This window comes from Lichenicoccus roseus (assembly GCF_005844085.1).
Taxonomy (GTDB): domain Bacteria; phylum Pseudomonadota; class Alphaproteobacteria; order Acetobacterales; family Acetobacteraceae; genus Lichenicoccus; species Lichenicoccus roseus.
In genome coordinates, this window is sequence record NZ_VCDI01000001.1 from 913,426 (window position 1) to 1,028,768 (window position 115,343).

The window sequence follows — 115,343 nt, forward strand, 5'->3', positions numbered from 1 at the left end:
GCCGATCGCAGCCCTCCTGGCCGCGGCGGATGCCGGCGAACTCGGAACGCTGCTGCAGATCGAGGCGAATTTCAGCCATGACAAGTTCCTGACGCTTGATGCCTCGAACTGGCGGCTGCACGCCGACCAGGCGCCTGCCGGTGGCATGACCGCGACCGGTATCCACCTGACCGATCTCGCGGTGCGCCTGCTGGGATCGCCCGAGACGGTGCTGGCAACATCGCGCAACCTGGTGTCCGAACTGCCCTCCGGCGACACCATGAGCGCCTATGTCCGCTTCCGAAGCGGCGCCACCGCCTACATCTCGGCGACGCTCGCCACGCCGTTCGTTTCCAGGTTCGCGGTGTTCGGCAGCAAGGGCTGGGTGGATGTGCGCGACCGGGCGCACGTGGAGGCACCGGATGGCTGGATCGTGACTACCGGCCGCGCCGGAGAGGCGATCCGCACCGAGGAGGTCGGCCGCGCGGAGCCGGTGCTGGCCAATCTCGAGGCGTTCGCCAGGGCGGTGCGCGGCGAGGCCGCGTATCCCATCACCGGGGAGCAGATGATCGACAACATCTCGCTGCTGGAATCGATTGTCCACTCCTGCCGGACCGGCGCGATCGAAGCGGTCGCCTGAGCCGGGCATCGTCGATCAAAAACCAGATACAGGGGAGAAATGCGATGAAGTGCCTGTCATTCGATGCGCCGGACCGTCCGGTGCTGCGCGACGTACCGCAGCCGGACGTCGGTGCCGACGATGTTCTGATCGAGATGGCGGCTGTCGGCATCTGCCACTCGGACTACGAACTTCTCGCCGGGCGCTACATCATTCCCATCTCGTACCCCGTCGTCCCCGGGCATGAATGGTCCGGCCGGGTGGTGGCTGTCGGCCGCTCCGTGCGCGGCTTTGCTGCCGGCGATCGCGTGGTCGGCGAATGCGTGGTGCGGCTGCCGGACCGGGTCCATCATTTCGGCTTCTCGCTGGATGGCGCCTACCGGCAGTTCTTCACCGCCCGCCCGGAATGGCTGCACAAGCTGCCGGATACGGTGGACGACCTCACTGCCTCCTTCATCGAGCCGTTCACCTGCGGCTACTACGCCATCCAGCGTGTCGGCGGCGCCGATGCGAGCGATACCGTGGTGGTCTCCGGTGGCGGCACGATCGGGCTGATGGCGGCGGCGGCGGCGATCGGCAGCGGCGCACGCACCATCGTGATCGATCCGATCGCCCACCGCCGCGACGCGGCAACGCGCCTGGGCGCCTCCATGACCGTCGACCCGACCGACGGGAATGCGGTGCAGTCGATCCTGGACGCCACCGGCGGCAAGGGTGCCGACCTGGTGGTTGAAGCGTCCGGGCATGATCTCTCGCTTGGCGCGGTGTTCGACATGGCGCGCGAGGAAGGCCGCGTCGCGATGGTCGGCATCAATATCGGCCGGCCGGTGAGCAGCTATCTCGGCAACATCCAGATGCGCAACCTGACCGTGCGCGGCTGCATCGGCTCGCCCGGGGTTTGGCCCGCCGCGATCCGGTTCCTGGAACGGACCGGGATCGATCTGTCGCCGATCCGCACGCATAGTTTTCCGCTCGAGCAGGGGATCGAGGCGCTGCAGATCGGGCAGCGTCCGGCGGACTGCATCAAGGTGACGATGACCAATGGCTGAGGAGAGCAGGATGCACAATCTCGAAGGACGCGTCGTCATCGTCACCGGTGGTGCGCAGGGCCTGGGCGCCGCGTTTGCGCGCTCGCTGTCCAAGCAGGGCGCGAAGATCGTGATTGCGGACCTCGACGAGGCACGGGCGGCGACACTGGCGGCGGAATTGCAGGATCAGGGTGCCGAGGCGCTAGCGGTCACTACGGATGTATCGGACCGCGGCCAGTTCGAGCGGCTGGTGGAACAGGCGGTCGGGCGCTTTGGCGGCATCGACGTCCTGTTCAACAATGCCGGCATGAACAAGCCGGTGCCGTTCTTCGATATCGACACCGCGAATTTCGAGTCGATCATGCGCGTCAACGCGCTGAGCGTGCTGATCGGCATGCAGGTCGCCGGCCAGCAGATGATGAAGCAGGGTCGAGGCGGCAAGATCATCAACACCGCCTCGATCGCCGGGCGGCAGGGCTATCCGGAATTCGCGCCCTATTGCGCCAGCAAGGCGGCGGTGATCTCGTTGACCCAGTCCGGCGCCCGCGAACTTGCCAGGCACCGGATTACCGTCAACGGCTTTGCCCCCGGTGTCGTCAAGACACCGCTGTGGGACAAGCTCGAGGCGGACATGATCGACAAGGGGGTCATCAAGCAGAAGGGGGAATTCATGGATTCCTTCTCCAGCAGCATCCTGGTAGGCCGTCCCGCGATCCCCGACGACCTGACCGGCATGGCATCTTTTCTCGCCTCCGGCGCATCGGACTACATGACCGGCCAGATCCTGATGTTCGACGGCGGAATGGTGCTCGTCTAGAGCCGGCTCCGGGAAATCGGGGAGCCAGGGCGGGCGGGCCGTCAGCGGGAAGAGACCGTCCGTCGCGTGCCATCCTGGCCGTCCGTAGCCCGGGCCAGGATGAAAATCATGACGGTCGACAGGGCCATGAAGCCGCCGACGATGCACATCGAGCCCTCGTAGCTGTTCGTCGTCGATTTCAGCCACCCGGTCAGCCACGGACCCATGAGGCCCGCCAGGTTGCCGACCGTGTTGATCAGCGCGATGCCGGACGCTGCCGCACGCCCCGACAGGAAGCGCGGCGGCAGCGACCAGAATGTCGGCAGCGCTCCGAACACGGCGCAGGCAAGCACGGTGATCAGCGCCACCTGCGCGACCGGCGAGTGCGGCAGCAACGCGAGCGGCACGGCGATCGCCCCGGCCAATGTCGGGATCCCGACATGCCATCCGCGCACGCCGCGACGCGACGCATCACGGCTCCAGAAGAACAGCACCAGCGCCGCCGGGATGTAGGGAATTGCGGTGACGAGTCCCCGCTGCATGACGCCGAGATGCCCGCCCGTGCTGCCCTCGAACTCCGCGATGATCGTGGGCAGGAAGAACGACAGCGTGTAGAGCCCGTAGATGATCCCGAAATAGGCGACGGCAAACAGCCACACCCGGCCGCTCCGCAAGGCCGCCCATGCGCTTGCGTGACGCGGCGCCCCGTCATCCGCCCCCCGTGCGATCTCGTCGGTGACCCAGCGCCGTTGAGAAGGCGTAAGCCAGGTTGCGTCCGCGGGACGATCCGGCAAGGCCAGGAAGGTCACGATGCCCATCAGAACCGCGAGCACCCCGACCCCGAGATACATGAAGCGCCAGCCGCTGAGGCCCATCAGCCCGTGCGCCTGGATGAGCAGCGATGCGAGCGGCGCGCCGAGCACGAAGGTCAGCGGCTGCGCAACGTAGAAGCTACCGAGCAGCTGGCTCCGATAGCGCTGCGGCACCCAGAGGCTCAGGAACAGGATCGCACCGGGAAAGAACCCGGCTTCCGCAACCCCCAGCAGGAAGCGGAGCACGTAGAGCCAGGTCGCGCCGTTTACGAAGGCGGTCAGCACCGTCACGATCCCCCAGCTCACCATGATCCGCGCAAGCCATCGCCGGGCGCCGAAGCGGTGCAGCGCGAGATTGCTCGGGATCTCGATGAGCAGGTAGCCGACAAAAAAGACGCTCGCCGCGAACCCGAACTGCGCCGCGCTCAACCCGAGGTCATGGTTCATCCCGCTCGGACCGGCGAACGAGATCGCGACGCGGTCGAGGTAGTTCACGAAGAACATCGCGCCCACGAAGCTGCCGAGCCGCAGCGAGATCGTACGGATGGTGGAGCGGGCATCATCGTCGGCAAGCGTCTCTGGTGTCATGATACTCTCTCCCATTCGCCAGGCGGCCGGTTGCTGCACGCGTTCAACTTGCCAGGGGTGCTTTCGATGCAGCACGCGCGACCTCGTCAGCGCGCTACCGACGCTGGTCTGGCCGTTTGCGAGCAGGAGGGTGGCGGCCGGCGACGAGCCGCTCACGCCCCGCCGAGGCCCTTGCCGACCATGCTGCCGGGATCCACGACCCGGTCGAACGTCGCCTCGTCCACGAACCCGGATTTCAGCGCGGCCTCCCGCAACGTGGTGCCCTCGGCGTTGGCACTCTCGGAGATATGCGCGGCCTTCTGGTAGCCGATCACCGGCGACAGGGCGGTGACCAGCATCAGGCTGTTCTCGACGAAGCTCGCGATCTTGTTCTCGTCGAGCGTCGTGCCCTCGACCGAGTAGGTGCGGAATTTCTGGCAGCCGTCGGCGAGGATCCGTGCCGAGTGCAGGAAGTTGTTGATGATGATCGGGCGCATCGCGTTGAGCTCGAAATTACCCTGGCTGCCGGCGAATCCCACCGCCGAGTTGTTGCCGAGCACCTGGATTGCGATCATCACGATCGCCTCGCACTGCGTCGGGTTGACCTTGCCCGGCATGATCGACGAGCCGGGCTCGTTCGGCGGCAGCTTCAATTCACCGAGCCCGCAGCGAGGACCGGAGGCGAGCCAGCGCATGTCGTTGGCGATCTTCATCAGTGCGACGGCAAGTCCGGCCAGGGCGCCATGCGCCCGCACCATCGCGTCGAGCGAGCCCTGCGCCATGAACTTGTTCGGCGCGGTGACGAACGGCTTGCCGGTCAGCCGGGCGATCTCGGCGGCAACATTCGCGGAGAAACCCTTCGGCGCGTTAAGCCCGGTCCCCACCGCGGTGCCGCCGACCGCCAGCTCGTACAGGCCGCGCCGGCTGGCGGCGATATCGTCGATGCAGGCGCGGATCTGGCCCGCGTAGCCCGACCATTCCTGGCCAACCGTAAGCGGCGTCGCATCCTCCAGATGGGTACGGCCGATCTTCACGACCTGCATCCATTGCGACGCCTTATCCTCGATCGTCCTGGCCAGTGCATCGAGTTCCGGCAGCAGGCGGCCGTCGATCTCCTCGATCGCGGCAATATGCATCACGGTCGGGAAGGTATCGTTCGAGGACTGGCCCATGTTGACGTCGTCGTTCGGGCCGACCGGCTCCTGCGTTCCGAGCGTGCCGCCAAGCAGCTGGATGGCGCGGTTCGACAGCACTTCGTTGACGTTCATGTTCGACTGGGTGCCGGATCCGGTCTGCCAGACATAGAGCGGGAAATGCTCGTCGAGCTGTCCGGCGATGGCCTCGTCGGCGGCGCGGATGATCGCCCCGGCCTTCCAGGACGGTAGCCGCCCTTCGGCCTGATGCACCAGGGCGCAGGCTTTCTTGACGATGCCGTACGCGTGGTAGACCGGCTTCGGCATCCTGTCGTCGCCGATCGAGAAATGCACCAGCGAGCGGGCGGTCTGAGCGCCATAATATCTGTCCGCAGGGACCTCAACGTCGCCCATGGAGTCGAACTCCCTGCGGGTGCCCGAGGCCGGCAGGCCGATCGGGATGTCCTGCATCTCTGGATCATGCGGTGCGTCGGTCATTCGGGCCTCCTGGGATGGCGGGTGCGGCGGCGCATCATGTCGCCTGTTCCGAAAGCCGCCCGAACCGGATGGTCCGGGCCGGGTGCCAGTTCGGCGATCGTCCAAGTCTCGCGAGGTCACAGGATTGCGTGGTTTCTGCTCCCCTGTCCAACAGGCAGGCATCGGTGCCGCCCGCGCCGCTCTGCGGCCCCGGCCTTCTGGAAGGTGCGCAGCGTCTGCCGGTTCAGGGCGGAACAGGCGGGAGAATTCGGCGTTCATCAAGGCGGCTCCGGCAGCCGAAGCCGCGGTGCTTGGTATCCCGAGAGGTTCGCATGGTGGTTCGCACTCACGGCACGGAGCCGCCGGTCGAGAAGTGGGCCGATCCCTCCACGGCGCGCCGCGTCGCGAGGCGGGTGTTCGCCAACACCGCAGCGGCGGCCTAGCCCGTTGCGGGTCTGCCTTCTCGGCGCCACCGGAACCATCGGCCGGGCGACGCGCGCGTCACTCGTGCAGCACGGGCACGAGGTGGTCTGCCTGGTGCGTCCCCGCCCCGGGATCGAGGAAGGATTTCGTCAGGTCGACATGTCGTCGCCGGCCTCGATCGTCCATGACGGGTTCCGCGGCGAGCGGTTCGATGCCGTGATCTCGTGCATGGCGTCTCGCACCGGCGTGCCCCGGGACGCCTGGGCGATCGATCACCAGGCGCATGTCGATGTGCTGTCGGCGGCCCGCGACGCCGGCGTCGGCCAGTTCGTGCTGCTGTCGGCGATCTGCGTGCAGAAGCCGCTGCTCGCTTTCCAGCATGCCAAGCTCGCCTTCGAGCGGACGCTCATCGAGTCCGGCATGACCTGGTCCATTGTCCGGCCGACCGCCTACTTCAAGTCGCTGTCAGGCCAGTTCGAGCGTGTCCGGCAGGGCAAGCCATACCTGATGTTCGGCACCGGGGAACTGACCGCCTGCAAGCCGGTCAGCGACCGCGACCTCGCCGGTTATCTGGCGGACTGCCTCCAGGATCCCGCAAAGCAGAACCGCGTGCTGCCGATCGGCGGTCCGGGCGAGGCGATCACACCACGCCGTCAGGGCGAGGAATTGTTCGCACTCCTCGGCCGCAAGCCACGTTTCCGCCGGGTGCCGGTGGCGCTGCTCGACGCCATCATCGCCGGCCTCGGCGTCGCATCCCGGCTTCGGCCCACCTTGGCGGAGAAAGCCGAACTAGCGCGTATCGGCCGCTACTACGCGACGGAATCCATGCTGGTGCTGGACCCGCGCACCGGCCGCTACGACGCCGACGCCACGCCCTCCACCGGGACCGAGACGCTGTTCGACTACTACCGGGCGCTCGCCTACGGCGAAACGGTCGCCGAGCGCGGCGACCACGCCGTATTCTGAAGCGGCCCTACCGGTTCAGGAAGCTCTTGTAGTTTTGCGGCGTCACCAGCTCGTACGGGATGGTGTCGTATTGCTTGACGGCCTGTCCGTTCGCCAGCTTCACCGCATCGTCCACCGCCTCGGCGCCCTGGCCCTTGGCGTTCTGGAACACCGTCACCGTCAGGTCGCCCTTGCGCAGCGCATCCAGCCCGTCGGCGGTCGCATCGACGCCGCCGATGGCGAGCGACTTCGGATCGACGCCATTGGAGTGCAGAGCGATGATCGCGCCCAGCGCCATCTCGTCGTTGTTCGAGGCAATCCCGGTGATCTTGTCGCCCTTGGTAATCCAGTTGTTCATCAGATCGATCGCCTTGGTGCGCTCCCAGTTCGCGGTCTGCTCCTCGACGATCTTGATGCCGGGGTATTTCGCCAGCACCTCCTTGACGCCGGCGGTGCGGCCCTGGGTCGAGTTGTTCGCAAGGTCACCCAGCATGATCACCAGGTTGCCCCTGCCGCCCATCTTCTTGGCCAGCACGGTCATCTGCAGGCGCCCGGCCAACTTGTCATCCGACGCCACCACGGCGACGCTCGCCGGCAGGCTGGTCTCGTCGGGACGGCGGTTGACATAGACGATCGGAATATGCGCGGCGGTCGCGGCCGAGGTCATGCGCTTGGTGGTCGCGGTATCGACCGGGTTCACGATGATCGCGTCGACCTTCTGCGAGATGAAGTTCTGCACCTCGCTGAGCTGCTTGCCGACATCGCCCTGCGCGTCCTGGAACTGCACCTGCAGACCCTGGATCGACTGCGCGTGGGTCGCCATTGCCTGGCGCACCGTGGTCAGGAAGTTGTCGTCGAACAGCGCCATCGACACGCCGATGCTGAGCGGCTTGGCGACCGCAGGGGCTGCGGTGACAGCGAGCACGCAGGCCGCGGCCAGCAGGGACTTTTTCATTTGATCGTTTCTCCCATTGATTTTGATTTCAGATCGAGCGGCGCTTGCGTCTGAACTGGTCGGCCATCACGGCGGCGATGATGATCAGCCCCTTCACGATGTCCTGGATGTAGGCATCGACGCCCAGGAAAGTGAAGCCGCTGGTCATCACGCCGAGGATCAGCGTGCCGATGACGGTGCCGGTGATGCGGCCGATGCCACCAGACAGGCTGGTGCCGCCGATCACCGCCGCCGCGATGGCGTCGAGTTCGTAGGACATGCCCATGCCGGCCTGGCCGCTGGTGGCGCGCGCTGCCATGATGATGCCGGCCAGGCCCGACAGGCCGCCGGCGATGGTGTAGACCAGCATCAGGTGGCGGGTGACGTTGATGCCGGACACCCGCGCCGCCTGCATGTTGCCGCCGATCGCGTAGGTGTATTTGCCGTAGCGCGTGTAGCGCAGTGCGACATGGAAGATCGCTGCCACCACCAGGAAGATCAGCACCGGATTGGCGCCGCCGCCGATGGCGGTGAACTTGTCGGTCAGCATGCTGATCGGTTGGCCATGCGTGTAGTACCGCGCGAGCCCGCGCGCGGTGACCATCATGCCGAGCGTCGCGATGAACGGCGGCAATCGTCCCAGTGTCACCAACGTGCCGTTGCAAAGCCCCGCCAGCGCGCCGACCAGCAGCCCGGCCGCCACCGGGATCAGGATCGGCAGGTCGCCCAGCCCCGGATAGACCGCACGCGCATAGTCGCTCTCCTGCGCCAGGCTGGCCGCGACCATCGCGCTCAACGCCAGCACCGATCCGGAGGAGAGGTCGATGCCGGTGGTGATGATGACCTGGGTGACGCCGACGGCGAGCAGGCCGACGATCGAGACCTGCAGGATGATGATCAGCAGGCGGCTCGGATTGCCGAGGAAGCTCTGGCCGCGCAGGGTCCAGCCGAGCAACTCGAAGATCAGCGCGATGCCGACCAGCACGGCAAGGATGCTGGCCTCGACCGGCAACTTGCGCGGCCGTCTTGCACTGACCGGGACCGAGGTATCGGCTACCATCGACATGACGTTTCTCCCTCGCCGCCTGTTGGCCTGGAGGCTGCATGAAAACGCCTGATGCTGTCGGATCGCCAGCAGGAGGTGTCCTCATGCAGCCTCTCAGCGCGCGGCCAGTTCCATGATGCGTTCCTGGGTCGCCTCGGTGCGGTCGAGGATGCCGGCGACGCGACCCTCCTGCATCACCACCACGCGGTCGCTCATGCCCAGGATCTCCGGCAGCTCGGACGACACCATGATGATGGACAGCCCCTTCAGGACCAGTTCCGACATCAGCCGGTGTATCTCCGACTTGGCGCCGACATCGATGCCGCGTGTCGGCTCGTCCAGGATGAGGATGCGCGGCGCGGTCATCAGCCAGCGTGCGATCAGCACCTTCTGCTGGTTGCCGCCGCTGAGGTTCTCGATCATCGTGTCCATGTCGGGCGTCTTGACCTGCAAAGCCTGGCGCATGCCCTCCGACGCCTCGCTGAGCGCGTCCTGGCGCACGAAGCCGCCGCGGCAGTAGTCCGCCACCGAGGCGATCTGCATGTTCTCCAGCACCGACAGCATCAGGAACAGGCCGCTCGCCTTGCGATCCTCGGTCAGGAACGCCATGCCGTGCTTCTTGGCGTCCGTCGGCGAGCGGATGCGCGCCGGGGCGCCGTCGATCTCGATACTGCCGCTGGCGGCCGGGGTGACGCCATAAAGCGCTTCCGCGACATTGGTACGGCCGGCGCCGATCAGGCCGGCAAAGCCCAGGATCTCGCCCCGTCGCAGCTCGAACGAAACGTCGCGAAATACGCCGGGGAGCGTCAGCCCGCTGGCGCGCAGCACCACCTCGCCGAGCTCGACCGTGGCCTTCGGGAACATGTGCGTCAATTCGCGGCCGACCATCAGTCCGATGAGGGATTTCTGGGTGAAGTCCGAGGCAAGGCCGGTCGCGACATGGGCACCGTCGCGGAACACCGAGACCTCGTCGGCAATGGCGAAGATCTCGCTCATCTTGTGCGAGATATAGACGATGGCGCGGCCCTGGTCGCGCAGCCGGCGTATGATGGTGAACAGATGCTGCACCTCCTGCTCGGTGAGCGAGGAGGTCGGTTCGTCCATGATCAGGATATCGGGCTCGTAGGACACCGCCTTGGCGATCTCGACCATCTGCTGGTTGGCGACCGCCAGGCTGGCAACCTCGACGTCCGGATCAAGTGCGATGCCGAACCGCTCCAGCAGGTCCACGGTCCGCCGGCGCAGTGCGCCGTGATCGACGAAGCCGAACCGCCGCGGCTCGCGACCGACCCATATGTTCTCCGACACCGTCATGTGCGGCACCAGGTTGAGTTCCTGGTGGATCATCGCGATGCCGCATCGCATCGCGTCGGCCGGCGCCTGGAAATCCTGGCGCACGCCCTTGATGCGGATCTCGCCCGAGCTCGGCCTGATGCCACCGGCGATGATCTTCATCAAAGTCGACTTGCCGGCGCCGTTCTCGCCCATCAGCGCATGCACGCTGCCCGGGCGCAGCCGCAGGTTGATGCGGTCCAGCGCCTTCACGCCGGGAAACTGCTTGCTGACGTCGAGGACTTCCAGGACGAACCCGTCCGGTGCTGCAGGCGCATCAGGCAGGAGCGCTGCCGACATCGCCGGATCTCCTAGCGGATCGACGCGAAGAGATAGGCGAGGCTGCGTTCGAGCGCCGCCGGCGCGTCCTCGGCATCGTGCACCGCGCTGGAGAACGCCTCGATCGAGATCGCGCCCGAATAGCCGCCGGCGATCAGTGCACGCAGCTGGCCGACATTATCCAGACGATCGCCCGGTCCGACCAGCACCCGGTGGGGATCGCGCATGGCATCCACACCGATCCCCGGCTCCTCGACGCCGGATACATGCACCAGTCCGGTGCGACCCGGAAACAGCTCCTGCTCTCCGGAGATGGAATGATGGAAGCTGTCGTGCAGCAGCGCGAAATGTCCTGCCAGGCCCGCCTCGTCAATGGCGTCGATTGCATCGCGCTTGCGTCGCAACGCGCACTCCACGAAGCCGAGCGGCTCGACCAGGCCGAGCAGGCCGTGATCGGCGAGCACCGTTGCGAGGCCGGTCAGGGCCCGGCGCAGGTCCTGGCGTCGCTCACCCGGCTCGCGGGCGTCATCCCGGCTGTTGGTCGGGCACAGCACCAGGGCATCGATGCCGGCCTCGCGTGCGTAGGTCGCCAGCGCCACCGCCTCCGCCTCGCGGCCGCGGTTCCAGAGGTCGAAGCGCTGCAGCGCGTTGACGGACAGGATCGCGATCCCCGCCTCGGCGGCCTGTTCGCGCACTTCGGCGGCCGCGGTGCCGTCGGCGATCAGCACGCCGTCGAGATCGTTGCGCAGTTCCACGCCGGACAGTCCGAGTGTCACGGCCAGTTCGAGCAGGCTGTGGAAGTCCTCGTAGGGCGCGGTGATGTGGTTGAGCGCGAACGGCGGTGACGGCACGAGGCACTCCCTGAACGCCTGCCAGGCCGGCCCCTTTGTTGGAGCATACGTACCAGTCAGTCTCCTTAATGGAATATATTTTCCATTACGGCGGCTTTGTCAACATGACGCTGCTTTGCGCGAGCACGTCATGGATCGCCCGGGTAAGCTGCGAGAGGTCGTCCGGCGCGATGGTGAAAGAGGGCGTCAGGTAGACGATGTCGCGGAATGGCCGCACCCAGACGCCCCGTTCGACCAAATGATGCTTCAGCCCGTTCAGGTCGGCGGGGGGCTGGTCGAGCTGCACCACGCCGATGGCGCCGAGCACCCGCACGTCGCGCACGCCCGGCAGCGCGCGGCAGGGCTCCAGTTCGTGCATGAGCTGCCGTTCGATGGCGGCAACCTGGCCGAGCCGGTCCTCCGTCTCGAACAGATCAAGCGAGGCAAGCGCCGCCGCGCAGGCGAGCGGGTTGGCCATGAAGGTCGGGCCGTGCATCAGCGCATGCATTGGGTCATCCGACCAGAATGCCTCGAACACGTGCCGGCGCGCGACGGTGGCGGCGAGGCCCAGGGTGCCGCCGGTCAGCGCCTTCGAAAGGGTGACGATATCGGGCACGATGCCGGCCTGCTCGCAGGCGAACATCGTGCCGGTGCGGCCGAAGCCGGTGAACACCTCGTCCAGGATCAGCAGCAGGCCGTGCCGGTCGGCGGCTGCACGCAGATGGCGCAGCACCTCCGGCTGGTGGAACACCATGCCGCCAGCGCCCTGCACCAGCGGCTCGACCAGGATGGCGGCAATGCCCGCGGCATGTTGGGACAGGAACCGGTCGAACGACGCTGCTCCCTCGGGGCAACGCGGCAGCGGCACCACGTGATGCTGCGGCAGCACGCCGGCGAACAGGCTGTGCATTCCCTCCTCGGGATCGCACACCGCCATGGTGGCCAGCGTATCGCCATGGTAGCCGCCGCGGAACGCCAGCAGCTTGTGCCGCGTCCGCACGTCGCGATTGAGCCAGTACTGCATCGCCATCTTGATGGCGACCTCGACCGAGACCGAACCGGAGTCCGAGAAGAACACCCGCTCCAGATCCCCCGGCAGCAGCGCCGCCAGCCGCTCGGCGAGCCGCAGCGCCGGTTCATGCACCAGGCCGCCGAACATAACGTGCGGCATCACAGAGAGCTGCCGTCGCACCGCTTCCGCGATATGCGGGTGGTTGTAGCCGTGGCATGCGGTCCACCAGGATGCGATCCCGTCGATCAGCACCCGTCCATCAGCAAGCCGGATGCGAGATCCCGCAGTGCCGGCCGCCTGCAGCGGCACCGCGCTTGTCTTCATCTGCGTGTAAGGAAGCCAGAGGTTGCCAGCAGGATCGCCTGCCGTTGTGCTGTCCAAGCGCTGTTCCTCCGGCACCCCGGCCGAATTACGCCTTCATGCGCAGGAGCCATAGCTGCGCGATATCCGCAGCGCCATCGGTACCGCTCACGCCCTGCAGGGTGCTGCCGGCTGCAGCCTTGTCGCCGGCCGCCATCTCCGCAAGGCCAAGGTGCAGTTGCGCGTCCTCGGGATTGAGCAGGCCGCCCTTCGCGATGGCCTCCTTCATCACCGCGATGCCCTTCGGGTACTGGCCGAGATCGACATAGCTGTAGCCGACCGCGAGCAGCGCGTTGCCGTTCGGCTGCGAGCGGGCGGAAGCCTCGTCGGTGGCGATGCTGGCCTTCTTTTCGGCCACGGTCTTATCGACCAGCGCCTTCAGCCTGGCCTCGCGCGGCGCCTGCGCATCGCGGCCGAGCGCGCCGGTCGCGTAGCCCTTGTTCATCACCGCCAGGCCCTGGTTCGGAAGCCCGTCCTGGACCGCCATCTCGGCCATGTCCATGAAGTCCTGCGTGCTGGTCAGCAGGCCGACATCCAGGCGCAGCCGGTCGATGTCGAATTGCAGCCGGTCGGGCACGTTCGGGTTGGCGCGCAGGCCCTGCATGAGCTGCGCCCAGTATTCCGGCTTCGGATAATAGGTGACCAGCAGCGTCATGGTGTGGTCGAGGCCGCTGGTGTCGCGCGACTGCAGCTGGCAGTTCGCCAGCAGCTGCAGCTGCGCTTCCGGCGGTGTCTGCCGGGCCTTCAGCTCGGCCTGGATCTGCGCGTTCTGCACCGCGGCGGCGCGCACATAGTCCTTCTGCAGATAGTAGCACTGGATCAGCAGCGTCTCGAGCGCGGGCGAGGCGCCGCCGGCCTTGTGGTAGCGATCGATGGCGGCGATCGTGCCGGCATAGTCGCGCATCTGGTAGTACGACGAGGCTTCCGCCATCAGCAGGCGCTGCTGCTCGGCGGCCGGCACGCGTCCGGACTTCAGCAGCACGTCGTCGGCGCCGATTGCGGACTTGAAGTCGCCCGACTGCTGCGCAACCGACGCCCGCATCTCGTCGATCACGAAGCTCTCGTTGGCGGTCTTGTCGCGCGCCCGCTCGGCGATGTCGATCTGCTCCATGGCGGCCGGAAACTTGCCCGCCTTGGCCAGCGCCTGCGCCTTCTGCAGCGGCTTGCCGACCACCGGCCGCAGCGCGTCCTGCGCCTGTGCCGGCGGGCTCTGCAGCATGGCAGCGCCGAACGGAGCGCACGCAAAGAAAACGCCGGCCAACAGGCCGGCGCGAGACACCCTCAACAGCATCGTCAGTTGTTTCCCATGTACTGCTCTTGACCCACCAGACCGAGCTTGGTCATGCCGAGCCGCTGGGCGTCCGCCATCACGTGCGCCACCGCGCTATAGGGAGCGAGCCGGTTCGGGCGCAGATGGATCTCGGGCTGGTCAGGCAGCAGCGACGCGTTCACGAAGCGCGCCTGGAGCTGCTGCTCGTTCGGCACCGCGTCGCCATTCCATGAGATGGTGCCATCGAAATCGACATCGATGGTGACCACCTGCGGCGGCACCGGCGGCGGCGGCGGGTTGCCCTGCGGCAGGTCGAGCTTCACTGCGTGCGTCTGCATCGGGATGGTGATGATCAGCATGATCAGCAGCACCAGCATGACGTCGATGAGCGGCGTCGTGTTGATGTCGACGACGACTTCGGGATCGCCGCTGGCGTCACCGCCGCCGGATCCTACGTTCATGGCCATGGCGGCTAGCCTCCCTTGGGTGGCGGTTCGGTGATGAAGCCGACCTTGAAGATGCCGGCGCGCTGGCAATCGGTGACCACCTTGCCGACGAACTCGTAGCGCCCGCGGGCATCGCCGCGGATGTGCACCTCGGGCTGCGGCTTCAGCACCGCGAACTTCTCGAGCCGCGCCAGCAGGTCGGCGTTGCTCTTGATCGGGATCGCGTTCCAGTACGTCGAACCGTCATCGGTGACCGCGATGATGACGTTCTCCGGCTTGGTCTGCGTTGGCTGGTTGGTGTCCTTCGGCAGCTGCACCTTCACCGTATGGGTCACCACCGGAATGGTGATCAGGAAGATGATGAGCAGCACCAGCATGACGTCGACGAGTGGGGTGGTGTTGATCGTCGACACCACCTCGTCCTCGTCGTCCCCTTCAGCGGGGCCGACGTTCATTGCCATCGGTCAGGCGACCCGGGTCACGCCGCCGGTGGCGGTGCTGGGTGCTGCGGACATCGCCGGCGTCGCGACGCCCGGCTGGCCGACACGGGTGCCGCCAACCAGCACCGAGTGCAGGTCGGACGAGAAGTAGCGCACCTTCTCCATCGCCGACTTGTTGCGGCGAACCAGCCAGTTGTAGCCGAGCACCGCCGGCACCGCTGTGGCGAGGCCGATGGCGGTCATGATCAACGCCTCGCCCACCGGACCGGCGACCTTGTCGATGGAAGCCTGGCCGGCGATGCCGATGGCGGTCAGCGCGTGATAGATGCCCCAGACGGTGCCGAACAGACCGACGAATGGCGCGGTCGAGCCGACGGTGGCGAGGAATGCAAGGCCGCCCTGCAGGCGCGACTGGATGGTCTCGACCGCGCGCTGGATCGACATCGTGACCCAGGTGGTGAGGTCGATGCTTTCGGTCAGCGAGCCCTCGTGGTGGTCGGTGGCCGAGATGCCGGTGTCGGCGATGTAGCGGAACGGCGAGGACGGCTTCAGGCTGGAGGCGCCGTCACGCACCGTCGGCTTGGTCCAGAACGCCTTGCCGGTCTGCTTGGCGGCGCTCAGCAGGCGGGCCTGCTCGATGTACTTGGTGATCATGATGTACCAGGTGCCGAGAGACATGATCACCAGGATGATCAGCACGCCGCGGGCGATGAAGTCGCCGCCGTTCCACAGCGCGTCCAGGCCGTAGGGATTGTCGACCGCCGCGGTCTTCGGCGCATCGGCAGCCGGCGCGCCGGGGGCGGCGTTCGCGTTGGCAGCCGGGGCGCCTGGGGCACCGGGAGCAGGAGCAGCACCGGGAGCAGGAGCAGCGCCGGGCGCCGGGGCAGCGCCGGGGGCAGTCGAGGTCGCCGAGGCGTCCGGGGCCGGGGCGCCGCCGGCCGGAGCACCGGCGGCAGGCGCTGCCATGGTCGCGGCGCCAGGAGCAGAAGGTGCTCCGGCAGCAGGCGCAGCACCGGGAGCCGGAGCGGCGGCGTCCGGAGCGGGAGCCGCCGGAGCCGGGGCGGGAGCAGCCGGCGCCGGGGCGGATGCCGCGGGGGCCGGGGCCGCCTGGGCCAGTGCCAGCGCTGGTGTCATCGCCGGTCCGGCGAGGCCGAACATGACGGCGACGGCCGGCGCTAGAACGGGGTGACGGTGCAGTGCGGTCATGCCTTGATCCTCTGAAATCGTCCCGTGACCGGGGAACTGCCCCGGCCCGGCCTCGTGCCGTGAAGAACTGCTATTCTTCGTCGTTGTTGAGCTTGAAGGTGATGTTGAAGGCGTGGTGCGCCTCGCGCACCGGCACCCCGTTGTGCACGGCTGGACGATAGCGGGCCTGCTGCACCCAGCGCAGCGCGGCCTCACCGAAGGCGGCGCCACCCTGCACGCTCTGGACCGCGCAGCCGCTGGTGGTGCCGGTTGGCTCCACGTCGCAGACGACGACCACGCGACCTTCGCGCTGCGCATCCTGCATCGCAGGCGGGTATTCGAGTGCCGGACCGGCGATCGGGCGCGCCGACACCGAGCTGTCCGGCACGGCCGGGCCGGGGGTGGGCGGCTTGGCCTGGTACGGCACCGGGCTCGGCGGCTGCGGCGTGCGCACGACCTGCTGGATGGCGTGCGGCTGCGGCGGCGGCTGGATCTGGATTTCCGGCGGCGGAATGTAGGGCGGCGGCGGGTTGGTCAGCTGCGGCGGCGGCGGCGGCGGAGGTGGCGGCGGCGGCGGCTTGGTCTCCTTGATGATCTTGGTCTCGATGGGCGCCTTGACGAGCTCGACGATGTTCTTGCCGAGGCCTTCCACGAGCGCCCAGATCAACAGGACATGCAGCGCGACAACGATCGCGAGCCCAACGATGTGGCGCATCGGACTGCGTTGCTGTTGCGCGTAATCCATTCATCAACCCTCCTGTTCGCCATCCGGACCGCCCTGCATCGAGAGCGGACCACGCCAGCAGGCACAACCAATGCGAAACGCGTGCCGCGATTGCAAACCGCGGGCCGCGAACGAATGGCTGGGCCCCCTGACCCGTGTCCGGTCATTCGGGCGATGCGGCAACTGCTGCCGACTGCCCCTCGACCGCCGCATATCAGCGATTGCCGAATATCTGCAATGACCGGGGCACGTAGCTCGAATTGAGGGTTTCCCGAGTGTTGTTGTCAAGAAGCATAAGAAAATTGACCCTGGAGGACCTGCCGGACAGCAAAGGCCTAAAATTGCGCCAGTGATACAGTGAGAGAACAACTCTACGTGACGTGAATGATTTCAATCACTCAGTTCACGAACTTAACAGGGATTGTTTCACAAGCGGTTTTTCAAGCTTAAATTCGCGTCAATCCATGAGAACCGCTCATATGCTGCATCACGGAATTTTTTCCGTCGGCTGCGGCTTCAATTCTGCCTCCAGCGTCAGGCTGACATCGTCGCCCACCAGCGGCACGTAGGCCACCACGCCGAAAGACGACCGCCTGACGATGGCGGCCCCCGAGAAACCGACGGTCAGCCGGCCGTCGACCGGATCGGTGCCGGCACCCCCGAATACGACGTTCATCGCGACTGGATGGGTGACCCCGCACAGGGTCAGCATGCCATCCAGGCGGGCGCGTCCTGGACCGGTCATGATCAGGCTGCTCGCTTCGTAGCGTGCGGTCGGGTAGCGCCCGACGGCGAAGAATTGCCCGCCATGCAGGCGCCGGTCGAGGGAAGGGTCGAGCGAGGTGATCAGCGTCATCGGCACCTGGGCGTCCAGCCGCGCAGCCTCGGGATGCGCCGGATCGATCCGCAGGCTGCCACGGACCTGCGGCACCAGCCCGGTATAGGTGGAGTAGCCCAGATGGCTGACCGACCACGTCACCCGCGTATGCCCGGGATCGAACAGGTACGTCCCGGAAGGCAGTGCAGCCGGTTCCACAGCGTGGGCCGCGGGCGCCGCCGTCGCTGTCAGGACCAACAGGCCCGCTATGAAGTGGATGGATCGCACCGCCAGCCAGCGCCCTCAAATAGATGGCCGACACTTGCCTAAATTTCAGGCAGTCGTCAACGCACCGGGACGCTAGCTGGCGTTGGCGCTTGCCTCCGACCGTGTTGCGCCGACGCGAGCCGCCAGCGAGGCCGCCATGAAATCGTCCAGGCTGCCATCCAGCACCGCGTCCGGATTGCCTTTCTCGACACCGGTACGGAGATCCTTCACCAGCTGGTATGGCGCCAGCACGTAGGAGCGGATCTGGTGGCCCCAGCCGATATCGGTCTTGGCCGCCTCGGTCGCCGCCGACGCCGCCTCGCGACGCTGCAGCTCCGCCTCGTACATCCGGGCCTTCAGCATTCCCATCGCCGTCGCCCGGTTGCGATGCTGCGATCGGTCGGTCTGGCAGGCGACGATGATCCCGGTCGGCACGTGGGTGATGCGGATCGCGCTCTCGGTCTTGTTGACGTGCTGGCCACCGGCGCCGGAGGCCCGGAAGGTGTCCACCTTGAGGTCGGCCTCGTTGATCTCGATCTCGATGGTGTCGTCCACCACCGGATACACCCAGACCGAGGCAAAGCTGGTCTGCCGGCGCGCCGCGCTGTCGAACGGGCTGATGCGCACCAGCCGGTGCACTCCCGCCTCGGTCTTCAGCCAGCCATAGGCATTCGGCCCGCTGACCTGCACGGTCGCCGATTTCAGCCCGGCCTGCTCGCCCTCGCTCTCCTCGATCAGCGTCAGCTTGTAGCCATGCTGCTCGGCCCAGCGGGAATACATGCGCAGCAGCATCTCGGCCCAGTCCTGCGCCTCGGTGCCGCCGGCGCCGGCATTGACTTCGAGGAAGGCGTCGTTGGCGTCCGCTTCCCCGGACAGCAGGCTCTCGATCTCGCGCCGCTTGCTCTCCTCGGCCATGGCGCGAAGGCTACGCACGGCGTCGGCGACCATGGCGGCATCGCCTTCGGCCTCGGCCATCTCGGCCAGTTCCATCGCATCGGCGACCTCACGCTCGAGGCGCCGCACGCCCTCGGTCGCGTTGGCCAGCTGGGTGCGCTCGCGCATCAACTTCTGCGCGGCGGCGGCGTCGTTCCAGAGCGCCGGGTCCTCGACCTGGTTGTTCAGCTCCGCAAGGCGGCTGATGGCGACATCCCAGTCAAAGATGCCTCCTCAGCAGCGCCACCGACTGCTTGATCTGCTCGTTGAGGGCTTCCGTCTCGGCGGACATGGTCTGGGTATCCGTTGCTGATGCTTGGCGTGACGAGGCTGCCGCCCCTAGTAGAGCCCGCCCATGCCTATGTCACCACTGGCCGCATGCGCCGGCGGCGCCGGGCGCGGTGTAGTGCCGGCAAGCATCGCCGGCGGTGCTCCGGACGGGGTGGCGCCGGGCTGCACCACACTGGCCGGCGAAGCGAGCGCGGGGTTGGACGGGTCGATCGAGGTCGTCGGCGCGCCGCCGGTGCCCGGCAGGGCCGCCATCTGGTCCTCCTGGTCGGGAACGTTCTCGGCGCCGGTATCCTGTGGGCCAAGCTGGTCGGACCCGGTGCCGCTGGCAATCATGCTGCCCATGCCCGGCTCCTGGCCCGGCTTGAAGCCATCGACGGCGCTGCCCAGCCCGGCATTGTAGCGCACCAGGGTGATGCCGTCGGGCACCCGGAAGTCGATCTTCGGCGTGTCGCCGAGGGCCTGCTTCATGAACCCGTTCCACACCGGGCCGGCGACGTGGCCGCCATCCTCCTTCTCGCCGAGGCTCTGCGGGTTGTCGAACCCGATCCACACCACCGTCAGCAGATTAGGGGCGAAGCCGGCAAACCAGGCATCGTTGAAGTCCTGGCTGGTGCCGGTCTTGCCCGCGATCGGCCGGTCGATCCCGGCACCGGCCACCACGCCGGTGCCACGTGCGATGACGTCCTGCATCATGCGGACCACCTGGTAGGTGCTGTCCGGATCGGTGATCTGGCGCCGGCTGTCCACCATCACCGGCGGCAGCGACGGATCGGCCGGCGACGGCTGCAGCGCGAGCCCCTGCGGATGCCAGATGACATGGCCATCGCGATCCTGAACGTCGTCGATCAGGCTCGGCAGCACCTCGCGGCCGCCGGATGCCATGCAGGCATAGGCGCCGGCCTCGCGCAGCACCGTGGTCTCCACCGCGCCAAGAGCTGCCGGCAGCACCAGCGGCAGCTGATCCACCTCGTGGGTGTCTGTAGCGACCTTGGCCACCGCCTTCATGCCGATATGCGCGGCGAGCCGCACCGTCACCAGGTTGAGGCTCTCGCGCAGGGCGTCGTGCAGCGAGGTCGGGCCGCCGAAGGTCATCTCGTAGTTGTTCGGGCGCCAGTTGCCCTGCACGAACGGGGCATCGAGGAACTTGTCGGCCGGCGAGATGCCCTGCTCCATCGCCGCCAGGTAGACCAGCGGCTTGAACGACGAGCCGGGCTGGCGCAGCGCCTGGGTGGCGCGGTTGAACTGGGAGTAGTCGAACGACCAGCCGCCGACCATGGCCAGCACCCGGCCGGTCTGCGGGTTCATCGACACCATGGCCCCCTCGACCTCGGGGATCTGCCGCAGCACCACCCCGGAACCCTCGGGCTCGACCATCATGACGTCACCGTTCCGCGGCAGCCGGCGCTGGCGCATGAAGGCGATGTCGGCCCAGCCCAGCGTCGCGGTGCGCGTTACGTCCGGCTTGCCGTCCACCCCCGGCTCGACCCAGCCGACGGTGCCGGTGGCGGCCTGCAGCATGACGCCCAGCCGCCATTCCGGCAGGATCCCGGAGGGCCGCGGCACCGCGCCCAGCATCGCCTGCCAGTCCACCGCCGCCGCCGCCGCCTCGCCGCGCCTGGGCCGGCGGGGCCTCTGGCCGATGCCGTCGATATGGGTGACCGGCCCGCGCCAGCTGCCGTGCTTGCGGTCGTAGCGCACCAGGCCGGCACGCAGCTCGCGGGTGGCGACGTCCTGCAGGTGCGGATCGAGGCTGGTCTGCACCACCAGGCCGCCCTGCTGGGTCTGGTCGGTGCCGTAGCGGTCGATCAGCTCGCGGCGGACCTCCTCGGAGAACCATTCGGACCCGGGCTCCGGTCCCGGACGATGGAAGGATTTCGGGATCAGCGGCTCGGCACGCGCCCTTTCCGCCGCCGCCCGGGTGATCGCACCGGTCTCGGCCATGCGCCCCAGCACCCAGTCGCGCCGCGCGGTGGCGGCGGCCGGGAAGCGGTACGGGTTGTAGTTGGTCGGCGACTTCGGCAACGCGCCGAGGAAGGCGGCCTCGGCATCGTCCAGCTGGTCAAGCGGCTTGTTGAAGTAGGTCTGCGCGGCGGCGGCGATGCCGTATGCGCCCGATCCGAGATAGATCTCGTTGAGGTAGATCTCGAGGATGCGCTCCTTGGTCAGGGTCTGCTCGATGCGCATCGCCAGCAGGGCTTCCTTGGCCTTGCGCTCGAAGCTCACCGTGTTGGAGCCCAGGAGCATGATGCGGGCCACCTGCTGGGTGATGGTGGACGCGCCGATCGGCCGCTTGTGCGAGTGCATGGTCTCGACGTCGGTGACCGCGGCGCGCAGCATCGCCAGCGGGTCGACACCGGCATGGCTCCAGAAGTTCTGGTCCTCGGCCGAGATGAAGGCAGACTTCACGTTATCCGGGATGGCGGCATAGGGCGCGAAGATGCGGCGCTCCGCGGCGAGTTCGGCAATCACCTGGCCATCGCCCGAGTAGATCCGGCTCATCACCGGCGGCTGGTAGTCGCGCAGGCCGCCGACGGTCGGCATGTCGGAGGAGATGTCCTCGTACTTCTGCCAGATCAGGAACGAGCCGGTGCCGACAGCAAGCAGGCCAACGGCGAGCCCGGCACCGGCCAGCCGCCGCATGACGCGGAACCGCGGCCGCCGCAGGGTGACGCCGGCGGCATGCGGGTTCTCCCGCTCCCCCCGACCGGCATTGCTCGGATCTCTCATGGCAGGCTCTCTAGCACCGGTCCCGCGTTGCGCGAAGGCGGGGGATCAGCCCTCGAACCTGACAAGCGAGGGCGCGTTCTCGCACGATACGAGGAGCGAATGCCATGCAATGCAGGCTTGATGGCCAGGTCGCGATCGTCACCGGGGCCAGTTCCGGAATCGGCCAAGGGGTGGCCAGGGCGCTGGCAGCGGCGGGCGCCGCGGTGGCGGTGAACTACAACTCGCAGCCGGACCCGGCCGAAGCGCTGGCCCGCGAGATCGAGCAGGCCGGCGGCCGGGCGTTCGCCATCGGCGCCAACGTATCCGACGAGGCTGACGTGATCCGGATGTTCGAGGAGACCGCGAGCCGCTACGGCAGCGTCGATATCGTGGTTGCGAACTCCGGCATGCAGAAGGACGCGCCGAGCGCCTCGATGAGCCTGAATGACTGGAAGAAGGTGATCGACGTCAACCTGACCGGCCAGTTCCTCACCGCTCGCGAAGCGATCCGCTATTTCGAGCGGCAAGGCGATCGCGGGGTGTCGCGGTCGATCGGCAAGATCCTGTGCATGAGTTCGGTGCACGAGGTGATCCCCTGGGCCGGGCACGTGAACTACGCGGCCTCCAAGGGCGGCATCGCGATGATGATGCGCACGCTGGCGCAGGAGGTGGCGCCGAAGCGGATCCGGGTTAATTCGATCGCCCCGGGAGCGATCCGCACCGCGATCAACCGCGAGGCCACCGAGGGCGATGCCGGCCGCAAGCTGCTCGACCTCATACCCTACAAGCGGATCGGCGTGGCCGATGACATCGCCAACGCGGCGGTGTTCCTGGCTTCCGACATGGCCGACTACATTGTGGGCGCCACACTGTTCGTCGATGGCGGGATGACGCTCTACCCCGGCTTCGAGGACAACGGCTGAGCGGCAAGGCGGCTGAACGGCACGGCGACTGAACAGGTCAGCGGCCGGGAGGAACGGTATGGCCGCGCCTTTCCCCGATCAGCCCGGAGGGCTCTGCTTCGGGGTCGGGTAGTGGTCGAACTTGCTGCCCGGCGCGGCGGGGGTCGGCGCGACCTGGTCGTGCGCCATGCCCTTGCTGGTGTGCAGGCGCTGCGATGGCGGGACCTTCGGCGCGCTGGCCGGAGCGCCCTGTGCAACAGCGGCGCCGCTCGCGAGGAGCGACATCAGGGCGGGGATGAGGATACGTTTCACTAGCATGAAGGTCCAAACCTGAATGAGCGACCAAAGTTCGGTTTCATGGTGAAGCTCCGGGCGGGCGGCCATACCGTCCTGATCACCGGCGGCGGCAGCGGTATCGGCCTCGCGCTGGCTCGCCGCCTGGTTCAGGGCGGCAACGTGGTGCTGGCCTGCGGGCGTGACCAGGGGCGACTGGATGCAGCGCGGGCAGGCTGTCCGGGGTTGCTCACCCTGCGGGCGGACATCGCTACGGCGCAGGGGCGCGCCGCACTGGTCGAGACGGTGACGCGCGAGTTTCCGGTGCTCGACATCCTGGTCAACAACGCCGGGCTGCTGCACCTGAACGACCTGCGGGGCGCCACCCTCGCGGATGAGCTCGAGGCCGAATTCGCTACCAACCTGATGGCCCCGGTGGCGCTTGCCAACCTGCTGTTGCCAACCCTGCTGCGGCAACCGGAGGCCGCGATCGTCAACGTGACCACCGGCTACGTGTTCCTGCCGAGCGCGCGGTGCGCGACATACAGCGCCACCAAGGCCGGCTTGCATGCGATGACCCGGGCGCTGCGCTTCGAGCTGAGAAATACGGGGGTCCGGGTCGTCGAGGTGATGCCACCCGCGGTCGACACCGCGATGGCACGGCACAACGAGGGCCGCAAGCTTTCGCCGGACAAGATTGCCGACAGCATCGTGCGGGCGCTGCACAACGACCGGGACGAGGTCGTGATCGGCCTCTCCCGGGTAGCGCAATTGCTGGCGCGATTGGCGCCCGCCACCGGGTTTGCGATCATGAACCGCGGTGAAGCCAGGCAGGCACGATAGCTACCGTGCCTGATGACAGCGCAACCATTCCGGCCTAGCTTTGCGCTGCCTCAACGACAGAATACAGGGACGTCCATGAATCTCACCAGAAAGCGGGCCTTCCGGCTCGCCTGCCTCGGCGCGATGTTGTCGTATCCGCTCGCCGCATCTGCCGACGACGCCACGCTGGCGCCGCGCAAGGTGCCCGCAAAGACCCTCCAGGTGCCAACGGCCGATATCAGTCCGGGCATGCAGAAGCTGATCGCGGCGCCGCTCAATCCGGCCTGGAACGACCAGTTCAGCACCGGCGCGGAATGGCGCAAGTTCGCCGATCACCAGGCCATCAAGGTGAATGCCGGCATTCCGGCGATGATGCAGCGGATGCATGTCGGCATGACGGCCTCGACCATCGACGGCGTACGGGTGCACACGATCACACCCGATACCATCGCTCCGGAGAACCGCAACCGCGTGCTGATCCATGTGCACGGCGGCTGCTACGTGCTGTTTCCCGGCGAGGCCGGCACGACGGAGGCAATCATGATGGCCGGCTTCGGCCACATCAAGGTGATCAGCGTCGACTATCGCATGCCGCCCGAGGCGTATTTCCCGGCGGCGCTCGATGACGGCATGACGGTCTACAGATCGCTCCTGAAGACGACGAGCCCTGACAGCATGGGCATCTTCGGCACCTCGGCAGGCGGTGCGCTGACGTTGGAAATGGTGCTCCGCGCGAAGCAGCTCGGGCTAAAGCTGCCGGGGGCGATATCGGCTGGCACGCCGATGTCGGATGCGACGATGGTCGGCGACAGCTTCTACACCAACAAGCTGGTCGACAACGTCCTCGTCTCGCCGACCGGGTTCTGCCAGGCGGCGACGGTGGTGTATGCGAAGGGCCACGACCTGAAGGATCCGCTGATCTCGCCGGTCTATGGCGACATGCACGGCTTTCCGCCGACCATCCTCACCACCGGCACACGCGACCTGCTGCTGAGCAACACAGTCCGCGTGCATCGGGCTCTGCGTCGCGCCGGCGTGGATGCCGATCTGAACGTGTTCGAGGGCCAGTCACACGCGCAGTATCAGTTCGACGACCGCCTGCCGGAAACGAAGGAGGCGTTCACCGAGATCTCCGGCTTCTTCGACAGGCATCTCGCAAAATAGGATGGCCTAGTCCGGCGCGACATAGGCCGAGCCATCCTCGGCGCGCGCCGGATGCAGCAGGTAGTGCGCGTCGGCCGGATAGGCGATGCTGTCGAAGTCATGCGACAGGTCGTGCAGTGCCTGCCGCATGGCGGGGCCCGCCACCGCCTTGCCGTGGCCGCTCAGCATGATGTCCGGCTGCAGCGCGGCGAGACGTTCGACCGAGCCCCTCGCTGCAGCCCAGTCGTGAGTGAAATACATCGGCGGGCCATGCAGCTCGGTGCGCGACATCGCCACCGCGTAGGCGGACTCCTGCGCCGTGGTGATCACCGCGTCGGCGGCAAGCAGGGTGCGGTCGGCTTCGCGCCAGAGCGAGACATGGCCCACGGAATGACCTGGCGTATGCAGCCATCGCCAGGCCCCGGATGCGGCGGCATGGAACAGGGATGCCTTGGTCTTCGGCAGGCTGCCATCCTCCGGCAGCGCGCGCAGCCGGTCGCCGAGATCGATGGGACCGCGCTCATAAATCGGCGAGAGCAGCGACATCAGCCCGCCACCGACCTTCGGATCCGGCGCGGGATAGCGGGCGCTGCCATCGAGGTACGGGTGCTCCAGCGGATGCGCGAACACCGGCACGTCCCAGCGCTCCGACAGGTCGAGGACCGCGCCGACATGGTCGAAATGCGCGTGAGTCAGGATGATCGCCGCCGGCCGGGACGCCGCGCCGAAGCGGTGCGCGGCGGCCGCCACGATCTCCGGCTCGGAGCCTGACAATCCGGCATCGACCAGCAGCCAGTCGCGATCGACGGCGCCGACCGGACCGATGAAGGCGACGTTGACCAGGGTGAGACTGCGATAGGCGACGTCCGGACGGATCTCGATGACGCCGCTGCCGGTATCGGTGCCGGTGACGGCGGACGGGTCGAGCGGGATCTGCTGCATCGGGGTCTCCGGACTATGCCGCCGAGGCAAACCCTGGCGCGGCCCGGGGTTCCCGATGCGGCGGGCCGGCCTCAGCCGAGCAGCCGGCCGATAACCCGCGCGGTATAGTCCACCACCGGAATGATGCGGCCGTAGTTTATCCGCGTCGGGCCGATCACCCCGATGGCGCCGACGATGCGGTTGGCCTCGTTGCGCGCCGGCGCCACCACCATCGACACCCCGGACACCCCGAACAGCCCGCTCTCGGAGCCGATGAAGATGCGCACGCCGTCGGACTGCTCGGCGAGATCGAGCAGCTTCAGCATGGTCTCCTGCGTCTCCAGCCGGTCGAACAGCATCTGGATGGTGGAGATGCGCTCGATCTCGGTCACGTCGGCCAGCAGGCGCGACTGGCCGCGCACGATCAGCGAGCCGCCCCTGCCCTCGCCGGTCCAGGTCGCCAGCCCGCTCTCGACCACGCCCGCCGACAGGTGGTCCAGTTCGGTCCGGTTGGCCGACATCTCCTCGGTGACGTGATGGCGCAACTCGACCAGCGAGCGCCCGGTCAGCCGCGAATTGAGATAGTTGCCGGCCTCGACCAGGGCGGAGGGCGGCAGGCCCGGCGGCGTCTCGATGACGCGGTTCTCGACCTGGCCGTCCGCGCCCACCAGCACCACCAGGGCGCGATCATGGCCTAGGGCGACGAACTCGATATGCTTGATCAGGCCGTCGCTCTTCGGCGCCAGCACCAGCCCGGCCGCCGCCGACAGGCCGGACAGCATCTTGGAGGCGTCGGCCAGGGTGTCCTGCAGGGATCGGCCGCGGCTGTCGAGCGAGCGCATGATGGTGACGCGCTCGTCGTCCGAGAGGCTGCCGAACTGCAGCAGCCCGTCCACGAACAGGCGCAGGCCCTTCTCCGTCGGCAGCCGCCCGGCCGAGGTGTGCGGCGCGAACAGCAGCCCGGCATCGGTCAGGTCGGCCATCACGTTGCGTATGGTGGCCGGCGACAGCGGCAGCGGCAGCCGGCGCGACAGCGTGCGGCTGCCCACCGGGTCGCCGGTCTCGACATACTGTTCGACGATTTCGCGCAGGATGGCGGCGGAACGGGCGTCGAGGCTGGGCGGCAGGCTCGGACGCTGAGGCAGGCTCCTGGTCTTCATCCTTGATAGTCTACACGGAAAGCATTGGCTTAGGCGCAAAGCATGGTGGCGATCTGGCGACGACACCCCGTCCAGGCTATGCGACGCGCACCGTCACAGTTCTGGAGCCTCCCGATGTCCCATGAAGCGCAAGCATCCGGGCCTGGCCGTCCGTCAGGGCGTGCCGCCGACCAGATCCGCAGCGTCTCGATCGAGCCGGGGTTCGCGCACCATGCCGAGGGCTCCGTGCTGATCCGGATGGGCGGCACCGAGGTGCTGTGCGCCGCCAGTGTCGAGCCGCGGGTGCCGCCGTTCCTGCGCAACCAGGGCCTTGGCTGGGTCACGGCGGAATACGGCATGCTGCCGCGCGCCACCCACACGCGCGGATCGCGCGAGGCCGCGAAGGGCAAGCAGTCCGGCCGCACGCAGGAGATCCAGCGCCTGATCGGACGCTCGCTGCGCGCGGTGGTGGACCGCAAGGCGCTCGGCGAGATGACCATCACGCTCGACTGCGACGTGCTGAATGCCGATGGCGGCACCCGCTGCGCCTCGATCACCGGCGCCTGGGTGGCGCTGAACCTGGCGCTCGCCCGGCTGGTCCGGCAGCGGGTGATCGCGGCGGTGCCTCTGATCGGGCAGGTGGCGGCGATCTCCTGCGGCCTCGTCGGCACCAGGGAAGCGCCGGTGGCGGTGGCCGACCTCGACTACGACGAGGACAGCAACGCCATCGCGGATGCCAACTTCGTGCTCACCCAGGGCGGCGGCATCGTGGAGATCCAGGCTACCGCCGAGCAGGTCCCGTTCGACGACGCGCAGTTCGGCGATCTGATGCGGCTGGCCCGGCTTGGCACCGAGACCCTGTTCGCCGCCCAGCGCGAGGCGGTGGCGAAGGCCCTGGAAGCGTCGGCGGCATGAGCCGGCGCCTGACGCGGGGCGATCGCCTTGTGCTGGCCAGCCACAATGCCGGCAAGCTCGCCGAATTCGAGCTGCTGCTGGCGGGCTCGGGCGTGACACTGGTGAGTGCCGGGCAACTCGGCCTGCCGGAGCCCGACGAGACAGCGGACAGCTTCGCGGGCAATGCGGCGCTGAAGGCACGCGCCGCCGCCGGGGCCGCCGGACTGCCGGCGCTGGCCGACGATTCCGGCTTCTGCGTGCGTGCCCTTGGCGGCGACCCGGGATTGTATTCGGCGCGCTGGGCCGGCCCCGGGCGCGATTTCCCGGCTGCGATGCAGCGCGTGCGCGACAGGCTTGCCGCCGCCGGGGACCCTGCGGACCGCGGTGCCTGGTTCATCTCGGTACTGTGTCTCGCGTGGCCGGATGGCGAGACGCGCGACTTCGAGGGCCGCATCGACGGCGAGTTCGCCTGGCCGCCGCAAGGCAGCCACGGGCATGGCTACGACCCGGTCTTCATTCCGGGAGGCGAGACCCGTCGGTTCGCGGAGATGGAAGAGGCCGAGAAGAACGCGATCAGCCACCGCGCCCGCTCGTTCAGGCTATTCGCGGAGCAGTGCCTGCCCGCAGGTTGAAGCCGGCGTTCAGCGACGCGCCGGCTTGCCCGCCTGTCCTGGCCCGGCCTTCCCGGTTTCGGCCTTCCCGGTTGCGGCCTTCCCGGGTCCGGCCTGTGCGGGCACCGGAGCCGCGGCGGGAAGGTCCTCCTCGAGGATCGTCACATGCATCGCATACGAGACTTCGCCCTCGTCCTCGTCGCGATGCAGCGTGCCGATGGTCTCGTCTTCCACCGCGACCTCGACCGACATGCCGGCGCGGGCCGGCTTCACGACCCGGATGCGATCCGACCCGAACAGCTTGCGCAGGTAGGCCTGGACACGGGCAATCTCTGAGGTGTTCACGGCGACGGGCACTCCGCAAGCAGGCAATCAAGGCAAAGGCGCGGTGTAGGGGGCAACCGGCCTCGCCGCAACCGGGTTACGACACTACCCTGTCAGGCCGACCCGACAGGGCACAACAAAAGGAACAGGAAACATGTCCGATCAGATCGAAGTGGTGGCTGTCCTGCAGGCCAAGCCGGGCCACGAGGCGGCCCTGGAAGCGGCGGCGAAGGCCTGCATCGCCCCCACCCGGGCGGAAAATGGCTGCATCTCCTACGTGCTGCATGTCGACACCAACAAGGCCGGCAAACTGGTGTTCATCGAAAGCTGGACCGACAAGCCGGCACTCGACGCCCACATGCAGACCGCCCATTTCAAGACGCTCGCCGGTCAGCTCGAGGAGCTTGTCGATGGCGGGGCGAGTGCGGTCACCATCGACGTGCTGAAGAAGATCGCCTGAGAGATCCGGTCGGATGACCGACGCGGCGCTGGCCGAGGTGATGCGGGGCGATCGCATCGAATCCCGACATGGCGGCGCCGCGGTGGTCGTCGATCCCGATGGCAGGCTGGTGTTCTCAGCTGGCGACGTCCAGGCGCCGGAATTTCCTCGCTCCGCAGTGAAGGCGTTGCTGGCGCTGCCGCTGCTGGAGGGCGGCGCCGCCGGCCGTCTCGGGCTCGACGATGCCGAGCTGGCCCTGGCGTGCGCCTCGCACACCGGCGAGGCAAGGCACGTCTCGGTAGCTGCCTCGATGCTGCACAAGGCCGGCCGCACCGAGGCCTGCCTGGAATGCGGAGCGCACTGGCCGACCTCGCGCACCGCCGCGAACGCCCTCGCCGCCGCTGGCCGTGCCCCCGGTTCGCTGCACAACAACTGCTCCGGCAAGCATGCCGGCTTCATCTGCGCCGCGATCGATGCCGGCCACGATCCCACGGGCTACGTACGACACGATCACCCGACCATGCGGGCCGCCACCGCTGCGCTGGGCGAACTCTCCGGCGCCACGCTGGACGACCGCAACCGCGCGATCGATGGCTGCGGGATCCCGACCTATGCGATCCCGCTTGCGGCGCTGTCGACCGCTTTTGCCCGCTTCGGCAGTGGGGCCGGATTGTCGCGCGACCGCGCCAGTGCCGCCGCCCGGCTCCGCGCGGCCGCGGCGTCGGACCCGTTCCTGGTGGCCGGCCGCAACCGCTTCGACACCAGGATCATGACCCTTTTCGGCAACAGGGTGTTCAGCAAGATCGGCGCCGAAGGCATCGTCGTCGCCGCCATGCCGCACCTCGGCCTCGGCTTTGCGGTGAAATGCCGGGACGGCGCCCCACGCGCTGCCGAGGTTGCGATGGCGGCGCTGATTGCGCCGCACCTGACGGCGGCGGAGCGCGAGGATCCTGGCTTCCGGGAGCTGCTCAACCCGGCACTGACGAACTGGACCGGCACCCGGGTCGGCGAGATCCGGTCTTCCCTGGGTCAGCGCGTATAGCTTCCCACCGGGGCCGGATCCTTCAGCGCCCCGCGCTGCACCAGGAATTTCTGGAAAATCTCGTAGCGGTCGCGATCCAGACGTGCGGGGTCGCGCGACAGTGCCGGCAGGGAGGCCCACCACGCCGCCTTGTTCAACCTGGTATCGAGTTCCGGACGGGCCTTGATCGTCTGCCGCCATACCGCGTCGGGATCGAGCAGCAGGCAAGCCGTGCCGTCCTTCAGGGCATCGAGGAAGCGCGCGATCTTCGCATCGCCGGCATGGTCGCGCCGCGCCACCAGGATCAGCTCGTCATAGAGCGGCACGCCATGCTGCTCGGGCCGGAATGCCAGCGGCTGCAGGCCCTTCTGCTGCAGGTCGACCATCTCGTAGTTGCGCATGCCGAGCACGGCATCGACGCGATGCGTCATCAGGGCCTGCTCGATCTGGAAATTGATGTCGGTCCGGACGACGTCGTCCGGCTTGAGGCCGGCCGAGGCCAGCATGCCGTTCAGCATAGCCTCGTCGCCGGGGCCGACGGATACGCCGACCCGACGTCCCTTCAGGTCGGCAAGCGTATGGATGCCACTGGCCGGCAGTGTCAGCAGCACGTTCAGCGGCTGGTCCATCAGCGTGCCGACCCGCACGATCGGCAGGCCGCGCGCCGCCATGAACGCAAGCTCGGTCTGGTAGCTGATCGCAAGGTCGGCCTGGCCTGCCGCAACCAGGCGTGGCGGCGAGCTGGTATCGGCCGGCGGGATCAGCGTCACCTGCAGCCCGTGCCGGGCGAACGCGCCGCAATATTCCGCCGCCAGGATCTGCTCGTGGTCGGCATTGACGAACCAGTCGAGGATCACGCTGACCGGGTCGGCGGCCGAAGCTGCGGCGGCATAGGCAAACGAGAGTGCGGCGATGGCGATGGCGGCAAGGCGCATGCTCAGAATCCCGCGCTGGCGGTGAGTAGCGCCGCGAAGCCGCCGCCCACCAGGTAGGTCGGAGAAGTGCCCGCGATCACCGTGCCGTAGCGCCCGATGGTGTTCTGCGCGTTGGTGGTCGGGTTGGCGACGCCGGAGAGAAACGCGCTGTCGGTCAGGTTGACGATGTTGAGCCGCAACTCCGGATGCTGCGCAGAGGCTATGTTCGGCAACCGCACGCCGAGCGTCATGTCCGCCTGGGTGTGATCGCTGATGCGCTCGTCATCCATGAAGGTCGCGTATTGCGGGCCGGTGTATTTCACGCTCACCACTCCGAAGAGGGTGCCGTCGTCGTAGGTCAGCCCGACGGCGCCGGACCAGCGAGGACTGCCGACGGCGGTCTTGCCAGCCGTCGGCAGCAGGTCGCCACCCGACTGGATATCGTTGTCGATGGTCGCTTGAAGATATTCGCCCGACACGTACGGGCTGAGATGATGCCACGGCCGCAGGCCGAACTCGGTATCGATGCCGCGCGAGGTCTGGCCGCCGGCATTCACCGTGCCGCCGATCAGCGCGCCATTGAGGTCGAGCACGGTGCTGACCTGCCGGTTGGTGAAGTTGTAGTTGAACAACGTGAGGCTGCCGAGCAGCCGGTCGCCGGCATAGCGCCAGCCAAGCTCCTCGGCGATGCTGTATTCAGGCCGCAGGTCGGTGTTGGCAGCGCTCGCGACCTCGCCGCTCGACGGATCGTAGGTGGCGAACAAGGTGCTCTCGGATGGCGCCAGGAAATTGGTGGTGGCGTTGGCGAACAGCTGGTTGTGCGCGTCGATCCGGTAGCGCACCGCAATGCGCGGCAGCGGCTCGGCGTCGTTGAAGCCGCTGCGATACTGCGCGCCCGGCAGGCCGTTCCACCCCTGCCGGCTGACCATCGCCTCCTTGAAGCCGAGATCGAGCGTCAGCCGGCTGGACAGCAGGTCGATGCGGTCCGAGACGAACACCGCGTTGGTCTGCGTGATCATGTGGGTGTCCGACGCCAGCAGCTGCCGGCCGTCGGACAGCAGGATGGTGCTGTTCGGCAGGTCGAGCCAGATATCGGCCGGCGTGCCGTCCGGGCTCAGTGCGCTGAACGGCTGGGTGTCGTGCTCGTCGACATATTCGTACCACGCCCCGAGCGTCAGGTGCTGCGGGCCGGCGTCCCAGGTGATGGACGGCACCACGCCGCTGCGCCAGGTCTGGCCGACATAGTCCGCCTCCACGGCGGCGCTGCCATCGACGGTCCCCGGCAGCGACAGCGTATCCGGCACCGGCTGCGTGCCCTCGAACAGGCCGGAGGTGGATAGCGTGGTGCCGCCGGGACTGTTGCCGTAGCCATACTGGGCATACGCCGTCAGCGACAGATGCAGATGAGGCGTCAGCGTGATGTGCAGCGGCAGCGCGCCATACACCAGGCGGTACGGCTGCTGATAAAGCCGCCAGTAGTTCGCGTCGCCGGGCGAGAAGGTGCCATCGTAGTTGTTCGAGAACCCGTATGCGTGCCAGTCGGCGAGATCCGGTTCCGGATAGGACGTGGTGACCGCATCGTGCCAGGTCACCAGCAGGCTGGCATCGTTGCCGTCGCCCCATTCGCGCACCAGCTTGAAATCCACGTGCTGCCGCTTGTCGCGCCCCTCGCCGCGCGCGTTGTCCGCCGCCGCATGCGAGTAGGAGAGATACGCGCGCAGTCCGCTGGCGCCGAGCGTGCCGCTCTCCAGCCGGATGAATTCGCGATTGCTGTGGTAGGAGCCATAGGACCCGTCGATGAAGCCGCCGGCATGCCCGGATGGATCGCGTGACATCAGGCTCAGCACGCCGCCCGCCGCATTCAGCAAGGGCGCATCGAGATCCGCCGAGCCTTGCGCAAGCGAGACGCTCTCGAGGTTCTCGCTGTCGATGAACTGCGACGGGTAGGAATTGTAGTAGGCGGCGTCGTTCAGCGGCATCCCGTCCAGCAGGGTGCCGATCTCGGTCTCGCCGAGGCCGCGGACGGTCAGGCCGACCTGGGTGGAGAGACCAAGCGGATCCGCCGTCGAGACATTGGCACCCGGCACCAGGCTGATCAGCTGGAAGGCGTTGGCGCTCGGCGACTGCTTCTGGATGAAGTCCCGCGTGACCTCGCTGCTCGACTGCGGCCCGGTCTGCACCGAGATCAGGCCACCGCCGGGCGCCGTGCCGTGTACCCCATCGGCGGAGTCGAAGCCGCCCTGCCCCTCGACGACGATCTGCTCCGCGCCCTGCGCTCCCTGGGCGGCCGCCGGACCACCGATCGCAATCAGGCCGGCGCCCACGACGGAGAATGCGCACACCTGCGCCCGACGCACTTTGTCCACTGCATGCCTCCCTTCGCTGGAATGACCCAGATCAGGTTCGACGGGTGTGATCTCAGTCCGCCAAGCGCGGACACCCCGGTCATGCGTCTGTCATGGAGCCGCGATGGCGGCTCCGTCAAGCCGCCGGTTCAGGCAGTGAGGCGCGCCCCGATCACCTCGGCCACGCGCAAAGCGTTGGCCACGATGGTGAGGGTCGGGTTCACCGCACCGATCGACGGGAAGAAGCTGGCATCCGTCACATACAGGTTGTCGAGTTCGTGCGCCTTGCAGTCGGTGTCGAGCACCGAGGTCGCAGGATCGGTGCCGAAGCGCAGCGTGCCGGCCTGGTGCGCGGTGCCGCCGATCGGGGTGTCCTTGCCGAGATACAGGCTGCGGTCGAACAGGTGCGGATGAATATCCACCTGGTTGCAGATCTGCTCGAGCTTGTGCTTGAGCCGGTGATGTCCCTCCATGTTGGTCTCCTTGAGGTCGAGATACACCCGGCCGTTCTGGTAGTGGACCCGGTTCTCCGGCAGCGGGATGTCCTCCGAAGTCAGCCAGAAATCGATCGAGTGCTTCGCCATGTAGTCGAATGGCATCTCCGGCAGCCATTGCAGGAATTTCGGCAGCCCCTCGCCATGCACCTGCACGCCGTCCGACTTGCCGACCATCTGGATATGGCCGAGCGGATACTCCCAGTCGTCCGAGTTGAAATAGAAGTCGTTCAGCCCGAGGGTCTTCTGGAACCGCGTCGGGTTCGGCGTCTTCGACACCGCCAGCACCGTACTGTTGTTGTGCCGCATGTAGTTGCGTCCGACCTGATCCGAACCGTTGGCCAGCCCGCGGGGATGCGCGTCGCTCGCCGAGCGCAGCAGCAGCAGGGCCGAGGACAGCGCGCCGCACGCCACCACCACCATGTCGGCACCCAGCGTGATGCGGGCGCCATCGTGCGTCACCGCCAGCACTCCGGTGACGCTGTGGCCGCTGGCGTCGGTGATCAGCTTCTCGACGTAGGTGCGCGTCATCAGCGTGAGGTTGTCGTGCTCCTTGAGCGCCGGGTCGACCACCATGATCTGGCTGTCCGCCTTGCCGTTGGTCGGGCAGGGATAGCCGTCGAAAGCATCGCAGCGTACGCAAGGCGAATGGGGCAGCGCGTCGCCGTGCGTATCCTCGTCGAGCAGCACGCCGACCGGCAGGTGGAACGGCTTGTGTCCGATGCGCTTGAGGTTGTCGAACAACTCCTGGATGCGCGGCTCGTGGCTGACCGGCGGCTTCGAGTACGGCTTGCTGGCGGGCGGCTCGGTCGGATCCTCGCCGCGCAGGCCATGGACGGCGAACAACTCCTCGGCAGCCTGGTAGTAGGGCTCGTAGGTGTCGTACTTGACCGGCCAGGCCGGGGCGATGCCGTCCGGGTGCCGGATCTCGTCGAAGTCGCGTTCGCGCAGACGGAACATCACCGCGCCGTAGAACTTGCTGTTGCCACCAACATTGTAGTGCAGGCCTGGATGGAAGCTGCTGCCGTCCGAGCTGTACCAGGTCTCCGGCGCCTGATACTTGGCATCGACGAACACCGTCTTGCTGTCCCACATGTCGCGGCCACGACGCAGGTAGTCCCCTCGCTCGATCAGCAGGATGCGCTTGCCGGTCTTTGCGAGCGACCACGCCATCGTCCCGCCGCCCGGGCCGGAGCCGATGATGATCACGTCGTAATGGTCGCTGGCCATTGGCGTCTTGTCTCCGGCATTGAGGGCTCGCGGACCAACGCCCCCTTCCCCGGCTTGTTCCATCTTGTGGACGATCCGCGGTGAAACCGGCCGCTACGCTGGTGCGCTAAGCCGGAGCAATCACGGGCAGGAGAGCAGCGTGACAGGGTTCGACTTCATCGTGGTGCTCGGCGTCCGCTATCTGCTGGTCGTGCTGTTCTTCCCTTTCAGCGCACTCGACAAGATCCTCGGCTTCAAGGGTGCGGTCGGACAGGCAAGCCAGGCAACCAGTTCGCCAGCCCTGGCGACCTTGCTGGTGCTGATCGGGCTCACTGTCGAGATCTGCATGCCGATCCTGATCCTCACCGGAGTTGCCGACCGGCTCGCCGCCTTCATCATGGCAGGCTACTGCATGGTGACCGCCCTGCTGTGGAAGCAGTTCTGGAGCACCGGGGATTTCTGGCGCGGCCCGGACAGCAAGGGCCGAGGCCTGTTCTGGGACTTCCTGAAGAATTTCTCGCTCGCCGGAGGTTTCCTGCTGATCACGTTCGGGACCATGAGCGCCACCAGCTTCATCGAGCATCCGCTCTCCTCCACCCATCCCTACGCCGCGCACGCCGCGATCCAGGAACCCTCGCCATGAGCGCAGAGCAGAAGCCCGTCATCCCCTACTGGCACCTGTGGACCGACAAGGAGGGCGTCAGCCACCAGAAACGCTGCGCCCTGACCGACTTCCAGATGAAGGCGATGGGCCAGGGTGCCTACCCGCAATGGCAGGGGCGCAGGACCAGTGGCGAGATGACTGTGATGGTGACCGTTCAGCCGGTCGGCTGGGTTGGCCAGTGGCACGAGAACCCCTCGGCGCAATGGATCATCCCACTCTCCGGGCGCTGGTGGGTCGAGAGCATGGACGGCACCCGCATCGAGATGGGCCCCGGCGAGATCTCCTTCGGCGAGGACCAGAACACCCGTGAGACCGATGGCCGCAAGGGGCACCGCTCCGGCACCGTGGGTGACCAGCCGGCGGTGCTGATGGTCGTGCAGCTGGCTGCCGAGCCGACCATCGACCAGGCCTGCCGCTTCCTGTAACCGGGGGTCATGGACGGCTTCGATATTCGGCATCCGAGCTTCGGCGGCTATATCCTCGGCAACGCGCCGCTCGAGGAACTCGCCTCGGGCTTCCGCTGGATCGAGGGGCCGGTCTGGATGGGCGACTGGAACTGCCTGCTGTTCCAGGACCTGCCGCGTGACCGCACCATGCGCTGGAGCGAGGCGGAAGGCCTTTCGGTCTGGCGCTCGCCGTCGAACTACGCCAACGGCCAGGCGCGTGACCGGCAGGGGCGACTGGTTGCCTGCTCGCATCGCGGCCGCTGTATCACCCGCACCGGCTATGACGGAGGGGTCGAGACCCTGGCCGACCGGCATGACGGGCGCCGGCTGAACGCACCGAACGATATCGCCGTAAAGAGCGACGGCTCGATCTGGTTCACCGACCCACTCTACGGCCTCCTGAACGACTACGAAGGCGGACGGCAGCAATCGGAACAGCGGCCGGCGGTCTACCGGCTCGATCCGCATAGCCTGGAGCTGGCCGTGGTCGCCGACGATTTCGACGGCCCGAACGGCCTCGCCTTCTCGCCGGACGAGACGAGGCTCTACATCGCCGAGACCGGCGACCAGAGCCGGCCGCACCCGAAGCAATACATAAGGGTGTTCGACGTCGCCGCCGACGGGCGCACGCTTTCGGGCGGCGACATCTTCCACAAGGTCGAGCCCGGCTACTCCGACGGCTTCAAGGTGGACGAGGACGGCAACCTCTGGAGCAGCGCCGCCGACGGCGTGCACTGCATCTCCCCGCAGGGCAAACTGCTTGGCAAGATCCTGGTCCCGTATACGGTCTCCAACCTCGCATTCGGCGACCGCCATACCAGCCGGCTGTTCATCGGCGGCTCGCATACGCTCTACTCGATCTTCCTGAACCGGCGGGCAGCGGCCCGATCCATGCCATGATACAGTCGATCGAGCGCATCAGCCTCACCGCCGCCGATGCCGCCACCCTGGCGCGCTTCTACATCGAAGCGATCGGGTTTCGCGAAACCGGTCGGCAGCGCATCGAGGCGGCAGCATACGGGGTCGACGGACAGGCGCTGGCGGTGAGCCTCGTGCTCGGGCAGCAGGAGATCGAGCTGGTGCAGTTCGACCGCGCCGGAGCTCCGTATCCGGCCGACGCCAGCAGCCACGACCCAATCTTCCAGCACATTGCCCTGGTCACCACAGATATAAGGTCCGCACTCGCCCGGCTGACGGCGGGCATGCGGATGATCAGCAAGGATGCTCCGGTTGCGCTGCCGGCATCGTCCGGTGGCGTGACCGCGGCGAAGTTCCGCGATCCGGAAGGCCACCCGTTGGAGTTCCTGCAGTTCCCGAAGGCGTCGGCTCCGGACCAGTGGAGGGGTGTGGCGATGCCGGACCATCCCTGCATCGGCATCGATCATTCGGCGCTGGTAGCAACGGATACACTTCGTAGCATTCGGTTCTACTCCGAGCGCGGTCTCAGTGTTACGGCGAGAACCATCAATACTGGCCCGGAACAGGACCGGCTGGATGGTGTGCAGGGAGCCGAAGTGGAGGTGACCGCGCTGTCCCCGGCGGGGCCCACGCCTCATGTCGAACTGCTGCGCTACCGGTCTCCGATGGCCGCCACGACGGCGGCGGCAGCCGACGCGGATGTCGCCGCTACTCGACTGATCGTACGAACTGCCGCATGTAACTCGAAAATTATGATTTCCGATCCGGACGGCCACCGGATGGTGCTGCTTCCGGCGTCCTGACACCTCGGCGGCGACGTCCGTCCGATGGCGCAGCGGCTTGAATTTCACGACGTTGTGTGTTTCTTTGCCCTGCCGGAATGTTACTGCTTACTGGCGAAACCAAGAATTCGCGGTGCGTCTTTTGCGTTCAAAAATCGTTAATCAACTATATCGCCACAATAACAAGTCCGCTGCCGTCCATAACGTTATTAAATCGTTTTGATTGTAGCCCCTGATTACCTTGTCCACCGTAGTCGAGCCAAACCATTATGAATGACAGCATGTCGATACAGGGTGTACCGGTCGCATCGGGGTCAGGTGCGCCGTTGGTGAGCATCGGGCTTCCCGTGTTCAACGGCGAAGCGTACGTCTCGGACGCCATCCGGTCGATCCTGACGCAGACCATGGCCGACCTCGAGCTGGTGATCTGCGACAACTGCTCGACCGATGCGACGCAGGCAATCTGCGAGGCTTTCGCCAAGGCGGACGCCCGCGTCCGCTACGTGCGCAACCCGCGTAACCTCGGTGCAGGCCCGAACTACGATCGCTGCTTCCATCTGGCTCGCGGCACTTACTTCAAGTGGGCGGCTCATGATGACATGATGGCCCCTGACTATCTCGAGCGCGCCGTCGCCGCGCTGGAAGCGGACCCGGCCGCGGTGCTCTGCACGGTCGGCATCCGCGAGATCGGCCCCGACGGCGAGACGCTGCGGGTTTTTGCCAACGAATTTCCCGGCGTGACGTCGCGATCCGCCGCCGCACGCTTCGGCGGCCTCATCCATACCCGGCACCAGTGCGAGGATTTCTTCGGCCTCTACCGCCGCAGTGCCCTGATCGGCTCCGGCCTGCACGACAACTACAGCGGCTCCGATCGCGTGCTGCTAGCCGAGATGGCGTTGCGTGGCCCTTGGGTCAGCGCGCCGGAACCGCTGTTCCTGCATCGCGAGCACGACAAGCGCTACACCCGCGCCGTGCTGCTGGTCGATCCCAGGCAGGCGGCCCTCTGGCAGGACACCAGCGGCCGCGCCAGGCAACGCAACACGATGTTCCACTGGGGTATCTACCGGCGCTACTGGAAGCTGGTGAACAAGTCCGTCGCCTCACCTGTCGCGCGACTGGGCTGCTATGCGCAGCTGGTCGCCTGGTGGGGGACCGATGGCCATGCTGGCGACGTGACGCGCGATGTCGTCCGCACCGTCAGCCCGGGGTTGTTCCAGCGCATCCGGACCGCCAAGCGCGCCGTGCTCGGCATGAGCCACGCGGTCCGGCCGGGCAGCCTGCCGCCTAACGTCGCCGGACCAACGATGCCGCTCGGCGAATAAGGTCCTTCGGGGCCAGCAGATACAGCGCTGCCGGATAGACGATCATTCCGGCGGCGATCTTTGCAACCAGTAGTATTGCAAACGGCTGACCGGCCAGCAGCATGCCGACGAGGAGAGTTGCGATCGCCATGACCAGCACCGCTCCGACCGCCGGCAGCGCTGCCGTCGCCACGATCCGGCCGACGCCGGGGATCTGCACGCGCACGAAGGCCACCACCAGGGGCGCCGACAGGCTGGTCACGACCAGGTTGGCCCAGGCGATCGCGACCAGTCCGCCGAGCCAGGCCGCCGGAAGGCTGCAGGCCAGCCGCGCTGCCATGATGACGACGCTGTACCGCACCGGGATATCCGGCCGACCGCGTGCATTGATCGCCGCGGTCAGCAGGTAGTTCGACGAATGCGCGATTCCGGACAATGCGACGATCGCAAGCAGAGGCGCCGAGGGCGCCCAGCGGGCGTTCAGCAACGTTCCCACGATCTCGCGGCTGGTGACGGCAAGGCCGACGAACACGGGCAGCGCAATGATCGCAACGCCGCTGAGGAAGTCGCGCAGCGTCTCCAGGAACGCCTTCGTGTCGGTCTGGCGCGCGGAAAACACCGGGAATGCCACCCTCCCTACTACGCCGGAGAAGCCGTTGATCATCGCACTGCTGATGCGTTCGGCCAGCGAGTAGAACCCGACCGACGCCGCACTCAGGAAGAGGCCGGCGGAGAAGCGGTCGACCTGCATCACCACGAAGCCGAGGAGCTGATTGCCGACACGGTGGCGGCCGAAGGCCACGATGCTGGCGGCAGCCGTGCGGCTCACCTGCAGTCCGGGCCAGATGCCGCTCACCGGCATGACCAGCACCGCCTCGAGGATGCGTGCCACCAGGTAGTACGCGACCAGGCTGTCGGCGCCGAAGCCGCGCCGCGACAGCACCACCGCGGTCGCAAAACCGAACACCTGCGAGATCAGGGTGCGGATCGCCAGCGTACGGAACTGCAACTCGCGCTGCAGCAAGCCATGATAGGTCGCGGTGATGGCGACGAACGGAAGGCAGATCGCCAGCAGCGGCATGACATGGCGCAGCGAGGGTGCCGCGAACAGGGCGGCGAGCGGCCAGGCGCTGGCTGCGAGGGCGAAGCCGGCCAGGGTGCCGAGGCCGAGCAGGATCCAGAACGTGGTGTCGAAGTGCTCGGCGTCGATGGTCTCACGCTGGATCAGCGCATCGGAGAAACCATCCAGCAGCAAGGTCATCATCAGCGTCATGGCCAGCAAGCCCATCGTCATGACGCCGACCGCCGCCGGGCCGATGATGTTGCCGACGACGATGAAGACAAGGAGGGCAGCGATCTGCTGCGTCCAGTAGTCGAGCGCCGACCAGCCCGCGCTTCCGAGGGTGCCTTGTCGTTTCATGTTTTTACACGTAAGTCTCTTGTGCTAGCAAGCAATGCAGCAAGAGCCAAGGTGCCGCAAGATCCCGTTTCGGCGGAGTGCCTGCTGCACCAGCCGCGCCTTCCGCTAAGCCTGGTTGTTCCGCCACCAGCGGCACCGCCCGGTCTATATCGTTTTGTTGCAACAACGAGTATTTGGACAGTCCCATGAAGGTTGCGATCCTGGCCGGCGGCAAGGGCACGAGAATCGTCGAGGAAACGGAAATCCGTCCGAAGCCGATGGTGGAGATCGGCGGCATGCCGATCATCTGGCACATCATGCGCCACTATGCGCGCTACGGTCACGACGAGTTCGTCATCGCCCTCGGCTACAAGGGCCAGTATATCAAGGACTATATTCTCAAATACAGCTCGCTGCATTCCGACCTGCATGTCAGCCTGCGCACCGGCGAGGTCACCCGCCGCAACGGCCTGGCGCCGGACTGGCACGTGAACCTGGTCGATACCGGCCTGGAGACGCAGACCGGCGGACGCATCAAGCGGCTGGCGCCTTTGATCGGGCACGAGACCTTCATGCTGACGTGGGGCGACGGCGTCTCGAACGTCGATCTCGACCGGTTGCTTGCCTTCCACAAGGCGCACGGCAAGCTGGCGACGATCACCGCGGTGCGACCGCCGGCACGCTACGGCCATCTCGATTTCGACGGCGACCGGGTGTGCGAGTTCAACGAGAAGCCGCAGGCGGCCGAGGGCTGGATCAACGGCGCGTTCTTCGTGCTGGAGCCGGAGATCTTCAACTATATCGAGGACGACACCACCCAGTGGGAAAAGGAGCCGCTGCAGAACCTGGCGCGCGACAACCAGCTGATGGCGTACAAGCACGACGATTTCTGGCAATGCATGGACACGCTGCGGGACAAGTACGTGCTCGAGGCGCTGTGGCAGTCGGGCAAGGCGCCCTGGAAGACCTGGACGGAAGCGTGACGACGAACCCCAACCCGGAAGACATGTCATGAAGGTTCTCGTCACAGGTCACCGCGGCTATATCGGCTGCGCCCTGGTTCCTCTGCTGCAACAAGCCGGCCACGAAGTCGTCGGCCTGGACAGCGATCTATACCGCCGTTGCACCTTTTCCGGCGCGATGGCGGATGTCGTCTCCATCGACCGGGATATCCGCGACGTGGTGCCGGCCGATCTCGAAGGCGGCTACGGTGCCGTGCTGCATCTGGCCGGCCTGTCGAACGATCCGCTCGGCAATCTCGATCCGGACCTCACGATCGCGATCAACCACGAGGCGACGGTCAGGCTGGCGCGCCTGGCCCGTGACGCCGGCATCCCGCGCTTCGTGTTCTCGTCGTCCTGCAGCCTCTACGGCGCGGCGGGCGATAATTTTGTCGACGAGACCGCCGAAGCCAATCCGATTACGCCGTACGGCGCCGCCAAGATCATGTCGGAGCACGCCCTCACCGAGCTTGCCAACGACGATTTCAGCCCGACCTTCCTGCGCAACGCCACCGCCTACGGCTTCTCGCAGCGGGTGCGCTTCGACCTCGTGGTCAACAACCTGACCGCCTGGGCGCTGACCACCGGCCGGGTGCTGATGAAGAGCGACGGCACGCCGTGGCGGCCGATCGTGCATATCGAGGACATCTCGCGCGCCTTCCTGTCGGTCATGGAGGCGCCGCGCGAGGTGGTGCACCTGCAGGCCTTCAATGTCGGGCGCAACGACGAGAACTACCGGATCAGCGAGATTGCCGATGCCGTGCGCGAACTGGTACCGGGTTGCCGCATCGATTTCGAGGAGGGTGCCGGTCCGGATGCGCGCTGCTACCGCGTCGATTGCAGCAAGATCGCCCGCATGGTGCCGGCGTTCCAGCCGCAATGGACGGTGCGTACCGGCATCGTGCAACTGCGCGACGCCTACATCGCGGCCGGACTGAAGCAGGAATGGTTCGAGGGGCCGAAATTCAGCCGCATCGCCCATCTGCGCGCGCTGCTGGCGGACCACGATCTCGACGGCAAGCTGCGCTGGTCGACGGCGGCGTCAGCAGCGAACCGGCAGGACGAGAGGGTTCCGGCATGATCACCCGTCTTGAAGGCTGCCTGTCCTGCGGCTGCGCGGACCTGCAGGATATCATGTCGTTCGGCGAGACCGCCCTCGCCGACCGGCTGATGACTGCGGCGCAACTCTCCGAGCCGGAGCCGAGGGCGCCGCTCGACCTGGTGTTCTGCCCGCACTGCGCACTGGTGCAGATCCGGCATACCGTCGATCCGGAAGTGCTGTTCTGTAACGACTATCCGTATTTTTCCTCGGTGTCGCCGATGCTGATGAAGCATTTCCGCGCCAGCGCCGAGGAGATCATCGCATCGAGGCAGCTTGGCCCGGACAGCCTGGTGGTCGAGGCCGCCAGCAATGACGGCTATATGCTCAAACCGTTCATGGAAGCCGGCATCCAGGTGCTTGGTATCGATCCTGCGGATGGCCCGGCGGCGGCGGCGACCAAGGCAGGCGTGCGGACGCTGAACACCTTCTTCAGCCTGGCGCTTGCCGAGAAGCTTGCCGGGGAGGGCGTCGCCGCCGATGTCTTCCTCGCCAACAACGTGCTGGCGCATGTACCGAACCTCAACGAGTTTGTCACCGGCATCCGCACGCTGCTGAAGCCCGACGGCATCGCGGTGATCGAGTGCCCGTACCTGCTCGACCTGATCGAGCACAACGAGTTCGACACCATCTACCACCAGCATCTCTGCTACTACTCGGCCACGGCGCTGGATGCCTTGTTCCGGCGCAACGGGCTCTATCTCAACGACGTCCGGCATCTCGCCATCCATGGCGGCTCGCTGCGCCTGTTCGTCGGTCGCAGCGAGGCAGTCGGCCCCGCGGTCGTCGAAATGCTTGCCGCCGAGCGCGCGGCCGGCGTCGACAGCTTCGCCTTCTATGCAAGCTTTGCCGAGAAGGTCCGTGAACTGCGCGAAAGGCTGGTGGGAATCCTCGCCGACATCAAGGCAAGCGGAAAGCGGATCGTCGGATACGGTGCCGCCGCCAAGGCCAACACGCTGATGGCCTATTGCGGCATCGGGCCCGACCAGCTCGACTACCTGGTCGACCTGAACCCGAACAAGCACGGCAGGTTCTACAGCGGCAATCACCTGCCGATCCATCCGCCGACCAGACTTGCCGATGATCCGCCCGACTACCTGCTGATCCTGGCATGGAACTTCGCCGCCGAGATCATGCAGCAGCAGAGGGCGTTCCACGACGCCGGCGGCCGGTTCATCGTGCCGGTCCCGAGCCCTGTCGTCCTTTGACACGACGGACATGCCAGCCATGAGCAACCCGACCTGCCCCTGCTGCTCCGCTCCCGCGAGTGCTCCGCTCTACGAGGTCCGCAACGTCCCGGTGCACAGCGTGACAGTGCTGCGGACGCCGGAGGATGCGCGCGCCATCACCACCGGCGACATCGCCCTGTCGCTCTGCGAGCATTGCGGCTTCGTGTTCAACGCGGCGTTCGACGGCGCCAAGCAGGACTACTTCCACGACTATGTGTCGACCCAGGCGATGTCGCCGGTGTTCAACAGCTTCCACAAGCGTCTGGCGCTGGACCTGATCGACCGTCACGGCCTGCACGGCCGCGACGTGGTGGAAATCGGCTGCGGCCAGGGCGAGTTCCTCGAGCTGCTCTGCACGCTGGCGAACAACCGTGGAACCGGCTTCGACCCTGCCTATGAGCCGGGGCGGGGGCTGCCGGATGGCGTACGCATCATCAAGGATGTCTATTCCAGGCGTCACCAGGAAGCGGCCGGCGACTTCATCGCCTGCAAGATGACGCTCGAGCATATCGGCGAAGTCGGCGAGTTCGTGACCGGCGTGCGCGAGGCGGCGGGCGACGACGCGAGACGTATCGTGTTCTTCCAGGTGCCGGATGCAGGCCATGTGCTGGCCGAGAATGGCTTCTGGGACATCTATTACGAGCATTGCTCGTATTTCTTCGCCAGCACGCTGGGCTACCTGTTTGCCCGCGCCGGCTTCGCGGTTACCAAGCTGCGCTCCGACTATGACGGCCAGTACTTGATGGTCGAGGGTCATCCGGCAGTGGGTGCGGTGCTCGGCGATGCGGTCCCACCGCCGGCGGATCTGGCACGCACCATCGCCGAGGTGCGGCGCTTCTCCCGCGAGGTGCCGCAGATCCTCGCCGACTGGTCGCACGACCTCAAGCGGCACAAGGCGGCCGGCAAGCGCACCGTGCTCTGGGGTGGCGGATCGAAGGCGGTCGCCTTCCTCACCACGCTCGGCGTCACCGACGAGATCGAGGCGGCGGTGGACATCAACCCGGAGAAGCACGGCAGCTTCCTCGCGGTGACCGCACATCCGGTGATCGCTCCGGAGCAGTTGCGCGGCCATCAGATCGACCGCGTCATCGTCATGAACCCGATCTATTGCGACGAAATCGCCGCCCGGCTGCGCGACCTCGGCGTCGCCGCCGAGTTGATACCGGTGACAACCGTGCTCGCCCGGCTGGCAGCCTGACAGGAGCATCCGCCATGAATGTTAGTCTCGCGTCGTCTCCCCGGACCGATGCGCCGCAGATCACCGCGACGCAGCCCTTCGACAGCGTGGTCGCGCGCATGATCCCGATCGACCGGCTGATGGCGGCGAAGGACGAGCTGCGCACGCAGTTCCAGGCAGGCAAGCCGTATCCGCACGTGGTGATCGACAACTTCTTCGATCCGGAGATCCTGCGCCGGCTGATTGCCGACTTCCCGAGCCAGGGTGGCCGCGACTGGATCCAGTACGACACCCAGAACGAGATCAAGGCGACCTCGCGCGGTATCGCCGACCTGTCGCTGTTCACGCAGGCCTTCTTCCTGCAGATCTGCGCCGAGCCGATGATGGAGTTCCTGCGTCATGTGACCGGCCATGCCGACCTGGTGCCGGATCCGCTGTTCCACGGCGGCGGCCTGCACGAGAGCCCGCGCGGCGGCTGGCTGAACGTGCATGTCGACTGGACGCAGCATCCGGTGCTGCCGCTGGCCCGGCGGCTCAACCTGATCATCTATCTCAACGAAGGCTGGGACCCGGCCTGGGGCGGCGCGCTCGACCTGGTCGACCACGTCAGCAAGAAGGCCGGCGCCAGCGTGTCGCCACTGTTCAACCGCGCGGTGATCTTCGAGACCAACGACGAGACGCTGCACGGCTTCCCGGACCCGATGACCTGCCCGGTGGACATCACCCGCAAGTCGGTTTCGCTGTTCTATTGGAGCCCCGATCCGGAGGCGATTAAGAAGGCCAGCTTCATCACCTTCCTCCCTGGCAAGAAGCATACCCGCCTCAAGGCGATTGCCCGCTCCTTCGTGCCGCCGATCACCTATGTCGCGCGCGACAAGCTTGCCGCCCTGGTGCGCAGCCGCCTGCGCCGGAACAGGACCGCGTGACCCGCTCCGGCTACCGGCTGTCGCTCGGCCTGATCATCCTGCTGGCGGCAGCGGCGCAATTCGGCCTGTTCGACCTCGGGCTGTACCGGATCACCTCGGACGAGAGCGCCCGCATCCTGACGGCCTGGGGAATGACCCGGTCGAATGCGCTGGAACCGTTCCTCTGGCCACCCTTCTACAAGTTGTTCGTCGGCTCCGCGATGCGGATCTTTCCCGACATATTCCTGACGCCACGGATCCTCGTCGGTGTGACCGGCCTGGTCTGCCTGGCATCGCTGACATGGCTGGCAACAGCCCTGTTCCAGGACCGCAAGGTCAGCCTGGTCGCCGCCATTCTCGCCGTGCTGGCCCCGCAGCGGCTGATCTTCAGCGTCGTGCCGTTGTCGGACATCTACTATTTCCTGTTCGTGATCTCAGCCGCCGCCTGCGCTGCCAGCTGGCTACGGTCCAACCGTAGCCGCTTCCTGCTGCTGGCCTGCCTGTTCATCCTGCTCGCCGAGACGGTGCGCTTCGAGAGCGGGTTGTTCGCAGCCTTCCTGGAGGTGCTGCTGCTCTACCGGGTCGGCATTGCCCGCGACCTGCGCATTGCGACCTTCCTTGGCGCGTCGGTGCTGCTCTTCGTGTTCCCGGCCTTGTGGGCGCTGAATTCCTTTGTCTGGTATGGGTCACTCAGCAATCTCGGCGTGGTGACCCAGCAGTTCGTCGGCATGTTCGGCCACGACTACATCCAGGCCCTGAAATGGGCGCCGCTGCGCTGGTTCATCCAGGACACGCTCTGGAACCCGCTCACCATCGCCGGCATACTGGTCGTGCTGATCCTGTCGGTCCGGCAGCGCGCGATGCTGCTATGGTCAATGGTGTTCCTGCTGCCCCTGCTGGTGTTCAGCGTGACCACCGTCGTCAGCCTGAGCACCCCGACCGCTGCCACCTGGCGCACCAGCGGCGTCTGGACCCTGATGATGCTGCCGTTCGATGCGGTGGCGGCCTGCTGGATCGGCGGCATCCTGGCGCAATCGTTCCGCGTGCCGCGCGTGGCGCTGGCCGGCCTGCTGATCCTGGCGATCCTGCCGAATGCCGTCCGCAGCCTCTGGTATACCCGGGACGGGCTCTTCAACAACGAGACCCATCTCGCCCACCAGGAACGGCAACTGGATCGCTATGTCGACAAGAAGCTCTCGCACACCAGGGCGGGCGAGGCCTTGATCGACAGCTCCACCAACCTCGACTACCTGGATGTGCTGGCCTTCGCCAGGCATCCCGACCGGTTGCTGTTGACCGGCGGTGGCGACCCGATACGGATCGGTTTCTACGAGCCGATGCGGACCGCCTATGCCGGCCGGCCAGAGGCGGACTTCTATCTGAAAGACCGCTTCGGACTGGCTCACGGTGGTGATCTGCGGGCGCTGAACGCCCACCATGTCAGTCTCATCGTGGTACGCAATCCGGCCTTCATCGCCGCGCTGGATACAAGTCCGCTCGCCACCCGGCTGCGCTCGTTCAACGACTGGACCGTCTACGGGCTTAGTCCGACGGTCTCCAACGAGCCGTGGCACGGCGCGGTGCTCAAGACCGCTCCGCAGGTATCGCCCGCAGGCTGACGATGGCTGGCGACCCTGTCGTATCGGGCCGCGGGCGGGTCGGGCTGTCCCGTCTGGGCGCGCTCCCCATCGTGCGCTGGGGGGCGTGGATGACGCTCGGGCTGTTCCTGGTCTGGGCCGGCGGCCACCTGCTCGACCACCGCGTCGCGCGCTACGTGCATGAGCGACTGGCCTTCTCGCGCACGGCGCGGCGCCTGGTGCACATCCCCGAGCTGGTCATCGCGGCGTCCCTCGCCGGTGTGGTCGTGCTCGGTGCCTGGTCCGCGCTGGTCGGCCGGCTGGAGGGCGTCTGGCGACAGCTGCTGCTGGCCTCGATCAGCGTCTGCATCGCCATCGCCCTGACCGATGCCCTCAAGATCTGGTTCGGGCGCATCCCACCGCTGCGCTGGTATGACCAGCAATGGCGGAACTTCTATGCATACCTGGCCGGCTCGTTCCCGTCCGGGCATATGACCGCGATCAGCGCCGTCATTCCGATCCTGTGGCCGGTGTCGCGCTGGATCGTGCTGCTGCTGGTGATCGGCGGCGCGGCGGGGGCCTACGGCCTGGTGCGCATGCAGGCGCATTTCATCTCCGACCTGTTCGGCGGCATGATGGTTGGCGGCACGGTCGGCTACGCAGTGCTGTGCGCGGATCGCCGCCGGTAATCCGCGAACCGGCTGGTGACGGTTGACGAAATTTCTCCGTCTCGCTATCAAAACGGTAACCGGACCGTCATGAGCCGGTCCTAACACGCCCTCCTGCGCAACCGGTTTCCAGGACCGTCAGGAGTGTTCGCGTGCAATCACCCGATCGCCGTTCCTTCATCAAGCTGCTTGGTACCGGCGCCGCCGCCGTCGGACTGCGCGAGAGCATCGGCCGCGCCTTGGCTTTGCCGGCGAACAACAAGACCGGAACGATCAACGATATCGAGCATATCGTCGTGCTGATGCAGGAGAACCGCTCCTTCGATCATTATTTCGGCACGCTGCAGGGCGTCCGCGGCTTTGGCGATCCGCGCGCGATGCGTCTTCCGACCGGCAATCCGGTGTTCTACCAGCCGGCCGGCGCCGGCTATGTGCTGCCGTTCCATCCGACCGCGCCCGACCTCGGGCTGCAGTTCATCCAGGACCTCGCGCACGACTGGGATACCACCCACGTCGCCTGGAACCAGGGCAACTGGGACCAGTGGGTGCCGAGCAAGGGCACCACGACGATGGCCTATCTCGACCGCGGCGACATTCCGTTCCACTACGCGCTGGCCGACGCCTTCACCATCTGCGACGCCTACCACTGCTCGCTGCTCGGTCCGACCGATCCGAACCGCTACTACATGTGGACCGGCTGGGTCGGCAACGACGGCAACGGCGGCGGCCCGGTGGTGGACAATGCCGAGGCGGGCTACGACTGGTCGACCTATCCGGAGCGCCTGCAGGCGGGCGGGATCTCCTGGAAGATCTACCAGGATGCCGGCACCGGCCTGACCGCGGCGGGCGAGTGGGGCTACACGTCCGACCCGTATATCGGCAACTACGGCGACAACTCGCTGCTGTATTTCCACCAGTACCAGAACGCCGCCACCGGCACGCCGCTCGCGGAACACGCCAGGACAGGCACCGATATCGCAGTTTCCGGCACGCTGTTCGACATCATCCGCGCCGACGTTGCAGCAGGCACGCTGCCGCAGGTCTCGTGGGTGGTGGCGCCGGAGGCCTATACCGAGCACCCGAACTGGCCGGCGAACTACGGCGCCTACTACGTCTCGCAGATCCTCGACATCCTGACCGACAACCCGGAGGTGTGGAGCAAGACCGCGCTGCTGATCACCTACGACGAGAATGACGGCTTCTTCGATCACATGGTGCCGCCGACGCCGCCGCAGACCGCCGCGCAGGGCCAGTCCACCGTCTCGATCGAGAACGAGATCTTCCCCGGCAGCACCGAGTATGTCGCCGGGCCGTACGGCCTTGGCGCCCGCGTGCCGATGCTGGTGGTATCGCCGTGGAGCAAGGGCGGCTGGGTCAACTCGCAGCTGTTCGACCATACCTCGATCATCCGCTTCATCGAGCAGCGGTTCGGCCCGAACAATCCGGCGCTGGTGGAAGCCAACATCACGCCGTGGCGCCGGACCGTGGCTGGCGACCTTACCACCGCCTTCGATTTCCGTACGCCGAACGACGCCCTGCCGACCCTGCCGGGCACCGCCTCATACGCACCCCCCGACGCCCTGCGCCATGCCGACTATGTCCCGCTGCCACCGGTGTCGCAGTCGCTGCCGCGCCAGGAGCCGGGGTTCCGCCGCGCCCGGGCGCTGCCGTACCGCATGCAGGTGACCGGCACGTCCAATCTCGCCGCCGCGACGTTCGGCATCGACTTCGGCAATCCCGGCAGTGTCGGGCTGGTCTACCAGGTACGGTCCGGCAAGCTCGGCGAGGTGCCACGGAACTATACGGTCGAGCCGGGCAAGCAGCTCAGCGACACCTGGCGGGCGGCGGTCGGCGGCCTGTACGACCTCACGGTCCATGGCCCGAACGGCTACCTGCGCGCCTTCCGCGGCAGCGTCGCGAGCTTCGCCAGCGCCAACCTCGCGGTGCAGGGCAGCGAGGATGCGGCGAACTGCGGCATCACCCTGCAGGTGACCAACCACGGCCAGTTCACCGTGCAGCTCTCGGTCGCCGACGCCTATACGCGGCTGTCGGCGCGATACAGCCTGAAGCCGGGCGCGTCGCAGACCATCCGCACACCGTCGTCGGACCTGCTCGGATGGTACGACCTGACCCTGACCACGGCCCAGGACGCGACCTTCCGGTGGCAGCTTGCCGGGCATGTGGAAACCGGCCGCGACGGCATCACCGACCCGGCCATCGGCGCCTGATGCATGACCGGCAGGTGGAGCGTGGTCCCCGCATCATGCTCCATCCCTGGATCAACCGCGCCCGGTGCAGGAGCGTGGCAGGCGGCGGCTACCGAATTCCTCCTTACGGAAGCGAAAGGGATCGCCTCCCGTCGTGAGCCTGATCTTCGGCAGGTCGATCCCGTCGAACAGCGTCGCGATGGACGCATGCCAACCGGCGAGCGCGCCTGATCGCCGTCGCCAGAGTAGATCTTCCGCTGCTGGAAGGCTCCATGATGCAGATGCGCGGGCCCAGGGCGTCGAGGCCGACGCGCTGCCCGGGCGTACTCAATGCAGCGGGGCGGTCGCAGCCTTCTCCTTGTCGTGCACCGCGAAGCGCTCGACCATGGTGGCACTGGCCGCATTCATCCCGACGATCTCCACCGACCTGCCATGCCGACGTGCCTTGAGCACGACGCGATCAAGCGCCGCGATGGCCGAGATATCCCAGAAATGCGCTCCCGTGACATCGATCACCAGCCGCCGCAGCGGCTCGATGACGTCGATCGCATCGGCAAACGTTCCGGCTGACGCGAAGAACACCTGGCCCTGCACGATGTAGGTGCGTGTCGTCTGGTCCGCGGACAGCACGGAGGTGATGCTGCTCAGCCGCGAAACCTTGCCGGCGAAGAACACGCCCGACAGGATCACGCCGACCAGCACGCCCTTCGAGAGATCGCCGGTCGCCACCACCGTGACCACGGTGGCGAGCATCACCACCGATGACGGCCAGGGGTTGGTCAGCAGCCGCTGCAGCGAGGTCCAGGAGAACGTGTTGATCGACACCATGATCATCACCGCGGTGAGTGCCGCCACCGGCACGACGGCCAGCAGGCGCTGGAACACCACCAGCAGCGCCAGCAGGAACGCTCCTGCAACCAGCGTCGACAGGCGACCTCGGCCGCCCGAGGACACGTTGATCACCGACTGCCCGATCATGGCGCAGCCGCCCATGCCGCCGAAGACCGCGGACGCCATGTTGGCAACCCCCTGCCCCATGCATTCCCGGCTCTTGTCGCTCGGCGTGTCGGTCATGTCGTCGACGATCTGCGCGGTCAGCAGCGATTCGAGCAGCCCGACGGCCGCCAACGCCAGCGACACCGGTGCAATGATCTGCAGCGTGGCCAGATCGAACGGCACCGAGGGCAGGGCGAAACCGGGCAATGCGGACGGCAGCTGGCCGAGATCGGCGACAGTACGCACATGCAGTCCGAATGCGGCGGTCAATGCAGTCAGCACACCGATCGCCACCAGCGGCGACGGCACCGCCCTCGTCAGATAGGGAAAGCCGTAGATGACGACGAGACCGAGTGCGATCAGGCCATAGGTGACGGGTGGGACGTGCGTGAGCTGCGGCAGCTGCGCCAGGAAGATCAGGATGGCCAGCGCGTTGACGAAACCGGTCATGACCGACTGCGACACGAACCGCATCAGGCGCCCGAGCTTCAGCACGCCGGCCAGGATCTGGAAGACGCCCATCAGGATCGTTGCGGCGAACAGGTATTGCACGCCGTGCTGGTGCACGAGACCCGTCATCAGCACTGCCGTCGATGCGGTGGCGGCGGAGATCATCGCAGGACGTCCGCCGAGGAAGGCGATGACACAGGCGATGACGACGGAGGCATACAGGCCGAGCTTCGGATCGACCCCGGCGACGACGGAAAAACCGATCGCTTCCGGAATGAGGGCCAGCGCCACCACGACGCCGGACAGGATTTCCCGCCGCGGGCTGGGTAGCCACGTACGGAGATAGGCAGATCGGGTTTTCATCGAGGATAAGGTCCGCAAGCGACGCACGGATGTGGCGGTCCAGGACAGGACGCCAGGATCATCGTGTCATATGCGTTGTCCGGCGGATCGGCGGCCGGAAGAGCCACCCGGAATTGCACCGGGTCCTGAAGGCTGCGCAAACCATAATGGCTGACATGCCGCATGGCAACGACGCACGCCCGGCCTCAGTCCGCGAGATGCGAGCCGATATGCCGGCCGATGCCGGCGAAGACCGCATCGGTCTGCGCTGCCGACGGGGATCCGCCTCGCGTATACACGGCCATGACGATCGGGGCGTTCCGGGCGGACCAGGCAACGGCGATGTCGCCGGCAGCATCGCCCCCGTTGTTGCCGGTCTTGTTTCCGATCCTCCATGAGGAAGGCAGCCCGGCGCGCAGGCGGCGGCCGCCGGTCCGGCATCCGAGCAGCCACCGGATCAGGATTTGCCGGGACCCTTCCGACAGGACATTGCCGAGGACGAGGCGACGCAGCGTGTCCGCCATCGCGGACGGTGTCGTGGTGTCGTGGGCGTCGCCGGGCGCTCGGAAATTCAGGATCGGCTCAGGATCATCGAGACGGCTGACATCGTCGCCGATGCGGCGCCAGAACGACGTCAGCACCGGCGGGCCGCCGATGCGGGACAGCAGGAGATTGGCGCAGGTGTTATCGCTCTGCTCGACGGCCGCCTCGCATGCTTCCCCGACCGGCAGCCATCCACTTGCGAGGTTCGCGCGGGCGACCGGCGCGTGCCAATCACCGATGTCGGCGGCGCCGTAGCGGATGCGGCTCGCGAGGCTGTCCAGACCGCGATCGACTTGCATCAGCACGCAGGCGGCCAGCGACGCCTTGAAGGTGCTGCACATGACGAAGCGGTCGCCGGCGCGCCAGGCGAGCGTGGCTCCGGTCCGCAGGTTCTGCGCGAACACGCCGACGTGCCCGCCGCTGTCTCGTTCGTACAGCGCGACCGCAGCGATCGGGGCTTCCCGGGCCATGAGCGGCCACGCCTGCAGCATCAGCGGGACCTGCAGAAGATGTCGTCGTCTCAAGGATGCCCCCCGGAAGCTTCAGGGACGCGTCTTGAACAAGGTGAGGTCGAGATGCCGTCCGGTCGAGTAGTTCACGCCGTCGAGGCGGCCAAGCTGGCGGGCTGCTATCCCGTCCGCCGACAGCCGGGCCTGGAATGCCGCCAGGTCGCGCGATCCGACCAGGGCCATCGCGCAACGCCGGTCCTGTGCCAGCAGGTCGGCGGCCTCGGCCGCACCGATCAGGCGGGTGTCCTTGCCGACGAGGAACACCAGGCTGGGCTCGCTGAACGAGGTCGAGGCGAGCACGCTGTCCGGACAGGGCCTCACCGCTGCCACCATCGCGGCGATGCGTGGGCTGAGCCAGATGGTACGCAGCGCCGGCAGCACGACGATGAACAGGCTCGCATAGGTCATCAACGCAGCGGCGGCCGCGAAACCGAGCGCCCGTCGCGGCTCGCGCAGTGGCCAGAGCAGCCAGGCCGAGGCCAGCACCAGGGCGATCGCCAGCAGCGACACGAAACCGGCCACCGGCGAGACCACATGCTGCAGCCGCCACAGCAGCACCGGCCCGGCGCCGGCGATCCCGATGCCGACCAGCAGCCAGACCAGGCCGTAGATCGCGAGCAGGATCCGGCCGACGATCCGGCGCGGTGGCGCCCAGCCCTCCGGAGCCACCAGGGCGGCGGCGGTCAGGATCGCGATCGCAGGATAGGTCGGCAGCACGTAGTGCGGCAGCTTGGTGGCGATCAACTCGAACACCACCCAGTGCGGGATGATCCAGCAGAGCAGGAAGCGCACCGCGTCCTGCCGCCGCCTGGCCCAGGCGAAGGGGATCGCACAGGCAGCAAACAGCGAGCCGGGCCAGAAGGCGATCGCGAACACCAGCAGGTGGTAGCCCGGCGGCAGCCCGTGCGCCTGCTGGCCGGACGCCACCTTGCCGAGGAAGTTGGTGCCGACCGCCCTTGAGAAGAAGCTGCCGTGGCTGACCAGCCAGATCGCGATGCACCACGGCAGCACGATCACAAGCATCAGCGGCACCCCCCAGGCCGGCCGAAGTCGCCTGAGCCAGGAGAAGCGACGCTCGGTCAACGCCAGTGCCAGCGGAGTGCCGAAGCCCGGGATCAGCACGACCGGCCCCTTGAGCATCAGGCCGCAGCCAAGTGCCACCCAGTAGAGCGCTGCCACCCACGCCGGCGCCGGCTGCGCGTCGTGGCGCCCGCGCCATGTCCGCAACAGCGCGAACTCGACCAGCAGGATGCTGAGCAGCAGCGTGCTGTCGATGGTCGCCATGCGGCCCTCGGCGGTCATCAGCACCGAGACCGACAGCAGCAGAGCCGCGAACAGGCCCGCCGCCGGGCCGAACAGGCTGGCGCCGATCGAGGCTGTCAGCAGCGTGGCACCCACCACGGCGATCAGGGACGGGATTCGCCAGCCCCAGACCTGCCGGTGCTCCAGGGTCCCGGTCGCCGCCACCGCGGCAGCCTCGAGCCAGTAGATCCCGGCCGGCTGCAGGTAGCGCGGCTGGTCCTGGAACCGCACGTCGACAAAGTTGCCCGACTGCAGCATCTGCGCCGAGGCTTCCATGTAGCGAGGCTCGTCCCGGTCCAGCGGCGGCAAGGAAGCCCGCCCCGGCAGGAAGATCGCCAGCACGAACACCGCAAGAAGTGCGTAGTGGCGGCTCGTCAACGATTTCAAGGCTGGCCTTCAGGCCTCGGTGACACGCCGGGGCCGCACGGTCCGCTTCTGCAGCCAGATCACGCCGATCATGTCGCGCAGCCCGACCAGGGCGCGGTTCCAGTTGGTGTATTTCGACTGTCCGTGCAGGCGGGCGCGATGGCGCACCGAGTAGCACAGCAGCGGATGGCCATAGGTGCCAAGCAGCGCCGGCAGGAAGCGGTGCAGTCCCTCGAACTGCGGCAGCCGCAGGAAGGCGTCGCGCTCGAACAGCTTCATCGGCGCCCCGGTATCCGGGCAGCCATCCTGCAGCAGCCGCCGGCGCAGGCCATTGGCGAACCTGGTCGCGAAACGCCGGGAAAAACTGTCGTTGCGCTTCAGCCGGACGCCGACGACCAGGGGTGCCGCGCCATTCGCACCCTCGGCCAGGGCCAGCATCGGCGCGATCTCGCGCGGGTCGTCCTGGCCGTCGCCGTCGATGGTCGCAACCCACCGCGCGCGCGCGGCGGCGATCCCGGTGTGCAGCGCGGCGGATTTGCCGCAGCGCCGGTCGTGGCTGAGGATGCGCAACTCCGGCAGCAGGTCGCGACAGGCGATCAGCTCGGCTAGCGTAGAGTCGGTGCTGCCGTCATCGACGAAGATCACCTCGAACGGACGCAGCGCCTGCAATGCCGCCGCGATCTCGGTGATGACCGGACGGATGTTCGGTGCCTCGTTCAGCACCGCGGCGACCACGGTTATACGGAGGGAGGTGTCCACCTGATGCACGCCGCTCAAGGCCGGCGGCTCACGCGGCCCGGCGGCCTGCAAGCGAGGACGGCAGGGCGGCGATGGCGCGGTCGATGAGCGCGGAGTCATGTTCCGCGGTGAGGATCTCGGCCACGATCGCGCGGGCCGCCTCGCTCGCGATCTCGGCGGCCCTGGATCGGACCTCGTCCACCGCGGCGCGCTCGGCGGCATGGATGCGATCCTGCGCCATGCGCTCGCGACGCCTTGCGGAGGTATCGGCGTCCTGGCGTGCCTGCTCGGCGATGCGGGTGGCTTCCTGCCGCGAGCGCTCGACCATCGCGGCTGCCTCGGCCAGGGCCGCGTCGCGCTCGCGCTGCGCATCAGCCAGCATCTGCTCGGCCTCGCGCTTGAGACGTGCCGCCTCGTCCAGGTCCTGCCGCACCGTTGCCGCGCGGTTGTCCAGTATCGTCAGCAGCGGGCGCGCGATGCGCCGGCCGAGCACGACGAAGAACAGCACGAAGGCGACGCTGTACCAGAACCGGGGCTCATGCAGCAGGGTGTCGAACATATGCGGGGCCTGCGCCGGGGTTACGGATGTTAGGCCGTGCGGGCGGCGAGGGCGCCGTCCACATGGGACTCGACCAGGGAGCGTCCGGCCGGCTGGCCGGTGACACGCTCGACCAGCAGCTGGGCGGTATCGGCGGCGACCGTGCGCAGCGCACCCATCGCGCGGGTGCGCTCCTGGGCCAGCTGCGCCTCGGCGGCGGCGATCTCGGCTTCCAGGCGGGCATTCATCTCACGGGTGCGCACGGCCGCCTCCTCGCGGGCGTCCTGCAGCACGCGGTCGAGATTGGCCTGCGCCTCGGCGGCAGCCTTGCGGCGGGCCCGTCGCAGATCGTCGATCGCCCGGTCGGTACCGGTCTTGGCGGTGCGTGCAGCCTCGAGGTCACCCTCGATGCGCCCGCGCCTGGCGTCGAGCACGGACGCCACTTGGGGCAAAGCCGAACGGCTCAGGACGAGGTAGAGCAACAGGAAGATCACCGCGCCCCAGACCACCTGCCAGATGGTCAGCGGGTTATGGAAATCGAGCTGCGGCATGCCTGCGGCGAAAGCCGGCGACGGGCCGGCCAGCACGCAGGCCGCCAGCAGGCACACCGCCACCTGGGCACCCAGACGCCTCAAGCCAGTCGCACCGGGCATCGCGCGATCTCCCGTCCTGCTCAGCCGAACAGGACGAGGAACGCGATCAGCAGGGCGTAGAGGGCGACCGCTTCCGTCAGCGCGAAGCCAAGGATGCCGATGCCGAACACATGCGGGCGGGCCGCCGGGTTACGGGCGATCGATGTCACCAGGGCGGCGAAGATGTTGCCGATGCCAATGCCGACGCCGGCGAGCGCGATGACGGCGAGGCCTGCACCGATATCCTTGGCAGCTGCGAGATCCATGGTCTTGTCCTTGTATCGAGGGAGAGTGGGAGAGGGTCCGACCTGCGCCGGAACAGGGCAGTCCGCGTCAGTGCGCCGTCGCCTCGCGCAGGTAGATGCAGGTCAGGATGGCGAACACGTAGGCCTGCAGCGCACCGACCAGCAGCTCGAGCGCCATCAGGGCCATGTTGACGATCAGCGGGGCGACGCCGAGCACCGGGCCGATCAGGTGCAGTCCGCCCAGCATGATGGTGAAGGCGGCGAACATCTCGAACATGACATGCCCCGCCACCATGTTGGCGAAAAGCCGGATGGACAGGCTCACCGGGCGCGACAGGAAGGTCAGGATCTCGATCGGCACCAGCAGCGGCGCCATCGCGATCGGGGCGCCTTCCGGCATGAAGTGGCCGAAGAATTTCATCCCCTGGCTGACCAGGGCCACGATCAGCGCCAGGAAGAACACCATCAGCGCCAGCGCCGCGGTGACCGCGATGTGACTGGTGTAGGTGAAGCTGCCGGGGATCAGGCCGACGTAGTTGCCGACCAGGATGAAGAAGAACAGGGTGAACACGAACGGGAAGAAGCGCTTGCCGTCATGGCCGATCTGGTCGGAGGCCATGTCGTAGATGAACTCGTAGGCGATTTCGGCGGCGGCCTGGAACCGGCCCGGGACGACGGCGCGCGGGCGCATGCCGAGATAGAGGAACAGCAGGATCAGCACCGAGCTCAGCAGCATGTACAGCACGGACTGGCTCAGGTGCAGTTGCGCGCCGAGCGGCCCCAGCACCGGATGCAGCTCGAACTGTCCGAGTGCGTCGATCTTGTTGTCTGCGGCCGCCACCCTCGTCTTCCCCCAGCAACGGTCCCACGGCCGGGAACCTCAAGCTTCGTGTCACGCACCGCTCGTCCGGCGGCGCGCAGTGTCTAACGCGTTCCCGGCCCCGGCGCCACCAGCCGCCAGACATTGACGATCCCGGCGATACCTCCGAGCAACACGAACAGGATGAGGAAAAGCGGTCGCAGCCCCAGCCACCGGTCCAGGCCCCAGCCGATCGCGGCACCGACCACGACAGCAGCCACCAGCTCGACGCCGACGCGCATCACCAGCCCGAGCGAACTCCTGTCGACGGCGCTGTCGGAGACGGGTTGCGGATCCATGCCCGACCGCGTCCGCGCCTCGCCGAGCCTCTGCTCGAAGGTTTTCCCGGCTGGCGGATCCGGTCGCGTTTCCTCACCCATTTTCTTCTTGCACCTCCTGGCGGGCGCATCGGGTCACTAACGGCGGTGCAATGACCTGTCAAGCAACCGGCCGTGCCTCGATGACAGCCGGCACGGCGTTGATGCCGCAGGGATCCTGGAACTCAGAAGGTAATGCTGGTGCGCAGGCCGACGATGGTCTCGTTGGCGATACGTACCGTTCCGTCAGTGGGGGCGGCGTCCGGGTTCAGGACGCCGCCGCCCGGCGAGAAGATGTATTGCAGGTCGGGTTGCAGCGACCACCAGGGCGTCAGCTGCGCCTGATAGGTGAGCTCGATGAAACTCTCCGTCGACCGGATGGGATAAGCCGCATCGCCGGGATACAGCCGCCGGTCCTGGTCCAGAGCGCTTGCCGCGCTGCTGATCCGGGCCAGGCCGTAGCCGATGCCAACGGTGTCGTTCGGCCGCGAGAGCAGCGGCGCCTTCAGGCTCAGGCCGAGATTGGTGCTGAAGCTTACAAGGTTGCGGTCGCCGGGCGCGCCCATCAGGCGGGCAAACACGCCGAGCGCGCGCACCCCGGCGGCGTCGTGCCAGAGCTGCTGGTCGTCGCTGGTGTAGATGGCGAAGTCGTGCCGCAGCAGGCGACCCTCTCCGTTGCTCAGAGGATCGGCCGCGGACAGCCCGTCCGTGGTGTAGCGCTGGTCAGGGAAGGCGCCGCTGTCGTACCAGGCGCCGATCCGGTAGGTGCCGGGTAGCCCGCCCGAATGCGACCCCGGCTCGACATTCTGACCCGTCGAGGGCTGGTTCAACGCGAACTGCAACTCGCCTATGACCAGCACGCCGTTGTCGAGGCTGAAGTCCAGCCCGGTGCGCGCGCGCCCACGTAGCTGGTCGTCGTTATCGAAAGTCCCGCCGGCCGGGTTGTCGTCATAGATCCCGAGCAGGCCGTTGAAGGGACCGCTGTTGCCGCGCAGTCGCATCCCGAGGGAGGCGAGCGGATACGCCGGACCGCCCGCGTACATGTCGTAGGAGGGCAGCGCCGGCCAGCCCATCACCGTGTTCATGAACAGCGTCGTGTAGGTGCTGGTGATGAACTCCTGGTCGATGCTCTGCAGGCCAATCTTGACGTCGACATCGCTGCTGGCGCTCGCCTGGTCGAACCACAATTCCCACAGACGGAACGTGCGCTCCGCCTCGATGCCGCTCGCGGTCTGGATGATGCCGCCGCCGGCGACGTCGAGGTTATCCTGGCTCAGGTTGCGGCCATGGATCCACAGGGCGCTGGCGTTGAAGGTGCCGCCATGCCAGCCGAATGCCTTGTCCGTATCGAGCCCGACGCTCAGCAGCGTGAGCCCGTCATAGGCGGGACCGGTCCGCACCCCGCCGGTGACGTTGGCCAGCACCTCGCTGGTCTCGTTGATGCCGTAGCTGACGCCGAGCGACGCGAGACCCGAGCGCAGGCCGCCCATGTCGCCAAGCAGATTGTTGCCGGTGAACAGCGCGTCGAGCAGGCCGGGCGGTGTGCCGGCCGAGGTACGGGCACCCGGGGCGGAGCCGATCGGCGACGATTCGGCGTTGCCGGGCTGCAGTTGCGCGCGCGCGACCGGCGACAGCACGAGTGACAGCAGGACGATGCCGGCCGAGTAGCGCAAGATGGATAGGCCGGCATGCGGCGGGCTGGTTGGGTCACGTCGAGGATGCTGCATCACCTGCTCCCGCTCTAGCCAGCAAGTTATAGAGAATGATAGTCATTCTTAACAACCCCGCTCCTGAGCTTAACCCATCGCCGCCGTCAGGTTCATGAAAATGCTTTCTCACCGCCTAGCGACGCTGGATGACCTTGATCCGCTGAGCGAGCTGATGGCCGCCGCGATCGGCGAGCTGCAGCACGGCTACCTTGATCCTCATCGGGTCGAGGCCAGCCGTCAGGTGATGGGGCTCGATCGGCAGTTGATCCTGGACCGGACCTATTTCGTCGTGCTCCGCGATGGGGTGCTGGCTGGTTGCGGCGGCTGGAGCTGGCGGGCGACCTTGTTCGGCGGCGACCATTCCGAAGGCCGTGATCCCGCCCTGCTCGATCCGGCCTGCGATCCGGCTCGCATCCGGGCGATGTACACAGCTCCGGCGCATGTCCGGCAGGGCGTCGGGCGGTACGTCCTGGGGCTCGGCGAAACGGCCGCGCGCGAGGCCGGCTTCCGGTCAGCGGAGCTCGCCGCCACCCTGTCCGGCGAGCCGCTCTACCGCGCCTGCGGATACAAAGTAATCGAACGCTTTACGGCCGGAGACTGCGTGCCGCTGCTGCGCATGGGCAAGCCCCTCCCCTGATGGCGCCAGGAGAGGGGTACTCGACAGATTGGACGATCAGCCCTTGATCTCGGTTCCGTCCTGCGACCAGCGGATATGGTAGCTGCCTTCCCGGTCGGTGCGGCGATAGGTGTGCGCGCCGAAATAGTCGCGCAGTCCCTGCAGCAGGTTCGCAGGCCCGCGCGCGCGCCGTACCCCATCATAATAGGCCAGCGACGAGGCGAAGGCGGGCACCGCGACCCCGTTCTGCACCGCAAGCACCACCACGTCGCGCCACGCCTGCTCGGCCTTCAGCACGGCGTCGCGGAAATAATCCTGCAGCAGCAGGCTCGGCGCGTCCGGATGGCTGTCGTAGCCCTCGCGGATGCGATCCAGGAAGCGCGCCCGGATGATGCAGCCGCCGCGCCAGATGGTGGCGATCAGGCCCGGGTTGAGGTTCCAGTCATACTGCCTGGACGCCACTGCGAGCTGCTCGAAACCCTGCGCGTAGGCGATGATCTTGGAGGCGTAGAGCGCGTCGCGGATCTTGTCGATCTCGGCCTGGCCGGCCTGGCGCGGCTCGATCCTGAGGCCGCCGAGCGCCTTCTCCGCCGCCCGGCGCTGGGCCGGCCGTCCCGAGAGGGCGCGCGCGAACACCGCCTCGGTGATCGCCGTGATCGGCACCCCAAGCTCGAGCGCCGACTGCGCGGTCCAGCGTCCGGTGCCTTTCTGCTCGGCCTCGTCGACGATCATGTCGACCAGCGCGTTGCCGGTCGCCGGATCCTTCTTGGCAAGCACCGCGGCGGTGATCTCGATCAGGTAGGAGTCGAGGTCGCCGCTCTTCCAGCCGGCGAAGATCTCGCCGATCTCCGCGGCACTGCGTCCGTATACTGTACGAAGCAGGTCGTACGCCTCGGTGATGAGCTGCATGTCGGCATATTCGATGCCATTATGCACCATCTTGACGTAGTGGCCGGCGCCGTCCGGTCCCATGTATGCGCAGCATGGCGTGCCGTCGACGCTGACCGCCATGCGGGTCACCATCGGCGCGATCCGGTCCCAGGCCTCCTTCGAGCCGCCCGGCATCATGGAGGGACCTTCCAGGGCGCCCTCCTCGCCGCCGGAGATGCCCATGCCGACGAAATGCAACTGGCGTTCCGCGAGGGTTGCGGCGCGCCTGCGCGTATCCTCGAACAGCGAGTTGCCGCCATCGACGATGATATCGCCCGGCTGCATATGCTCGGCCAGTTCCTCGATGACGCCATCGACGGGCTTGCCAGCCTTGACCATGATGATCACCACGCGCGGCACGGCCAGGCTGGCGACGAAGTCGGCAACGCTGTGCGAGGGACGGAAATCGCCCTCGCCGCCATGCTCTGCGACCAGGCGGTCGGTCTTCTCGTCGGTGCGATTGTGCAGCGCGACGCGCAGGCCCTTGCGGGCCGCGTTGCGGGCGAGGTTGGCGCCCATCACCGCAAGTCCGGTGACCCCGAGATCAGCAAGCTCCGTCATGTCTTCCTCCGGTTGCGGCGAACCCATGCGTCGCGGGTCGCGCTTCTCGCAGCATGAGATAATCAGGCGCGCGCTGATTGGCCAGACACCGTCGCACGAGACACCGTCGCACGATACAGCGGGCGCAAGAGGCTATCGGCACGATGGGTCGCTGGCCCGCGGGACAAGAAGATCTCGCAATCCGGGCGGGATCTCTATTTTGTAGATGCCTGTTCCACTTTCCGGATCACATACCCCTTTCGTCAATCGCGGTTGTTGTCAATGGAATGGCGTCGATCCTGAGGCATCGACCTTGGAACAATCGATACTATACGCAATTTGCTCACCACTGAGGCGCGACATGTAGTAGCGAAGTGGCGTTGTTGATGATCGTCTGGTCGAAACCTGCCTATGATGCGATGACTGATTGACGGAAGCGGCATGGACTCGGAAGCAATCCTCTCCTCGATGAACCCTCAGCGCGACGCAGGCACGCAACCTTCCTCGTTCGCCCTCGATGCCCTCGGGGCGGCGGCTGTGAAGGCGCCCGCTCGGCCGAGCGTCTCCGTCGTAGTCTGTAGCCACGATCGGCTCGGCTATGTCACCGCGTGCATGGACAGCCTGTCGCGGCAGACGGTCGGACCCGACGGCTTCGAGATCATCCTGGTCGATAGCGGCTCGCCGCCAGCAGTGGCGGCCGAGATGCGCCGGCTGGCGGAACAGGCAGGGAACGCCAAGCTGGTGCGCGTGGATGCCTCAGGGGTCAGCCGCGCCCGCAACGAGGGGGCCCGCGCCGCTTCCGGCGATTATGTTGCCTATATCGACGACGATGCGGCCGCGGCGCATGACTGGATCGAGCAGATACAGCGCGTTGCTGCCGAGCATCAGGGCCAGCCGGCGGTGATCGGCGGCAAGGTGCTGCCGGAATGGGAGGCGCCGCTTCCCAAATGGTGGCCGTCGACGCTGCGCGGCGTGCTGTCGATCATCGAATACGAGGGCGCCGGCGAATATCGATCCGGCGAGGTTCCCGACACGCTGGAGCCATACGGCGTGAACATGATCCTGCGCCGCGACGCCATGTTCGAGGTCGGCGGCTTCGAGGAAGCGCTTGGACGACTTGGCCTGGTGCTGCAGTCGGACGAGGAGGTCCAGCTCGCTTGGCGCCTGCAGGATGCAGGCTATTCCGCGCGCTATGACAGCCGCATCGAGGTCCGACACTCCATTCAGGCCCGTCGCTTCAACCCGGAATGGCTGCTGGCGCGTCTCTACTGGCAAGGCGCCTCCACCGTGCGCACCCGTCGCCTGCTGGGAAGGCCCGAGCTGGTCCGGCGCGAGTTCCTGCGCCGGTTGGTTGTCGAAGCCATCACCCTGCCGGTGACCTGGCTGGTGCCGAGCACCAGCACCCGGCTGATGGCGCTTCGCTGGCGCCACGCCTATGCCAGCGGCTTCACCCGTGAAGCGACCGCCTGTGGCGCCGGCAAGCGCAAAACCATCTTCGGACGGGCCGAGCATCGACCGTGCTAGCTGCGACCCCGCTTCGGTCTCGCGTGACTGTGCTGTTCTCGACGCGAAATCGCGGCGGAGCCCTTGCTCCCGTGCTTGACCGCTTCAGCCTCCTGAAGGCACCGGCCGGCGGATGGAAGCTGGTCGTCGTCGACAATGGCAGCAGCGACAACACATGCAGCCTGCTCGAAGGTTATCGGGACCGCCTGCCGCTCACCATCGTGACGGAGCCACGTCCCGGCAAGAATCGCGCCCTCAACACGGCGCTGCCGCAGCTCGAAGGGGATCTCGTCGTGCTGACCGACGACGACGTCCTGCCGCAGCCGGACTGGCTGGTGCAGCTCTGCCGCGCTGCCGACGAGCATCCGGAAGCGTCCCTGTTCGGCGGCTGCGTGCTGCCGCATTGGAGCCAGCCACGTCCAGCCTGGCTGGTGGAGAGCGCGGTTCCCTTCAGCGTGCTCTTTGCCCAGCAATGCCGTGAGGCCGGCGCCTGTTCATACGAAGCGATCTTCGGCCCGAACATGGCGGTGCGGGCCAGCGTGTTCGCCGCCGGGTTCCGGTTCTCGGAAGCGGTCGGGCCGGACGAGACCCGGCGCATGTATGCCATGGGCGGCGAGACGGAGTTCCTGCGCCGGCTCGACGCCGCCGGCTACAAGGGTCATTTCGTTCCGGATGCGGTCGTCGGCCATATCATCCGGCCCGAGCAGCTCGACGAGCAGTGGATCCTGCATCGCGGCTACCGCTACGGCATCGGCGAGGGCCGGCACTATGCCAGCCGCCCGATGCGGCTGCGCGCCCGGGTGCTGTTCTACGGCGTTGCTTCGCGGGCAGTGCGTCTGATGCCGCCGTCGCCGTTAAGGCTGAAGATCCGCTACAAGGCGAGCACGTTGACCGGGATCATGGCCGGACTGCGAAACCAGACGGCTCTGGTGCCTGCACCAGCTCGAACGCGCCGGATACATCTGCAGCAGCAGGGCCACGCGAATGGTCCGCACGATTCCGGACTACACGCCACTACTCCTCAGGGAGCCAGGCGGATGGCTCCCTGAGGAGTCTGCTGCGGGTAGCCAAGGGGCGCCTGCAGATAGCCTGGCGGCGGTGACTGCGTTTCCTGAGCCGGCAGCTGGCTGCCGACCTGATCCTGCGGGATCCGCCTTCCGTTTCCTTGATCCAGTGCGCCTTGATCCTGAGCGCCCTGATCCTGGGACACCTGATCGCGCGTGCTGGTCTGGAGGGCGGAAGGCTGGATCCGTCCATGATGCGGCTCGACCGAAACCAGGCGCACTGCGTCCATCGACGGTCCGTAGGATCCAGCATTGATACGGCCGTCGACGATCAGGTCCAGGCTCCCCTCGCGCAGTCGCTGCACGGTGGCCGGTGGCATTCCGAGGCCGCCGGGGTTGAACGCCGCGAAGCTGCGTGAGCGGCGGTTCAGGTCCAGCACCGCCCAGCGCGGGCAGACACCGTGATGGCAGGCCCCCACGTTGTAGAGACGGTAACGCGAGAGATCGATCGGCGGCGATGTCGATGCCAGCCCGGAAGGTGACGGGGACCGGACCACCGGCGGCCGGAACACCGGAGCCTGGCTGGCGGGCGGCTGGGGTGGGACCGCCGATCTTGCGGGGGCCTTGCTCGTGAAGAACTGACCCGCGGGGGGCGGGGGAATGGGCAGCTGCGCCACGGCCTGGCCACCCGCAGGCTGGCTGGGCGGCGGCGGCAGCGTCTCGGTGATGACCGTGGGGCCGGAGGCACCCGATGAAGCAGCGGGCGGTGCGCCATGATCCGGTGCAGCCTGCGCCTGGCGGTCCGGTAGTGGCGTCGCTCCGGCGTTCACCGGTGGCGGCACCGTCACCGGAGGCGAAGCGGGCGGCTCCCGGACGGCGACGGGCGGCTGTGCCGCGGCGAACTGGTCCGGCGCGGCGGGGGAAGCCGCGGTGTCCGGCACGGGCGGCGACGTTGCCTGCCCCGCCGGGCCGTCGGCGGCGCTCTCGTGCCGGACGATCCCGTAGCCTGCGACCAGTACGGCGATCAGCGCCGGCGCCAGCATCCAGGGCCTCAGGGCGACGGCCCGCGCCTTGCGGGGCTGCGCGCGGGCACCGGCGGCCACCTGCACCATGTCGAGGGTCAGACGCTTGCGTCCGGCGCGCTGAAGTTCCTGCGCGCACGCGGTGACGAGGTCGTCGATCTTGCGGAGGCTGCCCTTCGCGTGCTGGACGATCTCGCGTACCGCCTCGTCATTGGCGGGGATCCCACGCGCCGTCAGCATCCGCTCGGCCATCTGCCGTGCATCGTCCGGCGCCAACGCCTCAAGCGTCGTCTGCACCGGGATCGGCTGGCGCATGGTGAAGCCGGGACGCCCGACCAGCAGGATGCGGAACAGCGGACGGCCCCCATCGCGCAGTCCGGCGAGCAGGCAGAGATAGCGCAGGGTCTCCGGCAACAGGGATTGCGCGTCGTCGATGGCCAGGATCGGCGGCTCATGCCGTCCGATGGCGTCCAGTGCGCGCCGGAGCACCGGCTCCAGCTCGTCGACCGAGAGTTCCCCGGCATCGGCCACGCCGAGGGCATGCGCGATCACACGATGCAGGCTGAGTGGTCCGGCAACGAAGTTGCTGATCCGTATGACGCGATCACCGAGCCGCTCGCGCATGGCGGCCGCCGAGGCCAGCACGACACTCTTGCCGGTGCCGGCGGCACCGGAGAGGGCAGCGATCGGCGCCATATCCCGGCAGCACGCGTCGATGAAGGCCAGTGCCGCCTCCTGGGTTGGGGCGAGGGCGCGCTCGGTCTGCGCGGAACCGCCGGCCTGACCAGCGGCGCCAGGCTGCCCGACGGCACTGCCCGACCCGGCCCGGTTGGCGCGGTGACCGATACGGTCCTGTTGATCGACGTTAATGCCCATTCCCCACCATAGTGCGGCGCGCTTTGGAAGCCGTTCCACGATGCGCGATTCGAGAACGACCGGGGACATCGGCGGGTCGTGACGCCTTTTGCCATCCGTCGCTTTATCCAGCTGACGCGTCATCAAAATAAAGCCGATGAGCGTGCGCTGCAACTGCCGCAGCATCGGGACCAACCGGCGTGACGGAGTGGCCCGCCGGCAGCCTCACCGTTCGCCCCGCCATGTGTTGTTGCAACAACACAGCGCGCCTGATTTCACACAGATAAACAAAGTGTCACGAACGACTTCAAAAGCCTGTCGGGCCGGATCCCACAGCCACACCCACCTTCTTCAGGCCTGATGATGGTAAGTTCCTGATCGAAGCTGGTATAGACAAGCATCCCCGTTCGCCAATCCAGCCGCAAAGTCCAAAGATTGCCGGAATGTGGCAGTTGCTGACGCGATAAAGGGACGTTAGCACGCGTTCGTGTATGGATTTACCAACCTGGAACCAACAGATTGTTTGTCGATCGCGACCGCGTGACGGCAATTGGTGCGATTCCGGATGCAAATCCTGGTATTGCGCCCGCCGCGATGGTCTCGCTCCCGAGGGAGGTATTGCAAGGTGCTAGCTTCCTGTCCGACGGTCCCGCTGCTTTGATCTGGAGAAGGTTGAAATGATCACTGCAGAGGCGGGTGTCGCTCAGGCGGTCGGGGTCTCGGCCGAGGCCCAGGAGCGCCCAAACCGGGAGGTGCGAGCTTCCAAGCGTGCCTCACGAGTGCCGCTGACGGTGTTCAGCGGCGCCGGGCGCCTGGTGGATCTGCTGGTGCTGCTGCTGTCGGGGTTCGCCGCCTGTGCGGTGATCGGCCTCGTGCGGCTGCACTACGGCGCGCACCTGCTTGCGGTGTTTGTCGGCGACTGGATGACGATCACCGCCCTCACCTACTCCGGCGCATACAAGATCACGCGCCTGCGCCAGCCGGTCCCGCAACTATTCTGTATCATGCTGGCGGTGATGCTCGGCATGGCGGCGGTGGACCTCTGCCTGTTCCTCGAGAACAACATGATGCTGCCGCTTGAGCCGTTCCCGGAGATCTGGGCAGCCTGCACGGCGGCTTTGCTGCTGCTGTCGCACGGCATCGGCGGCTGGCTGGTGGTACGCTGGTCCGCCAGCGGCCGTCTGCGCCGCAACGTCGCCATCATCGGCGTCTCCGACCTCAGCCGGCGGCTCATCGAAGGGGTGCGACGGGCGCCGAATACCGACATGCACCTGGTCGGCATCTACGACGACCAGGTTCCAGCCAACAGCGTGCATGCCGGCGTACCGGTGCTAGGCCGGGTCTCGGACCTGCTGGAGCATGGCCGCGAGAATTCCTTCGACACCATCGTCGTCGCGGGATCGGTGCAGGAATCCAACCACGTCCAGAACGTGTGCGCTCAGCTCAGCAGCGCGATCGCCGATGTCTACCTGATGACCGACGTGGCGGGGCACAATCTCGGCTCGCCGATCTTCGGCGCGGTCTGCGACCGCGTGGTCGTGCTGATCCGGCGCCGCCCGCTCGATGACTGGCAGATCGTGCAGAAGATGCTGTTCGACCGGCTCGGCAGCCTGGCGGCGATCGTGCTGCTGTCGCCGGTGCTGCTCGGCATCGCGCTGCTGGTACGGATGAGCGGCCCCGGTCCGGTCGTCTTCCGCCAGCCGCGCGTCGGCTTCAACAACAGGACGTTCATTTGCTTCAAGTTCCGGACCATGCACCATAACCGGTGCGAAACCGGAGAGATTGCGCAGGCGACGCGGGGCGATCCGCGCGTGACCTGGATTGGCGCCTGGCTGCGCAAGCTCAGCCTCGACGAGCTGCCGCAGTTGTTCAACGTGCTGCGCGGAGACATGTCCCTGGTCGGCCCGCGACCTCATGCCCCCGCGACCAAGGCCGGCGACCGGTACTTCCAGGATGTGGTGGCCGACTACGCCGTACGCCACCGGGTCAAGCCGGGGATCACCGGCTGGGCTCAGGTGAACGGTTGGCGTGGCGAGACACGGACCGTGGAACAGCTGCAGTCGCGCATCGACCACGATTTCCACTACATCGAGAACTGGTCGATGTTCCTCGACCTCAAGATCCTGTTCCTGACCGTGGCGCGTGAGCTGAAGAGCAAGACCGCCTACTGACGGGCAGGCGGTAGCTGTGGAGGGTCAGGCGGCGTAGCGCCTGAATGGCCCGGCAATGCGCCGGGCCGCGGATTCGGGCAGGATCGGCAGGATGTGCGCGATCAGCAGCAGTATCGCGCGCTTTGGCAGTGGCCGGCGGGTAAATGATCGGCGCAGAGCGCGCAGCCCTGCTTCCCGCCGCCCGTGGCGTACCAGTTCCCGCCCGACGATCCAGCCATTCTCCGCATCTGTGCGACGCCGCAGGGCCGGCAGCCGTTCGACCCCGAAGCGGACGCGCAAGGCCGGGTTGTCGAAGATCGCCTGCGTGCAGGGTGTGAAGGCCTCCGGATCGGTCGCCATCCGCAGGTAGGCGCCGCTGCCGCGCTGGCGGACAAAGAGCAGCGGTTCCGGGCCGGCAACTGTCGCGATCGTGCCGGACGCGGCCAGCCGGCACCAGTATTCCCAGTCCTCGCCGAAGCGCAGGTCGGCGCGGAACAACCCGATCTGGCGGATGGCCGAAGCGCTGATAAGCAGGTGTCCGCCATTGGCGAACAGGTTCTCGACCAGCAGGCGCTCGATGATGTCCCCCTCGGGGAACGGGCCGGGCTTGCGAGAGACCACCCGGCTGCCGTCCTCGGTGACGAAGCAGAACGCCCCGTACACCGCCTGCGCCCGACTCGAGGCCAGGGTCGCGGTCATTCGAGCGAGAGCCTCGGGCGCCAGCCAGTCATCGGCATCCAGGAACAGGATCGACCCGCCATCTGCGAGATCCACCCCGTGGTTGCGTGCCGCCGACACTCCCTGGTTGGCTTGCCGCACCAGCCGGATCCTCGGGTCGGTGAAGTCGCGCACCAGTTCGGCGGTGCCATCGGTGGATCCGTCGTCTATGACGATCGCGTTCCAGTCCGGGTGGGTCTGCCGCAGCAGCGAGTTGAGCGTATCGGCGACGTAATCGCGGACATTGTAGCAGGGGATGATGACGGAGACGGACATGTCACCTGTAAGCCTCATGACGAGATCGTTTCCATCCTGAACAGTTCCCTTACAACCGGACCGGGTATATCGTGTTCATCGACCGCAAGGCCACAGGAAGCGAGCCGAGATGACTAGCGTGCTGATAGCCGGCGCCTTGCCGACCGCTTCGAAACCATCCGTTTCATCCGCCAGCTCTTCGCCCCCAACTGACGCGCCGTCGTACGACGCCGACATCATCATTCTCGCCATGGACCGCGTCGAGGAGACGCTGGAGGCGATCGCCTCCGCCCTGGCACAGGACAGCGTGCGTCGGCACGTCTTCGTGTTCGATCAGGGTTCGATGCCGGAAAACCTCGAGCGGCTGTGCGAGGCGGCTCGCGGCCGGACCGATATCGCGGTGCTGCGGGCCGAGCGCAATTTCGGCGTGGCCGGCGGCCGCAACCGCGCGACCGCGCTCGGGCACGGCAGGGTGATCATCGCGCTCGACAACGATGCGGAGTTCGCCGACAGCCATACCGTGGCCGACGCGGTGGCGCATCTGGATCAGCATCAGGACCTCGCCGCCGTTGGCTTCCGAATCGTCGTGCACTCCACCGGCCAGGAAGACCTGTCCTCGTGGGGCTATCCGAACGCCCTGCTGCCGCGAGCCGGTGCCAGCTTCGAGACCATCACCTTCGTGGGCGCCGGCCACGCTATCAGCCGGCGGGCCTGGAACGAGACCGGTGGCTACGATGACGGGCTGTTCTTCTGCTGGGAGGAATTCGATTTCTGCCTTTCCGCGATCGCGCGCGGCTGGCGGATCGAATATGCCGGCGACCTGGTGGTGCGGCACAAGGTGAGCCCGGACCGTCGCTTCAACTGGACCGGAACGCGCTGGTTCTACTACATGCGCAACCGGCTCTATATCGAGCGCAAATGGCGCAGCAGCTGGCTTCCGGTGGCGCCGCGCGCGGCAGGCTACGTCGTGAAGGGTCTTCGCAACGGCCTGTGGCTGCAGACCGCGCGAGCGCTACCGGCAGCGTGGCGACTGGCGCAAGGCGTCACGCCGACTCCGATGCCGGAGGCTGGACGCCAATACATCGCCCGGAACGATGCCGCCCATCGCGGCTCGCTTCGGCAGCGCATCAGGAAGGAGCTCCTGTCCGCCCTGCCCGGCCATGGCATGAAGAATGCCGGCTCCTCGGTATCCTGACGGCGCCGGGCAGTCACCCGGGGTGGCGACTTGTTGACGGGTCCAACCGCAACCGCCACCCTTCCCACGGTCCATAATCGCTATAATCAAGAGGACATTCCGTGCGCCGCAACATCTTCTTCGCTGGACCCGCGACCATTGCGCTGGCTGGCACGCTTGCACTTTCCGGCTGCTCCGGTGGCGCCGACCTTCCGCCGCTGCCCGACCAGGCATCCTCGGCCTACAGCCTGGGACCGGGCGACGAGGTGCGCGTGATCACCGTGGGCGAAGACTCGCTCAGCGGCGACTTCCACGTGAGCGACGCCGGCAACGTGGCGATGCCGATGCTCGGCGCGATCAAGGCCGCCGGCATGACCACGACGCAGCTTGGCGACGAGATCGAGGCGGAGGCGAAAAACCGCAGCATCCTGCGCGACCCGCAGGTGTCGGTCGAGGTCACCAACTACCGGCCGATCTTCGTGCTCGGCGAGGTCGCCAAGCCCGGCCAGTATCCGTACCAGCCCGGCATGACCGTACTGACCGCGGTGACCGTCGCCGGCGGCTTCACCTACCGCGCCGTCGAGGACTACGCCTCGATCGTGCGCAGCAACGGCAAGACGTCGGTCGAAGGCAAGGTGCAGCGCCAGAGCTTCGTCAAGCCGGGCGACGTCGTCACCATCTACGAGCGCCATTTCTGACGGTCCCCGCTTCACGGACTGGTTGAGCCTGCAACGAACACCCCGGTTCCGCCGGGGTGTTTTTTGTTGTGGCGGGAGTAGAGCGTAGTTGTAACGATATGACCGGCTTGGCGGATAATTCTTTGCTGGCATCATAAACAATGCCCCGTGACGCCATGCGGGACGCCATGCCGTTCCCGGGCGCCGGTTGCGGGCCGCATCGCATCGATGCGTTTTTCCGCCCGGGTCGGCAGACCATTGCCACCGCCCGGTGAGTGCTGCGCCGGCACCGACGATGTAGCCCGATCGCTGAGACGATATCGAAGTTATCGATCAGCAACTGCCTGTCCGAACACCAAAAGAAAATGGTTGATCACGATTACGTGATCGGAATAAACCTGCGGTCAGACGGAGCAGCAATGGCTGCGACCCGGATCGGAACGATCCCGCTCAATACAGTTCCCGAGATTGCGGAACTGTCTAAATAGCCTTCGATAGACTTCGACGATCGCTGTCTCCTGACAGGTAGCGTCGAAGCATAGATCGAATTCTGGCAGCCGACATCTCTACTTCGGTCAGGCCGGCCTTCTCCAGACAGCAGAATTTTTCTTCGGGACATCCCCGAAGACACCCGAACTGCGCGCGGCGCGCGCCCACTCAAGGATCATGATCATGTCGAACGGTTCCTTTGACGTCGACTTCCAGACGACCTCGAACATCTACAGCACGCCCTTCACCAATATCTGGGGTGACAGCAAGCAGTGGTCGCTGTCGGCCGCCAACGGCCTCTGGCTCGGCTCGTCCGGCACCGATTACACCCCGATGGGCATCATGCAGACGCCGTCGGGCAACAGCGCCGGCGAGGGCTACGGCGCCTACAGCTATACGGCCCGCTACGAATACGCCAACCAGCCGGGCGGCGACTACCTGCTGCTTTGGCGCGCCGACGATACCTGGCTCGACAGCGCCAAGCCCGGTGTCCTCACCGAAATGGACATGCTGGAGACCTGGGACAACAGCGCCACCGAGCAGAGCACCCTGCACTACTACAACACCGCCAACGACGTGAACGGCCAGATCTTCCACAGCACCAGCGGCCTCGACCTGACCAAGCTGCACGTCTACTCGATGGACTGGGAGAGCGGCTCGCTCACCTTCTACATCGATGGCGTCAAGATCTACCAGGTCACCGGCTCCTCGGTCCCGGCGGACACCGCGCACGGCGGCAACAACCAGGTGATGGGCATGGGCGCCGAGACGGAGACCAGTCCGGTCGGTATGTACGTCACCGAGGCGCAGTACACCTCCACCCCGGACATCGCAGCCCAGGGCGGCGTCACCTCGGTAATGGCGGCGCAGATGGCGCGCGAAAGCGGTTCGGGCACCGGCGCCGCACCACCGGTCGTGGTTCCGCCAGTGATCGGCCCGCTGACCTCGATCGCCGTTTCCGCACCGGGCACGGTCGTGGAGACCTCCCCGGGAGCCGGCGTGTCGGTCGCCGAGACCATCACCGCCCCGGGCGCCACCACGCTCTACGAAGCGACCTTCACCTCGTCGAACGTCGCCGAAGGCAACTGGCAGGCCGTCGCCGTCAACGCCGCCGGCACCGGCAGCTTCGAGGCCGCCTTTGCCCACACCGGCGACTATCTGGTCGTCGTCAACAGCACCTCGAATGCCACCGTGCAGGGCTACTCCTCCGCCATCACCATCACCGACACGGCGGCCGCACCGGTCCTGACCTCGATCGCCGTCTCCGCTCCGGGCACCGTGATGGAAGCCTCCCCGGGTGCCGGCGTATCGGTCGCCGAGACCATCACCGCCCCGGGCGCCACCACGCTCTACGAAGCGACCTTCACCTCGTCCAATGCCGCCGAGGGCAACTGGCAGGCCGTCGCCATCAATGCAGCCGGCACCGGCAGCTTCAAGGCCGGCTTCGAGCACAGCGGCGACTATCTGGTCGTCGTCAACAGCACCTCGAACGCCACCGTGCAGGGCTACTCCTCCGCCGTCACCATCACCGACGCACCGGTCGCGCCGCCCGCGCCCGTGCTGACCTCGATCGCGGTGTCCGCGCCAGGCACCGTCAAGGAGACCGCGGCCGGCGCTGGCGTCACGGTCACCGAGACCGTCACCGCCCCGAACGCCACCACGCTCTACGAGGCCACCTTCACCGCAGCCAATGTCGCTGAAGGGAACTGGCAGGCCGTCGCCGTCAACGCCGCCGGCACCGGCAGCTTCCAGGCCGCCTTCGCCCATACCGGCGACTATGTGGTCGTCGTCAACAGCACGACGAACGCCACCGTGAAGGGCAGCTCCTCGGCCATCACCATCACCGATCCGGTGGTGACGCCGCCGCCCGTCACCCCGCCCGTGACACCACCGGCCGCTACGCCTAGTTTCACCATCGCTTCGATCACCGAAGTCGCCGGCCATCTGGTCGTCATCGGCGACAAGGAGAGCGGCTCTGCGGCCACCATCCGCGAGACCATCGACGGCAACTATCTCGGCGTCATCGAGGATCATGCCCCGGATGGGAAGTTCAACTTCACCCTGGCAGACACGACCAAGGGCAGCCACACCATGCTGCTCAGCCTGGACGGCTCCGCCCTGAGTGCCAAGATGAGCTTCGTCATCGCCCCGGCGGTCGTGACCCCGCCGCCCGTGGTGCCGCCGGCACCGGTGAAAGGTCTCGTGATCAGCGCCCTGACCGAGGATGCCGGACGCCTCGAGATGACCGGCGACAAGGAGATCGGCAAGGCGGCGACGCTGCGTGAGACAATGGACGGCCACTACCTCGGCACCCTGCGGGACGGCATGGCGGATGGCGCCTTCAACATGCACATCGCCGACGTCGCGGTCGGAGCGCACGTGCTCTACCTGACCCTGGATGGCTCCTCGACGACGGCGACCTACGACTTCACCAAGCTCGCCAGCGGCACCATCCAGCATATCGTGCCGGCCAGCACGAGCGCCTCGAGCCTGATCGCGGTGGCGTCGCACTCCTGAACCTGCCCGGACAAGGCAAGGGGTCCTGCCCCCTTGCCCCGGGTTGCGGTCTTCCCGGCTCCGCTCAGCCCCGGGCCACGCTTAGCAATGCCAAATCGATCGCAAACCTGCTCTATTCCAGGTCGAAGCCGGCAGCACCCTTCATGCTCCGGCGCAACCTGGGGGCTGGACTTATACTGTGCGAGGTCGCGAGCAGGGGACCAGGTCAAACGCCACGACGCGGCGTGTCAGCCTGGAGACCCGACCCTCTGAGCGCAGCGTATCTTCCGGGATTGGCAGGTCACGCGTCATGTCCTGGCCGCTGACCTTCCTGCCTGCCCCAGGCATGCTCTCGCCGGGACGACGCGCCTACGTGATCGGCGATATCCATGGCTGCTCCGAGCGCCTCGGCCTGCTGTATCGCCAGATCAAGCTCGACCTTCGCGACCGCCCCGCCGAGGACGTGACCCTCATCCATCTCGGCGACTATATCGATCGCGGACCGGACAGTGCCGGCGTGCTCACCATGCTGGCGGCGGAACCCGATTTCCCTGTCACCCGCGTGGTCAACCTCATGGGCAACCATGAGGAAATGGCGCTGCAGGCCCTGGCCTTCGGCAATCCGCGCCAGGCTGAGGACTGGATTGCCAGTGGCGGTGCGGCGGCGTTGGCAAGCTGGGGCATCCCGCGCGAGGCGCCGCTGGCCGAGTGGCCCGCGATGCTGCCGCGCTCGCATCTGCGCTTCATGAGCCGCCTGTCCCTGCAGTACCGGATCGACGGCTACCTGTTCGCCCATGCCGGAGTACGTCCCGGCGTCGCGCTCGATCAGCTCAGCCGCCGCGACCTGCTCTGGATCCGCGAGCCCTTCCTGTCGTCGAGGATGGAGTTCGGCGCCGTGATCGTCCATGGCCACACCCCCACCTCCGACCCGGTCCTGAGATCAAACCGGATCGGCCTGGACACCGGCGCGGGCCGGGGCGGCCGCCTCACCTGCGCCGTCCTCGAGGCAGGAAAAATAGCCTTCTTCGCCGCCTGAGTGCCGGAGCACCTTCAAGGGTGGTGGCAGGAGGAGATGAATGGCCACCAATAGACGATCGCCATGTGCTGGATGGCTTCCTCGGCATTCAGCTCGCGACCGTGGAACAGCAGTGCCACCACCACCACGACGAGGGCGAGCACCCCGCGGCGGAAACCGTCCGGACGCCGCCCGGCCAGCAGGGTGAACACCAGCGCGCCAAGGATACCGACCGCCCCGCCCATCAGCACGTCGGGGATCGTGTGAACGCCAAGATCGACGCGCGAGAAGCCGAACACCAGCGCCAGCAGGATGGCGGCTCCAGCGATAACCAGCAGGTGCCTGGTGGCGCCCGGTATCCCGTTCTGGCCGAGCAGGGCGAGCAGGGCAGCGTAGACGACGGTGGCGCTCGCGGTATGGCCACTCGGGCTGCGTATCCCGAAATCCGGCATGTCGGAGCCGCAGGCATAGAAGATGATCTTGAGCGACAGCACGACCGCCAGGGTTCCGGTCACCGCCACCGTCCAGCCGATCGCGCCCCGCCACCAGCCCAGCAGCAGCAGTGCCACGGCGATCGCGGCGGCCATCGGCAGCACGACGGCCTGGTCGCCGAAATCGGTGATGAACTTCACGACGGCCACGGATTACGCCGCGTCTTGCTTCATGCGGCTTTCGGTCTGCCGGCCGGGGTGGCCTGGTGTGCGACCGCGTCGTTGCCATGGATCCGCAAGGCTCGCGGCAGGGTGCGGCCCAGCGCAAGCCAGGCCGTCATGACGAAAACCGTGGCGCCGAGCGCCGCCTGGCAGAGCAGCGCCAGCAGAGGCGACGCCGGCAGCAGCGGCTCTTCCGCGACCACCGCCAGCGCCATCGCCGCGGTGGCGATGGCGGCTGGCCAGAGCCGCGACAGCAACCAGAACGGCGAACGGTGCAGGCGGCGGGTGACCAGCGCCATGTTGATCGGCGCCAGCACCAGGGCGGTGGCGCCCCAGCACAGGGCGGCGCTTGAGGGGCTCTGCGGATGCAGGATCAGCAGACCGATGATCGGTGTCACGAAGGCCAGGATCGACGTGATCAGGTTGATACGGGTCTTGTTGATGGCGACCCACATGCTGCCGGCGTCACCATAGGTGTAGCCGATCATCGACGCACAGGCGGTGATCTCCGTGCCGGACGCGGCGCCGGCCCATTGCGGACCCATCAGGCCGGCGATCAGGTGGCCGGCGGTCAACGCCACGCCGGCGGCGATCGGCCAGCCGAGCAGCGCCTGCAACTGCGCGGTCTCGCCATAGGCCGTGGCGAAGGCGGCGGGTTCGTCCTGCAGCGCCGACAGCCGTGGCAAGGTGATGCGCATCGTTGAGCCGGTTACCACGCTCAGCACGGCGTCGAGCAGCCGGAACCCGACATTGCAGATCGCCACCACGCTGCCGCTGGCGATCATGCCGAGTGCTATGATGAAGACCCGGTAGCGGCCGGCCAGCATGACCACCGCGACAAGCTGCGGTCCCGCCACCGACCACAGGTCGCGCAGCGCCTCGCGGTCCAGGCTGACCCGGGTAGGAGTCGAGCGGGACAGCAGCAGCAGCAGGCAGACCGACACGGTGTTGCCGACCTGCAGCGCGATCATCGCCCAGGCGCCGCCGCCGCTCCAGGCAACCAGCAAACCGAAGGCCAGCCCGACCGGTTGGCCAATGAACACGCGCAGCGCCAGCAGGCGGTAGCGCTGGTCGCGCAGCACAAGGCCGGAGCCGACGCCGGAGAAGGCGGACAGCGGCAGCAGCGGCGCCAGGGCCAGCGTAAGGATCGGGATCTGTGGATGGCCGGTGGTCGATGCGATGACGAAGCCCGACGCGACCAGCACGACCGCCGCGACCATGCCGACCAGGACCGTGAGCGTGGTGGCACTGTGAGCATGGCGCGGCTCGAGATCGGGCCGCTGGATTACCGCATCGGTCATCATGGAGCTGCCGAACAGGTCGAGCAGCAGGAAGGTGGCGATCGCGACGGCGCCGACGCCGGCCGCCGCCGGCCCGATGGTGCGGCTGACCACAAGCATCGACAGCAACGAGAAGACCGACGCGACGCCGGTCTCCGCCAGCACCCAGGACGGGGAACGCGCGGACGGGATGGGCCACTTCACGTCGGCAGAACCACCGTCCGGAGGTTGTGCGCCAGGAGGCCGGGATCATGCATCGGGATCAAGCAGGCACTCCGTATTGTCGAACCGCAAGGTTTACCGAGCTATACGATGATCCCCGTGCTTTTGCATCCTTGACGACGAGCCGGTGATGTTTGCAGCTCTCCCCCCCGCCGGCGTTGCGGTGCTGCATCAGCCGTGACGCGAAGTGACGCCGCAGCGTCTCGCAAATCGAGACGCGCCCAGCTTCCTGATCCCGAGCGTTGCGTTGCGCTTCATACCAGGGTGCTCACACACCGCTGAACGGAGGCTGATCGACGTGCTGCGGGCTGCCGTGCTGATCCCCTGCGACAACGAGGCGGTCACCAATCGGAAGGTCGTGACCGATCTTAGAACGCAACTGCCCCACGCGACGGTCTACGTCTACGACGACAACTCCACCGACGACACCCTGGCATTGGCGGCATCCGCCGGAGCGACGACCCGGCACGAGATGGTGCAGGGCAACGGTCGCGTCGTGCGCCGCATGTTCGCCGACATCGAAGCCGGTGCGTATGTTCTGGTCGATGGCGACGATATATATGACGCCCCCGACGCAGCGAAGATGGTGCGCATGCTGGTCGCCGCGATGCTCGACATGGTGACAGGCAATCGCGAAACCGAGATCAAGGCCGCCCACCGGCCAGGCCATCGCTCCGGCTTCATGTTCGGCGAGGGCGTGATCGACATGCTGTCGGGCTACCGGGTGTTCTCCCGGCTTGTCGTGAAATCCTCTCCGGCGCTGTCGTCCGGTTTCGATACCGGAACGGAACTGATCGTTTACACCCGCGACCTGCGCATGGCCGTCCGGCGACATCGTGACGGCATACAGGGACCGCCCGGCCGGCTCGGTGTCGAAGCTGAACACCTGCCGGGATGGGACCCGCATCCTGCGGACGATCATTATCCTGGTGACAGAGGAGCAGCCGCTCGCCTTCTTCTTCTGCATCGGCCTGGTGCTGTGGGTTGGCGGCGTTTCGGCGCGTGTGCCGGTGGTGCTGGATTATCTCCGGACCGGCGTCGTGCCACGGCTACCGGTCGCCCGCGGCCGCGAGGAGTTCAACCGGCTGACCTGTCCTGGCACAACGGCTTGCCTTGCGATCGCCCTGCCGGCCGCGGACAAGGACGCCACACTCGACGCGACGGCAATCGAGGCGTTGCTGGCGCACCGGTCGACACCCGCGCCGGCCCGGCTCCGCAGACTGTCGCGTCCATGAAATCGTCGGAATTGAGTCCGACACTTCGCGTGACGACACGCTGGCGCACGGCTAAGTCGCCGATACGACTGAAACGAGGACTGACCCAGATGCTTCGCAAAACCCTGTTGATCCTGGCCACTGCCGGCTTGCTCGCGGCACCGGACGCGCGTGCCGCTGCGCCGGGCGGCGCCGATAACGGGCTGCCGCAGGTCTATTCGACGACGCCGAGCGCGATGAGCGACCACTACGTCCAGGGAAGATACAACAAGGACGGCATATTCGTGCCGCCACACTACGAGCCGAAAGCGAAGCCGGTCTTCCACGGCTACTTCGACCACAACAAGACCACGGTCAAGCACGGCTATTTCGACGCGCCGAAGCCGGTGAAGCCGAAGACCGACCAGGACGACGCCGACCAACCCGGGCAGCGCTAGCCACCCGCGCCCCTCTCACCCGTCCGGAATAGTAAAAGCGGAGGCCGGGTCACCCCGGCCTCCGCCCTGATGTGGTCTATCGGGAAAACGTCCTGCCTTGGCAGGACGCCCTGTTGGTCAATGCTGGTAGTACGGCGCGTAGCGGGAGTGATAGGCCTCTGCATCGGTGTGGCCTGACCGCGCATGTGCACGCATGTTCACCCGCGTCAGCGCGGCACCGACCACGTTGGCGCCGGCATCCTGCAGCATCTCGTAGCAATGCTTGGCCACTGCACGCGGCGTGGTCTGCCAGCGTACGCAGAGCAGCGTGGACTCCGCCAGGCTGGCCACGATGCGCGCGTCGGTCATGGCGATGACCGGCGGCAGATCCAGCACCACCAGATCGTAGTCGCGTCGCAGCCTTTCGAGCAGCATCACCATGTTCTCCGACATGAACAGCGAGTGCGAGTTGCTGCGTCCGGCGACGCCGGCCGGGATGTAGTCGAAGTTGGTGAGCTTGTCGGTGTGGATGACGTCCTCGAGCGTCGCGGTGCCGCTCAGGAACTCGAGCAGCCCGGTCTTCTCCTTGACGCCCATCAGCTTCGCGAAGCTCGGCTTGCGGGTGTCGCACTCGACCACCACGATACGCTCACCGGCCAGGCTCGCGGAGCGCGCCAGGCAGATAGAGGTCGTGGTCTTGCCTTCGCCGGGACGCGCGGCGGCGATCGCCACCACCTTGGGCCGGCTGGTGCCAAGCCAGAGGGCCGCACGCAGCGAGCGAACCTGCTCGGCGCCAAGAGAGAACGGCTTCTGGACGAGATATTCCTCCATCCCGGCCACGCCCTCCTTGTCGCGGTCGATCTGGGGGATCTGCGCGAGGCAGTTGAGGCCGAGCACGCTGCGGATGTCGTGCCCGCTGCGGAACTTGCTCTGCGTCAGCTCAAGCAGATAGACGAGCAGGAAGCCGATGCAGAAGCCCAGCAGCACGGCGGCCGGCAGCAGCACCTTGGTCTTCGGATAGGACGGCTCACCGGGCGGCAGCGCCATCGAGACGATACGCGCATCAGGCTGCTCGATGGCGGCCTGCTGCGCCAGGCGCTGCATCGAGCCGAGCACGGTCGAGAGCAGGTTGCGTGACGCATCAGACTCACGCTGCATCGCCTCGAGCGGGATCTCCGCCTGGCCGGCGGTGGCAACCCGCTCGCGGGCGTCGCGCAGCTCCTGCTCGAGACCGGCGACCTTGGCACGGGACGACCGCACCGCAGCGTCCGAGGCGGCCATTACCTGCCCGGTCTCGGCATTAACCTCGCTGGACAGAACGCCGAGCTGCTGGCGCATCGCCAGCACCGTCGGGTGGTTCGGGCCGAGATGGGCGAGCAGCGACTGCAGCTGGGCGCTGACGGCGTCGCGCTGCGCCCGCAGTGCGATCACGCTGGGCGACACCGCCGCCTGCGCCGATGTGCCGAGGCGGCCGTGCGCCGCGCTTACATTGCCCTCGGCCTGCGCAAGCTCGTTGCGCGCCGACACGAGGCTGTCGCTGAGGCGGCTGACCTCCTCGGTGGCGAGGCCGGCCTGCACGCCCTGGGTAAGCCCCTGGCTGCTACGATAGTTGGCAATCTTGTTCTCGTTCGACTGCACCTGCTGCTGCAGCTCGTGTGCCTGTCCCTCGAGCCACTTGTTGGCGTTGCGGACGGCGTCGAACTTCATCTGCAGCTGGTCGGAGATATACATGCTGGCGAGATCGTTCGCGATCTGCGCAGAAAGGGTGCGGCTGCGCGAGGTGAACGATACGTCGATCACGTGCGACTGGCGGACCGCTTCGGCGGTGATGGCCTGCTGTGTCAGGGTTACGACGAGGCGACGGATATCGTCCTCGGTCGCCGGCGGGCGGGAGTCTGCCACCAGGCTTTCGGCGGCGGCCGGGAAGACCGGCCGGATCAGGAAGGCGATGCCGCCCTTCACGCCGCCGGTCACGCCCTCGATGATCGCCGAGGTGGTCGATTTCGGCCGTAGCGTCGGGTTGAACTCGGGGTTCTCCATGAGGTCGAACTTCTCGGCGACGCGCTGCGCCGAGTGCAGACCCTGGATCACCTCGACCTGACTGGAGATGACCTCGTCGCTGGTGGCATCCGGTCGCAGGATGCTCTGCAGCTCCTGCTGCTGGTAGGACGCCGGCTCGTATATCACCGAGGCGGTCGCGGTGTACAGCGGCGTGAGCTGCTTCAGCCCCGCCCATGCGATCGCCGGTACCAGCAGGACGCAAAGCAGCATCACCCAGCGGTGGCGCCAGAGGCTCCAGGCCGCGTTCGACAGCATCACACCGGTCGCGTCTCTCGGGTTGGTTCCGACCTGCGCCCCCCGGTAAAATCGTTCGGCACCCGATCCGGACTGAGAGCCCGGCGCCACGTTCAGCATATGTCGGCCCCTTTCGGACGCGCGCTTACGACATCAAGCGTTCCGGAGCGGGACCCCGGAGCGATTGACATAACGTTAGTTCACTCATAGACGCTGGAGAAGCACTTCTCCGATCAGAGCTGCTCCCAGGGGGACCTAGCTCGCAATCAGGCGGACGATAATACATTGCTTTGCGATGTGCACTGTCTTTATGTTTGACCAAGGCGGACATCGTTGCGAAGGCAACCGACTGTGGCGGCTCAGCCGCACGGTAACGGCACGCCGTGATCGCCACTTTCCAGCTTCCGGATAAGGTCAATGAGCCAGGCTTCCACGGTTTCGGCCTCAGCGACGGTAGCTGAGCGCGGGTCATCGCATTCTGTTATCAGGAGCCGCCTGGTCGACCTCGACCGGGCCAAGGGGCTCGCCATCGTCCTGGTCGTGTTCGGACACCTGGTGTCCCGGCAGGATCCGGCCGGGGTGACCTGGTACGAGCCGCTGCGCATCGCGATCTACCTCTTCCACATGCCGTTCTTCATGTACCTCAGCGGCTATGTGCTGTTCTGGTCGCAATCCGGCGCAAAATCCGGGTCAGGCCGCCGGCCGTCCTGGCTCTCCGGGGTCGCAAAACGGGCGCGTCGCCTGTTGATCCCGTTCTTCGGGTTCGGCCTGTTGACCATCGCCGGCAAGCTCGCAGCGTCCCATCTCATGCACGTCGACAACCTGCCTGCGGGGGGTTGGGCGGCACTCGACAGCCTGCTTATCCATACCCAATCCAGTCCGGCGCTCTCGGTATGGTACATCGGCGTGCTGTTCGTCTATGCGAGCGTGACGCCGCTGCTGCTGCGACTGCCGCCGATCCCGGTACCAGCCAGCCTGCGCGCATGGCTGGCCCGGCCGGGCCTGGACCCGATCCCCAGCATCGCCTGGCTGCTGCCAGTGGCGGCGCTGCTGTATGTCCTCGACGCACCGCCGGTCGTCTATCTGGACCGTATCTGCCGCTTCTATATCTTCTTCGTCCTGGGTGGCCTTGCGGCGACAGCGGGCAGGCGCTGGTGGGCAATCCTTGACCGCTACTGGGGCGTCGCGATGGTTCTGCTTCTGGCCGTAATCGGCATCGTCGGCGCCGGCTGGGTGCCGTTCGACTGGCGCACGGATGTCGCCAACCACTTCCCGTACAAGGCCTACATGCTCGCTGCCGGCGTGCTGTCGATGATCGCCCTGCATGGGCTGGTGCGTGCCCGGATCGTCGCCGGCTGGAATTGGCTGGTGTGGCTCGGAAACATGTGTTTTGCGATCTATCTGCTCAACACCATCTGCCTGGGCCTGTCGAAGGGCGTGCTGCTGAAGTTCCTGCACTGGAACGCGGCCGATTTCCCCATCATTGCCGTCGCGATGATGGCGAGCGGCATCCTGGGCCCGATCCTGATCAAGGTCCTGCTGCTGCGCCGGATCCCGGTCCTTGACCGCATGACCGACTAGCACTGACGAGCGTCTTCATGCGCTCCTGAAGCAGGGTCGATCGGAAGATGGCCACGCGGGATGCCTCCGTACGGCCGCCCAGGGCGAGGCCCTAGAGGCGCGGCGGCATCCGGCGGGCCCGCCTCTGGCGCTGGCGCTCGCGCCACAGCACCCAGAAGATCGGCGGATTTTCCAGGAGGTATCGCCTTACGAGGCGTCGCGGGTCGGACATCATCCGGTGCAGCCACTCGATGCCCATGCGCTGCATGAATTCGGGGGCACGTGGCAGCACGCCGGCAACGAACTCGAGGCTGGCGCCGATGCACAGCGCCGTGCCGGTAGCCTCGCCGCTCTCGGCGATCGCCGCCGCGAGGATTTCCTGGCGTGGCGATCCCACAGCCAGAAAGATGAGCCGGGCGGGATTGTCGAGCACGAACCGTACGGCGCGCTGAAGCTCGACCGGATCACGATCGAACCCCATCGGCGGATCGAAATGCGCCGGCTGCGCAATCCCGGTGCGCGCCACCAGGGCGGCAAGATGCTGCTGCCGCAATCCGATGATGGTGACCCGCTCACCGGGCTCGAGATGCCGCTGCAGCAGTTCCGCGGTGAGATCGCTGCCGGTGGTGACGGTCGGCGCCGGCAGGCCGAACATGCGGCAGACACGCGCCACCACACGGCTGTCCAGCAGACACAGACCGGCGGCGCGGTAGAGCGGCGACAGCGCCGGAAAACGCGCCAGCCTGACGAGGTGATCCGCGTTCGGCGTCACCACGTAGGTGAACGGCGCCCGGGCGGGACGATTGGCGATGCATTCCGCTGCCTGCCGCACGTCGAAGTCTGCGAAGTCGAGATCGAGAAGTCGCAGCTTCCGGCTTTGCGGAACCACGGTCATCACGGGCCGGATCGGGATCGCAGCCGGCATGTCCTGAAGGATGGAGACGCTAGTCACCGTTTCAACTCCGTTACGTCTGGCCACATCGGGCACGCCTGCAAGGCCGTGGAAGGTCAACCCCGCGACAACACCCACGATGGTCAGGCTTGCTCGCGCATCCGACAAGACCGGCGTTTAACACGTCTTCACAGCATGCTACACTGAAGAAGAGTTGCAGAGGGTCTTCACCGGAATGCTGTCGTCGCACGATCGGCGTAACGGCGGCATCGTGCTCGCCATGTTGGTTGCCCTCATAATCCTGGTCGCGTCGGCATGGTCGCGCGGCACCGAGTATGATGAAGACTACAGCGTCTTTATCGCCGCCGGAGGTCCGCGGCCGGCCTGGCCCGCGACGGTGTTTACGCCGGTCGAAGTGCAACACGTGTTTTCCGGGCACAGCACGATGCAAAGCATCGCCGAGGATCTTCGCCGGACCGACGTGCATCCGCCACTCTATTTCTGGACGGTCGCAGCCTGGCGAGGCGTTTTCGGCACCAGCCTGTTCGAGACCAGGCTGTTCTCCGTATTGTGCAGCCTCGGCGCGCTCGTCGGTGTCGCAGTTCTGGCGCGTCTGTCCGGCGTCCCGCCGGTTGCCGCCGTCCTGCTTACCGTCGGCTGCTACGGTTTCGCCTACACCGGCTCGATCGCACGCGGCTTCGCCCTGGCGCAGCTCTGCGTCATATGGGGGGCGGTGATGGTCCTCCGGGCATCTCTTGTTGTATCGGCACTGCCCCGAAGATCCTCCTCCGCACCGGCCATGATCGGCCTTGCCCTCGCGGCCGGACTGGTGCTCGGGCTTGCCAGCTTCACCAACTATCTCGCGGCCTTCGGCGGTGCTGGCGCGCTGTGCTGGCTGCTGCTGACACAGTGGCGCCGCGTCGCGGTCTGGCTGGCCGCCGGGATCGGTTTCTGCGCGGTGCTGCCCCTGGACCTGTACTTCTTCATCGCCCAGCGCAGCAGCCGGACCGGGCAGTTCCCGCCCTTCCACCTGGTGCCAAGTCTCGTTCGGCTGGGGAAATATTCCGCGGCCAACATATTCGGTGGCCTGCCGCTCTATGCCGGTCATCTCGGTGGGATCCTGCTCGGCGGCATCCTGGTGCTGGCGATGTTTGCCCTGCTGCTGCTGATCGCGCTGCGCTGGAGCCGGATCGGCACGGGACGGGCAAGGCTGCTGCTGGCGATGACGGCGGTGGCGACGCCGGTCGGCCTGCTGCTGCTCGGCTTCGTGTTCAACAACACGCCGATCGAACTGCGCTACGTGGCCTTCGCGACCCCCTTCCTGGCGTTGCTGCTGGCCGGCAGCCTGGCGTCGCTGCCCGGTCGTGCCGGATACGCGGTGCTGGCCGCCGTGCTATGCATCCAGGCGGCGGCGCTGCTCGGCATGATGACCCGACCGGAGACCATGCAGCCGCAGGCGCAGACTGCCCGCAGCGCCGCCCGGCTGGAACGTGCGGGAGCGCTGGTGCTGGTGCCATACGGCAATGACGGCGTCGGCGTGCTGGCGGCCTTCGTGCGCGAGGCGCCGCCCTCCATGCACATGCTGGTGGTCGGTCCCGGCGCCGATCCCGCCGTGCTGCGCCACCGGGTCGGCAATGCCTCGCGCGTGATCCTGGTCATGCTCGGCCTGGACGGCGACAGCAAGGCGACCCTCCCGCAGATGGAGCATGCCTTCGAGGGCGTGTCCTGCTGGACACAGGGTCCGACCGGTTTCGATACGATTGCGTTCGATCGCGCGCCGTCGTGCTAAAGCGTACGGCGGTGCCCGGCCCGCTTCCCGCGATGGCTGCCTTGGCCGGGAACAAGGGCATGATCAATCGGGATCATGCTGCAGACGGTGATCGCGAAGGACTTCCGACCGAGATGTTCCACGAGACGCAGGCTGCCGGTCCCCCGGTCTTTTCCGTCGTCGTTCCCTGCTACAACGAGGAGCTCGGCATCGACGAGTTCCATCGCCGCATCAGCCTGGTGATGGACGGGCTCGGCCGCAGCTGGGAGGTCGTCTACGTCAACGACGGCAGCGCCGACGGCACCCTGATCCGGCTCGAGGCGCTGCGCTCGGCTGACCCGGCGGTCGGCCTGGTCAACCTGTCGCGTAACTTCGGCAAGGAGATCGCCCTCACCGCCGGCCTCGACCACGCCCGCGGCGAGGCGATCATTGTCATCGATGCGGATCTGCAAGACCCACCCGAGGTGATCCCCGAGCTGGTGACGGTGTGGGAGAGCGGCTACGACATGGTCTATGCCCAGCGCCGTGCGCGCGAGGGCGAAACCTGGCTCAAGAAATTCACCGCCAACCAGTTCTACCGCACCATGCAACGAGTTGGCGGCGTGCGGTTGCCTCAGAATACCGGCGACTTCAGGTTGCTGAGCCGGCGCGCACTGGATGCGCTGCTGCTGCTGCGCGAGCATCACCGCTTCATGAAGGGCCTGTTTGCCTGGGTCGGCTTTCCAAGCCAGGCCGTGCTCTACGATCGGGCGCCGCGTCACGCCGGAAGCAGCAGCTGGAACTACTGGCGGCTGTGGAACCTCGCGGTGGAAGGCATTACAGGCTTCACCCTGATGCCGCTCAAGATCGCGACCTACCTTGGGCTGGGGGTCGCGCTGTTCTCGCTGTTCTTCGGTGGCCAGCTGGTATTGCGCACGCTGCTGTTCGGCAACCGGGTTCCAGGCTATCCCAGCCTCATGGCCGTCGTGCTGTTTCTTGGCGGCGTCCAGCTGATGACGCTTGGCGTGATCGGCGAATATCTCGGTCGCGTGTTCAACGAGACCAAGAAGCGCCCGCTCTACTTGGTGGAGCGCGCCATTCCCAGTCAGGTCTCGCTGCTTCCGCAGGCGCAGCCGTCGCGGGTCGCCTGACCCGACCAGGGCCTGCGATCACAAGACGAGGGGGCGTGGCACGATGCCACGCCCCCCTATTTCAGGCCGACCGTAACCGGCCGCGCGCTCAGATCCCGAACTTGGCGTGCAGGAAGACCTCGTGCCGGCCGAACGAGCCGCCGCCCAGGCCGGTGCTGTCCTGCTCGGTGAAGTCGTAGCTGAGCGACAGCTGGACGTTGCGGTTCATCAGGTAGGTCACGCCGCCGCCGCCGCCATAGTTGGTCTGCGAGGCATTCGAACCCTGATAGTTCGCCTTCTCGACGTGCACGTTGCCCTGCAGCAGGATGTTCCGGTAGAGCTCGTGATCGACGATGCCGCTGAAGCGGTCGTAGGTATACCCGGTCACGGAATCTGTAGTGGCATCCTCGATGGTGCGCGAGTAGGCCAACCGCAGCGTGGTCAACCCGGTCGGGTTCCAGGTGACGTTGGCCTCGCCGATTGGTGCGCCCTGGTTACCGTACTGGTTGCCGTTGAAGAAGCGCTGCTGATAGCCGACCAGCGCCCGCACGGTGATGACGCCGTTCACCTCGTAGTCGATGCCGGCCAGCGCGGTGGCGCCGGTATTGTCGACGGCGCCGATATTGGCCGGCGGATTGTTGCTGTAGTGGTCGTAGTTGCCGTTGATCACCACCAGGATGTCGCGACCGTGCGAGAACTCGTAGCGCGCGATGAAGCCACCCTGCAGCACGTTGCGGTCGCGCAGTCGCTGGTTCAGTCCACCACCGCTGATGTTGTTGTTGGTGATGATTCCGTCGTTGTAGGTAAGGAAATCGCCGCTGGCGAAGCGGAACAACTGGTAGTCGACATTCGGGGTGATGGTGATGCGCCCGAAGCTGGTGTCGTACGAGACCCGGAAGTCGGTATCGGTGAAGTTCAACGGCGCGGAAAGCTGCGTCTGCGTGCCTTGCCCGAAGGCGCCGATGTCGTACGGGTTCTCATAGGCATTGAGGTAGCTGATCGAGCCGTTCAGCGTGTCGCGGCCGAGATTGAGGCCACCGCCGATCGAGGCATTGTAGCCGGTCTGGTTGAAGCGCGGCAGATCGAAATAGGTGTCGTTGGTGACGCCCGCGCTCAGGCCGATGTTGTTACGGCTCCAGTCGGAATTCACCGTGACGCCGGCCGAGCTGGTCAACTCGCTGCTGGCCTTCGGATTGACCAGGCCGCCGACGACGTTGCTGTTGTAGCCGATCTCCTCGTCCTCGGTCGGCCGGATCATGAAGGACCCCACGCGTATGCCCAACGGATCGTATTCCGGACGCGAGCGGGTCAGCACGGTCACGCCGGGCTCGTCCGCCTGGCCGGGGATGCCGTCCGGAAAGTAGTCGTTCAGCGGCAGGCCCGGACCGAGATAGGTATTGAGCGGCGTCACCGCATGCGCCGGACCGTTCGCGATCCACAGTCCGGACAGCGCCAGCAGGCTCACGCGGCACACGAGCGCTCGTCTCATTCCGACAGCACGTCGCATTCCGAAAGCAGGGTGCTCTCCCGCCGAGCACGGCCGGATGCTGCCCAGCCAGGGCCCGTCAACGTACTTTGCCATTATCTCGCCGTCCCCACCCCAACACGTGTGAGGTAACAAATTTAGGTTCGGTTGCAAAGCAACGCGGGGACCGGAAGTCATGCCCGCCACTCACCGCGGCTTTCACGCAACAACTTGCCAGCGCGTGCTCGGGATCCGGTATCGCCACCTCAATCGTTGCAGGCCCGGATCGGGACGGCCGTGCGTGCCCTTGCACGCGGCTGATCTGTAAATAGGCAGCAGCTCTAAGCATATGCTGTAAACATAGGCTATCTGCCTGCGTAATCTGCCGGTTTTTTAGTCTTCTGTGTAGCTTTCCTGTCGAAGCGCCGATTTTTAGGCAATTTTCTGCTTGATCTTACCATGAGTTCACGGTGAGTTCATCGAGCCGGGAGAGTGGATCAGCTTCGGCGCCAGCCCCCCGGAGACGGGCGGCGGGCACTGCCGACACCTCCGGAAGATGCGACCGAGCAGGACCAGGATGGAGATCGATGGATGATGAGAGTGACGCCCCGCAGCTTCCGGCGACTGCTGCTGCTGACAGCCTGTCCCGTCGCCATTGCCGCGGGTGTCGCTCCCGCCGTCGCGCAGACGGCAACCGTCGATCCTAGCGGCGGCCGGGCGACGTCGGCCTCCGCCCCCGCCGAAACCCGGGCAGCGCAGGCGCACGCGATCGGCCAGCATCCCTCGCAGCGAACCGGCGCCGCGACCGCCGCTGCCGCCGGCCAGGGCGAAAGCGTCATCGTGACCGGCACGCGCAGCCTCGGCCGCAAGGCGCGCGACAGCACCAGCCCTATCGATGTCGTCACCGCCGCGACACTACGCCGGTCGGGGCAGCTCAACCTCTCGGACGCACTGACCAAGACCGACCCGTCGATCAACATCAACGCAATGGGTGCCGACACCGCCGACCTGACGGCGGCGATCGTGCTCCGCGGCCTCAATCCCGACGACACGCTGGTGCTGATCGACGGCAAGCGCCGCAACGGCACCGCCAACATCTCCGCCGACGCCGGCCCGCAGCAGGGTGCGACACCGGTCGACCTCAACATGATCCCGGCCGCCGCCATCGACCATATCGAGGTCCTGCGCGACGGCGCCGCCGCACAGTACGGCTCCGACGCGGTAGCAGGCGTGGTCAACATCATCATGAAGAAGACCGACCATGGCACCAGCGGCAGCGCGATCACCGGCGCCAACGCCTACAATGGCGACGGCTGGCAGTACCAGCTGAACGCCGACCAGGGCGCAGCCTTCGGCACCGACGGCTATGTCCATATCGGCGGCCAGATGTACCACACCGACCATTTCACCGCGCCGGCGATCGACGACCGCACCGGTCGGGACGACAACTACATCAACGGGCTGCCGGAGGAGACCCGCGAGACGCTGAGCCTGGATTTCGGCAAGACGCTGGTCGAGGGAGTGCAGGGCTACGGACTGATCACCTACGGACACCGGCACGCGGAAGGATACGAGAACTACCGCACGCCGGACATCCTGCCGGAAGTCTTTCCGGCCGGGTTCAGCCCGCTCGAGACCGACGAGGAAAACCAGTATTCCGCGACGCTTGGCATCAAGGGCGACGACTTCTTCGGCTTCCGCTGGGACCTGAGCACCACCTACGGCGCGGACGAGCTCGACATCGGCAACAAGAACACGGCCAACCCCAATTTCTACGGCACCTACGGCTACACACCGACCACGGTGCTGGCGCAAAGCATGCGCAACGCGCAATGGACCAACAACCTCGATTTCTCCAAACCACTCAGCCTGCTCAACGTCCCGTTCAACCTGGCGTTCGGCGCCGAGCAGCGGGTCGACACCTACAAGATCGGCGCAGGCAATCCGCCCTCCTACCTGCTCGGCGGCACGCAGGGCTTCGCCGGGTTGTTGCCGCAGAATGCCGGCTCCTGGAGCCGCGACGTCTATGCCGCCTATGTGGATCTCGACATCCATCCGGTGCCCAAGCTCGATGTGGATGTCGCCGGGCGGTTCGAGCACTACACGGACTCCGGCAATACCGAGAACGGCAAGATTTCGAGCCGCTACGACTTCACACGCAGGTTCGCGGTTCGCGGCACCATCAGTACCGGCTTCAGGGCACCCACCCTGGCCGAGGAGCATTTCAGCTCGCTCAACGTCTCGCCGACCGGCGCCAGCGGCGATCTCGCCGTCGACTCCGCGGCGGCGCGGTCGATCGGCGCGGTGCCACTGAAGCCGGAACGCTCGACCAACGCCAGCGCCGGCATCGTGCTGGAGCCGGTCACCAATCTCAGCGTCACCTTCGATATCTACCAGATCAACATACGCGACCGCATCATCGGCGGCGGCGACTACAGCGGCGCCGCCGCGGAGAACGCCATTGCCCTGACCGGCGCCACCCTGCCGTCGAACATCGGGTTGAACGACCTTTCGGCGTTCTACTTCTCCAACGGTGCCAGCACCCGCACCCAGGGCGCCGACCTCAACGTCAACTATTTCACCAATTTCGGCGATTACGGCACCGTCAACTGGACCGCAGCGCTCGATCTCAACCGCACCCGCATCCATCACGTCGGCCTGGATACCAACGGCAACCCGCTGCTCAACGCCGAGGGCATCGGCTACCTGACAACCGCCTTCCCGCGCAGCAAGCTGATCCTGGACGCCTACTGGAAGATCCGGAAGTGGGACGTCAACCTGCGCTGGACGCGCTGGGGTGAAACCACCAACGACCTGCAGTACGAGGACTCCGCACCGGCGGCGCTGCAGTACTCGACCACGCAATTCTACCAGTTCAAGAACGAGCCGCGCTGGTTGACCGATCTCGAGGTCGGCTACAACATCACCCCGCACTGGCATGCGGCAATCGGCGGCAACAACCTGTTCAACCTGCGGCCGCAACGCACGCCCGCGGATGTCGCCTATCTCGGCGTGCAATATTACGACCAGAACTCGGATCAGGTACCGATCAGTGGCGGCTTCTACTACGGCCGCCTGAACTTCAGCTTCTGAATGATGCGGGCGTGGCTACGGCCACGCCCGGCGCCTGCTCAGCCCAGCGTCGGCATCACGAAATCGGCGCCGGCGCGAATGCCGGTTGGCCAGCGCGACGTCACCGTCTTCAACTTGGTGAAGAACCGTACGCCCTCGGGACCGTGCATGTGGTGATCGCCGAACAGCGAAGACTTCCAGCCGCCGAAGGAGTGGAACGCCATCGGCACCGGGATCGGCACGTTGACGCCGACCATGCCGGCCTGCACGCCACTCACGAACGCCCGCGCGCTATCGCCGTCACGGGTGAAGATCGCGGTGCCGTTGCCGAACTCGTGCTCGTTGACCAGCGACAGTCCCTGCTCAAAGTCGGGCGCGCGCACCACCGCCAGCACCGGCCCGAAGATTTCTTCCTTGTAGATCCGCATGTCGGGCTTCACGTCGTCGAACAACGTGCCGCCGATAAAGAACCCACCCTCGTAGCCCTGAAGCTTCAGGTCGCGTCCATCGACCACCAGCTTGGCGCCCTCGGCGACGCCGGCATCGATGTAGCCGGACACGCGGTCGAGATGCACGCCGGTGACCAGCGGTCCCATCTCGCTCTCGCTGTCGGTGCCGGGCCCGATCTTCAGCGCCCGCACCCGCGGCGCCAGCGCTTGCACCAGCCGGTCAGCCACGTTGCCGACCGCGACCGCCACCGAAATCGCCATGCAACGCTCGCCGGCCGAGCCATACGCGGCGCCCATCAGCGCATCCACGGTCTTGTCGAGGTCGCAGTCGGGCATCACCAGCGCGTGGTTCTTCGCACCACCCAGCGCCTGCACGCGCTTCCCATGCGCGATCCCGGTCTGCTGGATGTAGCGGGCAATCGGCGTCGAGCCCACGAAGCTCACCGCCTGGATGCCGGGATGCTCCAGGATCGCATCGACCACCACCTTGTCGCCATGCACCACCTGGAACACGCCCTCGGGCAGCCCGGCCTCGCGCAGCAGCTCCGCGATCCGCAGCGAAGCGGACGGGTCGCGCTCGGAGGGCTTGAGGATGAAGCAGTTGCCGCTGGCGATCGCCATCGGCAGCATCCACAGCGGCACCATGACCGGGAAATTGAACGGCGTGATGCCGGCCACCACGCCAAGCGGCTGGCGCATCGAATAGGCGTCGATGTCGCGGCCGGCATTCTCGGTGAAGTCGCCTTTCAGCAACTCGGGAATTGCGGTGGCATACTCGACCACCTCCATCCCGCGCGTCACCTCGCCGAGCGCATCCGACAGCACCTTGCCGTGCTCGCTGGTGATGATAGCCGCGAGGTCTTTCGCATGCTTTTCGATCAGGTCGCGAAACCGGAACATCACCCGCGCGCGCGCGAGCGGCGTGGTGGCGGCCCATTTCGGAAATGCCGCGCGTGCGGCCCGCACAGCATCGTCGACATCCTCCGACGTGCCGAGCACCACCTGGCGTGCGACGCGGCCGGTGGTCGGGTCGAACACGTCCGACCGGCGCTCGCCGCGCCCTGAGGTCAGAGTACCGCCAATCGAATGCCGGACGATTTCCATGATGTTTTCCTGATTGTGCGGAGCGGAGGGTCAGTAAGGCAGGTGGGCCTGGTCGGGGTCCATGCTGAATTTCCACTGCCGGCGCGGTCCGGCCATCACGTTCAGGTACCAGAGGTCGAAGCCGTGCGGCGCGCCGACCGGATGATAGCCCTTCGGCACCAGCACCACGTCGCGGTCGGCGATCGCCATGGTCTCGTCGAGCGAGCCGTCCCTGGTATAGACGCGCTGCAACGCGAAGCCGGCGCCGCGGCGCAGCCGGTGGTAGTACGTCTCCTCGAGATAGGTCTCGTTCGGGAAGTCGTCGGTGTCGTGCTTGTGCGGCGGATAGCTCGACCAGTGGCCACCCGGGGTGACGACCTCGACCACCAGCAGGGTCTCGGCGGCGGCGGTGTCGGGCAGGATGTTGCGCACGTAGCGGGCGTTGGTGCCGCTGCCGCGGGTGATCTCGCCGGCCTCCTCGGGGGTGATGACACGGACCGGCAGGCCGCCGCTGGCCGGCGAGGCGCAGATCGCCAATTCCACCGGACCCTCCGCCGTCACCGTCCACGGCGTGCGCGGGGGCAGATAGACCGAAAACGGACCGCCCTCGAACGGGCTCGTGCGTGCGCCCAGAACGCCGAGATCCCCGCCGCCGGCACTGATGCGCGCGCGCCCTGTCACCAGCACCAGGCAGAGTTCGTTCGCGGCGTCCTCGCCGGACGCCACCGCACCGGGTTCCAGGTCGCGCGCTTCGAAGCCGACATAGCCCCAGCCGGCGCTTTCAGGCGTAATCCGGTGCACGATGCCCTGCGCGTCAGCCTTCGATGGATGGACAAGCAGCCGGGACATCAGCGCAGTCCCGCCTCGGCCAGGTAGCCGGCCAGGTTGCGATAGCCCAGTGTTGCATACCGCAGCGGGTTCGCGCGCGCCGGGTCCTGCTCCGCCTCGATGACCACCCAGCCCGAATAGCCCGGCAGGTTCTTCAGCACGCGCACGAAGTCGATGCTGCCGTCGCCCGGCACGGTATAGACGCCGGCGATCACGCTATCGAGGAAGCTCCACCCCTCGGCATCCGACCGCGCACGTATGTCGGCGCGTATGTCCTTGGTGTGGACGTGGCCGATGCGCTCGCGATAGTGCGCGGCAAGCGTGGCCGGGTCCGCACCGCCCCAGGTCGCATGCCCGGTGTCGAGCAGCAACTGCACCGACGGCCCGGTACTCGCCATCAGCGCCTCGATATCCGCCTCGCTCTGCACCACGGTGCCCATGTGATGGTGGTAGACCAGCCTGACGCCCTCGGCGAGCATCGCATCGGCGACCGCGGTCATCCGCCGGCCGAATTCAGGCCAGCGATCCGCTTCCAGCACCGGTCGCTCGGACAGTGGCTTGCCCTGGTCGCCGTGGATCGCGTTCGAGGTCTCGGCGAACACCATCACCGTGCAGCCCATCGCCTTCAGCAGATCGAGATGCGGACGCATGGCGGCGATCTCCGCCTCCGCATCGCGCTCCAGCAGCGAAGCCGAGTACCAGCCGGAGATCAGGTCGAGGCCGGAGGGCGCCAGTGCCGCGCGCAGGGCCACCGGCTCGCGCGGGAACTTGTTGCCGAGCTCGATGCCCTCGAAGCCGGCCTGCCGCGCCTCGGCAAGGCAGGTGGCGAGCGGGGTGTCGCCGCCGAGACTGGGCAGGTCGTCGTTCGACCAGCCGATCGGGTTGGTGCCAATGCGGATCGTCATCGTTGCCGTCCTACCCCGCGCGTTGCCGTTCGCGCTTTGCGATATACTCTTCCCGCGCCGCCTGCACGCCGGGACGCAACGAGACTTCCGGCACCGCCACGTCCCACCAGGCGCCGCCCTCCTCGGTGACGATCATCGGGTCGGTGTCGATCACCACCACGTAGGTGCGGTCGGCGGCTCGCGCACGCTGCAGCGCGTCCGCCAGCTCGCCGACATTGCCGACCTTCTCCGACAGCGCGCCGAGACTGCGCGCATGCAGCGCGAAATCGATCTCCGGCAGCGTCTCGTGCAGCGTGTCGGCAAGCAGGTTGTTGAACGAGGCGCCACCGGTCGCGAGCTGCAGCCGGTTGATGCAGCCATAGCCGCGATTGTCGAGCAGCACGATCACCAGCTTGCGGTCAAGCATGATCGAGGTGGCGATCTCGGAGTTCAGCATCAGGTAGGAGCCGTCGCCCACCATGACGATCACCTCCCGCGACGGGTCGGCGAGCTTGACGCCGAGGCCGCCGGCGATCTCGTAGCCCATGCAGGAGAAGCCGTACTCCATGTGGTAGCCACCGGGAGCGCCCGGCTGCCAGTGCTTGTGCAGCTCGCCCGGCAGGCCGCCGGCGGCGCACACCACGACGTCGCCCGGCTGCGCGCCGCGCTGCACCACGCCGATCACCTGCGCGTCCGACGGTAGCGCGTTCCCGTGCGGCGGGCCCATATAGCCCTGCGCCAGGTCCAGCCACGCGCGGCGCCCGGCCTCCGCGCGCCGCGTCCAGTCGGCGGGGGCGTGCCAATCGCCAAGAACCGCCTCCAGCGAGGCAAGCCCGGCGCGGGCGTCGGCGACCAGCGGCTGCGCATGGTGCTTGGCGGCGTCGAACGGCTGGCTGTTCAGGCCGATCAGCCGGACCCCTTCGTCCTGGAACAGCGCCCAGGAGCCGGTGGTGAAATCCTGCAGCCGGGTGCCGACCGCCAGCACAAGGTCGGCCGCCTCGGCGAGCGTGTTTGCCGCCGGCGTGCCGGTGACGCCGATGCTGCCCATGGTCATCGGCGCGCTCGCCGGCATCGACGACTTGCCGGCTTGGGTCTCGCCGACCGGGATGCCTCGCCGGGCGCAGAACGCGGCGAGCTGCGTCTCGGCGCGCGAATACAGCACCCCGCCGCCGGCCACCACGAACGGCCGCCTGGCCTGGCGCAGCAACGCCACCGCCGCTTCCAGCTCCAGCTCGTCAGGGCGCGGCCGGCGCTGCCGGTGGATGCGCTCCTCGAACAGGCTGGCGGGAAAGTCGTACGCCTCCGCCTGCACGTCCTGGCACAGGGCCAGCGTCACCGGGCCACAATCGGCCGGGTCGGTCAGCACTGCCATGGCGCGGGGGAAAGCGGCGATCAGCTGCTCGGGCCGGGTCAGCCGGTCGAAATAGCGCGACACCGGGCGGAAGGCGTCATTGGCGGTCATGGTGCCGTCGCCGAAATCCTCGATCTGCTGGAGCACCGGGTCGGGCCGGCGCGAGGCGAACACGTCGCCCGGCAGCAGCAGCACCGGCAGCCGGTTGACGTGCGCCACCGCCGCCGCGGTCACCATGTTCAGCGCGCCGGGGCCGATAGAGCTGGTGCAGGCCATCGCCCGCTGCCGCCGCGAGGCCTTGGCGTAGGCGACGGCGGCATGCACCATCGCCTGCTCGTTGTGTGCGCGCAACGTCGGCAGGATGTCGCGGGCGCCATGCAGCGCCTCGCCCATGCCGGCGACGTTGCCGTGCCCGAAGATCGCCCAGACACCGGCGAAGAACGGCACCACAACGCCGTCGATCTCGGCCCTCTGGGAAGCCATGGCGCGCACCAGCGCCTGCGCCATGGTGAGGCGGACGGTCTGCATGGGATGCTCTCCCTATACCGGGCGCGGCTGTTCGCGGGATTGCCAGGCCTGCACCAGCGCGGCGTAGCGGCTCGCCATCATGTCGACCGCCGCATCGTCGGTGATCTCGTTGGCCAGCCACTGCCGCGCCGGATCGATGAAGATGGTCCGCCCGATCGCGAAGCCCTTGACCCAGGGCGTCGCGGCGGAAGCATGGAACGCCTCGACAAGCTGCTCGGCCGGCGCGTCCAGCCCGAGCAGCACGATGCCGCGGCAGAGCGGGTCGCGACCTGCAATCACCTCGCCGATCGCCTGCCAGGTGGCGCCGTCGCGCTGCGGCTCCAGTTTCCACCAGTCCGGACGGATGCCGATATCGTACAGCCGGTTCATCACCCGCGGCAGGGTGTCCGGGCCGAGCAGGCCGTGCTTGCCGGCGATGATCTCGACCAGCAGGTCGCGGCCCTGCCGGCGGCAGGCATCCTGCGCGCGCAGCAACTCCCGCTCCTGGCGCAGCCGCAGCGCCTCGTCATCGTCCGGATGATAGAAGCACAGGCACTTCACCACCTGGTCGGTCGGCCACTCGGCGAGCTGCGCGCCCAGCGAACCGCCGTTCTCGAAATCCAGCGGGCGCGAGCCGGTGCGCTCGATCGGGCGCGCCACCCACAAACCGGCATGGGAAGCGGCGAACAGCGCCTCGCGGCCGTAACGGCCATCGAGGAACATCCCGTAGCCGGGACGGCCTTCCGCCACCCTCGCTGCGGCGCGCACCGCGAGGAGCTTGAAGTCGGCGATGCGCGAAAACGGAGCGCCGACCGCGGTCGCCACGTCCTCGAGCTGGATGCGATGGTCGCAGGCCAGTGCCATGATCGGCGTCGGCTGGGCGCGGCGCGTCGTCGCCCAGTGGATGTGGTTCAGCTCGGCGTCGTGCCGCAGCGCGTGGTGCACGGAGCCGTGCGCCAGGAAATGCTGCAATTCCGGAAAGGTCGGGATCTCCGGTGAGCACAACAGGCGCGAGACCGCAAAGGCGCCGCACGCGTTGGCCCAGGCGCAGCAGGTCTCGAGCGGCTCGTGGCGCAGCCAGCCGCGCAGGAAGCCGGACATGAAGGCGTCGCCGGCACCGAGCGTGTTGTAGACCTCGACGGGAAAGCCGGGCCCCTTGATGCCGTCCTCGATGCTGTCCGGTATGGCGCCGGGGAACACCACGCAGCCCATCGGGCCGCGCTTGCAGACGATGGTGGCGGAGGGAGCGGCCACCCGCACCGCGCGGATCGCATCCAGCGTGTCCTCATGGCCACCGGCGATGTGCAGCTCTTCCTCGGTGCCGACGATCAGGTCGCACTCCGGCAGGATCTCCGCCAGGTGCGTGGTGACGGTGCCGGACCGGATGTAGCGGCTCTCGCCGGCACCGTGCCCGGCCAGACCCCAGAGGTTCGGCCGGTAGTCGATATCGAACACCACGCGGCCGCCCGCCGCGCGCACCATCCGCATGGCACGACGCTGGGCAGCGGCAGAGTGCGGCTTCGAGAAATGTGTGCCGGTGACAACCACGGACCGGGTGCGTGCCAGCAGCGCGGGGTCGATGTCGGTCTCGTCCAGCGCGGCATCGGCGCAGTCGGCACGATAGAAGATGATCGGAAAGCTGGCACTGTCGCGCACGCCCAGGATGGCGAGAGCGGTCAGGCGCTCGGGGTCGGTATGCACACCGGTCGTGTCGACGCCCTCGCGCCGCATCTGCTCGCGGATGAAGCGGCCGAGATGCTCGTCGCCCACGCGGGTGATGATGGCCGAGCGCAGCCCGAGCCGGGCGGTGCCGATGGCGATGTTGGAGGGACAGCCGCCGACCGCCTTGCTGAAGCTCGCCATGTCCTCCAGGCGGGCCCCGATCTGCTGGCCGTAGAGGTCCACCGACGACCGGCCGATGGTGACGAGGTCGAGCATCTCCGGAGACGGGCGGCCTGGTAGTTCCCCTGAGCTCATGGCGGCCTCCCTTGCTTGCCGTCATGATCATCCTATTCCATATTTTGGTCAATATGGAACGTCAGTTCCCGTAGATGCATCAGGTCGAAGGGAGTGCCCAGGAATCGCAAACGCCGGCCCGGATGCTCCCGTGGGAGTTCCAGCGCCGGCGTCAGCAAGATGGCAACTGCGGAGACAGGCGGAGGGCTGGTGTCGCAGCGCGACGTCAGCTCACCTCACGCCGCGAAGTCGGCCTGGATCAGCGGCGGTAGTCGCCAGTGGCGATCGCCGGGATGTCTGCGCGGCTGATGCCGAGATCGAGCAGCTGGCGGTCGGTGTAGGAGTCGAGTTCGCGGCGGATGCGGGCGCGCTCCGCCATGCGGGCGCGGAAACCGCGATAGCTCTGGGCCAGAAGCGTCAGGCCGCCGGCGCTGGAAACCGGGGTGCCGAAGGACGCCATCGAGTTGGCATGTGCGTTGGTCATGGTCTTCACTCCGTTGCAGTAATCTTGTGCACTGCAACATCGGGCCATCGCGTCCGGTTTGCAAGGGAATTGTGCGTTGCACAAAAATGTCATGGAGCGGCGTGCCGCCATGCGTCGTCCGACCATCACCGACCTGGCACGCGAGGCCGAGGTCTCGATCTCGACCGTCGACCGGGTCCTGAACGGCCGCCTGCCGGTCCATCCGCAGACCGCGTCGCGCGTACTGGCCGCCGCCGACCGGATCGGCTTCTACGCAGCCGGCCTCATCCGCCAGCGCCTCGAAGCGCAGGCACCCGCACGACGGCTCGGCTTCGTGCTGCAGCAGCGCAGCGCGCCATTCTACCAGGCGCTTGGCGCCGCCCTGCGCGAGGCCGTGCTGGCGTGCCGGACGATCCGCGGCCAACCCGTCATCGAGTATCTCGACGATCTCACCCCGGCCGCCGTGTCCGACGCGCTGCGCCGTATCGGCGGCCAGACGGACGCGCTGGCGCTGGTCGCCGCCGATCACGCCCACGTTTCGCGGGCGATCGACGAACTGCACGAACAGGCTGTGCCGGTGTTCGCCCTGCTCTCCGACCTGACCGCGCCAACGCGCGCGGGCTATGCTGGCCTGGACAGCCGCAAGGCCGGGCGCTTCGCCGGCTGGGCGATCTCCCGCCTCGCACGGGTGCCGGGACCGGTGGCGATCATGCTCGGCAGCCATCGCTATCTCGGCCACGAGCTCTGCGAACTCGGCTACCGCTCGTATTTCCGCGAGACCGGGACAGGCGGGAGCGGAAGCAGCTTCAAGGTGCTGGAAGCGCTGGTCAGCCTGGAAGAGCCCCGCCTCGCCTACGAGGCCACCGCTGACCTGCTGCGGCGCACGCCGGATCTCGTTGGCCTCTATGTGGCGGGCGGCGGGATCGAGGGTGTCATCGGCATGCTGCGCGATCGCATCCAGGGCGGCGAGACGGGACACCTCGTCACGGTCTGCAACGAGCTCACCGGGGTGACGCGCGCGGCACTCATCGACGGCATCGTGGACGTCGTGATCGCGCATCCCCTCGAGCGCATCGCGAACGACCTGGTCGCCGCCATGATCCATTCGATCGGCCGCCCGTCGCCGGCGGCGCCGGTGCAGGTCATGCTGCCGTTCGAGCTGTACACCCCGGAAAACCTGTAGAGCCACGTCCCGCGGCGGCTGCAGCACGGCCGGCAGGTTTCGCATCGGGGGATCATCGCCTAGGCCACCGCGAGCAGCCGCAGCAGCCCGATGGAGAGACCGGCCAGCACCAGCAGCGAAGCGATCACCACCGCCGCGATGCGGCCGCCGGCGCCGGCGACCGCGCGCAGGTCGGTGCTCAGTCCGAGTGCCGCCATCGACACCACGGTCAGCACGCTCGCGATGCCGGCGAGCGGTGGCAGCGCGGCATGGGGCACCCCTCCGGCGGCACGCAGGGTCGCCAGCGCCACGAAGCCGGCGATGAACCAAGGCACCAGCCGGTGCAGCCGCACCCGGCCACCGCCACCACCCGCGACCGCGGCCAGCACCAGCACGACCGGGCCAAGCATCAGCACGCGCATCAGCTTGACCAGCGTGCCGATCTGCACCGCCGCCGCACCCATCGGCGCGCTGGCGGCGAAGACCTGCGGCACCGCATAGACGGTGAGGCCGGCCAGCGTGCCGTATTGCGTGGCGCTCAGGTGCAGCAGCGGGACCGCCAGCGGCAGGACCAGCACCACCACCACACCCAGCACCGCGGTGAAGCCGATCGACGCCGCGACATCCCCGCCTTCGGCCCCGATCACCGGGGCGACGGCGGCGATCGCGGAGTTGCCGCAGATCGAGTTCCCGCAGGCGATCAGCGTCGCCATGCGGCGCGGCAGGCCGAGCAGGCGCCCGATGCCGTAGCTTGCCCCGATCGCGAGGACGACCACGCCGGCGATGCCAAGCGGCAGCCCCGCACCGGCGGCGAGGATCGCGCCGGTGTCCAGCGATGCCCCCAGCAGCATCACGGCGATCTCGAGCAGCAGCCTGGCGCTGAGGTCGATGCCGCAATGCCAGCGCGCCGAGGGGGTCCATGCCATGCGGATCGCGGCGCCGAGCAGGATCGCCAGCACCAGCGCCTCGAGCCAGGCACGGCCGAGCAGGATGGCTTCCACGCGCTGCAGCAGGACCGCGGCGAGCGCGACACCGGTGCACAGCAGCAGGCCGGGGGCGTATCGGCCCAACGCCGGCCGGAGCGGTTCGACCCGATGCTGGACGATGCTGAGCATGACGACGTGCCTCCGGGGACCGGGCACGACCCTGAGCCAATCGGATTGATCTATCTATCGGTATATATCGATAGGAATGATCTACTGGGTGGATGATTACCGGCAGCCAATCAGCTTCAGCAGGGCCTCCGCCGCACGCGACCGATAGCGCTCGACATGCCGAACGACGCTGAAGTCACGTTCCGGCAGCTCGATGCCGACCCGGTGCAGCAACCCGGCTTCCAGGCTGGAGGCGGCAACCGACCCCGACAGCGCGGTGGCCCCCAATCCCGCCTCGACCGCCGCACGCACGCTCTCGTTGGAGGGCAGTTCGAGCGCCACCCTCAGGGTGGAGGGGTCGAGGCCGAGGGCGGCGAGTGCGGACTCGAACACCGTGCGGGTACCGGACCCCGGCTCGCGCAGCACCCAGTCGCTGCCCGGCAGGTCCGATGCACGCAGGTCGGTCCGGCCGACCCAGGGATGCTGGGTGCCGACGACGATGACCAGCCGGTCGCGGGCCACCGGCCGGCTGCTGAGCATCGGGTCGTCGATGCGGCCCTCGATGAAGCCGAGTTCCGCCTCGCCGCGATGCACCGCGGCCGCCACCTGCCCGGTGTTGCCGACAGCGAGCCTGATCTCGATGCCGGGATAGGCGTGCCGGTAGGCGACCAGGTGACGCGGCAGCCAATAACCGGCGATGGTCTGACTCGCCTGCACGTTCAGCGTGCCGCGGCTGAGATCGGCAAGTTCGGCCAGCACGCGTTCCGCGGCATCCGCGCGCGCCAGAACCGCGCGCGCCTCGATGAGGAACAGCGACCCCGCCTCGGTCAGGGAGATGCCCCGGCCGACCCGGTCGAACAGCCGGGTGGCGTGGCGCGCTTCCAGTCCGGCGATGGCGGCGCTGACCGCGGACTGCGCCAGATGCAGCGCCTCGGCCGCCCGCGTCACATGCTGCCGCTCGGCGACCGCGACGAACACCCGCAGCTGCTCGAGCGTCATGAGGTCATGGCACGGATGCGGCCGACCGGTGCTCCATCAGCGCCACCGACAGCGCGGTCGCCAGCGCCAGGGTGGCGGACAATGACCGGAAGCCGCCGAGATCGGTCTCGGCGACTTCCATCCAGACCCTGGCCAGCTGTGCCAGCGGCGAGAATGGCGAGTCTGTGATGGCGACCACCGGGATGCCGGCGGCGGCGGCCTGCTGCGCCAGTTCCAGGGTCTCGCTGGCGTAGGGGGTGAAGCTCACCGCCAGCACGGCGTCGTCGGCACCGAGCAGTTCCACCTGGCGGCGCGCCATCCCGCCCGCGTGGTCGGCGAGTTCGCAGCGGGCGCCGAGCGTCTGCAGCGCGTAGTTCAGGTACACCACCACCGGATACACCCGCCGGACGCCGAGCAGGCAGATGGTGCGGGCGCCGGCCAACAGCTCGACCGCCTGCGACAGCGCCACATGGTCGATGGTCTGCTCCAGATGGTCGATCGAGACACGCGCCGCATGCAGGAAGCCGTGCAGCAGGGCACCGGCGTCGGGTGCGGCCGGCGCCTCCCCTGGACCCGCACCGTCCTGGATCACGGCCAGCGCCTGCAGCCGTTCGCGATAATCCGGCCAGCGTTGCCTGGCGTGGGCGCGGAACACCGCCTGGAGGTCCGAGAAACCGGCATAGCCGAGGGTCTGCGCGAAGCGGACCAGTGTCGAGGGCTGTACGCCGGCCTGTTGCGCGAGATCGGCGACGCGACCGAAGGCGATCTCCTGCGGGTGCTCGACGGCGAAATCGGCCACCTGGATCAGCCGTTTCGGCAGCATCTCGCGCCGGGCCACGATCAGCGCACGCAGGCTCTTGAAGTCGCGCGGGATGGACCCGCCAGCTTCGGCACCGCCCGGATCGACCTCCGCATCCTGGCCGGCCGCATCTTGGGACATCGTTGACAACACTCCAACGCGGTGGAATATAAATTCCATAAAGCAAAGATCCGGTTAAATCCATTCTGCCGCTCCCGCTCCGGGGCGCGTCAAGGCAATGACCGGAGGAAACGTCAGCTTCGGGACAACATCGCATGGTCCGTTTTGCCGTCCTCGGATGTGGCCGCATCGGGCGCATGCACGCCGCCAACCTGGCGCGCCATCCGGATGCCTCCCTCGTCTCGGTGTTCGATATAGCCCAGGCCGCCGCCGCCGAGGTTGCAGGCCAGTTGGGCGTGCGGCAGGCCGCCTCGGTCGAGGAGATCCTGGGCGACGCCGGCGTCGATGCGGTGCTGATCGCGACCTCCACCGACACCCATGTCGAGCTGATCATTGCCGCCGCCCGCGCCGGCAAGGCGGTGCTATGCGAGAAGCCGATCGACCTCGACATGGCGCGCGTCATCCGATGCTGGAACGAGATCGGCAGCCTCGACCCGACGGTGATGATCGGCTTCAACCGCCGGTTCGATCCCTCCTTCGCCGCCCTGCGCCGTCGCGTGCAGGAGGGCGAGATCGGCCGCGTCGAGCAGGTTGTCATCACCTCGCGCGATCCGGCGCCGCCACCGCTCGCCTACATCAAGGTCTCCGGCGGCATGTTCCGCGACATGACGATCCATGATTTCGACCTGGCGCGCCATCTCGTCGGTGAGATCGTCGAGGTCTCGGCACACGGTGCGTCGCTGATCGATCCGGGAATCGGCGAGGCCGGCGACATCGATGCGGCCATGGTGACGATGCGGGCGGCTTCGGGCGCGCTGGTGCACATTAACAACAGCCGCCGCTGCAGCTACGGATACGACCAGCGGCTCGAGGTGTTCGGGGAGACCGGCATGCTGGTGGCGGGCAACCGTCGCGAGACCAGCGTCGAGGCGTGGAGCGCGAAAGGCACGCAAGCCGCCGACCCGGTGCTGCACTTCTTCATCCAGCGATACGCCGACGCCTACGCTGCCGAGATCGCGCATTTCGTCGCCTGCGTGCAGGACCGGACCAGGCCATCGCCGAGCTTCAACGACGGCATGCAGGCGTTGCGCCTGGCAGACGCCGCCAACGAGAGCCTGCGCACCGGCCGCAGCATCCGGATCACCGGCTAGCGGGATGGAGGAGCGGCTTCGACCGGCGCTCGTCATCACGTTGCAAATCTGGTTATCGGATGCAGGGCAGGACCTCCCGCCAGAGCCGTTCCGTCACTGCCGGCAGGCGCATTTGCAGCCGTGGCCGATCCCCGGATCGAGCGAGTTGCCCGGATCAAGCTTCTTGTAATGCTCCACGGACCGGGAGGGACTGCGACGATCCTTCATCGTGGCCTTGATCGAGTTGTCTGGCTCGGCACCCTGAAGGCCACAGCAGCGACCTGATCCGGCTGCCAGACGGCCGGGTCGACGGCATGACCACCCCGCAGCACAGGAGGTTCCGGTCCGCATGCCCGAAGCTGGCAAGGCAGGCGGTCCTCCACACCCTGCCAATCGTTACACTTGGTCGCTCGCGCGCCCGATTGCCGTTACAGGGCAATGTCATGGTCCTCGTGCTACTCGGGGTAGCGGGCAGAGGGGAAAATGTCATGCTGATGCGCAATTTGCTGACTGTCGGCGCGGTCGTCGCCTCCATGGCGGGTACAGCCTGGGCGCAGGGCTGGACCGGGCATGCGGGCGGTTGGCACGGCCCGTTCGCCGGCGCGCAATTCACCGCCGCGCAGCAAACCCAGGTGCATGCCATCATGCAGGCGGCACACCAGCAGACTGCCAGCGTGCGCGCACAGATCCAGGGCCTGCAGCAGCAGATCGACACCCTGCTGGTGTCCTCCGGCACCGTCACCGAGGCGCAACTCACCCCTCTGGTACAGCAGCAGGAGACGCTCCGCCAGCAGCTGGACGCCTCGCGGATCTCGACCGAGATCGCCATACGCAACCTGCTGACCGGCGCGCAGCTTGCCTCGGCGGCGAGTACTCACGCCCAGTTGGCCGCACTGCACCAGCAGGAGCATGCGGTGCTGCAGGCGGCGGCACCCGCCACGCCCTGATCGGGAGACCTCGACCCGCGGCGCCGGCGGCCGAGGCCGCACGACTGCCGGTCGTTGGTCATGCGGCCGCGATGCGCCCTGGCCCGGACAGATACCGGGCAGCCGCCAGCTGTCCGGTTGCAGCACTTCGATGCCGGGTTCCGTTCAAGCTGCGCGCAGCATCGCCTTGAGCGCTTGCCCGCTGGACGCCAGCGCCAGCGGGTCGGGATGCGCGCGCGCCGCGATCAGCATCTCGGCCAGCCGGACCTCGCGCGCGACCTTGCCGATCGGCCCGAGGCCTGTCGCGGATAGCAGTCGCCCCCCGGTATCCAGCTGGAACCAGAGCGCCGCTCCGTCGCCGAGATCGCGGGTCACCAGTCGCACGGCACCGTCGGCGAGGCCCGCGGTCTGCAGGCACAGCTCGTACTGGTCCGACCAGAACCACGGCACAGCTTCGTAGGCCTCACCCGCACCAAGCATGTTGCGCGCGACCACGTTGCCCTGGTCCTGCGCGTTGCGCCACGCCTCCAGCCGTATCCGCCGGTCACCGTAGAGGGGATGCGGGAACGAGCAGCAATCCCCGGCGGCGAAGATGTCGGCATCGTCGGTGCGCAGGGTGGCGTCGACGGCGACGCCGTTCTCGATCACGAGGCCCGCCGACGCGGCAAGCTCCGTGTTCGGTAATGCGCCGATGCCGGCGACGATGCCGTCCGCGTCCAGGCAACTGCCGTCCTCAAGACGGATACGATGGCAATCCCCCTCGCTCGAGATCGACGCGATGCGGGCGCCGGTCACGATGCGCACGCCGGCCTCGCGGTGCCGTGCGGCGATGAGTGCCGCCGCCGGTGCCGGGACGCCGCGCGAGAGCAGGCGAGGCGCCGCCTCCAGCAGGGTCACCGCGACGCCGCGCGAGCGTGCGCCGGCGGCGATCTCCAGCCCGATGAAGCCGCCACCGATCAGGATCAGGTGGCCACCCTGTCCGAGCCGCGCACGCAGTCGGAGCGCATCGGCGAAGTTGCGCAGGTAGAGCACGTTGTCCGGTCCGGCGCCCTGGATCGGCAGCCGGCGTGGCGATGCCCCCGTCGCCAGCAGCAGCTTTGCGTAGTCGAGGACCGTACCGTCCGACAGCCGGACCCGACGCGCCGCGCGGTCGATTCGTTCCACCCGGCGGCCGGCGAGCAAGGTGATGTCGAGATCGCGCAGGCGTTGCGGGCCCAGGATGGTCGCAGGTTTCGGGTCGGTCGCATCCAGGATGACCGCCTTGGAGAGGGGCGGTCGCTCGTAGGGCGCATGCGCCTCGTCACCGACCAGGGTGATCGGACCGGACCAGCCGGTCTCGCGCAGGGCGGCGGCGGCTCGCGCTCCCGTCTCCCCTGCCCCCGCGATCAGCATCAGGCAATCCCGATCAATACTTTCTCGCCCTCGACCTTGACCGGATAGGTGGCGAGATCGACGCAGATCGGCGCGCCCTTGCCGGCACCGGTACGGTAGTCGAAGCGGCCGTTATGCTTCGGGCACTCGATGATATGCCCCATCACCAGCCCATCGGCGAGATGCACGCGCTCATGGGTGCACAGCCCGTCGGTTGCGAAGAACTCGTCGTCAGGCGAACGGTAGATCGCAAACGTGCGGCCGTCATGGTCGAAGCGGAATACGTCCTCCTCCTCGATCTCGTCACGCGTGCAGGCGACCATCCAGGTCCTGGTTTCGGTCATCGTCTTGGTCCCCCAGTCGAATTGGACAACGCCTTGATCAGGCAGAGACGGCTTCGGGCAACGCTCCGGCGGGCAACGTACGCACGACATGCCATTCCGGATCGCGCGCCTGGCGCAGCAGCCCGGGGATGATTTCGCGATAGGCGGCGATCAGGCTCGGATACGGCGCCGGACAGTCGGCCTTGATCGCCTCGTGCAGCGCCGGCAGGGCGTGATACGGCACCATCGGAAACATGTGGTGTTCGACGTGATAGTTCATGTTCCAGTAAAGGAACCGGAACACCGGGTTCATCATCACGGTGCGGCTGTTCAGCCTGTGGTCGAGCGTGTCCTCGGCAAGGGCCGCGTGCTGCGTGGTTCCGAACACCACCATCAGCCAGGCGCCGTAGAAGCTGGGCAGGCCAAGCAGCATCGCGGGAATGATGCTGCGCAGCGCGATGCATGATGCGATCATCATTACGAAGATCCCGACATGGATGCGCGCGATCCGGAACACCTTGTGCTGCTCCATTTTCGGAACGAAGCTCCGCTCCTCGTCGGTAAGCCGCCCGATGGCGTGCAGCGCGATGCCATACAGCGCGGCCGGCCCGCTCTTCAGCTGGAACATGTTGAGCAGGATGCCGAGCAGATCCGGCGGCCGCTTGACGGCGATCTCGGGATCGCGTCCGACGATGATGGTGTCGGTATGATGGCGCGCATGGCTCCAGCGCCAGACCGTCGGCTCGCGCAGGATCATCACGCAGGCGATGTTGTAGACGACATCGTTCATCCAGCGCGTCCTGAACGCGGTGCCGTGCCCGCACTCATGCCACCGGCTATCGGATGCCGATCCGTACAAGACGCCGTAGCAGAGGAACGCAACCGCGGCCGGCCACCGGCCCCAGAAATACACACCCAGGCTGCCGCTGAGTGAGAGGCATGCGAACCAGAGCGCGGTATCACGGATCGCCGGCCCGTCGCGTCGCTGCATCAACGCCTTCATCTGCTTGCGTGGCACCAGGCAGCTGTACCATTGCGCCGACGCCAGCCCGCTCTCGACGGCGCGGGCACCGTCGATGCCGACGAGGCTGTAGTCGCGTGTGCGGACCGGGAGTGTTTCCGACAACTTGCGTCTCCTCCGCCGGCGGACTGCGCTTGCTGGCAGCCTCGCCGGACGGGGCAGACGCTATCCGGCAGCTTGCGGGCGGACAACGCCGCACTGCGCCGGATGACAGGATTCTTTCATCATCTTCCAGCCAACCCCCTGGAAGCCATGAAAGATCCTGTCATGTCGGCCTGAAGATGCTCAGCCCGGGAAGTCTGCCGACAGGCTGGCGTCGCGATACTGTTCGATCTGCTCCAGCCGCTGCTTCAGCTTCGCCGTGACGCCGTCATAGGCTACCTTGCCAAGCACCAGGTGACGCGGCGGATCGGCGCTTTCGACCACCCGGATCATCGCCTCGCCGGCCCGCACCGGATCGCCGGCCTGCTTGCCACTGATGTCCGACGTGCTCTTCATCCGGGCGCCGGCGGTGCCGGCATAATCCTCGATCCTGTTCGGGGTCTGCTTGAGGGAGCGCCCGGCCCAGTCGGTGCGGAACGGCCCCGGCTCCACGCAGGTCACCTTGATCCCGAGCGGGGCGGTCTCCGCCGCCAGCGCATCCGAGAAGCCTTCCACCGCATGCTTGCTGGCCGCGTAGTAGCCGGAGCCGGGAAAGCCGATGAAGCCGGCCATCGAGGTGATGTTCAGGATGTGGCCGCGATGCCGGCTGCGCATGCCGGGCAATACTGCCCGGGTCAGCGCGAACAGGCCGAACACGTTGGCCTCGAACTGGGCGCGGACCTCGTCGTCCTCGCCCTCCTCGATCGCCGCCTGGTAGCCATAGCCGGCATTGTTCACCAGCACGTCGATGGCGCCGAAACGCTCCTCCGCTGCCTTCACGGCCTGCCTGATCTGGCCGGCGTCGGTGACGTCGAGGCTCAGCGCCAGGACCCGGTCCTCGGCTCCCTTGCCGAGATCGGCGACACGGCCGGCATCGCGCGCGGTGACAACGGCGCGCCAGCCGCGATCCAGCACAAGCTGCGCCAGGTCGCGGCCGAAGCCGGTCGAGCAGCCGGTGATGAACCAGGTCGGGATGGTCTGTTCTGACATGTGCCTATTCCTTTGCAGGGTCGGCACCTAACGCCGTGGCACGCTCCGGGATGTCGCCCCTCGCTGCGATGTGCGACCGGCAGGCATCCTTTGCCGCTCGCTAACGTTCCGCTACCCAGAAGCGCCAGGCCGCCGCCACACCGGTGTCATTGTTCTCTGGCCCCGGGATCCCGCCACCTTGCATCTGCCGCTTTCCTTCACCCATGCCTATCCGCTGGCGCTGGCCGCCGCTGGAACGCTGGCCCTGATGGTCGCCTGGCTGCCGCTGATGCTGGCGCGGCTGCCGCTGTCGCTGCCGATCCTGTGCGTGGGCCTCGGCGCCGGCCTGTCGCTGCTGCCCGGCATGCCCAGGTTGCCCAACCCGCTCGGCGGTTCCGCGCTGGCCGAGCATCTCGCCGAGCTCTGCGTGCTGGTCTCGCTGATGGGCGCCGGGCTGAAACTCGACCGGCCACTGTCGCGGCGCGGCTGGCACGTCACCTGGCGGCTGCTGGGCATCACCATGCCGCTCTCGATCGCAATCCTCGCCGTCGCCGGGTGGATGTTCGCGGGCCTCGCGTTCTCCACCGCCCTGCTGCTGGGAGCGGCGCTCGCGCCGACCGACCCGGTGCTCGCCGGCGATATCCAGGTCGGCCCGCCCGGCGATGACGGCCATGACGAGGAGCGCGACGAGGTGCGGTTCTCGCTGACCTCCGAGGCCGGCCTGAACGATGCGCTGGCCTTCCCCTTTGTGCTGCTGGCCCTGGGCATCGCCAGCCCGGACACCACCTGGCTCAGCCACTGGTTCGCCTACGACGTGGTGCTGAAGCTCGCGATCGGCACCGCGGTCGGCTGGGGCATCGGCACGCTGACCGGCCTCGCCGCCTTCCGGCTGCCGAAGGGAGCACAGCTGGCGCGGACCCAGGAGGGGTTCGTGTCGCTGGCGATCACCCTGCTGACCTACGGCATCGCCGAGCTGCTCTCCGGCTACGGCTTCATCGCGGTGTTCCTGGCCGGCGTCGCGATGCGCCACACCGAACGCGGCCACAGCTACCACAGCAACCTGTACGAGTTCTCCTCGAGCATCGAGCACCTGCTGACGATGGTGGTGCTGCTGCTGCTCGGCGCGGCGCTTGCGCACGGCCTGCTCGCCGCGTTGACCTGGCCGGACGCCATCCTCGGTCTCGCGGCGCTGCTGGTGATCCGCCCGCTGGCCGGCTGGATCGGCCTGCTCGGCGTGCGTCGCCGCAGCGACAACGCCCCCGCCCCCTGGGACGAGCGCGGCATCATCGCCGCCTTCGGCATACGCGGCATCGGCTCGATCTACTACCTGGCCTACGCGCTGAACCGCCACCACTGGGAGGCGGCCAGCCGGATGCAGGCGCTGATCGGCTTCGTTGTGCTGGTCTCGATCGTGGTGCACGGCGCAAGCGTCACCCCGGCGATGGACTGGCTGGAGGCGCGGCGCGAACGGCGGCGGGCAGGACGCATCCACCCCCAGGACAATGCCGGGGCCGAAGCCGCCTGAACGGCGCCGCTTTACGCAATATCCCGCCGACCATAACGTGTCGCCGCACGGCAACGGGAACAGCATCTTCATGCGCATGGGCGGACGGCTTTCCTTGGCGCTGCTGCTTGCGGCGGCCGCAGCGCCTGCCGGTGCCGAGGCGCCCGCTTCGCCGCAGCTCGAAATCGCGGGCCGGGTCGCGCATCCGCAGGTGCTGACGCTCAGCGACCTGCGGCATTTCCCTGCCACCACCGTCGAGCTGACGCAGACCGGCGGCCATGGCCCGCAACATGCGACTTGGTCCGGTGTGCTGCTCTGGACCCTGCTGCAGCGCGCGGCCCCGGTCGACGAGCCTGGACGCAAGACCACGCTGCGCCACACCATCCTGGCGCATGGCACCGACGGCTATGCGGTGGCGCTGGCCGTCGGCGAGATCGATCCGGCGTTCGAGGGCAAGCAGGTCATCGTCGCGCTCGCCCGCGATGGCGCGCCGCTGCACAGCCTGGAACTGGTGGTGCCCGGCGACAGGCACGCCGGACGCGACGTCCACGATCTCGACAAAGTCTCGGTGAACTAGGATGCACAGGATCGTCCGCACGGCAGGGGCTGCCGTCGCCATGCTCGTGGTCGCGTTCCAGGCACGGGCGGCCGATGTCAGCGTGCTCTATGCCGGCTCGCTGGTGAACCTGATGGAGCACGGCATCGGAAGCGCCTTCGACGGCACTGGCCGCGACCGCTTCGTCGGCTATGGCGGCGGCTCGAATGCACTCGCCAACCAGATCAAGGGCCACCTGCGCCGCGCCGACGTGTTCATCAGCGCCACTCCCAGGGTCAACGACACGCTGATGGGGGCGGCCAACGGCGACCGTGTCGCCTGGTACGTGACCTTCGCGCAGTCGCCGCTGGTGATCGCCTACAACCCGTCCACCAGGTTCGCCGCAGAGCTGAAATCGAAGCCCTGGTACGAGGTGCTGCGCGAGCCCGGCATCAGGATCGGCCGCACCGACCCGACGCAGGATCCGAAGGGTCGCCTGACCCTGCAACTGCTGCAGCGCGCGGAACAGGTCTACCACCAGCCCGGCCTGGCGCGGTCGGTGCTGGGCGCTCCCGGCAATCCCGCCCAGGTGCGGCCGGAGGAGAGCCTGACCGGCCGCATGCAGTCCGGGGAGATCGATGTCGGCTTCTTCTATTCGACCGAGGCCACCGACCTGAAGCTGCCGTCGGTCGCGCCGGCCCCAGAGGTGGCGACCGGCGCACGCTACACCGTGACCATCCTGCGCGACGCCGCCGACCCGGCTGGCGCCGCTCGCTACGTGAGCTTCCTGCTTGGCGCACAGGGGCAGGCCATCATGCACCGGCACGGGCTGGACACGGTGACGCCGGTGCTGACCGGCAACCGGGCAGCGGTGCCGGCCGAACTCCATCTCCAGTAGCAAGCCCCGCCTCTCGATGCCGCGCGTGCTGCCGGCGCTGGCCGCGCTGCTGTCGCTGTACCTGGTCGCGCCGTTCCTGGCCGCGGCGCTCCAGGCGAACGCCGCCGACTGGCGCGGCGCCGATCTCGCGGCCCTGTCCCGGGCCGGACTGGTCTCGATCGCCAGCGCCACCCTCGCCAGCCTGCTGGTCGCACTCGGCGGCATCCCGCTCGGCTACCTGCTCGTGCGGGTTCCAGGACGTGGCATGGCGCTGCTCGGCTTCGTGGTGCAACTGCCGCTTGCCCTGCCGCCGCTCGCCAGCGGCATCCTGCTGCTGTTCCTGCTCGGCTATGCGAGCCCGCTCGGACGCCTCACCGGCGGCATGCTGACCGACAGCTTCGCCGGCATCGTGCTCGCGGAGGCGTTCGTATCGGCGCCGTTCCTGATCGTTGCCGCCCGCTCCTCGTTCGCCGCGGTGGATCCCGCCCTGGAGGACGTGGCGGCGACGCTCGGGCACCGGCCGTGGGCGGTGTTCCGGCATGTCAGCCTGGCGCTCTCGCGGCCGGGCATCCAGGCCGGGCTGCTGCTGACCTGGCTGCGCGCCTTCGGCGAGTTCGGCGCCACCGTGATGGTCGCGTACCACCCGTATTCGCTGCCGGTCTACACCTACGTCGCGTTCGGCAGCGAAGGCCTGCCGGCGATGCTGCCGATCCTGCTGCCGGCCGTGCTGATCGCCATGCTGGTGATGGCGCTCAGCCTTCGACGCCGCGCGCCGGTTGCCGCGCGGCAGGCGGCGGGCGCGGCACCCGTTGCGATGCGTGCCCCCTCACCTGCGGTTGCCGCCGCACCGGAGCAGCCGCTCGACTTCACCTTCCTCTGGCACCGGAACGGCTTCGAGCTCGATGTCGCGTGGCAGACCCGGGCAAGCCGCCTGTGCATCCTGGGCGCCTCGGGCTCGGGCAAGTCGGCGACGCTTCGCCTGCTCGCCGGCCTGGACAATCCCGACCGGGGAACCGTCACGCTCGGCGGCGAGGATCTCGGCGCCCGACCCGCCCATGCGCGCGGCATCGCCTACGTGCCGCAGACCTTCGGGCTGCTGCCGCATCTCGCGGTCGCGCAACAGGTCCGCTTCGGCGTCGGCTGCGATCCGGAGCGCGCCCGTGTCTGGACCGACCGGCTCGGCCTGTCGGACCTGCTCCATCGTCTTCCGGTCGAGCTGTCGGTCGGCCAGCAGCAGCGCGTCGCCCTCGCCCGTGCGCTGTCCCGCCCCGGACGCCTGCTGCTGCTGGACGAACCGTTCTCGGCGCTCGACGCGACCCTGCGCGGCGAGCTTCGCGACGAACTGGCCGCGTTTCAGCAGGATATCGAAATGACCAGCATCCTGGTCACCCACGACCCGGAGGAGGCGCTGCTGCTCGCCGACGAGTTGCTGCTGCTGGATGGTGGCCGCGTGCTGCAGTCCGGACCGGCCGAGGCGATCTTCCGCCGTCCCGCCAACGAGGTGGCGGCGAGGCTGCTCGGCGCGCGCATGGCGGCGGCGGGGCAGGCGGTAGCGCCGCATTCGATCGACATCGGCGGCGGCATCTTGCTGGAGGTCGCAGGCGAGGCGTTGCCGATCGGGCCGATACGCTGGGCGGTGCATCCTGGTCGCGTGGCGCTTGCCGAGGCCGGTGGCCACCCGGCGACCGTGATCGAGGCGGGCCCGGTGCGCGGCGGCCGGCGGCGGCTGCTGGTGCGCCTCGGCGACAGCGTGTTCCCCTTCGACGCCAACCCGGGCCTATCACACTCACAGTCGGTCCGGCTTTCGATCGATCCCGCATCCCTGCAGGTGTGGCCGCGTCAGATGCTTGATTTGCCGACACGCCACTAATCCCGCTATATACGCTTGCATACGACGCTCGCCGATCCTGGCGTTGCCGGGATGCACGGTCATGACGCGAACAATCAGCCGCCTGCGGTCGCGAACCACGGCTGCTCTTCCGGTTCTTCTGGCGGCGGCGCTGACACCGGCTGCTATCGCGGAGGCGCAAACCTCCACGGCACCCTCGTTGACCGGCGCGCAGGCTGCGCGGCCGGTCGAACGCATCCTGGTTCGCGGCAGGGCGCCGTACGCCGCGCGGGCGCAGTATCATGCCGATACCGCACAGCTTGGACCGCTCGGCCCCACGCCCATCCTGACCACACCGATGTCGGTGACGGTGCTGACGCAGGATCTGCTGGTGAACCAGCAACTGCGCACCCTGAACGATGCGCTGCGCGACCTGCCGTCGGTCGAGGTCCGCGACCAGCAGGGGCTCGAAGTGTCGCGGCCGCAATCGCTCGGCTTCCAGGGCACGATCACCGAGAACACGCGTCTCGACGGGTTAAACATCATCGGCACCACCGCGATCCCGATCGAGAATCTCGAAAGCGTCCAGGTGCTGAACGGCCTTGGCGGAGCGCTGTTCGGACCGGAGACCCCTGCAGGCGTGTTCGACTACATTCTCAAGCGACCGACCGACACGCCGCTCCTGCGCCTGGTGGGCAGCTATGCCAGCGACGGGCTGTTCACCGAGGAGGCCGATACCGGCGGTCGTGCCGGACAGGATGGCTGGCTCGGCTATCGCGTCGACCTCGTGCACGGCGAGGGCGAGAGCTGGGCCAGTGGCAGCTTCGCCGACCGGACCCTGGGGAGTGCCGATCTCGACATCCATGTCGACGCCGACACGGTGATCCAGGTCGACGGCAGCCACTACGATGATAGCGGATACGGCCTGCCGGGCAGCATCGTCTATGACGGCGCCAGCACGAGTTCCACCAGCAGGAGCACGGTGCTGCCGCCGGCGCCCGACCCCACCACGCGCGGCCTCGGCCAGCCGGGCGCGGGGACCGATCTGATTACCGATACCGGGCTGGTGAAGATCATCCATGATTTCGGCGGCAGCGGCTGGCGGCTCGAGCTGGGCGGCCTCTACCAGGATGCGCAGCGCAACCTGTTCGGCATCACCAACACGCTGACGAACGACCTGGGCGGCTATACCACGACCAAGAACTTCACCGCTGTTCCGCATTTCACCGACGGCAGCAACGAAGTCTCCCTGACGGGACACCCGACGATCCTTGGATTCCGCAACGATCTGTCGCTCGGCACCAATGGCTTCATCAACGACCAGTACTCATACCGCAATTCGATCCAGGTCACGCTCGGCAGGTCGAACCTCGCCGATCCGGCAATCTTCCCCTACGTTCCGACCCCCGCGAATGGCGGACAATATCTGTCCGGCGTGCTGCACCAGCAGTCGATCATCGAGGGGGATACGCTGCATGTGGATCGCCATTGGGCGGTGCAGGCCGTCTTCAGCGAGTCTTTCCTGGGCTCGACCAGCTACAACACCAAGGATGCGGTAACCAGCACGGGCAAGGCGAACGGCGCCTTCAGCCCGACGGTGAGCCTGATCTGGACGCCGACTGCGAGGATCACCGG

The 115,343-nt window shown here is 67.3% G+C and carries 98 protein-coding genes, 1 pseudogene, 1 riboswitch and 1 other annotated feature (2 of these 101 only partly in view); of the genes and pseudogenes, 45 read left to right on the forward strand and 54 right to left on the reverse strand.

Annotation, left to right across the window (positions count from 1 at the left end; all coding sequences use genetic code 11):
* The 3 genes in view from FE263_RS04095 to FE263_RS04105 are tightly spaced (at most 44 nt apart) and all read left to right on the forward strand, a layout consistent with a single transcriptional unit that may run on beyond the window.
* On the forward strand, positions 1-619 hold the 3' portion of the coding sequence (locus FE263_RS04095; RefSeq protein ID WP_138324624.1) for a Gfo/Idh/MocA family protein. It extends 383 nt beyond the left edge of the window; 619 of the gene's 1,002 nt are visible here — the last part of the coding sequence; the start codon falls outside the window, past its left edge; it ends in the stop codon at positions 617-619.
* A gap of 44 nt (positions 620-663) precedes the next feature.
* Positions 664-1,647: a zinc-dependent alcohol dehydrogenase gene (locus tag FE263_RS04100; protein ID WP_138324625.1), complete on the forward strand. Its 984-nt coding sequence runs from the start codon at positions 664-666 to the stop codon at positions 1,645-1,647.
* Positions 1,648-1,657: 10 nt separating this feature from the next.
* Positions 1,658-2,443: an SDR family NAD(P)-dependent oxidoreductase gene (locus FE263_RS04105; RefSeq protein ID WP_138324626.1), complete on the forward strand. Its 786-nt coding sequence runs from the start codon at positions 1,658-1,660 to the stop codon at positions 2,441-2,443.
* Between the two features lie 41 nt (positions 2,444-2,484).
* Here FE263_RS04105 and FE263_RS04110 read toward each other — a convergent pair whose 3' ends face one another.
* Positions 2,485-3,822, reverse strand: coding sequence for an MFS transporter (locus FE263_RS04110; protein WP_171033922.1), 1,338 nt, complete (start codon positions 3,820-3,822; stop codon positions 2,485-2,487).
* Between the two features lie 152 nt (positions 3,823-3,974).
* On the reverse strand, positions 3,975-5,432 hold the full coding sequence (gene fumC / locus FE263_RS04115; RefSeq protein ID WP_138324628.1) for a class II fumarate hydratase: 1,458 nt from the start codon (positions 5,430-5,432) through the stop codon (positions 3,975-3,977).
* Between the two features lie 426 nt (positions 5,433-5,858).
* Between fumC and FE263_RS04120 the strand changes: the two genes are divergently transcribed.
* Positions 5,859-6,800, forward strand: coding sequence for an NAD(P)H-binding protein (locus FE263_RS04120; protein WP_240758972.1), 942 nt, complete (start codon positions 5,859-5,861; stop codon positions 6,798-6,800).
* Positions 6,801-6,807: 7 nt separating this feature from the next.
* Here the strand turns inward: FE263_RS04120 and FE263_RS04125 are convergent, their stop codons facing one another.
* The 13 genes from FE263_RS04125 to FE263_RS04185 form a co-directional block, all read right to left on the reverse strand.
* Positions 6,808-7,734, reverse strand: a complete 927-nt coding sequence (locus FE263_RS04125; protein WP_138324630.1) for a sugar ABC transporter substrate-binding protein — start codon at positions 7,732-7,734, stop codon at positions 6,808-6,810.
* A gap of 28 nt (positions 7,735-7,762) precedes the next feature.
* On the reverse strand, positions 7,763-8,779 hold the full coding sequence (locus FE263_RS04130) for an ABC transporter permease (RefSeq protein ID WP_138324631.1): 1,017 nt from the start codon (positions 8,777-8,779) through the stop codon (positions 7,763-7,765).
* A 93-nt stretch (positions 8,780-8,872) separates the two neighbouring features.
* Positions 8,873-10,390 carry a sugar ABC transporter ATP-binding protein gene (locus FE263_RS04135; protein ID WP_138324632.1) on the reverse strand — a complete coding sequence of 506 codons (1,518 nt, stop codon included), beginning with the start codon at positions 10,388-10,390 and terminating at the stop codon, positions 8,873-8,875.
* A gap of 11 nt (positions 10,391-10,401) precedes the next feature.
* Entirely contained in the window at positions 10,402-11,220 is an 819-nt protein-coding gene (locus FE263_RS04140) for a TIM barrel protein (protein ID WP_138324633.1), read from the reverse strand.
* Positions 11,221-11,305: 85 nt separating this feature from the next.
* Complete coding sequence (locus FE263_RS04145) at positions 11,306-12,535, reverse strand: adenosylmethionine--8-amino-7-oxononanoate transaminase (RefSeq protein ID WP_138324940.1); 1,230 nt, start codon at positions 12,533-12,535, stop codon at positions 11,306-11,308.
* A gap of 85 nt (positions 12,536-12,620) precedes the next feature.
* Positions 12,621-13,862: a tetratricopeptide repeat protein gene (locus FE263_RS04150; protein ID WP_138324634.1), complete on the reverse strand. Its 1,242-nt coding sequence runs from the start codon at positions 13,860-13,862 to the stop codon at positions 12,621-12,623.
* A 2-nt stretch (positions 13,863-13,864) separates the two neighbouring features.
* Positions 13,865-14,308, reverse strand: coding sequence for an ExbD/TolR family protein (locus FE263_RS04155; RefSeq protein WP_138324635.1), 444 nt, complete (start codon positions 14,306-14,308; stop codon positions 13,865-13,867).
* Positions 14,309-14,313: 5 nt separating this feature from the next.
* Positions 14,314-14,748 (reverse strand): ExbD/TolR family protein, encoded by a 435-nt coding sequence (locus tag FE263_RS04160; protein ID WP_138324636.1) that lies wholly within the window; start codon positions 14,746-14,748, stop codon positions 14,314-14,316.
* A 3-nt stretch (positions 14,749-14,751) separates the two neighbouring features.
* Positions 14,752-15,933: a MotA/TolQ/ExbB proton channel family protein gene (locus FE263_RS04165; RefSeq protein WP_138324637.1), complete on the reverse strand. Its 1,182-nt coding sequence runs from the start codon at positions 15,931-15,933 to the stop codon at positions 14,752-14,754.
* A gap of 70 nt (positions 15,934-16,003) precedes the next feature.
* The gene (locus tag FE263_RS22770; RefSeq protein WP_276611158.1) at positions 16,004-16,627 is read right to left on the reverse strand and encodes an energy transducer TonB; all 624 of its coding nucleotides are present in this window, start codon (positions 16,625-16,627) and stop codon (positions 16,004-16,006) included.
* 496 nt (positions 16,628-17,123) lie between these two features.
* The gene (locus FE263_RS04175; RefSeq protein ID WP_338086648.1) at positions 17,124-17,741 is read right to left on the reverse strand and encodes a YceI family protein; all 618 of its coding nucleotides are present in this window, start codon (positions 17,739-17,741) and stop codon (positions 17,124-17,126) included.
* Between the two features lie 72 nt (positions 17,742-17,813).
* A protein-coding gene (gene prfB, locus FE263_RS04180) for a peptide chain release factor 2 (protein ID WP_138324640.1) occupies positions 17,814-18,945 on the reverse strand; the annotation gives its coding sequence in 2 pieces (ribosomal slippage) (positions 17,814-18,875 and positions 18,877-18,945; 1,131 coding nt in all).
* Between the two features lie 47 nt (positions 18,946-18,992).
* Positions 18,993-21,671: a penicillin-binding protein 1A gene (locus FE263_RS04185; protein ID WP_138324641.1), complete on the reverse strand. Its 2,679-nt coding sequence runs from the start codon at positions 21,669-21,671 to the stop codon at positions 18,993-18,995.
* 104 nt (positions 21,672-21,775) lie between these two features.
* On the opposite strand from FE263_RS04185, the gene FE263_RS04190 reads away from it, so the two are divergent.
* Complete coding sequence (locus tag FE263_RS04190) at positions 21,776-22,573, forward strand: glucose 1-dehydrogenase (protein WP_138324642.1); 798 nt, start codon at positions 21,776-21,778, stop codon at positions 22,571-22,573.
* A 78-nt stretch (positions 22,574-22,651) separates the two neighbouring features.
* On the opposite strand, the gene FE263_RS04195 is transcribed toward FE263_RS04190, so the two are convergent.
* Positions 22,652-22,864: a hypothetical protein gene (locus tag FE263_RS04195; protein ID WP_138324643.1), complete on the reverse strand. Its 213-nt coding sequence runs from the start codon at positions 22,862-22,864 to the stop codon at positions 22,652-22,654.
* A 45-nt stretch (positions 22,865-22,909) separates the two neighbouring features.
* Between FE263_RS04195 and FE263_RS04200 the strand changes: the two genes are divergently transcribed.
* Together FE263_RS04200 and FE263_RS04205 are read left to right on the forward strand one after the other, a co-directional pair.
* The gene (locus tag FE263_RS04200) at positions 22,910-23,668 is read left to right on the forward strand and encodes an SDR family oxidoreductase (protein WP_138324644.1); all 759 of its coding nucleotides are present in this window, start codon (positions 22,910-22,912) and stop codon (positions 23,666-23,668) included.
* A gap of 75 nt (positions 23,669-23,743) precedes the next feature.
* A complete protein-coding gene (locus FE263_RS04205) occupies positions 23,744-24,811 on the forward strand; it encodes an alpha/beta hydrolase fold domain-containing protein (protein WP_138324645.1) in 1,068 nt (355 codons plus the stop codon).
* A 6-nt stretch (positions 24,812-24,817) separates the two neighbouring features.
* Here the strand turns inward: FE263_RS04205 and FE263_RS04210 are convergent, their stop codons facing one another.
* Positions 24,818-25,732, reverse strand: coding sequence for an MBL fold metallo-hydrolase (locus FE263_RS04210; protein WP_138324646.1), 915 nt, complete (start codon positions 25,730-25,732; stop codon positions 24,818-24,820).
* A gap of 71 nt (positions 25,733-25,803) precedes the next feature.
* A complete protein-coding gene (gene hrcA / locus FE263_RS04215) occupies positions 25,804-26,871 on the reverse strand; it encodes a heat-inducible transcriptional repressor HrcA (RefSeq protein WP_138324647.1) in 1,068 nt (355 codons plus the stop codon).
* Positions 26,872-26,985: 114 nt separating this feature from the next.
* Between hrcA and rph the strand changes: the two genes are divergently transcribed.
* A complete protein-coding gene (gene rph / locus FE263_RS04220) occupies positions 26,986-27,765 on the forward strand; it encodes a ribonuclease PH (RefSeq protein ID WP_138324648.1) in 780 nt (259 codons plus the stop codon).
* Complete coding sequence (gene rdgB / locus FE263_RS04225) at positions 27,762-28,376, forward strand: RdgB/HAM1 family non-canonical purine NTP pyrophosphatase (RefSeq protein ID WP_138324649.1); 615 nt, start codon at positions 27,762-27,764, stop codon at positions 28,374-28,376. The genes rph and rdgB overlap by 4 nt, the downstream gene beginning before the upstream one ends.
* Positions 28,377-28,487: 111 nt before the next feature.
* Here rdgB and FE263_RS04230 read toward each other — a convergent pair.
* Positions 28,488-28,712 (reverse strand): annotated as a pseudogene (locus FE263_RS04230) (DUF3126 family protein); the annotation flags it as partial.
* 121 nt (positions 28,713-28,833) lie between these two features.
* Between FE263_RS04230 and FE263_RS04235 the strand changes: the two are divergent.
* Both FE263_RS04235 and FE263_RS04240 read left to right on the forward strand, forming a co-directional pair.
* Entirely contained in the window at positions 28,834-29,139 is a 306-nt protein-coding gene (locus FE263_RS04235) for a putative quinol monooxygenase (protein ID WP_138324651.1), read from the forward strand.
* Between the two features lie 13 nt (positions 29,140-29,152).
* Positions 29,153-30,160: an asparaginase gene (locus FE263_RS04240; RefSeq protein ID WP_138324652.1), complete on the forward strand. Its 1,008-nt coding sequence runs from the start codon at positions 29,153-29,155 to the stop codon at positions 30,158-30,160.
* On the opposite strand, the gene FE263_RS04245 is transcribed toward FE263_RS04240, so the two are convergent.
* The 3 genes from FE263_RS04245 to FE263_RS04255 all read right to left on the reverse strand — a co-directional run bounded on the left by FE263_RS04245 (position 30,148) and on the right by FE263_RS04255 (position 35,122).
* Complete coding sequence (locus FE263_RS04245) at positions 30,148-31,074, reverse strand: ABC transporter substrate-binding protein (RefSeq protein ID WP_138324653.1); 927 nt, start codon at positions 31,072-31,074, stop codon at positions 30,148-30,150. The two genes, FE263_RS04240 and FE263_RS04245, sit on opposite strands and share 13 nt — an antisense overlap.
* Positions 31,075-31,076: 2 nt before the next feature.
* Positions 31,077-33,419, reverse strand: a complete 2,343-nt coding sequence (locus tag FE263_RS04250; RefSeq protein WP_138324654.1) for a TonB-dependent receptor — start codon at positions 33,417-33,419, stop codon at positions 31,077-31,079.
* Positions 33,411-33,507: riboswitch (TPP riboswitch) on the reverse strand. Its footprint overlaps the gene before it by 9 nt.
* A 40-nt stretch (positions 33,508-33,547) precedes the next feature.
* Complete coding sequence (locus FE263_RS04255; protein WP_138324655.1) at positions 33,548-35,122, reverse strand: GMC oxidoreductase; 1,575 nt, start codon at positions 35,120-35,122, stop codon at positions 33,548-33,550.
* 139 nt (positions 35,123-35,261) lie between these two features.
* On the opposite strand from FE263_RS04255, the gene FE263_RS04260 reads away from it, so the two are divergent.
* The 5 genes from FE263_RS04260 to FE263_RS04280 all read left to right on the forward strand — a co-directional run bounded on the left by FE263_RS04260 (position 35,262) and on the right by FE263_RS04280 (position 39,233).
* A complete protein-coding gene (locus FE263_RS04260) occupies positions 35,262-35,744 on the forward strand; it encodes a DoxX family protein (RefSeq protein ID WP_138324656.1) in 483 nt (160 codons plus the stop codon).
* Positions 35,741-36,190 carry a cupin domain-containing protein gene (locus FE263_RS04265; RefSeq protein WP_138324657.1) on the forward strand — a complete coding sequence of 150 codons (450 nt, stop codon included), beginning with the start codon at positions 35,741-35,743 and terminating at the stop codon, positions 36,188-36,190. Before FE263_RS04260 ends, FE263_RS04265 begins: the two co-directional genes overlap by 4 nt.
* A 9-nt stretch (positions 36,191-36,199) precedes the next feature.
* Positions 36,200-37,111, forward strand: coding sequence for an SMP-30/gluconolactonase/LRE family protein (locus tag FE263_RS04270; protein WP_138324658.1), 912 nt, complete (start codon positions 36,200-36,202; stop codon positions 37,109-37,111).
* Positions 37,108-37,932, forward strand: a complete 825-nt coding sequence (locus tag FE263_RS04275; RefSeq protein WP_138324659.1) for a VOC family protein — start codon at positions 37,108-37,110, stop codon at positions 37,930-37,932. The genes FE263_RS04270 and FE263_RS04275 overlap by 4 nt, the downstream gene beginning before the upstream one ends.
* A 308-nt stretch (positions 37,933-38,240) precedes the next feature.
* Positions 38,241-39,233, forward strand: coding sequence for a glycosyltransferase family 2 protein (locus tag FE263_RS04280; protein WP_171033924.1), 993 nt, complete (start codon positions 38,241-38,243; stop codon positions 39,231-39,233).
* On the opposite strand, the gene FE263_RS04285 is transcribed toward FE263_RS04280, so the two are convergent.
* Positions 39,196-40,632, reverse strand: coding sequence for a lipopolysaccharide biosynthesis protein (locus FE263_RS04285; protein ID WP_138324661.1), 1,437 nt, complete (start codon positions 40,630-40,632; stop codon positions 39,196-39,198). The two genes, FE263_RS04280 and FE263_RS04285, sit on opposite strands and share 38 nt — an antisense overlap.
* A gap of 185 nt (positions 40,633-40,817) precedes the next feature.
* On the opposite strand from FE263_RS04285, the gene rfbF reads away from it, so the two are divergent.
* The 8 genes from rfbF (at position 40,818) to FE263_RS04325 (ending at position 50,495) form a co-directional block, all read left to right on the forward strand.
* Positions 40,818-41,594 (forward strand): glucose-1-phosphate cytidylyltransferase, encoded by a 777-nt coding sequence (rfbF, locus tag FE263_RS04290; protein ID WP_138324662.1) that lies wholly within the window; start codon positions 40,818-40,820, stop codon positions 41,592-41,594.
* 28 nt (positions 41,595-41,622) lie between these two features.
* Positions 41,623-42,693 carry an NAD-dependent epimerase/dehydratase family protein gene (locus tag FE263_RS04295; protein WP_138324663.1) on the forward strand — a complete coding sequence of 357 codons (1,071 nt, stop codon included), beginning with the start codon at positions 41,623-41,625 and terminating at the stop codon, positions 42,691-42,693.
* A complete protein-coding gene (locus FE263_RS04300) occupies positions 42,690-43,919 on the forward strand; it encodes a class I SAM-dependent methyltransferase (RefSeq protein ID WP_138324664.1) in 1,230 nt (409 codons plus the stop codon). The genes FE263_RS04295 and FE263_RS04300 overlap by 4 nt, the downstream gene beginning before the upstream one ends.
* 19 nt (positions 43,920-43,938) lie before the next feature.
* Complete coding sequence (locus FE263_RS04305) at positions 43,939-45,138, forward strand: class I SAM-dependent methyltransferase (RefSeq protein WP_138324665.1); 1,200 nt, start codon at positions 43,939-43,941, stop codon at positions 45,136-45,138.
* 14 nt (positions 45,139-45,152) lie between these two features.
* Positions 45,153-46,043 (forward strand): 2OG-Fe(II) oxygenase, encoded by an 891-nt coding sequence (locus FE263_RS04310; RefSeq protein WP_138324666.1) that lies wholly within the window; start codon positions 45,153-45,155, stop codon positions 46,041-46,043.
* Complete coding sequence (locus FE263_RS04315) at positions 46,040-47,641, forward strand: hypothetical protein (RefSeq protein ID WP_138324667.1); 1,602 nt, start codon at positions 46,040-46,042, stop codon at positions 47,639-47,641. Before FE263_RS04310 ends, FE263_RS04315 begins: the two co-directional genes overlap by 4 nt.
* Positions 47,642-47,643: 2 nt before the next feature.
* Positions 47,644-48,288, forward strand: a complete 645-nt coding sequence (locus FE263_RS04320; RefSeq protein WP_138324668.1) for a phosphatase PAP2 family protein — start codon at positions 47,644-47,646, stop codon at positions 48,286-48,288.
* A 131-nt stretch (positions 48,289-48,419) separates the two neighbouring features.
* On the forward strand, positions 48,420-50,495 hold the full coding sequence (locus tag FE263_RS04325) for a phosphocholine-specific phospholipase C (protein WP_138324669.1): 2,076 nt from the start codon (positions 48,420-48,422) through the stop codon (positions 50,493-50,495).
* A 306-nt stretch (positions 50,496-50,801) separates the two neighbouring features.
* Here FE263_RS04325 and FE263_RS04335 read toward each other — a convergent pair whose 3' ends face one another.
* From FE263_RS04335 to FE263_RS04380, 10 genes are all read right to left on the reverse strand, one after another.
* Entirely contained in the window at positions 50,802-52,283 is a 1,482-nt protein-coding gene (locus tag FE263_RS04335; protein WP_138324671.1) for a SulP family inorganic anion transporter, read from the reverse strand.
* 73 nt (positions 52,284-52,356) lie between these two features.
* Positions 52,357-52,412, reverse strand: a sequence feature (sul1 is cis-regulatory element that is thought to sense ions involved in sulfur or methionine metabolism; They are found in Alphaproteobacteria).
* Positions 52,413-52,468: 56 nt separating this feature from the next.
* On the reverse strand, positions 52,469-53,275 hold the full coding sequence (gene bla / locus FE263_RS04340) for a class A beta-lactamase (RefSeq protein ID WP_240758973.1): 807 nt from the start codon (positions 53,273-53,275) through the stop codon (positions 52,469-52,471).
* 72 nt (positions 53,276-53,347) lie between these two features.
* On the reverse strand, positions 53,348-55,003 hold the full coding sequence (locus FE263_RS04345) for an ArnT family glycosyltransferase (RefSeq protein WP_171033925.1): 1,656 nt from the start codon (positions 55,001-55,003) through the stop codon (positions 53,348-53,350).
* 9 nt (positions 55,004-55,012) lie between these two features.
* Positions 55,013-55,759: a glycosyltransferase family 2 protein gene (locus FE263_RS04350; protein ID WP_240758974.1), complete on the reverse strand. Its 747-nt coding sequence runs from the start codon at positions 55,757-55,759 to the stop codon at positions 55,013-55,015.
* Positions 55,760-55,769: 10 nt separating this feature from the next.
* Complete coding sequence (locus tag FE263_RS04355; RefSeq protein ID WP_138324943.1) at positions 55,770-56,267, reverse strand: F0F1 ATP synthase subunit B family protein; 498 nt, start codon at positions 56,265-56,267, stop codon at positions 55,770-55,772.
* 41 nt (positions 56,268-56,308) lie between these two features.
* Positions 56,309-56,911, reverse strand: a complete 603-nt coding sequence (locus FE263_RS04360; RefSeq protein ID WP_138324673.1) for a F0F1 ATP synthase subunit B family protein — start codon at positions 56,909-56,911, stop codon at positions 56,309-56,311.
* 20 nt (positions 56,912-56,931) lie between these two features.
* Positions 56,932-57,156, reverse strand: a complete 225-nt coding sequence (locus FE263_RS04365; protein WP_138324674.1) for an ATP synthase subunit C family protein — start codon at positions 57,154-57,156, stop codon at positions 56,932-56,934.
* Positions 57,157-57,223: 67 nt separating this feature from the next.
* Positions 57,224-57,976, reverse strand: coding sequence for a F0F1 ATP synthase subunit A (locus FE263_RS04370; protein WP_138324675.1), 753 nt, complete (start codon positions 57,974-57,976; stop codon positions 57,224-57,226).
* 83 nt (positions 57,977-58,059) lie between these two features.
* Positions 58,060-58,293, reverse strand: a complete 234-nt coding sequence (locus FE263_RS04375; RefSeq protein WP_338086651.1) for an AtpZ/AtpI family protein — start codon at positions 58,291-58,293, stop codon at positions 58,060-58,062.
* 203 nt (positions 58,294-58,496) lie between these two features.
* Positions 58,497-60,038, reverse strand: coding sequence for a carbohydrate porin (locus FE263_RS04380; protein WP_138324677.1), 1,542 nt, complete (start codon positions 60,036-60,038; stop codon positions 58,497-58,499).
* 154 nt (positions 60,039-60,192) lie between these two features.
* Here FE263_RS04380 and FE263_RS04385 point away from each other — a divergent pair, with 154 nt between their 5' ends.
* Positions 60,193-60,657 (forward strand): GNAT family N-acetyltransferase, encoded by a 465-nt coding sequence (locus FE263_RS04385; RefSeq protein WP_240758975.1) that lies wholly within the window; start codon positions 60,193-60,195, stop codon positions 60,655-60,657.
* Positions 60,658-60,693: 36 nt separating this feature from the next.
* On the opposite strand, the gene gndA is transcribed toward FE263_RS04385, so the two are convergent.
* A complete protein-coding gene (gene gndA, locus FE263_RS04390; protein WP_138324679.1) occupies positions 60,694-62,127 on the reverse strand; it encodes an NADP-dependent phosphogluconate dehydrogenase in 1,434 nt (477 codons plus the stop codon).
* Between the two features lie 420 nt (positions 62,128-62,547).
* Between gndA and FE263_RS04395 the strand changes: the two genes are divergently transcribed.
* Both FE263_RS04395 and FE263_RS04400 read left to right on the forward strand, forming a co-directional pair.
* Positions 62,548-63,630 (forward strand): glycosyltransferase family 2 protein, encoded by a 1,083-nt coding sequence (locus tag FE263_RS04395; protein WP_138324680.1) that lies wholly within the window; start codon positions 62,548-62,550, stop codon positions 63,628-63,630.
* A 29-nt stretch (positions 63,631-63,659) separates the two neighbouring features.
* On the forward strand, positions 63,660-64,658 hold the full coding sequence (locus FE263_RS04400) for a glycosyltransferase (RefSeq protein WP_276611171.1): 999 nt from the start codon (positions 63,660-63,662) through the stop codon (positions 64,656-64,658).
* On the opposite strand, the gene FE263_RS04405 is transcribed toward FE263_RS04400, so the two are convergent.
* The gene (locus FE263_RS04405; RefSeq protein WP_171033927.1) at positions 64,631-66,580 is read right to left on the reverse strand and encodes an ATP-binding protein; all 1,950 of its coding nucleotides are present in this window, start codon (positions 66,578-66,580) and stop codon (positions 64,631-64,633) included. The genes FE263_RS04400 and FE263_RS04405 overlap by 28 nt on opposite strands.
* 587 nt (positions 66,581-67,167) lie before the next feature.
* Between FE263_RS04405 and FE263_RS04410 the strand changes: the two genes are divergently transcribed.
* On the forward strand, positions 67,168-68,661 hold the full coding sequence (locus FE263_RS04410) for an undecaprenyl-phosphate glucose phosphotransferase (RefSeq protein ID WP_138324683.1): 1,494 nt from the start codon (positions 67,168-67,170) through the stop codon (positions 68,659-68,661).
* 24 nt (positions 68,662-68,685) lie between these two features.
* Here the strand turns inward: FE263_RS04410 and FE263_RS04415 are convergent, their stop codons facing one another.
* A complete protein-coding gene (locus tag FE263_RS04415) occupies positions 68,686-69,633 on the reverse strand; it encodes a glycosyltransferase family 2 protein (protein ID WP_171033928.1) in 948 nt (315 codons plus the stop codon).
* Positions 69,634-69,742: 109 nt separating this feature from the next.
* On the opposite strand from FE263_RS04415, the gene FE263_RS04420 reads away from it, so the two are divergent.
* The 4 genes from FE263_RS04420 to FE263_RS04435 all read left to right on the forward strand — a co-directional run bounded on the left by FE263_RS04420 (position 69,743) and on the right by FE263_RS04435 (position 75,484).
* Positions 69,743-70,807, forward strand: coding sequence for a glycosyltransferase family 2 protein (locus tag FE263_RS04420; protein WP_138324685.1), 1,065 nt, complete (start codon positions 69,743-69,745; stop codon positions 70,805-70,807).
* Between the two features lie 101 nt (positions 70,808-70,908).
* Positions 70,909-71,484, forward strand: a complete 576-nt coding sequence (locus tag FE263_RS04425) for a polysaccharide biosynthesis/export family protein (RefSeq protein ID WP_240758977.1) — start codon at positions 70,909-70,911, stop codon at positions 71,482-71,484.
* A gap of 651 nt (positions 71,485-72,135) precedes the next feature.
* On the forward strand, positions 72,136-74,469 hold the full coding sequence (locus tag FE263_RS04430; protein ID WP_171033929.1) for a family 16 glycosylhydrolase: 2,334 nt from the start codon (positions 72,136-72,138) through the stop codon (positions 74,467-74,469).
* A 289-nt stretch (positions 74,470-74,758) separates the two neighbouring features.
* Positions 74,759-75,484, forward strand: coding sequence for a metallophosphoesterase family protein (locus tag FE263_RS04435; RefSeq protein ID WP_138324687.1), 726 nt, complete (start codon positions 74,759-74,761; stop codon positions 75,482-75,484).
* A gap of 14 nt (positions 75,485-75,498) precedes the next feature.
* On the opposite strand, the gene FE263_RS04440 is transcribed toward FE263_RS04435, so the two are convergent.
* Entirely contained in the window at positions 75,499-76,104 is a 606-nt protein-coding gene (locus FE263_RS04440; RefSeq protein ID WP_138324688.1) for a phosphatase PAP2 family protein, read from the reverse strand.
* A gap of 20 nt (positions 76,105-76,124) precedes the next feature.
* A complete protein-coding gene (locus FE263_RS04445) occupies positions 76,125-77,600 on the reverse strand; it encodes an oligosaccharide flippase family protein (RefSeq protein ID WP_138324689.1) in 1,476 nt (491 codons plus the stop codon).
* A gap of 316 nt (positions 77,601-77,916) precedes the next feature.
* Here FE263_RS04445 and FE263_RS22350 point away from each other — a divergent pair, with 316 nt between their 5' ends.
* Positions 77,917-79,269 (forward strand): glycosyltransferase, encoded by a 1,353-nt coding sequence (locus FE263_RS22350; RefSeq protein WP_205880251.1) that lies wholly within the window; start codon positions 77,917-77,919, stop codon positions 79,267-79,269.
* Positions 79,270-79,386: 117 nt separating this feature from the next.
* Here the strand turns inward: FE263_RS22350 and FE263_RS04460 are convergent, their stop codons facing one another.
* Positions 79,387-81,564: a GumC family protein gene (locus FE263_RS04460; RefSeq protein WP_171033930.1), complete on the reverse strand. Its 2,178-nt coding sequence runs from the start codon at positions 81,562-81,564 to the stop codon at positions 79,387-79,389.
* Positions 81,565-81,960: 396 nt separating this feature from the next.
* Here FE263_RS04460 and FE263_RS04465 point away from each other — a divergent pair, with 396 nt between their 5' ends.
* Positions 81,961-83,124: an acyltransferase family protein gene (locus FE263_RS04465; protein ID WP_138324692.1), complete on the forward strand. Its 1,164-nt coding sequence runs from the start codon at positions 81,961-81,963 to the stop codon at positions 83,122-83,124.
* A gap of 91 nt (positions 83,125-83,215) precedes the next feature.
* Here the strand turns inward: FE263_RS04465 and FE263_RS04470 are convergent, their stop codons facing one another.
* Positions 83,216-84,055: a WecB/TagA/CpsF family glycosyltransferase gene (locus tag FE263_RS04470; protein ID WP_138324693.1), complete on the reverse strand. Its 840-nt coding sequence runs from the start codon at positions 84,053-84,055 to the stop codon at positions 83,216-83,218.
* A gap of 154 nt (positions 84,056-84,209) precedes the next feature.
* Here FE263_RS04470 and FE263_RS04475 point away from each other — a divergent pair, with 154 nt between their 5' ends.
* On the forward strand, positions 84,210-85,784 hold the full coding sequence (locus FE263_RS04475) for a glycosyltransferase family 39 protein (protein WP_138324694.1): 1,575 nt from the start codon (positions 84,210-84,212) through the stop codon (positions 85,782-85,784).
* 113 nt (positions 85,785-85,897) lie between these two features.
* On the forward strand, positions 85,898-86,893 hold the full coding sequence (locus FE263_RS04480; protein WP_138324945.1) for a glycosyltransferase family 2 protein: 996 nt from the start codon (positions 85,898-85,900) through the stop codon (positions 86,891-86,893).
* An 88-nt stretch (positions 86,894-86,981) separates the two neighbouring features.
* Here FE263_RS04480 and FE263_RS04485 read toward each other — a convergent pair whose 3' ends face one another.
* Positions 86,982-88,361, reverse strand: coding sequence for an outer membrane beta-barrel protein (locus FE263_RS04485; RefSeq protein WP_171033931.1), 1,380 nt, complete (start codon positions 88,359-88,361; stop codon positions 86,982-86,984).
* 570 nt (positions 88,362-88,931) lie between these two features.
* Between FE263_RS04485 and FE263_RS04490 the strand changes: the two genes are divergently transcribed.
* A complete protein-coding gene (locus FE263_RS04490; RefSeq protein ID WP_138324946.1) occupies positions 88,932-91,430 on the forward strand; it encodes a TonB-dependent receptor plug domain-containing protein in 2,499 nt (832 codons plus the stop codon).
* A 38-nt stretch (positions 91,431-91,468) separates the two neighbouring features.
* Here the strand turns inward: FE263_RS04490 and FE263_RS04495 are convergent, their stop codons facing one another.
* The 6 genes from FE263_RS04495 to FE263_RS22355 all read right to left on the reverse strand — a co-directional run bounded on the left by FE263_RS04495 (position 91,469) and on the right by FE263_RS22355 (position 98,951).
* Positions 91,469-92,962, reverse strand: a complete 1,494-nt coding sequence (locus FE263_RS04495) for a CoA-acylating methylmalonate-semialdehyde dehydrogenase (RefSeq protein WP_138324696.1) — start codon at positions 92,960-92,962, stop codon at positions 91,469-91,471.
* A 30-nt stretch (positions 92,963-92,992) separates the two neighbouring features.
* A complete protein-coding gene (gene iolB / locus FE263_RS04500; protein ID WP_138324697.1) occupies positions 92,993-93,790 on the reverse strand; it encodes a 5-deoxy-glucuronate isomerase in 798 nt (265 codons plus the stop codon).
* Positions 93,790-94,674: a myo-inosose-2 dehydratase gene (gene iolE, locus FE263_RS04505; protein WP_138324698.1), complete on the reverse strand. Its 885-nt coding sequence runs from the start codon at positions 94,672-94,674 to the stop codon at positions 93,790-93,792. Before iolE ends, iolB begins: the two co-directional genes overlap by 1 nt.
* A gap of 10 nt (positions 94,675-94,684) precedes the next feature.
* Positions 94,685-96,532 carry a 3D-(3,5/4)-trihydroxycyclohexane-1,2-dione acylhydrolase (decyclizing) gene (gene iolD / locus FE263_RS04510; RefSeq protein ID WP_138324699.1) on the reverse strand — a complete coding sequence of 616 codons (1,848 nt, stop codon included), beginning with the start codon at positions 96,530-96,532 and terminating at the stop codon, positions 94,685-94,687.
* A 12-nt stretch (positions 96,533-96,544) separates the two neighbouring features.
* Positions 96,545-98,488 carry a bifunctional 5-dehydro-2-deoxygluconokinase/5-dehydro-2-deoxyphosphogluconate aldolase gene (locus FE263_RS04515; RefSeq protein WP_138324700.1) on the reverse strand — a complete coding sequence of 648 codons (1,944 nt, stop codon included), beginning with the start codon at positions 98,486-98,488 and terminating at the stop codon, positions 96,545-96,547.
* Positions 98,489-98,726: 238 nt separating this feature from the next.
* Positions 98,727-98,951, reverse strand: coding sequence for a DUF1127 domain-containing protein (locus FE263_RS22355; RefSeq protein WP_138324701.1), 225 nt, complete (start codon positions 98,949-98,951; stop codon positions 98,727-98,729).
* 76 nt (positions 98,952-99,027) lie between these two features.
* On the opposite strand from FE263_RS22355, the gene FE263_RS04525 reads away from it, so the two are divergent.
* Entirely contained in the window at positions 99,028-100,113 is a 1,086-nt protein-coding gene (locus FE263_RS04525) for a LacI family DNA-binding transcriptional regulator (protein ID WP_205880252.1), read from the forward strand.
* A gap of 59 nt (positions 100,114-100,172) precedes the next feature.
* Here FE263_RS04525 and FE263_RS04530 read toward each other — a convergent pair whose 3' ends face one another.
* The 3 genes from FE263_RS04530 to FE263_RS04540 all read right to left on the reverse strand — a co-directional run bounded on the left by FE263_RS04530 (position 100,173) and on the right by FE263_RS04540 (position 103,104).
* Complete coding sequence (locus tag FE263_RS04530; protein ID WP_138324702.1) at positions 100,173-101,207, reverse strand: YeiH family protein; 1,035 nt, start codon at positions 101,205-101,207, stop codon at positions 100,173-100,175.
* A 96-nt stretch (positions 101,208-101,303) separates the two neighbouring features.
* The gene (locus FE263_RS04535) at positions 101,304-102,185 is read right to left on the reverse strand and encodes a LysR family transcriptional regulator (protein ID WP_138324703.1); all 882 of its coding nucleotides are present in this window, start codon (positions 102,183-102,185) and stop codon (positions 101,304-101,306) included.
* Between the two features lie 4 nt (positions 102,186-102,189).
* Positions 102,190-103,104 carry a MurR/RpiR family transcriptional regulator gene (locus FE263_RS04540; RefSeq protein WP_138324704.1) on the reverse strand — a complete coding sequence of 305 codons (915 nt, stop codon included), beginning with the start codon at positions 103,102-103,104 and terminating at the stop codon, positions 102,190-102,192.
* Positions 103,105-103,238: 134 nt separating this feature from the next.
* On the opposite strand from FE263_RS04540, the gene iolG reads away from it, so the two are divergent.
* Both iolG and FE263_RS04550 read left to right on the forward strand, forming a co-directional pair.
* Positions 103,239-104,234, forward strand: a complete 996-nt coding sequence (gene iolG / locus FE263_RS04545) for an inositol 2-dehydrogenase (protein ID WP_138324705.1) — start codon at positions 103,239-103,241, stop codon at positions 104,232-104,234.
* 467 nt (positions 104,235-104,701) lie between these two features.
* Entirely contained in the window at positions 104,702-105,160 is a 459-nt protein-coding gene (locus FE263_RS04550) for a Spy/CpxP family protein refolding chaperone (protein ID WP_171033932.1), read from the forward strand.
* A 144-nt stretch (positions 105,161-105,304) separates the two neighbouring features.
* Here the strand turns inward: FE263_RS04550 and FE263_RS04555 are convergent, their stop codons facing one another.
* The 4 genes from FE263_RS04555 to FE263_RS04570 form a co-directional block, all read right to left on the reverse strand.
* Complete coding sequence (locus FE263_RS04555; RefSeq protein WP_138324707.1) at positions 105,305-106,531, reverse strand: NAD(P)/FAD-dependent oxidoreductase; 1,227 nt, start codon at positions 106,529-106,531, stop codon at positions 105,305-105,307.
* Positions 106,531-106,854 (reverse strand): MocE family 2Fe-2S type ferredoxin, encoded by a 324-nt coding sequence (locus FE263_RS04560; protein ID WP_240758978.1) that lies wholly within the window; start codon positions 106,852-106,854, stop codon positions 106,531-106,533. The genes FE263_RS04555 and FE263_RS04560 overlap by 1 nt, the downstream gene beginning before the upstream one ends.
* Positions 106,855-106,891: 37 nt before the next feature.
* Entirely contained in the window at positions 106,892-107,959 is a 1,068-nt protein-coding gene (locus FE263_RS04565; RefSeq protein WP_138324708.1) for a fatty acid desaturase family protein, read from the reverse strand.
* A 180-nt stretch (positions 107,960-108,139) separates the two neighbouring features.
* A complete protein-coding gene (locus FE263_RS04570) occupies positions 108,140-108,985 on the reverse strand; it encodes an oxidoreductase (RefSeq protein WP_138324709.1) in 846 nt (281 codons plus the stop codon).
* A 178-nt stretch (positions 108,986-109,163) separates the two neighbouring features.
* On the opposite strand from FE263_RS04570, the gene FE263_RS04575 reads away from it, so the two are divergent.
* The 5 genes from FE263_RS04575 to FE263_RS04595 all read left to right on the forward strand — a co-directional run.
* Entirely contained in the window at positions 109,164-110,489 is a 1,326-nt protein-coding gene (locus FE263_RS04575; RefSeq protein WP_240758979.1) for a cation:proton antiporter, read from the forward strand.
* Positions 110,467-111,045: a molybdopterin-dependent oxidoreductase gene (locus tag FE263_RS04580; RefSeq protein WP_138324710.1), complete on the forward strand. Its 579-nt coding sequence runs from the start codon at positions 110,467-110,469 to the stop codon at positions 111,043-111,045. The genes FE263_RS04575 and FE263_RS04580 overlap by 23 nt, the downstream gene beginning before the upstream one ends.
* Before the next feature lies 1 nt (position 111,046).
* Positions 111,047-111,901 (forward strand): extracellular solute-binding protein, encoded by an 855-nt coding sequence (locus tag FE263_RS04585; protein ID WP_138324711.1) that lies wholly within the window; start codon positions 111,047-111,049, stop codon positions 111,899-111,901.
* Between the two features lie 16 nt (positions 111,902-111,917).
* Entirely contained in the window at positions 111,918-113,750 is a 1,833-nt protein-coding gene (locus FE263_RS04590; protein WP_138324712.1) for an ABC transporter ATP-binding protein/permease, read from the forward strand.
* Positions 113,751-113,811: 61 nt separating this feature from the next.
* A protein-coding gene (locus FE263_RS04595) for a TonB-dependent receptor (protein WP_138324713.1) crosses the window boundary here: on the forward strand, positions 113,812-115,343 show its 5' portion. The gene runs 691 nt beyond the window's last position; 1,532 of the gene's 2,223 nt are visible here — the first part of the coding sequence; the start codon lies at positions 113,812-113,814; the stop codon falls past the right edge of the window.

What these genes read in the sequence shown, in the direction of transcription:
- FE263_RS04100 (WP_138324625.1), top strand. Translation starts at nt 664, where the DNA reads ATGAAGTGCCTGTCATTCGATGCGCCGGACCGTCCGGTGCTGCGCGAC.
- FE263_RS04105 (WP_138324626.1), top strand. Translation starts at nt 1,658, where the DNA reads ATGCACAATCTCGAAGGACGCGTCGTCATCGTCACCGGTGGTGCGCAG.
- FE263_RS04110 (WP_171033922.1), bottom strand. Translation starts at nt 3,822, where the DNA reads ATGACACCAGAGACGCTTGCCGACGATGATGCCCGCTCCACCATCCGT.
- fumC (WP_138324628.1), bottom strand. Translation starts at nt 5,432, where the DNA reads ATGACCGACGCACCGCATGATCCAGAGATGCAGGACATCCCGATCGGC.
- FE263_RS04125 (WP_138324630.1), bottom strand. Translation starts at nt 7,734, where the DNA reads ATGAAAAAGTCCCTGCTGGCCGCGGCCTGCGTGCTCGCTGTCACCGCA.
- FE263_RS04130 (WP_138324631.1), bottom strand. Translation starts at nt 8,779, where the DNA reads ATGTCGATGGTAGCCGATACCTCGGTCCCGGTCAGTGCAAGACGGCCG.
- FE263_RS04135 (WP_138324632.1), bottom strand. Translation starts at nt 10,390, where the DNA reads ATGTCGGCAGCGCTCCTGCCTGATGCGCCTGCAGCACCGGACGGGTTC.
- FE263_RS04145 (WP_138324940.1), bottom strand. Translation starts at nt 12,535, where the DNA reads ATGAAGACAAGCGCGGTGCCGCTGCAGGCGGCCGGCACTGCGGGATCT.
- FE263_RS04150 (WP_138324634.1), bottom strand. Translation starts at nt 13,862, where the DNA reads ATGCTGTTGAGGGTGTCTCGCGCCGGCCTGTTGGCCGGCGTTTTCTTT.
- FE263_RS04155 (WP_138324635.1), bottom strand. Translation starts at nt 14,308, where the DNA reads ATGGCCATGAACGTAGGATCCGGCGGCGGTGACGCCAGCGGCGATCCC.
- FE263_RS04160 (WP_138324636.1), bottom strand. Translation starts at nt 14,748, where the DNA reads ATGGCAATGAACGTCGGCCCCGCTGAAGGGGACGACGAGGACGAGGTG.
- FE263_RS04165 (WP_138324637.1), bottom strand. Translation starts at nt 15,933, where the DNA reads ATGACCGCACTGCACCGTCACCCCGTTCTAGCGCCGGCCGTCGCCGTC.
- FE263_RS22770 (WP_276611158.1), bottom strand. Translation starts at nt 16,627, where the DNA reads ATGCGCCACATCGTTGGGCTCGCGATCGTTGTCGCGCTGCATGTCCTG.
- FE263_RS04185 (WP_138324641.1), bottom strand. Translation starts at nt 21,671, where the DNA reads ATGAGAGATCCGAGCAATGCCGGTCGGGGGGAGCGGGAGAACCCGCAT.
- FE263_RS04190 (WP_138324642.1), top strand. Translation starts at nt 21,776, where the DNA reads ATGCAATGCAGGCTTGATGGCCAGGTCGCGATCGTCACCGGGGCCAGT.
- FE263_RS04200 (WP_138324644.1), top strand. Translation starts at nt 22,910, where the DNA reads ATGGTGAAGCTCCGGGCGGGCGGCCATACCGTCCTGATCACCGGCGGC.
- FE263_RS04205 (WP_138324645.1), top strand. Translation starts at nt 23,744, where the DNA reads ATGAATCTCACCAGAAAGCGGGCCTTCCGGCTCGCCTGCCTCGGCGCG.
- FE263_RS04210 (WP_138324646.1), bottom strand. Translation starts at nt 25,732, where the DNA reads ATGCAGCAGATCCCGCTCGACCCGTCCGCCGTCACCGGCACCGATACC.
- hrcA (WP_138324647.1), bottom strand. Translation starts at nt 26,871, where the DNA reads ATGAAGACCAGGAGCCTGCCTCAGCGTCCGAGCCTGCCGCCCAGCCTC.
- rph (WP_138324648.1), top strand. Translation starts at nt 26,986, where the DNA reads ATGTCCCATGAAGCGCAAGCATCCGGGCCTGGCCGTCCGTCAGGGCGT.
- rdgB (WP_138324649.1), top strand. Translation starts at nt 27,762, where the DNA reads ATGAGCCGGCGCCTGACGCGGGGCGATCGCCTTGTGCTGGCCAGCCAC.
- FE263_RS04235 (WP_138324651.1), top strand. Translation starts at nt 28,834, where the DNA reads ATGTCCGATCAGATCGAAGTGGTGGCTGTCCTGCAGGCCAAGCCGGGC.
- FE263_RS04240 (WP_138324652.1), top strand. Translation starts at nt 29,153, where the DNA reads ATGACCGACGCGGCGCTGGCCGAGGTGATGCGGGGCGATCGCATCGAA.
- FE263_RS04245 (WP_138324653.1), bottom strand. Translation starts at nt 31,074, where the DNA reads ATGCGCCTTGCCGCCATCGCCATCGCCGCACTCTCGTTTGCCTATGCC.
- FE263_RS04255 (WP_138324655.1), bottom strand. Translation starts at nt 35,122, where the DNA reads ATGGCCAGCGACCATTACGACGTGATCATCATCGGCTCCGGCCCGGGC.
- FE263_RS04265 (WP_138324657.1), top strand. Translation starts at nt 35,741, where the DNA reads ATGAGCGCAGAGCAGAAGCCCGTCATCCCCTACTGGCACCTGTGGACC.
- FE263_RS04270 (WP_138324658.1), top strand. Translation starts at nt 36,200, where the DNA reads ATGGACGGCTTCGATATTCGGCATCCGAGCTTCGGCGGCTATATCCTC.
- FE263_RS04275 (WP_138324659.1), top strand. Translation starts at nt 37,108, where the DNA reads ATGATACAGTCGATCGAGCGCATCAGCCTCACCGCCGCCGATGCCGCC.
- FE263_RS04285 (WP_138324661.1), bottom strand. Translation starts at nt 40,632, where the DNA reads ATGAAACGACAAGGCACCCTCGGAAGCGCGGGCTGGTCGGCGCTCGAC.
- rfbF (WP_138324662.1), top strand. Translation starts at nt 40,818, where the DNA reads ATGAAGGTTGCGATCCTGGCCGGCGGCAAGGGCACGAGAATCGTCGAG.
- FE263_RS04295 (WP_138324663.1), top strand. Translation starts at nt 41,623, where the DNA reads ATGAAGGTTCTCGTCACAGGTCACCGCGGCTATATCGGCTGCGCCCTG.
- FE263_RS04300 (WP_138324664.1), top strand. Translation starts at nt 42,690, where the DNA reads ATGATCACCCGTCTTGAAGGCTGCCTGTCCTGCGGCTGCGCGGACCTG.
- FE263_RS04305 (WP_138324665.1), top strand. Translation starts at nt 43,939, where the DNA reads ATGAGCAACCCGACCTGCCCCTGCTGCTCCGCTCCCGCGAGTGCTCCG.
- FE263_RS04310 (WP_138324666.1), top strand. Translation starts at nt 45,153, where the DNA reads ATGAATGTTAGTCTCGCGTCGTCTCCCCGGACCGATGCGCCGCAGATC.
- FE263_RS04320 (WP_138324668.1), top strand. Translation starts at nt 47,644, where the DNA reads ATGGCTGGCGACCCTGTCGTATCGGGCCGCGGGCGGGTCGGGCTGTCC.
- FE263_RS04335 (WP_138324671.1), bottom strand. Translation starts at nt 52,283, where the DNA reads ATGAAAACCCGATCTGCCTATCTCCGTACGTGGCTACCCAGCCCGCGG.
- bla (WP_240758973.1), bottom strand. Translation starts at nt 53,275, where the DNA reads ATGGCCCGGGAAGCCCCGATCGCTGCGGTCGCGCTGTACGAACGAGAC.
- FE263_RS04360 (WP_138324673.1), bottom strand. Translation starts at nt 56,911, where the DNA reads ATGCCCGGTGCGACTGGCTTGAGGCGTCTGGGTGCCCAGGTGGCGGTG.
- FE263_RS04365 (WP_138324674.1), bottom strand. Translation starts at nt 57,156, where the DNA reads ATGGATCTCGCAGCTGCCAAGGATATCGGTGCAGGCCTCGCCGTCATC.
- FE263_RS04375 (WP_338086651.1), bottom strand. Translation starts at nt 58,293, where the DNA reads ATGGATCCGCAACCCGTCTCCGACAGCGCCGTCGACAGGAGTTCGCTC.
- FE263_RS04380 (WP_138324677.1), bottom strand. Translation starts at nt 60,038, where the DNA reads ATGCAGCATCCTCGACGTGACCCAACCAGCCCGCCGCATGCCGGCCTA.
- FE263_RS04385 (WP_240758975.1), top strand. Translation starts at nt 60,193, where the DNA reads ATGGCCGCCGCGATCGGCGAGCTGCAGCACGGCTACCTTGATCCTCAT.
- gndA (WP_138324679.1), bottom strand. Translation starts at nt 62,127, where the DNA reads ATGACGGAGCTTGCTGATCTCGGGGTCACCGGACTTGCGGTGATGGGC.
- FE263_RS04395 (WP_138324680.1), top strand. Translation starts at nt 62,548, where the DNA reads ATGGACTCGGAAGCAATCCTCTCCTCGATGAACCCTCAGCGCGACGCA.
- FE263_RS04405 (WP_171033927.1), bottom strand. Translation starts at nt 66,580, where the DNA reads ATGTCCCCGGTCGTTCTCGAATCGCGCATCGTGGAACGGCTTCCAAAG.
- FE263_RS04410 (WP_138324683.1), top strand. Translation starts at nt 67,168, where the DNA reads ATGATCACTGCAGAGGCGGGTGTCGCTCAGGCGGTCGGGGTCTCGGCC.
- FE263_RS04415 (WP_171033928.1), bottom strand. Translation starts at nt 69,633, where the DNA reads ATGTCCGTCTCCGTCATCATCCCCTGCTACAATGTCCGCGATTACGTC.
- FE263_RS04420 (WP_138324685.1), top strand. Translation starts at nt 69,743, where the DNA reads ATGACTAGCGTGCTGATAGCCGGCGCCTTGCCGACCGCTTCGAAACCA.
- FE263_RS04430 (WP_171033929.1), top strand. Translation starts at nt 72,136, where the DNA reads ATGTCGAACGGTTCCTTTGACGTCGACTTCCAGACGACCTCGAACATC.
- FE263_RS04435 (WP_138324687.1), top strand. Translation starts at nt 74,759, where the DNA reads ATGTCCTGGCCGCTGACCTTCCTGCCTGCCCCAGGCATGCTCTCGCCG.
- FE263_RS04460 (WP_171033930.1), bottom strand. Translation starts at nt 81,564, where the DNA reads ATGCTGTCGAACGCGGCCTGGAGCCTCTGGCGCCACCGCTGGGTGATG.
- FE263_RS04465 (WP_138324692.1), top strand. Translation starts at nt 81,961, where the DNA reads ATGAGCCAGGCTTCCACGGTTTCGGCCTCAGCGACGGTAGCTGAGCGC.
- FE263_RS04480 (WP_138324945.1), top strand. Translation starts at nt 85,898, where the DNA reads ATGTTCCACGAGACGCAGGCTGCCGGTCCCCCGGTCTTTTCCGTCGTC.
- FE263_RS04485 (WP_171033931.1), bottom strand. Translation starts at nt 88,361, where the DNA reads ATGAGACGAGCGCTCGTGTGCCGCGTGAGCCTGCTGGCGCTGTCCGGA.
- FE263_RS04490 (WP_138324946.1), top strand. Translation starts at nt 88,932, where the DNA reads ATGAGAGTGACGCCCCGCAGCTTCCGGCGACTGCTGCTGCTGACAGCC.
- FE263_RS04495 (WP_138324696.1), bottom strand. Translation starts at nt 92,962, where the DNA reads ATGGAAATCGTCCGGCATTCGATTGGCGGTACTCTGACCTCAGGGCGC.
- iolB (WP_138324697.1), bottom strand. Translation starts at nt 93,790, where the DNA reads ATGTCCCGGCTGCTTGTCCATCCATCGAAGGCTGACGCGCAGGGCATC.
- iolE (WP_138324698.1), bottom strand. Translation starts at nt 94,674, where the DNA reads ATGACGATCCGCATTGGCACCAACCCGATCGGCTGGTCGAACGACGAC.
- iolD (WP_138324699.1), bottom strand. Translation starts at nt 96,532, where the DNA reads ATGCAGACCGTCCGCCTCACCATGGCGCAGGCGCTGGTGCGCGCCATG.
- FE263_RS04515 (WP_138324700.1), bottom strand. Translation starts at nt 98,488, where the DNA reads ATGAGCTCAGGGGAACTACCAGGCCGCCCGTCTCCGGAGATGCTCGAC.
- FE263_RS22355 (WP_138324701.1), bottom strand. Translation starts at nt 98,951, where the DNA reads ATGACCAACGCACATGCCAACTCGATGGCGTCCTTCGGCACCCCGGTT.
- FE263_RS04530 (WP_138324702.1), bottom strand. Translation starts at nt 101,207, where the DNA reads ATGCTCAGCATCGTCCAGCATCGGGTCGAACCGCTCCGGCCGGCGTTG.
- FE263_RS04535 (WP_138324703.1), bottom strand. Translation starts at nt 102,185, where the DNA reads ATGACGCTCGAGCAGCTGCGGGTGTTCGTCGCGGTCGCCGAGCGGCAG.
- FE263_RS04540 (WP_138324704.1), bottom strand. Translation starts at nt 103,104, where the DNA reads ATGTCCCAAGATGCGGCCGGCCAGGATGCGGAGGTCGATCCGGGCGGT.
- iolG (WP_138324705.1), top strand. Translation starts at nt 103,239, where the DNA reads ATGGTCCGTTTTGCCGTCCTCGGATGTGGCCGCATCGGGCGCATGCAC.
- FE263_RS04550 (WP_171033932.1), top strand. Translation starts at nt 104,702, where the DNA reads ATGCTGATGCGCAATTTGCTGACTGTCGGCGCGGTCGTCGCCTCCATG.
- FE263_RS04555 (WP_138324707.1), bottom strand. Translation starts at nt 106,531, where the DNA reads ATGCTGATCGCGGGGGCAGGGGAGACGGGAGCGCGAGCCGCCGCCGCC.
- FE263_RS04560 (WP_240758978.1), bottom strand. Translation starts at nt 106,854, where the DNA reads ATGACCGAAACCAGGACCTGGATGGTCGCCTGCACGCGTGACGAGATC.
- FE263_RS04570 (WP_138324709.1), bottom strand. Translation starts at nt 108,985, where the DNA reads ATGTCAGAACAGACCATCCCGACCTGGTTCATCACCGGCTGCTCGACC.
- FE263_RS04580 (WP_138324710.1), top strand. Translation starts at nt 110,467, where the DNA reads ATGCCGGGGCCGAAGCCGCCTGAACGGCGCCGCTTTACGCAATATCCC.
- FE263_RS04585 (WP_138324711.1), top strand. Translation starts at nt 111,047, where the DNA reads ATGCACAGGATCGTCCGCACGGCAGGGGCTGCCGTCGCCATGCTCGTG.
- FE263_RS04590 (WP_138324712.1), top strand. Translation starts at nt 111,918, where the DNA reads ATGCCGCGCGTGCTGCCGGCGCTGGCCGCGCTGCTGTCGCTGTACCTG.